This window comes from Vibrio cionasavignyae (assembly GCF_050337155.1).
Classification (GTDB): domain Bacteria; phylum Pseudomonadota; class Gammaproteobacteria; order Enterobacterales; family Vibrionaceae; genus Vibrio; species Vibrio nomapromontoriensis.
The window spans coordinates 1-115,343 of record NZ_JAKJSR010000011.1; the positions used below are offsets into that span (position 1 = coordinate 1).

The 115,343-nt window shown below is 43.2% G+C and carries 116 protein-coding genes and 5 tRNA genes (1 of these 121 running past the window's edge); 57 read left to right on the forward strand and 64 right to left on the reverse strand.

Features of this window, described 5'->3' with window-relative positions; genetic code table 11:
• The 10 genes from L4D74_RS05735 to L4D74_RS05780 form a co-directional block, all read right to left on the reverse strand.
• Positions 1–351, reverse strand: a 351-nt coding sequence (locus tag L4D74_RS05735) for a hypothetical protein (RefSeq protein WP_428751180.1), incomplete at its 3' end; no start/stop codon positions are given.
• Positions 352–438: 87 nt separating this feature from the next.
• A complete protein-coding gene (locus tag L4D74_RS05740; protein ID WP_428751181.1) occupies positions 439–1,047 on the reverse strand; it encodes a hypothetical protein in 609 nt (202 codons plus the stop codon).
• Positions 1,044–2,354: a zonular occludens toxin domain-containing protein gene (locus tag L4D74_RS05745; RefSeq protein ID WP_428751182.1), complete on the reverse strand. Its 1,311-nt coding sequence runs from the start codon at positions 2,352–2,354 to the stop codon at positions 1,044–1,046. The genes L4D74_RS05740 and L4D74_RS05745 overlap by 4 nt, the downstream gene beginning before the upstream one ends.
• Before the next feature lie 13 nt (positions 2,355–2,367).
• Positions 2,368–2,688, reverse strand: a complete 321-nt coding sequence (locus L4D74_RS05750; RefSeq protein WP_428751183.1) for a DUF2523 domain-containing protein — start codon at positions 2,686–2,688, stop codon at positions 2,368–2,370.
• Positions 2,689–3,939: a virulence factor TspB C-terminal domain-related protein gene (locus L4D74_RS05755; protein WP_428751184.1), complete on the reverse strand. Its 1,251-nt coding sequence runs from the start codon at positions 3,937–3,939 to the stop codon at positions 2,689–2,691. It lies immediately after the preceding gene.
• 135 nt (positions 3,940–4,074) lie between these two features.
• Positions 4,075–4,272 (reverse strand): major capsid protein, encoded by a 198-nt coding sequence (locus L4D74_RS05760; protein WP_428751185.1) that lies wholly within the window; start codon positions 4,270–4,272, stop codon positions 4,075–4,077.
• 247 nt (positions 4,273–4,519) lie between these two features.
• Positions 4,520–4,867, reverse strand: coding sequence for a DUF1293 family protein (locus L4D74_RS05765; protein ID WP_428751186.1), 348 nt, complete (start codon positions 4,865–4,867; stop codon positions 4,520–4,522).
• Between the two features lie 2 nt (positions 4,868–4,869).
• Entirely contained in the window at positions 4,870–6,045 is a 1,176-nt protein-coding gene (locus L4D74_RS05770; protein WP_428751187.1) for a replication initiation factor domain-containing protein, read from the reverse strand.
• Complete coding sequence (locus tag L4D74_RS05775; RefSeq protein WP_428751188.1) at positions 6,042–6,245, reverse strand: hypothetical protein; 204 nt, start codon at positions 6,243–6,245, stop codon at positions 6,042–6,044. Before L4D74_RS05775 ends, L4D74_RS05770 begins: the two co-directional genes overlap by 4 nt.
• 2 nt (positions 6,246–6,247) lie before the next feature.
• A complete protein-coding gene (locus tag L4D74_RS05780; protein WP_428751189.1) occupies positions 6,248–6,610 on the reverse strand; it encodes a hypothetical protein in 363 nt (120 codons plus the stop codon).
• Positions 6,611–6,778: 168 nt separating this feature from the next.
• Between L4D74_RS05780 and L4D74_RS05785 the strand changes: the two genes are divergently transcribed.
• Positions 6,779–7,153 carry a DUF3693 domain-containing protein gene (locus L4D74_RS05785; protein ID WP_428751190.1) on the forward strand — a complete coding sequence of 125 codons (375 nt, stop codon included), beginning with the start codon at positions 6,779–6,781 and terminating at the stop codon, positions 7,151–7,153.
• A gap of 1 nt (position 7,154) precedes the next feature.
• Here L4D74_RS05785 and L4D74_RS05790 read toward each other — a convergent pair whose 3' ends face one another.
• On the reverse strand, positions 7,155–7,418 hold the full coding sequence (locus L4D74_RS05790; RefSeq protein ID WP_428751191.1) for a helix-turn-helix domain-containing protein: 264 nt from the start codon (positions 7,416–7,418) through the stop codon (positions 7,155–7,157).
• 48 nt (positions 7,419–7,466) lie between these two features.
• Between L4D74_RS05790 and L4D74_RS05795 the strand changes: the two genes are divergently transcribed.
• The 26 genes from L4D74_RS05795 (at position 7,467) to L4D74_RS05920 (ending at position 20,476) form a co-directional block, all read left to right on the forward strand.
• On the forward strand, positions 7,467–7,772 hold the full coding sequence (locus L4D74_RS05795) for a hypothetical protein (protein WP_428751192.1): 306 nt from the start codon (positions 7,467–7,469) through the stop codon (positions 7,770–7,772).
• Positions 7,773–7,774: 2 nt separating this feature from the next.
• Positions 7,775–8,041, forward strand: coding sequence for a hypothetical protein (locus tag L4D74_RS05800; protein WP_428751193.1), 267 nt, complete (start codon positions 7,775–7,777; stop codon positions 8,039–8,041).
• A complete protein-coding gene (locus tag L4D74_RS05805; protein ID WP_428751194.1) occupies positions 8,038–8,349 on the forward strand; it encodes a hypothetical protein in 312 nt (103 codons plus the stop codon). The genes L4D74_RS05800 and L4D74_RS05805 overlap by 4 nt, the downstream gene beginning before the upstream one ends.
• A complete protein-coding gene (locus L4D74_RS05810) occupies positions 8,346–8,705 on the forward strand; it encodes a hypothetical protein (protein ID WP_428751195.1) in 360 nt (119 codons plus the stop codon). Before L4D74_RS05805 ends, L4D74_RS05810 begins: the two co-directional genes overlap by 4 nt.
• Positions 8,702–9,049, forward strand: a complete 348-nt coding sequence (locus tag L4D74_RS05815; RefSeq protein WP_428751196.1) for a hypothetical protein — start codon at positions 8,702–8,704, stop codon at positions 9,047–9,049. The genes L4D74_RS05810 and L4D74_RS05815 overlap by 4 nt, the downstream gene beginning before the upstream one ends.
• Before the next feature lie 9 nt (positions 9,050–9,058).
• On the forward strand, positions 9,059–9,253 hold the full coding sequence (locus L4D74_RS05820) for a hypothetical protein (RefSeq protein WP_428751197.1): 195 nt from the start codon (positions 9,059–9,061) through the stop codon (positions 9,251–9,253).
• Complete coding sequence (locus L4D74_RS05825; RefSeq protein WP_428751198.1) at positions 9,250–11,037, forward strand: rolling circle replication-associated protein; 1,788 nt, start codon at positions 9,250–9,252, stop codon at positions 11,035–11,037. The genes L4D74_RS05820 and L4D74_RS05825 overlap by 4 nt, the downstream gene beginning before the upstream one ends.
• A 22-nt stretch (positions 11,038–11,059) precedes the next feature.
• On the forward strand, positions 11,060–11,230 hold the full coding sequence (locus L4D74_RS05830; RefSeq protein WP_428751199.1) for a hypothetical protein: 171 nt from the start codon (positions 11,060–11,062) through the stop codon (positions 11,228–11,230).
• Positions 11,231–11,295: 65 nt separating this feature from the next.
• Positions 11,296–11,631, forward strand: coding sequence for a hypothetical protein (locus L4D74_RS05835; protein WP_428751200.1), 336 nt, complete (start codon positions 11,296–11,298; stop codon positions 11,629–11,631).
• Entirely contained in the window at positions 11,606–12,127 is a 522-nt protein-coding gene (locus tag L4D74_RS05840; protein ID WP_428751201.1) for a hypothetical protein, read from the forward strand. Before L4D74_RS05835 ends, L4D74_RS05840 begins: the two co-directional genes overlap by 26 nt.
• On the forward strand, positions 12,114–12,554 hold the full coding sequence (locus tag L4D74_RS05845) for a hypothetical protein (RefSeq protein ID WP_428751202.1): 441 nt from the start codon (positions 12,114–12,116) through the stop codon (positions 12,552–12,554). Before L4D74_RS05840 ends, L4D74_RS05845 begins: the two co-directional genes overlap by 14 nt.
• Positions 12,523–13,278 (forward strand): hypothetical protein, encoded by a 756-nt coding sequence (locus L4D74_RS05850; RefSeq protein WP_428751203.1) that lies wholly within the window; start codon positions 12,523–12,525, stop codon positions 13,276–13,278. The genes L4D74_RS05845 and L4D74_RS05850 overlap by 32 nt, the downstream gene beginning before the upstream one ends.
• A gap of 121 nt (positions 13,279–13,399) precedes the next feature.
• The gene (locus tag L4D74_RS05855; RefSeq protein WP_428751204.1) at positions 13,400–13,528 is read left to right on the forward strand and encodes a hypothetical protein; all 129 of its coding nucleotides are present in this window, start codon (positions 13,400–13,402) and stop codon (positions 13,526–13,528) included.
• A 1-nt stretch (position 13,529) separates the two neighbouring features.
• On the forward strand, positions 13,530–14,360 hold the full coding sequence (locus tag L4D74_RS05860; protein ID WP_428751205.1) for a major capsid protein P2: 831 nt from the start codon (positions 13,530–13,532) through the stop codon (positions 14,358–14,360).
• A 9-nt stretch (positions 14,361–14,369) separates the two neighbouring features.
• Positions 14,370–14,657 (forward strand): hypothetical protein, encoded by a 288-nt coding sequence (locus tag L4D74_RS05865; protein ID WP_428751206.1) that lies wholly within the window; start codon positions 14,370–14,372, stop codon positions 14,655–14,657.
• 1 nt (position 14,658) lies between these two features.
• The gene (locus L4D74_RS05870; protein ID WP_428751207.1) at positions 14,659–14,802 is read left to right on the forward strand and encodes a hypothetical protein; all 144 of its coding nucleotides are present in this window, start codon (positions 14,659–14,661) and stop codon (positions 14,800–14,802) included.
• Positions 14,802–14,993: a hypothetical protein gene (locus tag L4D74_RS05875; RefSeq protein ID WP_428751208.1), complete on the forward strand. Its 192-nt coding sequence runs from the start codon at positions 14,802–14,804 to the stop codon at positions 14,991–14,993. Before L4D74_RS05870 ends, L4D74_RS05875 begins: the two co-directional genes overlap by 1 nt.
• Positions 14,990–15,361, forward strand: coding sequence for a DNAase (locus L4D74_RS05880; protein WP_428751209.1), 372 nt, complete (start codon positions 14,990–14,992; stop codon positions 15,359–15,361). Before L4D74_RS05875 ends, L4D74_RS05880 begins: the two co-directional genes overlap by 4 nt.
• A gap of 2 nt (positions 15,362–15,363) precedes the next feature.
• Positions 15,364–15,825, forward strand: a complete 462-nt coding sequence (locus L4D74_RS05885; protein ID WP_428751210.1) for a chemotaxis protein — start codon at positions 15,364–15,366, stop codon at positions 15,823–15,825.
• A complete protein-coding gene (locus L4D74_RS05890; RefSeq protein WP_428751211.1) occupies positions 15,825–16,550 on the forward strand; it encodes a hypothetical protein in 726 nt (241 codons plus the stop codon). Before L4D74_RS05885 ends, L4D74_RS05890 begins: the two co-directional genes overlap by 1 nt.
• 2 nt (positions 16,551–16,552) lie before the next feature.
• Positions 16,553–17,632 carry a hypothetical protein gene (locus L4D74_RS05895; protein WP_428751212.1) on the forward strand — a complete coding sequence of 360 codons (1,080 nt, stop codon included), beginning with the start codon at positions 16,553–16,555 and terminating at the stop codon, positions 17,630–17,632.
• Between the two features lie 53 nt (positions 17,633–17,685).
• Positions 17,686–18,090, forward strand: a complete 405-nt coding sequence (locus L4D74_RS05900; protein WP_428751213.1) for a structural protein — start codon at positions 17,686–17,688, stop codon at positions 18,088–18,090.
• Positions 18,091–18,187: 97 nt separating this feature from the next.
• Complete coding sequence (locus L4D74_RS05905; protein ID WP_428751214.1) at positions 18,188–18,394, forward strand: hypothetical protein; 207 nt, start codon at positions 18,188–18,190, stop codon at positions 18,392–18,394.
• Complete coding sequence (locus tag L4D74_RS05910; protein ID WP_428751215.1) at positions 18,391–18,570, forward strand: hypothetical protein; 180 nt, start codon at positions 18,391–18,393, stop codon at positions 18,568–18,570. The genes L4D74_RS05905 and L4D74_RS05910 overlap by 4 nt, the downstream gene beginning before the upstream one ends.
• Positions 18,571–18,800: 230 nt before the next feature.
• Positions 18,801–19,613 carry a hypothetical protein gene (locus L4D74_RS05915; protein WP_428751216.1) on the forward strand — a complete coding sequence of 271 codons (813 nt, stop codon included), beginning with the start codon at positions 18,801–18,803 and terminating at the stop codon, positions 19,611–19,613.
• Positions 19,614–19,615: 2 nt separating this feature from the next.
• Complete coding sequence (locus L4D74_RS05920; protein WP_428751217.1) at positions 19,616–20,476, forward strand: hypothetical protein; 861 nt, start codon at positions 19,616–19,618, stop codon at positions 20,474–20,476.
• A 24-nt stretch (positions 20,477–20,500) separates the two neighbouring features.
• Here the strand turns inward: L4D74_RS05920 and L4D74_RS05925 are convergent, their stop codons facing one another.
• The 3 genes from L4D74_RS05925 to L4D74_RS05935 all read right to left on the reverse strand — a co-directional run bounded on the left by L4D74_RS05925 (position 20,501) and on the right by L4D74_RS05935 (position 22,086).
• Positions 20,501–20,923: a phage protein gene (locus L4D74_RS05925; protein ID WP_428751218.1), complete on the reverse strand. Its 423-nt coding sequence runs from the start codon at positions 20,921–20,923 to the stop codon at positions 20,501–20,503.
• Positions 20,924–21,404: 481 nt separating this feature from the next.
• Positions 21,405–21,716, reverse strand: coding sequence for a stress response translation initiation inhibitor YciH (yciH, locus tag L4D74_RS05930; protein WP_428751219.1), 312 nt, complete (start codon positions 21,714–21,716; stop codon positions 21,405–21,407).
• Position 21,717: 1 nt separating this feature from the next.
• Entirely contained in the window at positions 21,718–22,086 is a 369-nt protein-coding gene (locus tag L4D74_RS05935) for a DUF3319 domain-containing protein (RefSeq protein ID WP_428751220.1), read from the reverse strand.
• Positions 22,087–22,182: 96 nt separating this feature from the next.
• Between L4D74_RS05935 and L4D74_RS05940 the strand changes: the two genes are divergently transcribed.
• The gene (locus L4D74_RS05940) at positions 22,183–23,127 is read left to right on the forward strand and encodes a tyrosine-type recombinase/integrase (RefSeq protein ID WP_428751221.1); all 945 of its coding nucleotides are present in this window, start codon (positions 22,183–22,185) and stop codon (positions 23,125–23,127) included.
• 46 nt (positions 23,128–23,173) lie between these two features.
• On the opposite strand, the gene L4D74_RS05945 is transcribed toward L4D74_RS05940, so the two are convergent.
• Positions 23,174–24,166 carry a D-alanine--D-alanine ligase gene (locus L4D74_RS05945; RefSeq protein WP_428751222.1) on the reverse strand — a complete coding sequence of 331 codons (993 nt, stop codon included), beginning with the start codon at positions 24,164–24,166 and terminating at the stop codon, positions 23,174–23,176.
• A 207-nt stretch (positions 24,167–24,373) separates the two neighbouring features.
• On the reverse strand, positions 24,374–24,985 hold the full coding sequence (locus L4D74_RS05950) for an SPOR domain-containing protein (protein WP_428751224.1): 612 nt from the start codon (positions 24,983–24,985) through the stop codon (positions 24,374–24,376).
• 409 nt (positions 24,986–25,394) lie between these two features.
• Between L4D74_RS05950 and L4D74_RS05955 the strand changes: the two genes are divergently transcribed.
• On the forward strand, positions 25,395–28,154 hold the full coding sequence (locus L4D74_RS05955; RefSeq protein ID WP_428751225.1) for a bifunctional acetate--CoA ligase family protein/GNAT family N-acetyltransferase: 2,760 nt from the start codon (positions 25,395–25,397) through the stop codon (positions 28,152–28,154).
• A gap of 221 nt (positions 28,155–28,375) precedes the next feature.
• Here L4D74_RS05955 and L4D74_RS05960 read toward each other — a convergent pair whose 3' ends face one another.
• From L4D74_RS05960 to L4D74_RS05970, 3 genes are all read right to left on the reverse strand, one after another.
• Entirely contained in the window at positions 28,376–29,263 is an 888-nt protein-coding gene (locus L4D74_RS05960) for a LysR family transcriptional regulator (RefSeq protein ID WP_428751226.1), read from the reverse strand.
• 101 nt (positions 29,264–29,364) lie between these two features.
• Complete coding sequence (locus L4D74_RS05965; RefSeq protein WP_428751227.1) at positions 29,365–31,395, reverse strand: TonB-dependent hemoglobin/transferrin/lactoferrin family receptor; 2,031 nt, start codon at positions 31,393–31,395, stop codon at positions 29,365–29,367.
• A gap of 376 nt (positions 31,396–31,771) precedes the next feature.
• On the reverse strand, positions 31,772–32,146 hold the full coding sequence (locus tag L4D74_RS05970; protein ID WP_265674367.1) for an NADH:ubiquinone oxidoreductase: 375 nt from the start codon (positions 32,144–32,146) through the stop codon (positions 31,772–31,774).
• 503 nt (positions 32,147–32,649) lie between these two features.
• Here L4D74_RS05970 and L4D74_RS05975 point away from each other — a divergent pair.
• The 3 genes from L4D74_RS05975 (at position 32,650) to L4D74_RS05985 (ending at position 36,762) form a co-directional block, all read left to right on the forward strand.
• Positions 32,650–33,882, forward strand: coding sequence for an L-lactate MFS transporter (locus L4D74_RS05975; protein WP_428751228.1), 1,233 nt, complete (start codon positions 32,650–32,652; stop codon positions 33,880–33,882).
• A gap of 172 nt (positions 33,883–34,054) precedes the next feature.
• Complete coding sequence (locus tag L4D74_RS05980; protein WP_428751229.1) at positions 34,055–36,409, forward strand: fatty acid cis/trans isomerase; 2,355 nt, start codon at positions 34,055–34,057, stop codon at positions 36,407–36,409.
• 164 nt (positions 36,410–36,573) lie between these two features.
• Positions 36,574–36,762 (forward strand): hypothetical protein, encoded by a 189-nt coding sequence (locus tag L4D74_RS05985; protein WP_428751562.1) that lies wholly within the window; start codon positions 36,574–36,576, stop codon positions 36,760–36,762.
• A 58-nt stretch (positions 36,763–36,820) separates the two neighbouring features.
• Here the strand turns inward: L4D74_RS05985 and torS are convergent, their stop codons facing one another.
• Positions 36,821–39,739 carry a TMAO reductase system sensor histidine kinase/response regulator TorS gene (gene torS, locus L4D74_RS05990; protein WP_428751230.1) on the reverse strand — a complete coding sequence of 973 codons (2,919 nt, stop codon included), beginning with the start codon at positions 39,737–39,739 and terminating at the stop codon, positions 36,821–36,823.
• 92 nt (positions 39,740–39,831) lie between these two features.
• On the opposite strand from torS, the gene torT reads away from it, so the two are divergent.
• Both torT and L4D74_RS06000 read left to right on the forward strand, forming a co-directional pair.
• Entirely contained in the window at positions 39,832–40,824 is a 993-nt protein-coding gene (torT, locus tag L4D74_RS05995) for a TMAO reductase system periplasmic protein TorT (RefSeq protein WP_428751231.1), read from the forward strand.
• 194 nt (positions 40,825–41,018) lie between these two features.
• Positions 41,019–41,474: a methylglyoxal synthase gene (locus L4D74_RS06000; protein ID WP_265674363.1), complete on the forward strand. Its 456-nt coding sequence runs from the start codon at positions 41,019–41,021 to the stop codon at positions 41,472–41,474.
• Between the two features lie 80 nt (positions 41,475–41,554).
• Here L4D74_RS06000 and L4D74_RS06005 read toward each other — a convergent pair whose 3' ends face one another.
• The 5 genes from L4D74_RS06005 to L4D74_RS06025 form a co-directional block, all read right to left on the reverse strand.
• A complete protein-coding gene (locus L4D74_RS06005) occupies positions 41,555–42,973 on the reverse strand; it encodes a basic amino acid/polyamine antiporter (protein ID WP_428751232.1) in 1,419 nt (472 codons plus the stop codon).
• Between the two features lie 319 nt (positions 42,974–43,292).
• Positions 43,293–44,222: an alpha/beta fold hydrolase gene (locus L4D74_RS06010; RefSeq protein WP_428751233.1), complete on the reverse strand. Its 930-nt coding sequence runs from the start codon at positions 44,220–44,222 to the stop codon at positions 43,293–43,295.
• Positions 44,223–44,607: 385 nt separating this feature from the next.
• Complete coding sequence (locus L4D74_RS06015; RefSeq protein WP_428751234.1) at positions 44,608–47,778, reverse strand: response regulator; 3,171 nt, start codon at positions 47,776–47,778, stop codon at positions 44,608–44,610.
• Positions 47,779–47,965: 187 nt separating this feature from the next.
• Positions 47,966–48,850: a YdcF family protein gene (locus L4D74_RS06020; protein ID WP_428751235.1), complete on the reverse strand. Its 885-nt coding sequence runs from the start codon at positions 48,848–48,850 to the stop codon at positions 47,966–47,968.
• A 169-nt stretch (positions 48,851–49,019) separates the two neighbouring features.
• Entirely contained in the window at positions 49,020–49,418 is a 399-nt protein-coding gene (locus tag L4D74_RS06025; protein ID WP_428751236.1) for an OsmC family protein, read from the reverse strand.
• Between the two features lie 323 nt (positions 49,419–49,741).
• On the opposite strand from L4D74_RS06025, the gene msrB reads away from it, so the two are divergent.
• Positions 49,742–50,881, forward strand: coding sequence for a peptide-methionine (R)-S-oxide reductase MsrB (gene msrB, locus L4D74_RS06030; protein WP_428751237.1), 1,140 nt, complete (start codon positions 49,742–49,744; stop codon positions 50,879–50,881).
• A 285-nt stretch (positions 50,882–51,166) separates the two neighbouring features.
• The gene (locus tag L4D74_RS06035) at positions 51,167–52,297 is read left to right on the forward strand and encodes a mechanosensitive ion channel family protein (RefSeq protein WP_428751238.1); all 1,131 of its coding nucleotides are present in this window, start codon (positions 51,167–51,169) and stop codon (positions 52,295–52,297) included.
• Positions 52,298–52,487: 190 nt separating this feature from the next.
• On the opposite strand, the gene L4D74_RS06040 is transcribed toward L4D74_RS06035, so the two are convergent.
• Positions 52,488–52,910: a hypothetical protein gene (locus L4D74_RS06040; protein ID WP_428751239.1), complete on the reverse strand. Its 423-nt coding sequence runs from the start codon at positions 52,908–52,910 to the stop codon at positions 52,488–52,490.
• A 180-nt stretch (positions 52,911–53,090) separates the two neighbouring features.
• Entirely contained in the window at positions 53,091–54,143 is a 1,053-nt protein-coding gene (aroG, locus tag L4D74_RS06045) for a 3-deoxy-7-phosphoheptulonate synthase AroG (protein ID WP_428751240.1), read from the reverse strand.
• 522 nt (positions 54,144–54,665) lie between these two features.
• Between aroG and L4D74_RS06050 the strand changes: the two genes are divergently transcribed.
• Positions 54,666–56,285 (forward strand): VRR-NUC domain-containing protein, encoded by a 1,620-nt coding sequence (locus L4D74_RS06050; RefSeq protein WP_428751241.1) that lies wholly within the window; start codon positions 54,666–54,668, stop codon positions 56,283–56,285.
• Positions 56,286–56,397: 112 nt separating this feature from the next.
• Here L4D74_RS06050 and L4D74_RS06055 read toward each other — a convergent pair whose 3' ends face one another.
• On the reverse strand, positions 56,398–57,078 hold the full coding sequence (locus L4D74_RS06055; protein WP_428751242.1) for a MaoC family dehydratase: 681 nt from the start codon (positions 57,076–57,078) through the stop codon (positions 56,398–56,400).
• 329 nt (positions 57,079–57,407) lie between these two features.
• Between L4D74_RS06055 and L4D74_RS06060 the strand changes: the two genes are divergently transcribed.
• Positions 57,408–57,498: transfer RNA gene (locus L4D74_RS06060), tRNA-Ser, on the forward strand.
• A gap of 166 nt (positions 57,499–57,664) precedes the next feature.
• Here the strand turns inward: L4D74_RS06060 and L4D74_RS06065 are convergent.
• The 5 genes from L4D74_RS06065 to helD form a co-directional block, all read right to left on the reverse strand.
• Complete coding sequence (locus tag L4D74_RS06065; RefSeq protein ID WP_428751243.1) at positions 57,665–59,029, reverse strand: sensor histidine kinase; 1,365 nt, start codon at positions 59,027–59,029, stop codon at positions 57,665–57,667.
• Complete coding sequence (locus tag L4D74_RS06070; protein ID WP_428751244.1) at positions 59,026–59,724, reverse strand: response regulator transcription factor; 699 nt, start codon at positions 59,722–59,724, stop codon at positions 59,026–59,028. Before L4D74_RS06070 ends, L4D74_RS06065 begins: the two co-directional genes overlap by 4 nt.
• 899 nt (positions 59,725–60,623) lie before the next feature.
• Positions 60,624–61,415, reverse strand: a complete 792-nt coding sequence (locus tag L4D74_RS06075) for an EAL domain-containing protein (RefSeq protein WP_428751245.1) — start codon at positions 61,413–61,415, stop codon at positions 60,624–60,626.
• Between the two features lie 166 nt (positions 61,416–61,581).
• Complete coding sequence (locus tag L4D74_RS06080; protein WP_428751246.1) at positions 61,582–62,187, reverse strand: beta-phosphoglucomutase family hydrolase; 606 nt, start codon at positions 62,185–62,187, stop codon at positions 61,582–61,584.
• Between the two features lie 34 nt (positions 62,188–62,221).
• On the reverse strand, positions 62,222–64,291 hold the full coding sequence (helD, locus tag L4D74_RS06085) for a DNA helicase IV (protein WP_428751247.1): 2,070 nt from the start codon (positions 64,289–64,291) through the stop codon (positions 62,222–62,224).
• Positions 64,292–64,615: 324 nt separating this feature from the next.
• Between helD and yccS the strand changes: the two genes are divergently transcribed.
• The 3 genes from yccS to L4D74_RS06100 all read left to right on the forward strand — a co-directional run bounded on the left by yccS (position 64,616) and on the right by L4D74_RS06100 (position 68,628).
• Positions 64,616–66,799: a YccS family putative transporter gene (yccS, locus tag L4D74_RS06090; protein ID WP_428751248.1), complete on the forward strand. Its 2,184-nt coding sequence runs from the start codon at positions 64,616–64,618 to the stop codon at positions 66,797–66,799.
• 179 nt (positions 66,800–66,978) lie between these two features.
• On the forward strand, positions 66,979–67,191 hold the full coding sequence (locus L4D74_RS06095; protein WP_428751249.1) for a hypothetical protein: 213 nt from the start codon (positions 66,979–66,981) through the stop codon (positions 67,189–67,191).
• A gap of 177 nt (positions 67,192–67,368) precedes the next feature.
• Complete coding sequence (locus L4D74_RS06100) at positions 67,369–68,628, forward strand: hydroxymethylglutaryl-CoA reductase (protein ID WP_428751250.1); 1,260 nt, start codon at positions 67,369–67,371, stop codon at positions 68,626–68,628.
• 186 nt (positions 68,629–68,814) lie between these two features.
• Here the strand turns inward: L4D74_RS06100 and luxQ are convergent, their stop codons facing one another.
• The 5 genes from luxQ to L4D74_RS06125 all read right to left on the reverse strand — a co-directional run bounded on the left by luxQ (position 68,815) and on the right by L4D74_RS06125 (position 73,973).
• Positions 68,815–71,397 carry a quorum-sensing autoinducer 2 sensor kinase/phosphatase LuxQ gene (luxQ, locus tag L4D74_RS06105; RefSeq protein ID WP_428751251.1) on the reverse strand — a complete coding sequence of 861 codons (2,583 nt, stop codon included), beginning with the start codon at positions 71,395–71,397 and terminating at the stop codon, positions 68,815–68,817.
• Positions 71,398–71,399: 2 nt separating this feature from the next.
• A complete protein-coding gene (locus L4D74_RS06110) occupies positions 71,400–72,500 on the reverse strand; it encodes an autoinducer 2-binding periplasmic protein LuxP (RefSeq protein ID WP_428751252.1) in 1,101 nt (366 codons plus the stop codon).
• A 70-nt stretch (positions 72,501–72,570) separates the two neighbouring features.
• A complete protein-coding gene (locus L4D74_RS06115; RefSeq protein ID WP_428751253.1) occupies positions 72,571–72,852 on the reverse strand; it encodes a GIY-YIG nuclease family protein in 282 nt (93 codons plus the stop codon).
• A gap of 186 nt (positions 72,853–73,038) precedes the next feature.
• Positions 73,039–73,704: a YceH family protein gene (locus L4D74_RS06120; RefSeq protein ID WP_428751254.1), complete on the reverse strand. Its 666-nt coding sequence runs from the start codon at positions 73,702–73,704 to the stop codon at positions 73,039–73,041.
• A gap of 35 nt (positions 73,705–73,739) precedes the next feature.
• On the reverse strand, positions 73,740–73,973 hold the full coding sequence (locus L4D74_RS06125; protein WP_428751255.1) for a hypothetical protein: 234 nt from the start codon (positions 73,971–73,973) through the stop codon (positions 73,740–73,742).
• 190 nt (positions 73,974–74,163) lie between these two features.
• On the opposite strand from L4D74_RS06125, the gene L4D74_RS06130 reads away from it, so the two are divergent.
• Together L4D74_RS06130 and L4D74_RS06135 are read left to right on the forward strand one after the other, a co-directional pair.
• A complete protein-coding gene (locus L4D74_RS06130) occupies positions 74,164–74,481 on the forward strand; it encodes a DUF496 family protein (protein WP_428751256.1) in 318 nt (105 codons plus the stop codon).
• Between the two features lie 310 nt (positions 74,482–74,791).
• The gene (locus L4D74_RS06135; RefSeq protein WP_428751257.1) at positions 74,792–75,037 is read left to right on the forward strand and encodes a YgjV family protein; all 246 of its coding nucleotides are present in this window, start codon (positions 74,792–74,794) and stop codon (positions 75,035–75,037) included.
• Between the two features lie 110 nt (positions 75,038–75,147).
• On the opposite strand, the gene L4D74_RS06140 is transcribed toward L4D74_RS06135, so the two are convergent.
• From L4D74_RS06140 to L4D74_RS06175, 8 genes are all read right to left on the reverse strand, one after another.
• Complete coding sequence (locus L4D74_RS06140) at positions 75,148–76,419, reverse strand: erythromycin esterase family protein (RefSeq protein WP_428751258.1); 1,272 nt, start codon at positions 76,417–76,419, stop codon at positions 75,148–75,150.
• A gap of 619 nt (positions 76,420–77,038) precedes the next feature.
• Positions 77,039–77,112, reverse strand: a tRNA-Cys gene (locus L4D74_RS06145).
• An 81-nt stretch (positions 77,113–77,193) separates the two neighbouring features.
• Positions 77,194–77,280: transfer RNA gene (locus L4D74_RS06150), tRNA-Leu, on the reverse strand.
• 95 nt (positions 77,281–77,375) lie between these two features.
• A tRNA-Gly gene (locus tag L4D74_RS06155) sits at positions 77,376–77,451 on the reverse strand.
• Positions 77,452–77,486: 35 nt separating this feature from the next.
• Positions 77,487–77,560: transfer RNA gene (locus tag L4D74_RS06160), tRNA-Cys, on the reverse strand.
• A gap of 215 nt (positions 77,561–77,775) precedes the next feature.
• Positions 77,776–79,221 (reverse strand): ATPase RavA stimulator ViaA, encoded by a 1,446-nt coding sequence (viaA, locus tag L4D74_RS06165; protein ID WP_428751259.1) that lies wholly within the window; start codon positions 79,219–79,221, stop codon positions 77,776–77,778.
• A gap of 33 nt (positions 79,222–79,254) precedes the next feature.
• Positions 79,255–80,916 carry an ATPase RavA domain-containing protein gene (locus L4D74_RS06170; protein ID WP_428751260.1) on the reverse strand — a complete coding sequence of 554 codons (1,662 nt, stop codon included), beginning with the start codon at positions 80,914–80,916 and terminating at the stop codon, positions 79,255–79,257.
• A gap of 193 nt (positions 80,917–81,109) precedes the next feature.
• Positions 81,110–82,603 (reverse strand): VWA domain-containing protein, encoded by a 1,494-nt coding sequence (locus L4D74_RS06175; RefSeq protein ID WP_428751261.1) that lies wholly within the window; start codon positions 82,601–82,603, stop codon positions 81,110–81,112.
• Between the two features lie 271 nt (positions 82,604–82,874).
• Here L4D74_RS06175 and L4D74_RS06180 point away from each other — a divergent pair, with 271 nt between their 5' ends.
• From L4D74_RS06180 to L4D74_RS06190, 3 genes are all read left to right on the forward strand, one after another.
• Positions 82,875–83,393 (forward strand): NUDIX hydrolase, encoded by a 519-nt coding sequence (locus L4D74_RS06180; protein ID WP_428751262.1) that lies wholly within the window; start codon positions 82,875–82,877, stop codon positions 83,391–83,393.
• Positions 83,394–83,403: 10 nt separating this feature from the next.
• Entirely contained in the window at positions 83,404–84,408 is a 1,005-nt protein-coding gene (gene ltaE / locus L4D74_RS06185; protein ID WP_428751263.1) for a low-specificity L-threonine aldolase, read from the forward strand.
• A gap of 217 nt (positions 84,409–84,625) precedes the next feature.
• On the forward strand, positions 84,626–84,946 hold the full coding sequence (locus L4D74_RS06190; RefSeq protein WP_428751264.1) for a c-type cytochrome: 321 nt from the start codon (positions 84,626–84,628) through the stop codon (positions 84,944–84,946).
• A gap of 36 nt (positions 84,947–84,982) precedes the next feature.
• Here L4D74_RS06190 and L4D74_RS06195 read toward each other — a convergent pair whose 3' ends face one another.
• Positions 84,983–86,275, reverse strand: a complete 1,293-nt coding sequence (locus L4D74_RS06195) for a DEAD/DEAH box helicase (RefSeq protein ID WP_428751265.1) — start codon at positions 86,273–86,275, stop codon at positions 84,983–84,985.
• Between the two features lie 268 nt (positions 86,276–86,543).
• Here L4D74_RS06195 and trxC point away from each other — a divergent pair, with 268 nt between their 5' ends.
• A complete protein-coding gene (trxC, locus tag L4D74_RS06200; protein ID WP_428751266.1) occupies positions 86,544–86,972 on the forward strand; it encodes a thioredoxin TrxC in 429 nt (142 codons plus the stop codon).
• A gap of 66 nt (positions 86,973–87,038) precedes the next feature.
• Here the strand turns inward: trxC and L4D74_RS06205 are convergent, their stop codons facing one another.
• Positions 87,039–87,932 (reverse strand): helix-turn-helix transcriptional regulator, encoded by an 894-nt coding sequence (locus L4D74_RS06205; protein ID WP_428751267.1) that lies wholly within the window; start codon positions 87,930–87,932, stop codon positions 87,039–87,041.
• Positions 87,933–88,005: 73 nt separating this feature from the next.
• On the opposite strand from L4D74_RS06205, the gene L4D74_RS06210 reads away from it, so the two are divergent.
• The gene (locus L4D74_RS06210; RefSeq protein WP_428751268.1) at positions 88,006–89,388 is read left to right on the forward strand and encodes an MATE family efflux transporter; all 1,383 of its coding nucleotides are present in this window, start codon (positions 88,006–88,008) and stop codon (positions 89,386–89,388) included.
• A gap of 124 nt (positions 89,389–89,512) precedes the next feature.
• On the opposite strand, the gene L4D74_RS06215 is transcribed toward L4D74_RS06210, so the two are convergent.
• Complete coding sequence (locus L4D74_RS06215) at positions 89,513–90,400, reverse strand: LysR family transcriptional regulator (RefSeq protein ID WP_428751269.1); 888 nt, start codon at positions 90,398–90,400, stop codon at positions 89,513–89,515.
• A gap of 252 nt (positions 90,401–90,652) precedes the next feature.
• Between L4D74_RS06215 and L4D74_RS06220 the strand changes: the two genes are divergently transcribed.
• Positions 90,653–91,021 carry a MaoP family protein gene (locus tag L4D74_RS06220; RefSeq protein WP_265673955.1) on the forward strand — a complete coding sequence of 123 codons (369 nt, stop codon included), beginning with the start codon at positions 90,653–90,655 and terminating at the stop codon, positions 91,019–91,021.
• A 297-nt stretch (positions 91,022–91,318) separates the two neighbouring features.
• Here the strand turns inward: L4D74_RS06220 and L4D74_RS06225 are convergent, their stop codons facing one another.
• The 7 genes from L4D74_RS06225 to L4D74_RS06255 form a co-directional block, all read right to left on the reverse strand.
• A complete protein-coding gene (locus L4D74_RS06225; protein WP_265673956.1) occupies positions 91,319–91,756 on the reverse strand; it encodes an ATP-dependent zinc protease family protein in 438 nt (145 codons plus the stop codon).
• Between the two features lie 3 nt (positions 91,757–91,759).
• On the reverse strand, positions 91,760–92,779 hold the full coding sequence (locus L4D74_RS06230) for a succinylglutamate desuccinylase/aspartoacylase family protein (protein WP_428751270.1): 1,020 nt from the start codon (positions 92,777–92,779) through the stop codon (positions 91,760–91,762).
• Positions 92,780–93,685 (reverse strand): 30S ribosomal protein S6--L-glutamate ligase, encoded by a 906-nt coding sequence (gene rimK / locus L4D74_RS06235; RefSeq protein WP_265673958.1) that lies wholly within the window; start codon positions 93,683–93,685, stop codon positions 92,780–92,782. It abuts the gene before it with no gap.
• A gap of 492 nt (positions 93,686–94,177) precedes the next feature.
• Positions 94,178–95,194 carry a UDP-glucose 4-epimerase GalE gene (galE, locus tag L4D74_RS06240; protein ID WP_428751272.1) on the reverse strand — a complete coding sequence of 339 codons (1,017 nt, stop codon included), beginning with the start codon at positions 95,192–95,194 and terminating at the stop codon, positions 94,178–94,180.
• 146 nt (positions 95,195–95,340) lie between these two features.
• A complete protein-coding gene (locus L4D74_RS06245; protein WP_428751273.1) occupies positions 95,341–96,750 on the reverse strand; it encodes an FAD-dependent oxidoreductase in 1,410 nt (469 codons plus the stop codon).
• Between the two features lie 274 nt (positions 96,751–97,024).
• Positions 97,025–99,454 carry an ABC transporter permease gene (locus tag L4D74_RS06250; protein ID WP_428751274.1) on the reverse strand — a complete coding sequence of 810 codons (2,430 nt, stop codon included), beginning with the start codon at positions 99,452–99,454 and terminating at the stop codon, positions 97,025–97,027.
• A gap of 1 nt (position 99,455) precedes the next feature.
• On the reverse strand, positions 99,456–100,133 hold the full coding sequence (locus L4D74_RS06255) for an ABC transporter ATP-binding protein (protein ID WP_428751275.1): 678 nt from the start codon (positions 100,131–100,133) through the stop codon (positions 99,456–99,458).
• Between L4D74_RS06255 and L4D74_RS06260 the strand changes: the two genes are divergently transcribed.
• From L4D74_RS06260 to L4D74_RS06275, 4 genes are all read left to right on the forward strand, one after another.
• Complete coding sequence (locus L4D74_RS06260; protein WP_428751276.1) at positions 100,132–100,740, forward strand: arylesterase; 609 nt, start codon at positions 100,132–100,134, stop codon at positions 100,738–100,740. The genes L4D74_RS06255 and L4D74_RS06260 overlap by 2 nt on opposite strands.
• Before the next feature lie 245 nt (positions 100,741–100,985).
• Positions 100,986–102,182: an enoyl-ACP reductase FabV gene (fabV, locus tag L4D74_RS06265; RefSeq protein WP_428751277.1), complete on the forward strand. Its 1,197-nt coding sequence runs from the start codon at positions 100,986–100,988 to the stop codon at positions 102,180–102,182.
• A 184-nt stretch (positions 102,183–102,366) separates the two neighbouring features.
• Positions 102,367–104,250, forward strand: a complete 1,884-nt coding sequence (locus tag L4D74_RS06270) for a putative bifunctional diguanylate cyclase/phosphodiesterase (protein WP_428751278.1) — start codon at positions 102,367–102,369, stop codon at positions 104,248–104,250.
• 153 nt (positions 104,251–104,403) lie between these two features.
• Positions 104,404–106,059, forward strand: coding sequence for a P-loop domain-containing protein (locus L4D74_RS06275; protein ID WP_428751279.1), 1,656 nt, complete (start codon positions 104,404–104,406; stop codon positions 106,057–106,059).
• A 60-nt stretch (positions 106,060–106,119) separates the two neighbouring features.
• Here the strand turns inward: L4D74_RS06275 and L4D74_RS06280 are convergent, their stop codons facing one another.
• Together L4D74_RS06280 and L4D74_RS06285 are read right to left on the reverse strand one after the other, a co-directional pair.
• The gene (locus L4D74_RS06280) at positions 106,120–106,731 is read right to left on the reverse strand and encodes a DNA-J related domain-containing protein (RefSeq protein ID WP_428751280.1); all 612 of its coding nucleotides are present in this window, start codon (positions 106,729–106,731) and stop codon (positions 106,120–106,122) included.
• Positions 106,732–106,919: 188 nt separating this feature from the next.
• A complete protein-coding gene (locus L4D74_RS06285) occupies positions 106,920–107,759 on the reverse strand; it encodes an isopenicillin N synthase family dioxygenase (RefSeq protein WP_428751281.1) in 840 nt (279 codons plus the stop codon).
• Positions 107,760–107,992: 233 nt separating this feature from the next.
• Between L4D74_RS06285 and L4D74_RS06290 the strand changes: the two genes are divergently transcribed.
• Positions 107,993–108,592: a DUF2238 domain-containing protein gene (locus L4D74_RS06290; protein WP_428751282.1), complete on the forward strand. Its 600-nt coding sequence runs from the start codon at positions 107,993–107,995 to the stop codon at positions 108,590–108,592.
• 101 nt (positions 108,593–108,693) lie between these two features.
• Here the strand turns inward: L4D74_RS06290 and cutA are convergent, their stop codons facing one another.
• The 5 genes from cutA to L4D74_RS06315 form a co-directional block, all read right to left on the reverse strand.
• A complete protein-coding gene (cutA, locus tag L4D74_RS06295) occupies positions 108,694–109,014 on the reverse strand; it encodes a divalent-cation tolerance protein CutA (RefSeq protein WP_428751283.1) in 321 nt (106 codons plus the stop codon).
• 14 nt (positions 109,015–109,028) lie between these two features.
• Positions 109,029–109,280, reverse strand: coding sequence for a hypothetical protein (locus L4D74_RS06300; RefSeq protein WP_428751284.1), 252 nt, complete (start codon positions 109,278–109,280; stop codon positions 109,029–109,031).
• The gene (locus L4D74_RS06305) at positions 109,280–111,037 is read right to left on the reverse strand and encodes an SgrR family transcriptional regulator (protein ID WP_428751285.1); all 1,758 of its coding nucleotides are present in this window, start codon (positions 111,035–111,037) and stop codon (positions 109,280–109,282) included. The genes L4D74_RS06300 and L4D74_RS06305 overlap by 1 nt, the downstream gene beginning before the upstream one ends.
• Before the next feature lie 64 nt (positions 111,038–111,101).
• The gene (locus L4D74_RS06310) at positions 111,102–111,335 is read right to left on the reverse strand and encodes a DUF3389 domain-containing protein (protein WP_428751286.1); all 234 of its coding nucleotides are present in this window, start codon (positions 111,333–111,335) and stop codon (positions 111,102–111,104) included.
• Complete coding sequence (locus L4D74_RS06315; protein ID WP_428751287.1) at positions 111,332–111,766, reverse strand: hotdog fold thioesterase; 435 nt, start codon at positions 111,764–111,766, stop codon at positions 111,332–111,334. The genes L4D74_RS06310 and L4D74_RS06315 overlap by 4 nt, the downstream gene beginning before the upstream one ends.
• A gap of 166 nt (positions 111,767–111,932) precedes the next feature.
• Between L4D74_RS06315 and L4D74_RS06320 the strand changes: the two genes are divergently transcribed.
• A complete protein-coding gene (locus L4D74_RS06320) occupies positions 111,933–112,727 on the forward strand; it encodes a M48 family metallopeptidase (RefSeq protein ID WP_428751288.1) in 795 nt (264 codons plus the stop codon).
• Positions 112,728–112,972: 245 nt separating this feature from the next.
• Positions 112,973–113,539, forward strand: coding sequence for an alkylphosphonate utilization protein (locus tag L4D74_RS06325; protein ID WP_265673978.1), 567 nt, complete (start codon positions 112,973–112,975; stop codon positions 113,537–113,539).
• 103 nt (positions 113,540–113,642) lie between these two features.
• Here the strand turns inward: L4D74_RS06325 and L4D74_RS06330 are convergent, their stop codons facing one another.
• Complete coding sequence (locus tag L4D74_RS06330; RefSeq protein WP_428751289.1) at positions 113,643–114,569, reverse strand: endonuclease/exonuclease/phosphatase family protein; 927 nt, start codon at positions 114,567–114,569, stop codon at positions 113,643–113,645.
• Between the two features lie 601 nt (positions 114,570–115,170).
• Between L4D74_RS06330 and L4D74_RS06335 the strand changes: the two genes are divergently transcribed.
• Positions 115,171–115,343 carry the start of an aromatic amino acid transport family protein gene (locus tag L4D74_RS06335; protein ID WP_428751290.1) on the forward strand. The gene runs 1,099 nt beyond the window's last position, so only the first 173 of its 1,272 coding nucleotides appear in the window; it begins with the start codon at positions 115,171–115,173; the stop codon falls past the right edge of the window.

The following is a 115,343-nucleotide window of genomic DNA, read 5'->3' on the forward strand; positions in this document are numbered from 1 at the left end:
TTCTAGCTCTACGTTGTGGTCGATGAAGTGTTGTGGCTCTCCGTTCTTGAGTAGAATGAACAGCCGTTGCTCTAAATACGTACCGACCACAAAGTGGTCTTTGGGAATGTTGTACGTGGGCTTGTCTGCTTCGAGGTCTTCGCATAGCGCTGCTATGTTCGCGAGCTTGACCTTAGGTAATCCTATTAAGTTTCCTGCTTCAATAAAGCCGCCAAAAGGGGCGCTGTGTGTACTGCCACTTTTGAGCAAGGCGTTGATGTTACCGTCTTCTCGTTTGCTTGAATCGACCGCACCGTGTTCGTTGATGCGGTCAATCCGGTAGTTTGACCGTACCTGTATAGACATAAACATACGTCACCTCAAAATACTGTATGTTTATACAGTTTATTTCAATCCCCGTGTTTTTGTCCACTTTTGTGTCGTTGAACCTGGTTACAGTCATCCATCGTTGTCATTTACGATTGATTCATCAATATCAACGGTCGCTAAGTCTGTTCGCTGATAGTCATTTGAAACGGGTTCACAAGTGACAAACTTAGAACGCTGATTCCTTGTCAACTTAACCAAACAGCTATCAATAAACACAACGTCAACATTGAATGCTGACAAAGATCTATCTGAGACATAATAAGTATCACTACCCGATATCAACTTAAAGTCAACATGAACGGACTGTAAATCGTCACTGTGCTTCGACAGTTGGTATGAGGTGACATAGACATTGGTCACTAAATCAAAAAAAGGGAAGTAGAACGATAAGGAGTTCACCTCTGGTTTGATGTAATAAACATTATCGTACTGTTCAAACGTCAGATTGTGGGACTTCAAAACTAGCTTAAAGACTTCCGTATATGAGTTGGCGAAGTGAACTTGAAAGATTTTAACTCGACCATTTATTGATGAGTCAGCAATGATAGTCTTGTTCATGATTTCGGATGATAAAAGAAAAAACTCGTTGAGCGTCTTGTTGGCCATGTTGCTACTGAACGACTGAGCGAAACCTGAACAAGAAAGCAGCAAGCAAGTAAGACATATTAAAGGTTTCATTTAAAGACCTTATTAATATTGGATGATGGATTACTTCGCTTTCCCTTAGTGCCCATAAATGGGTCAAAGCTGCCATTTTTCGCAATGGTTTTACACGTAAAGTCGGTGACATCATACGCGGTTAACTGCTGAGTAAAGCACGCGCATTTATCATCATATTGGATACAAGATAGCTTTGGATAAACCCTTGGGTTAGCGGTTAGGTCATCAAAGAAAGGGGCAGAGCTCGGCATGATGTCGAATCTAGAAATAAACTTGTCTAGGTAAGACGTATCAACGTTAGAAGATGAAGCACTCGACTCCACTATAACGCGAGTATCAACAGGGGAAGACGTCTTAGATTCGATGTCGTCAACGCCAAACATACGCTCTCGAACTGGCTGGGCAATCGAACTATTAAAACCGAAATAGAGGAGGGCAATGAAGACCARAATATAGATTGAAAATAGCTTGATGTTTTTAATCATTGCGGGTGCAAGCTTCACTTTTTGGGTATGAGCAATCGCACTCAAATACAAGCCATAGTATCGAGCATCACGTTTGATTTTCACTGGCTCTACACGCCTCAAATCTGTTTTAGAGGAGATGTCAAAAAAGTCGTTATGCTCATAGCGGTACAAGTAATCACCACCAAAAAACTTGTAATACGTGAAATGGGAAATGCGGCGAGTAATGACAGGGTCAACATCCTTAAAGTTTTGAGAGATGTAAACAAGGTGGTTAGCCGAGTGCCTATGAACCGTGACAAACTCTAAATCAGGCGTTAAAACCTTGGATGACGACCGACTTGACCAGATGTTTTGAACTTCATCAACTAAAATCACAGAGCCTGCTGGTAGCTCATGCACTAAGGTAGGATCTTGTATCTGGTTCCAAGACAGCCCTAAGTTATGAATATCCTGAGCTGTTAAGTCACATTCTCTTTTATTTAAAACTGCTAATGCTTCAGCGAACGATGACAACTTCCGTTTAGATGCTACCTTTTTAAACCAAGAGAGCCACAGGGCAACGGGGTCATGTTGTTTGTACAAGTAAGCTAAGTACGGAAAATCTTCAACAGATGCCAAACGACTTTCTTTTTCAATTTTGAATAATCGGTTTTTTAAATCTACGTTGTCACTATTTTCGGGATAATAAACGCCATAAAGCCAACCTTGGAAACTATCACATACCTTAAAATCAAGTAACATAATCCTGATGCCGAAGTAATACACTGGCATCCCAAAGAAGTCATCATTTTCGATAATGAAYTTTATTGCATTGAGAGACTTGCCCGTACCGGGGTCGCCAGAAAAGCCATATAACATATATTAGTCTCAACTAACTAGGTGAACGCCAAGACGGTTTGTAACCCGTCGCTTTCATCATGCCACTTAATGTAAAGCTAAAAACAATGCACGTTAGGATTGCATTAACAGATTCCGGAAACCCACTCATACCAACGATAGCGGCCACATCAGGCGCTAAACCATTAAGTTCATTTTGAATATAGTCCCGAAATAAATCTAAACCCTTCGAAATGCCGGTATACGCGACCAAGCTAAAGCCCAAGCTCACTGCAACATAAGAGACCAAACCRCGAACAATTGAAGGAATAAGTGGAACGATAATAGTGGCTAAAAAAGTAATAAAGTAGGGCATTTAAAACGCTCCTTGTGAACGGCCTATAATCCCAAGACCCGCAAACCAACCCATTAATATCACTACAGGTGAAAACATTTCAACCGCCGAGCAGAGTGGTGATARAGGAAGTAAAAACGACACATTGGCATTAAATATTGAGAAGTTAATTTTCTTATCGGCAGGGCAAGAATTAGAAGCAGAAACACCAGAGCCATGAAGGTATTTTGTGTCTAGTTGGCTAAAATCAACTGTATCTTSCTGAACGATTAGAGCAACGTTATCAACGGATGTAAGGTCTGTTAACGATGATTCTAAAGATGACAATTCGTCACTAATACAAGACTCATCATATGAGATTTTCGCAATCATGCATTGAATGACATCACCAGAGCACTCAAATTTATCAGATGCGCAATTATAAGATGCTGAAATATCGCCAGAGCCTTCAGAACCTCCWGAGCCGCCGGAGCCTCCAGAGTTGTTATTGATAGCGTCAACGACATCATCTAGTTTCTGACCAAGCAAATTAGAGTTGGTGGCTAATGATTCGACCGTTACTGCGGTATTCTCAACAATTTTTGCTAAGTTACCATTTGTATCGACTAAGGTTTGCTCACCATCGTTATTGATGTCACCGTTACCACCAGTCTCATCGCCATTGCCTGTACCAGGAGAAAGCGAGCCGTCACCGCCACCCGAACTGCCATCACCGTTATCTTCCGGAACAGGGGGCGTTGACCCCTCACCACCGCCGGATGAAGGAGGATTACCTTTGCAATCATAACCCGTTGAAACTAGTTCATAACTACAAGTGGCTTCTTCYCCCCCAAAACCCAGACAAATGTCACCGACTCGCTTAGGTGTGGCCTTACATCGTTTAGCGCAATAGGACTCCTTAACTTGAGATGGCTTCCCCCTTAAACCCGACTGTATAACRTCACCTGCTTGAAACTCACACTGATTAGACTCACATTCAGTAGAAGGATAAGATGCAAACGTTCCGGATGGGCAAGTGTCACGTGTAACGGCAATCGAACCTTTGATCATCCATAACCACCCTGGAATTGACGGATGTTCTCTACAACTTGCCTCGACAATATCTACTGAGGGRTAGTAAGCATAATGATCGGAGAACTCCAGCCTAACAGCACCTTCGCAAGTATCAGCAGTAAACCAACCTTCGTCAATGGTTGTTATCACASCCCATCTAATATCAGCGGCGAAAGTGTTATAACTAAACATCAGCAATACAAAAAATATAATTTTCATTTAAACCTCAGCTGAGTGCGATAATATAACCCACGAGTAAAACTATTATTGTAAATACTTCTAGTGTTAGCCCCATAAATGACCTCCAAAAAAAGGGAAGCCAAAGCYCCCCTCATATTAGTTAGGATAAAGRTACTATCCGCCAATTTTACTCCAAACCCGTTTCAGCACAGTAATAACAATCATCGCGCCACCAATAACACCGACCGCTGTGACACCATCAGTGATAGARGCGGTTGCCCCAGTCACATCAATTGCAGCGAATGCAGATGGAGCGACAAAAGCTGATGCAAGCATAGCTACAGAGCCGAAAACTTTTTTATTGATATTCATACTATTTCCTTATTTGAATAATTAAGAAGACAACTTTTTATATACAGAACATGTAACAAGAAAYAACAATACGTGTGGYGTTATTTCTTGAAATTGAGCCAAAGTCATCAAAGAAGGCTCAACCACTTGTGGTATAGATATAAATCCCGAGTGACAGGCCATATTAATAATTGGTTCGTCACAAGCTAGTACGTACATATCTAGTCCCTTTATTTAGCTATTAACCGGAATTAATAAATGTTCGCATTTAAGCCTTAAGGGACTGTTGGAAATGCTTTTTAATTTCCTCATCCACTGGAATCAGTTCGGTCACAATGGCGCCAGCCAAAGGATCAAGTGGGTTGATTTCAAGTCGCAGTTCATACTCACGGCGAGGAACCAACGCGCCTGTTTTTTCGAGTTTGAGCGCGTATTGGTAGTCAACAGCTAACACTTGATCCCATTTTTCGTTGACGTCACCAGACTCACCAATGGTGCGACGCTTGTACTTGTCGGTGTTAATTTCACGCAGTGGACGCGAGATATTCAGTTGGGCGCTGTCACCGCGAAATGAGTTCCAAACGATGTCCATGCCTAATACAAAAACTGTAGCCATTGTTAATTCTCCAATATGTGTTCGACTAACTTCCCGTAGGTATCGGGAAAGGTGTATTTTTTGCCGTCTCGAATGAGCTGACCAATGGCAGTTTCAATGTCACCATCATGGAATTCGATAAAGCTGTTTAGGATTTTTCCGTACTGTCTGCGCATCCAAAAAGCAGAAGTGAGTAGGTCACATGCGGCTTTTTTCGATGGCACAGGTTTGGTGTTGAACGGCTCTGATACCGCAATGGACGCTGCAAACGCATTGATAGCTGCGAACGCGCCCGATGGATTGAGCAGAACGTCAATGTTCCACTTTTTCAGTTCAACCTCTGAGCGATACCAACTTAGGCCAGTGTTCGCTAAGTTCTGCTCAAGGGCTTTGTTATAGATTCGCCAGTACACTCGAGACGTTCGCGAGCCAATGGAATATTGCTCTTTGCTGTAAACGGGATTGCCGTTTTCGTCCATTTTTTCAATGTCGTGACCGATAGATAGCTTCGGGCCACGACCGCGAGCTGCGGTGCGAAATGCATCGTCATGCCATGCTTTGCGAGCGTATTCGCAATCAAACAGGCCGTCGTAATCGTCATACGCTAAGTCAACACGCGCTAAGGTTTGAACACCAAGCACGTTAGACAACCAATCGTGAATCGCCCAAGGTTGGCGACGGTCAAAGACGTGTTTACAGCCAGTGCCGTTAATCTGGAAATGCACGGTGTCATTATTTCCGCCGATACCAATGAAGCCGCAGAAGTCTTCACCGTCTTTGCACGTGAGCTTCATGGAGTCGCTGTAGTATTGAAAACCCAGACCACGAGGCGCAGACATTGAAAGCCCAAGCACTTGATTGGTGAAGATGACCAAACAGCGCTCAAGATACTCGCGATAGATAACTTGGAATGCAGCGGTATAGCTCTCAATGTCTTGTGTGGTCTTGGCTAGCGTCGGATTGAACTCAGGTGGAGCAGGGAACTTAGGTGCTCTTGCGTGACGCTGTAACAGTGATTTTTCACGTAACTTTAGCTGTGGTAATACGGTTCCGTGTTTAGGTGCGTTGGCTAAATTGCTATAGGCCGTGTGGCAATGACGCAAGTCTTTAACCGAAAACGTGAAGCACAGAAAGTCGATGTGAACTTGTTCTGGTTTAGCCGGTTCGAATTTCTCGATGATTTTCTTGGCCGTGTTCATTCGAATACTCCCATGTCGAAGCGCTCTTGATAGGTTGTATTGGTAATGGACACGAGTTCGTATTGACCAAACTCGGAGACAGCCCAAGCTTCAAGGTTTGAGAAAGATTTAAAGAGATCCCAATCTTCAAAACCTTTTACGAGCACAGACACCGTGTAGTCAGGCATTAGGTCGTAGTAAATTACTTGGGCTTCAGTCATGATTAACGAGCCTCGATTGAAGTGGCAGTTTCAGTATTAAAACGTTCGATAAGTTCGGCATCGACTTTAATCGCGAAGAACTTGCAGAACTGTAGGTATTCCTCAAGAAGCGTGAAATATAAACTAACAGGCTCTAATTCAACGACGAATGCAGGTGGCGTATCATCATAAGAGCGTAATCGGTGCGTTAATGACTTTGCGTTAACTGAAAACGAAGCAGAAATGTTGAATGAGAAATCATCCGAGTGCGAACGTATCATTGTTGAGAGTAAGTAGCCGTCGACGTCCTTGCGCTCAGAGCGAAAAATCGAAGCATCATTTTTGTATAACGCTGAGTTTTTTTCGTAGTGTTGTACCTGAAACATAATAACCACCTTGAATAGTTGAGTGACCACCAAGGGTGAAAGCTTCAAGGGCTAGCGCCCAAGGCGGTCAGATTCGATTTATCGAAACTATAAGTGCGATTAATCGAACTTACAAGATGCGAAAGATCGCACTTAAGGCGCTACAATAGAATTTAAAGGAGACTCGCTATGTACATAAATGAACTGTTAGACGCCTATAAAAAGGCGCAAAACTACGTACAAGACAAGCAAATTGCACATGACATGAACATAGAACCAAACAAAGTCAGCAAAATGCGTAAAGGAATTCGCTATGTGTCGGATTCTGAAGCAGTTTTTCTAGCGCAAGGTGCAGGAATTGACGCAGAAGTAGCTTTGTTGGGGTGTCACGCAGACCGCAATGATAATCCGCAGGTGAAAGCCTTGTGGGAGAACATCGCAAAAAAGTTTAATGGCGTGGGTTTATCAAGTGTTTCAACGGCTTGCGCTGGATTGGCGTTGGCATTAATGGCAGTAAGAGAACCAGTATCTCACTACGCATTATGTATAAACGGGTTAATTTAATTTAGGCAGGAGAGCCTTCTTGTAAGGCTTTGTTAATTCGAGGGTTTTTATACTTGTCTTTTAATAAACCGTATACCACATATTGATCATCAACTTGTAGCATATCAGCAATTTGGAACGCAATGTCCCAATCAAGAGAGCTACGTTCAGAGCGGTAGTTGCCTACTCGACTTGTTGAGACACCAAGCTTCTTGCACAACTGATAGTCTGAGGTTAGACCATATTTGGCTTTAACGCGATCTAATAATTCATTTGTGACGTTCATCTGTTTAGTGCTCATTCCCTGACGATTTGTTAATTCTAGCGCGACATTATGCAACTTGCATTAGGTCAAGGCACCTTGCCGTACAAAAAATCTTGCCTTATTGTTTCTACGACCAGTATGAAACAGCTTGCGGAGGCTAAGAATATGGCAAACCCCATTTACGATCCCATTCATTTACCTTGTCCAGATATGGCAGGGTGCGCAAACCCAGACCCAGACAAAACTCAACGTTCTCGCTTTCTTGTGCAAAAGCTTCGCGAAAAGCATGGTATCAGAAAACGCGTTCAACACCGTTGTAAACCGTTGACCTACCGTTGCACGCCAACACGCTGCATCGAATCGTGGGAGGCATAACAATGAGTGTACGTGAAATATGTGAACTATTGAAAGCAAAGGCAAAGTTGTTCCAATTCTCTAACATGCGTCAGTATCAAAATTTGCTTATTTGTGAAGTTGGGTTCGAAGGCGCAGAGCACTATGTTGAATCACTGAATTTTCTAAACCCTTGGCACCCATACGATAACCGAACGGATTATCTAAAGGGAAAGCTTCAGTCACGCCGCCTCAAAATGGCAGTCGCGCACAATGCACTTAAACGACGTATCGCAGGAGGTGCCGCATGAGCGTACTTTTCTGGAAGTCAGTTTTAGACAGTAACTTTGTTGCTAACACGGGCGAAGCGAATATTTATTTCACAGCGTTTGAGCTAGAAAGTATTGAAAACTGCTTATGGCTCTACCGTGATAACCAAATCGTATGTTGCATCCGTGGTGATGGCGGCATTGATAAATTGGTTCGATACGCATCACGCATTAACCGTCTTGGGGCTGAAAACTTTGGTGCGCCAGTTTTTCCAAGACCAACCCAATCCCGCAAGCTAGATGAAGCGCCCGAAACGGGCGCGGATTCTTCCCAAGGGGGTGAGGCATGAATACTGCAAAACAATATCGTTCATACGCATCAGCCCAAAAAACCAGTATGTCTGTTGGGTCAATAAACATAATAGTGCTTAGGCATGAGGCATTAACGAAGCAAGTCGGCAGTTCTGCTGCTAACAAAGTTGCTACTCTAGTCTCAAGCAATGTGCTTTGGAATCTTAAAGACGATTTCGTCAGTACTATATATTTACGCAGTAAACTTCAATCAACTAAATTGCGTGAGCTACTTAAAGCGCAGCGCAATCGCAATGAAACAGGTGATCGCAACGTGTCTGGTTTGAGAGCGCAAATCAGAACAGCAATGTCGAAAAGGCTAAGTGAAGAAACTGAAAACGGGGGTGAGGTATGAGCTTACCACCACGCGAACAGAGTTATGCTTGCCCTAAATGCAACCATAAATTCACGCGAAGTGTGGACGCGTTTGCTATCCCTCCACGTACGACACCGTGCCAACAGTGCCGATGTGAGTTCGCGACAATCTCTTTTGACAATGTATTTCAGAAACAAGCAGCGCAAAAAACACGTGTTCGCAGCGCGGGTGACAGTCTAATCAGTGCCAGTGATTCACTTAGCAAAGCAATACGAAAGAGTAATAAAGTTATTGGTTCTCGTATTGAAGTGGATCAATTTGAGCTTGAGCAAGCAACAGCCAAGCTCAAAGAGGCTGGCGAAAATTTGGCGAACTTACCGTAAGGAAAACACATGGCGACTGTAGCAATATATTCGAACCAAGCGTGTCTTCCTACAGGTGAAGACCTACCATTTACGCCACCGCGTAACTTTTATTCAGCCATTGCTGTGTGTGAGCACTATGCGAAAAATAGTGTCACTTTTGTTGCAACTCGAATCGCTGTCATCCCGTTGGAGGGTGATAAGCGTTTGGTGGTGATGGCATGAAGCATTTATACGAACCTCAAAGTGATACTCGACCCGAACCCACATTATGTCCACGGGAGGTGGGCTATATTTGCGGCAACGCCCAATCGCCCGAAAAGACACTCAAAAATATTGCCGCCATCGAGAGCGGTTTTTTTGACAGTCCAGATAAGTCATGGGCTGAAACCGAAAACCAAAAGCTTCTTATCGCTGATCAATTAGTGTTTGTTCGAAATCGTGAATCCAAAGAAATGGGGCAAGCTTACCAAGCGGGACAATGTTCATTGTTACGCCCGAATTACTTCGATGAACTACAGCGCGGAGCGCAGGGCGAAGCCCTGAAAGGACTAGGCTCGTCAAAGGGCGCAAAAGTCCGACACGGCAAAAAACACAAACATATCGACCGATTTTTAAGCCGCTCTAAGCGCTCTAAGCCGCAACAGAAGGCGCTAACCGTATTAGCCAGTACGGAAGCGTTCCAAAATAGCGACGCACTGTATGGATATACAGCTTGCGATGATGACGCAGATAAAGATGTAAAATCACGCGCATATCTAATGAATCGTGAATGGTCAAATCAATACAAAATGCAGATGGTGTATAAACCGCGTCCGAGTGATGCACCAAGTGCCAATGTGGGTGAGCGATACACGGAGAATTTAACCTCACGCGCCGTTCGTAAGATTTTTGAATCAGGGGCGTATGTGGCAACGTGCCATGATGGATTCTGCACGTTCTTAACCCTCACGTTTTCACCCGAGCAACGTGATCGAATCTTTAGTGGTGAGATTACGATAGGCTCTGAAGTGTCCCGTTTTCTAGATGGCACTAAAAAGCTATTCAAGCGTGGCTTTGATGCGAGCATTAGCAGTGAAACCCATACGCAGCAAGCGATTAAAGAATGTGACGATGTCACTTTGGTTGCGGGTAGTAATGCGAATTTTCATTATATTTGGGTGGCTGAATGCCCGGCAAACGAAGACGGCGAACCTAACCCGCATGTTCATATTTTGCTTAACTGGCAAGTTGATAAAGCCATTTTTCGAGCGTGGGCAAAGCGATTAGAAAAAATCTGGGGGCATGGCTTTGCTAACTTAGAACGCATCAAACAGCCCAAAGCGGCGAGCTCTTACCTTATCAAAGCGGTTGGCTATGCCGCCAAAGGTGGCAACGCTGAACAAGGGCTAATTCGTGGCAATCGCTATAATATCGCCCGTTGTTCTCGCGCTCCGGCGTGGGAAGTGATGGCAAGCTTTGACGCTGACAACATGGCAGCGATTATCAAAGAGTGCGGCTATCGTTTGGAGCGTTGGCGCAAACCGATATTACGCGCCATACACCGCAAGGAAACCAAAAAACAAGACGCGATTCGAGCATTGAACGTCGCTAATAAGCAAGGCAACAAGAGTAAGAGCTTTAAACTGAAACACTACATCAACAAATTGAGCCAAGAAATCACCGACCACAAAGCAGAAAAACAGTCACGCGGCGTGTTTGCTCGTAGTGATAACACGTTCTCGATTTGCTTTGACGGCGACGGCGCCAAAAACAAGGTCGATAAGTTCTTAACGTGGGCGGCTGGCGCACGCAATTGGTCAATGGTGGCAAGTGACATTGAGTTTAGTGACATCAAAGCCCAAGCCGATGCCTATTACGCCGATGAATATCAACAGTTTTTGAGCCAGCGCTGCAATTGGCAATCGCTTTTATCTCAAGAGCGACCACCCATACCGACCGATGAAGAAATTGCCACCTTGCAAGCGTGGAATCGGTCACTGCAAGACGAATACCACCAACTTCACTAAATGACGAAAAGGAATGAGAGCATTGAGTAAAGCACATCAAATTACTGAGCAACTGGAAAGCGAAGTTACCAGCAACGCCAACTTGCCGTTACTTGGCAAATTAATGGCACCGGTTCGATTATGTTTGGTCTGGATGAAACTAACTAACGAACGTCTTCAGCAGATTGAAAACGATTTGAACCCGAAAGTATAACCACCCATTGTTTACGTCGTGAGACAGAGACACTTAATCCCCAACGTCGTGAGACAGAGGCAAGCATGAAAACCAATACTACCGCGCAGAATCAGCGCAATATCGACACGCTAGATAAATTTGAAGCGTTAGAAAGCAAAATTGAAACACAACTCAACATCTTGAAAGAACTCGACCCGTCCAGTTTAGCGGGGCTATTGCCAAAGGTATTAATGGGCAAAGCGAATCCGTTGGAGCTGTTAGGACTTGATCCGAAATTGTTCGATAACATCGAGTTATTAACCAAGTTTAACCGCGCCGTTCGTGCCGAACATCGCGCTCAACTGGTTAGTCACATGAATGAAGCCAATTTGATTGAGGATGCGGAGGTGACGCATGGCGAAAACACCGAATCCAAGTAAAGGCTTTGTGCCGTGTCCGGTTTGCCAAACACCGTCAACCGTGCACATGGTTGGCGAAGGGCGCTTAATTGAAACAGGGGAACCGCCTAAAAATGGGCGCAACCTTGGTTTGCATTATTACCGTTGCCCAAAGTGCGGCAACAGTTCAATGAGTAAGAGCGTGAGCCAATATTGCGTCGACCATTTAGTGAGTACTGAAAGCGCTGTGCAACCTTTACCCGCCAAGCCTGAGCCGATTAAACCCGACTCGGTTGATGTGGTTGAATCAACTGTTGAGCCATTGCCAGGTGAGAACATTGAACCGTCATTGCCTAATGATTTACCCAACGAATTGCCAACCGAACCCAACGACGTTAAAACCGAACCGCGCAATTACAAACCGATGATCTTAAAAGTCACTGGATGTTTAGCGCTGCTTTTAGTGGTGGTGCTTATTGCCAAGCGCATGTTACGTCCGGCGCCAGAATTGGAGGTTACCGCTAATGGACACGATTAATGGACAGGTTGAAAGTGATGGCTTTGGTAGTTTTGACGACTTTATTTCAGAGTTAGAAAGCACAGAACAAAGCGATGTGCCAACGCAAGCGCAACCGGAAGACACCGAACCCGATGCGGGTGAAGCCTTTGAAGGGATGCTCAACATCGTGTTGACCATTGCTGAACAAGCGACCTCTATTATTTCGGACGTTGAGTTTAGCTTTGATGATAAGAGCAAAGCGGCGATTGTTGACGCGGCGAAACCCGTTATCAATAAACACGGCAAAGGGATGCTTGGCGCATTTGGGGATTACATGGAAGAAGCCACGCTTGTCATGGCATTGCTTGCGCTCATGTACACATCGAAACGCCAACTCAAGCAACTCAAACACGTTAAGCAGGAGGCGGAGAAGAATGAATCAAAACGCGTTACCCAACCCGATTAATTCCAATCCGTCCCACGATGCCGAGCACACCATATATTTAGCAGGGACAGGCGGCGGTAAAACGTCCGCCGTTAAACATATGGGGCTGGTTCCTAAAAGTGGTCAGGCATTGTTTTTTGATCCATACCGAAACTACGCTGGCAGTAAGTTTCATGGGCAAATGTGTCACGGGTTTTCGGAGCGCTCCAAGTTTGTGAAAGCCGCCGTTCGTGCTCGTAAAAACAAGCAGCCATTCAAAGTCGCCTACATTCCGAAACAAGGCGCCAATATGTCGGAGTTGGAGTTTTTCAGCGCGGTATGTTGGGCGTTAGGTGATGGACTGGCGGCAAAGCTGCATGTGGTGATTGAAGAACTAGCCAGTTGCGCGGAAACCTCGGGCAAACTGGACGGTAAAACAGGCGAGCTGCTTCGCGGTGGTCGTCAATTTGGTTTGGTGGTTCATACCGTGTTTCAGCGTGGGCAAGAAGTGCCTAAAACCGTGACCAACCAATCCAGTGTGTGGTGGTGTGGTGCGGTAAATGATGCCACCGACGCGGAATGGATAGCGAAACGTAAAGGCATTGAACCAAGCGAAGTTGCCAAGCTTATTTCTGCTAAGAAAAACAAGGAGACCATAGGTAAACCTATTGCCGAGTATTTACTGATTCGTGATGGCATAGGCAACATCGAAAAAGCCGCCTTTAATTGCATGACAGGCAAGAAATTAACCCGCCAATACCGTTGAATCCAACCTATAGGTTAACCGTTAACCTATAGGTTGAACTTACTTTTCTTTTTTCATTCTTACCGCCATTGTTATTCCCGCCGATTTACTTAACAACCAACGTCGTGAGACAGGGGAAACAATGAAAGCAAGTCATAAAACAATGGCAGTGACCATTTTGTTCGCATTGATTGTCATTGCTGCAATCAACAACGTAGGCGCACTTCAACCGTTGAAAGAACAAATCAACGGTGACAAAGGGTGGTTCTAATATGGAGATGATTCAAACGCCATTTAACCCTCGTCCCCGTGAACTTGATCCGGTTGAAGGTGTGAACTGGGGCAACCAAGCCACATTGCGTTTGGTCAGTGGTCCAACATACCAAAACTTTGAACTGGTTACGGACATTACTGAGCCAACCGACATTGAACGCATTCGTTTAACACTCAACGGTAAAGAGATTGTGAGCGTGTCCGGTCAAGACCTCGTTGACTTCCAAGAGCACCGCAAACAATTCACGCAAGCGGGTCGTTACATCATTCCATTTGCTGATCTCTCTTTGCGTACCAAAGTGGGTGTGCGAACGGGTGAGCTGGTCACGCTTAAAGGTGAAATTTGGATGGTCTACATCCAACTGAAAGCCAAAACGGGTCAACCTGCACCGTCAATCCGCGCTCGTGCTCATACCACGGCAGCGCAATCCACACGTTACTACTTGCCGCGTCTTTATAGCCTGACATGGTTTGCCGCAGCAGCAGGACGCACACCGTTCGATTTTGCCGAGCGTTCACCGTTCTTTTCACTTAAACGCATGCACTTCAAAGACGACTCCATTGATCGCGTTCGTGTGCTTCGTGATGGTCGTGAAGAAATGAACGTTTGCCAAGCCGATAACGCCTATGACCTTGCGGTAGCAGGACTTGAGCAAAATCTTGGTTGGTTCTCGCTGGACTTCATTCGTACGGGCTTTGGTGTTGAAGGGCGCTTGTCGACCAACGCACTGCAACAACTGACGTTTGAACTTGAAAAGTCGCAAGCAGGAAGCGTGACCGTTCTTATTGAAGCAATCGAGCAAGTGCAAGCATTGCAGCAACCCAAGTAAGGGGGCGCTATGGATTGGTTTAACGACATTCTTGAAACAGGTGGCGAAATTCTAGGGGGCGCGGTGGATACCGTTGGCGGGTTTTCGGATGAATGGTTGGGTATCAAGCTCGATGGCGAGTTAGAGCGCGCCGATTCCAGTAACCCCGATGAACAGCGCAAGCATCAAAACGACTACCAAGAACGTAATGGTGATGTGGTGCAACTGCAACCCATGTTCAACAACACCGTCGTCATGGGTGTGGGCGCCGTCATCGTGCTAGCCATCCTTTTCTTTGCCTTAAAGAAAGGGGGTTAATGTGCCAATCGTCGCAGTCGCCGTGATTGCGGGGACATTGGGTTTAGTGGGCGGGTTTACTCTCAGTCAGGGAGTAAGCCGCGCCGCATGGCTCGGGGTCGCGTTAATCGTCGTGTACGTACTATTTAACAAAGGGAAAGGGTAATGCTGGGAAGTTTAACAAGTCTGACAGGCGGTGGTGGTTTTACAGGTGGCGCGTCGGGTCCGGCAACCTCAGGTAATAACACCAATGCGGGACAGTCAGTAACGGGCATCAATATGGGCGGGGGCGTGAATCCTTGGCTCATTGGTGGCGTGATGATTGTCGTGGTCTTCTTAGTGATGAGAAAAAAATGATCACCTATCTGGATAAATGCCCCAAAGCACTCGAACGGCTACGCCCAGCGTTTCGCGCTTGCCAACCTGATTACGACAAACTCAAGCAGGAAGTGCAAGCGGGACGCGTGGGATTGTATGAACTCGTGGATGAGAACTATCACATCACATTAGCGGGTGAAATAGTTGAACGTTCGTACTTTCTTTGGGGCGTGTCGGGTCACGGTGTGGTTCCCGCGATGCGTGAGCTACAACGCTACGTCAAACAGGCAGGACTCGACACCATTTCAGCCGATACACATTTTCCCTTGGTTGCGCGGCTTTGTCGCCAACTTAAAACAACCGAACGTGCCAGTGGTGACGCCACTCGCATGGAAATGGGAGTGTAAACATGGGCGGTAGTTCAAGCTCAAAAAGTAGTTCTAACACCACTAACGTTAGTGGTCAAAATGCCATTAGTGGTGACAACTTAGGCACGGCAATTAGTGGCGTTAATAACTCCACGATTTCCGTTACGGCGACCGATTACGGCGCCATCGACAAATCGTATGAATTCGCAGGGCAGGCGCTCGATGAAACGATGGATTTCGCAGGGCAAGCACTCGGGGAAAGCATGGGGTTTGCCGAAAATGCGCTTGATGAGTTCTCATCCGCTAACAGTGAAAACCTGCAAATGTTAGCGGGGCTATCGGGTAGCCAAGCAGAACAAAACACAGAGAACATCAGCGCCATGATGGAGCTTGCCAAGTTCAATAAAGACGGTGGACAGAGCAAGTTAAGCCAACAACAACTCATCTTGATGGCGGTCGTTATCGTGGTGATTGGTTTGATTGCTTATAAGGCGGTGAAGTAATGCAACTTGATTTTCAAAGTGGGATGACCATTCCGGTCACGCTGGCGTCTGAGTGGGTCTTTGTCGAAACCGCGACCAACAAGATTGAAATCCAAATTGAAGCCACGGGAGAGCGCATTAAGCTCGGGCAGCAGTGCTTATTCAAATCAACGTCGGGGTTATTAGGGCGCTGTTTGATTACCGCCTCGGGCGTGGTTGAGCTTGAACATGGCATTGGTGAATTTACACCATCCATTGAAGGGCAAAGCCTTGTGGTATCAAGCATCCCGCCAATGGAGATTGCCGCCGGACAACAAGTGATCGTCTCGCAACTTCCCGCAATTAATGTGGCGCCAGGTCAGCAGATTGCAGTCAATGCGCTACCCAACATTGTGCTTGCCGATGGTCAGCAAGTTGGGGTCGTAAACATGCCCGATATGACGATTGCGGAAAAACAATATGTACGTATTGAGTCCATGCCCGTGATGAAAGTCGCCGCCAATCAGCAAATTGGCATTAAGCGCAGCGCCGTATTGTCAACGAGTGAAGTGAGCGTGTTTCCGCACGACATAGCCAGTAATAGCGACCGACAAAAACTCATCATCAAAGCCCCAGCGACCAATACCGCCACCGTGATGATTGGCGCGTATGGGTTAGATGCAGGGGAAAAACTAGAAATTGAATCCACCGCCGCCATTGCGATTACGGGCAGCGCTGGCGACACCTTACACATTATGGAGTGGTAGCAATGAGCGTTCGTGACAATCTACCCACAGGCAACAGCCGAAACAAAATTGAATACCTTGCCGACTGCATTGATAAAGCAGGCAGTGCACCGGATAACCTGTTATTGAATCCAGACTTTACGTTAACCACGCCGGACTTAAAGCGTTTGAGCAATTTAACCAACATGATTAACTTCAAAAGTCAGGCATTAACGCAGATGTACGCCAACCGCTCATTTGGGCAAGTGGCGATCCCTTATTGGAACATTGAAGTGGTCGCAGACAGCGTATCGAATTCATTTGTGGAGTTCTCCCATGATTGCGAGTCCGGCGCCAATGACAGCATCCATTACAAAGCCAAATCCACCGTTGATGTGATGTCCGGTTACGATGTGCGAGTGATGCTGTATAGCGTGTTCACCGCGCCCCATGAAGCGGAAAACGGACACTACATTAACAATGAATATTGGAGCGAAAACAAATCACATTCGGTGTTCTTGCATGGCATCAACCAAAGCATGACCAGTGGGCGCTTTGGCATTGCCAAGTTAGATGATATTACGGGGGAATTTGAGTCCGTGGTGGCGCAAGCGCCGTTTGATGAAACATGGGACAAACCGAAACGCCATTGGATTCATGGTATCAAGCTTGAACCCGCAAAACTGTATGCGTTCTTTGTTGAAACACAAAAAGGTCGCAGTGGCTATCACTGCCTAGAAACGGGCGTGTTCTTAAACCCAACCGAAACCGACATGGTGCCAAGCTTAACGCCCGTGCGTGAAAGCCGTTTACGTTCGTTCGTCAACCTTGGCACCTACACAAAAGACGCCATTGCCGCAGGGGTCGATATTCCAGTGAGCCAGTTTGATACGCCGCTTGGGGTCGAAAAACAACTGATTTTCTATGGCATTGCGTCAACCAGTAACGGGTCAAAGTACCTTGTAAAAGATCCTTTATCGGTAACAGCCAACAACTATCAGAGCGTGAAAGTGCAGGGCGCCATTGCTAGCCAATACATTACCGAGATTGAGTTGATGGTTCACCATTCAGCAACGCCGTTGTACCTGAATTACTTCAATTCACCCAATTACGTGGCGCTGTAGCGATGCGTGGTTATTTACTTTTAATACTCATCTTTGGAGGTTGGCTTTTCTTTATGAGCAAACAAGCCGTGCGTGGAATACGCAATAACAACCCACTGAACATTCGAGTGGGTAACGACTGGCAAGGGGAAGCGTTCGTGTCTCGCGATCCTTCCTTTGAAACCTTTTCACACAGCAAATTTGGATTTCGAGCTGGCGCCAAGATATTGCGCAATTATCAAAGTATCTACGGGCTTAACACGGTGCGAGAAATGATTTACCGCTTTGCACCGAAAAATGAAAACGACTCAGACAATTATGCGCGCTTCGTCGCCAAAGGCATTGATGTGGGTTTGGATGAACCAATTAACCTTGGCAATGACCAGCTGCTTGCCAAGATGCTCCACACCATGTCGATTATGGAAGTTGGTCGCTATTACTCGGAAAGTGATGCTCTAAAAGGGGTTCAACTCGTATGAGCAAGCCTGAAATGATTCAGCGCGTCGCGGTTGGAGTCCTGACCGCGTTAATCAGCGCTTATATATGGAAGCACATTAATCGTAAGGAAAACACGGTATGAACATCGATTTAAACCAACCCTCAACCAAGAAAGGCATAGTGTTATTAGGAGCCGCGGCGGCTATGTTGTCCGGTCATCCTGAATTACTGACTGCATCGGTCACGCCGGACGGCATTCAAGCAGGGGGCATATTAGGCGCCACTGTCCCAATCTTTATGGGCTTATGGGAAGTGATCCGTAATGAGTTTAAGGGGAAAGAATGACAGAAATCCCCGCCTTGGCGCTACTGGCAGACCTTGGCTTTAAGCCCACGGAAATATTAATTCTTGGTTTGCTCTGGCAGAACGTGAAGAACACACGCACCTTGCTCGACAAACTCATTGAAAAGGTGGGACGCCTCGAAAGTGAAGTTGGACAGCAAAGCAACAAAGTAGGATAGGGCGCGAGCCACTTCAAACCCTGACTGTTAACGGTTTTCACACCAAGAATGACCGTCTAAGCTAATTACATCCTTTGGCAACTTTTGCTTGCTGCCTATGGGATAAAAGCCGAACTCTTTGATAGGGTTCGGCTTTTTTGCGGTTCAATAACACAATAATGCGCAATTACTCTATTACTCAACTATATGCTGATGTATGATTCGCAAAAAATAATCAGAATGAGTTTAACATGGCTAATTTAAACGTTGAGGTATTAGGTAAACAAAACCTCGTAGCAGTGCTTCGCACTGAAACAGATGGACAAATGGCTGAAACGCACGAATGTGAAATTGAATGGACAGATGGATCCATTACACGTGCGTATGTCAAGCGGTACAGTACGACGAGACAACTTGCGTTAACAAACGAAATTACTGGTTATATTGTAGCAAATGGATGTGACCTTCCAGTTCCGAATCATATTGGCTTTATTCAACTACCTTCAACCTGTTTCCCTGCATCTCATGGTAACTATATTGATTGGTGTTTTGTTGCAAGTACGGTTGCGGGAACTACACCAAAAAGCGTTTTTTCGCCTGCCAATATTGCTCATAGTAAAACTCTACTAGACTTGGTCGCAAACTGGAATAAAATTGAAAGCGTCGTGGCATTTGATGACTGGGTAGCAAACCAAGATAGAAATATGGGTAATCTAGTAGTACAAGATAAGCAGAATATCTTTTTGATCGACCATGGAAATTTACCCGTGAAGCTAAACTGGGATATTTCTGATCTTGACCCAACCATGGAAGCTAAGAGTATATTGATGAGTATGTTATACAAGTTTGGATGTGTTCCTTTACCTGTTAAAAGTGGTATCGCAAAAGCTACACAAGAACACTCTAAAGTATATAACAGTGTGTCCAATGAGCTACAACATTGGTGGAATCAGTTACTAGTTGGTGATACTGCTAGAATTAATGCATTAGACGCATTTTTGGCCGCGAGAGCTAACCTCGGCACGACTAGAATATCAAAAAACTACAACATGTTGGTGGTATAAAGATGTTGAAACTCGATGAAATACTTAAATCGCAAACTAAACGAGAAAATATAGAAGGCTCATGGTTTAGTATTCAGTGGTCTCCTGATATTGGAGCAGGAGAGCTGCATAATATTGGAGTGGGTTTCCGTTCAACTGATGGGGCATTGAACGTACGGATGTTAGATTATTTTGACCGCATAGAATGTCTGTACTCTAAAGAAGCTATATTTCATGTACAGTTGGCGTGCGATGTAGCTCAAGAAAGTATTCTTACAACAGGTAGTACTGAGAATATTTCACCCCAAATTCAGTGTCATCATAAAGGGTTTGCTCAGGGGAAATCTGAGAGCGAAATTCTGAAAAAGCTCTACAATTCAGTCGTATCATTAGGTCATAAAAAGCGTATTCGAGCGTCTGCCTCAACATTTACAACTATTAATCGAGACAATTTTTATACTAGCCTTAAAGGGAAACTACAGGTAAATCTTGAACTGGATTATATTAAGCATGTTCCTGAAAACCCATATCATAATGTGAAAGACGGTAACTTTTCACATAAGCTATATTTACCGTTTAGAAAGGAACAAGGGAACGCAACTCTTGTATCTGCTGCGTACACTAATGACCAGCGTGTGAAATGTAATCTATATGATGGTTCTAGAGACATTGATATTGCAATTGAACAGCTCAAATCTAAAAACAATGCTATTTTCCTGATTGCTCCTGGCGACGGTTTAGATGTAAGCAAGCGTACAATTATCGAAAATGATATAGATAAATTTACATGGTTAATGAGTAGACATAATGTTCACATTGATTGTGAAACTGATGAGGATATCCTCGCTGATCGTATTACGGATTGGTGCATAAGAGCAGCATAAGAAAGCCCGTAAAAGGGCTTTCTACTATTTAAATTTAGTAGGAACCCAAGGCGCCGCACTCATGCGGCGTCCACCTCGAAACGGCAGCACATTCTCTTTAGCCGGATAGAACGTCACATTGTCGATGTGACCGTGTAACTCAATCAATTGCTGATACTCATCACGCCAATGCCCAAAAGACTCCAATTCCTTTGGACTGAATTCGCGTCCGGTGGGCGTAATCAACACAGCCCGAGATTCATCAACCCGAAAACCACGCCAACGCATGTCATTAGGCAAATAGCCAAGCGATTTCACGATAAGCAGCTTTTCAGCCATGGGATTGATCGCAACGGTGCCATCAAGCCAACGACGAACGGTGGCGACATTAACGTGAAAAAACTCAGCGCCTTGACGAACGGATGAAAACTCACGCCAGTAAAGCGTTTTGAATGACTCATAAAACATGAAGTGCCTCACAAATTTGAAGGGAGACGAAATTATTTTTTTCGCCCAATTTGCGGCTGTTAGAGGTGTAATTTGCCGAACGCTGCATAATGCGCAACAGTGATGGAAGCAAGCCATTCGGATTGTATGAGGGATTAACGCTGAGAAACGAAATGTTTGTAGAGAGTTCGGCATACATATCAATAACTTACTGTAATGAATGAGACAGTTTTGAACGTGTGTGCCTAAATGTTAAATTTGGGTGCTCTAGTGCGCATTATGTATATTATGTTAAATACAGTGTGGCATTAATAAGAACAACCTCTATTTGCGCTGTCCCTACTACTATCAGTCGTTATTATTGAGCCGTATTTAACGATAACGCTATTTACCATAAAATACCTAATAATCACTTTCTTAATTTGGATTAAGAAACCGATCATTATGTTATTCCGTTTGTGTGAAAGCCAGCACGAGCACTGGCTTCTACGCGGTCATGGTTTTAACCGCCGGATAACTTAACCGTATAGCCTTTCTTTTCAAGTGCTGCTTTGATTTTATCTCGAGCATCGCCTTGGATTTCAATGGTGCCGTCTTTAACAGAGCCACCACAACCACATACTTTTTTAAGTTCAGCCGCGAGTAGCTTTAGTGGCGCGTCATCTAAGTCCAAACCTGAAATGACGGAAACGCCTTTACCTTTACGTCCTTTGGTCTGCTTTTGAATGCGGACAATACCATCACCTTTTTCGCGCTGAGGTGAAGGTTTGTCTTCTTTGATACGGCCAGTTTCTGTTGAATATACAAGTGTCATGTTATTTCTTTAGTTGCTCTGCTTTCTTTTTTGCGACCAGGTAAGCTTCGATATGCTTTTGGATAGCTAACTTACCACCTTTGATAAGTTTACCATTAAACATACAGTACCATGCGTTATTTTCGCCAGTATCATTTTTTATCATATAGCCATTAAACAGCTCTTGTGCACCAGCACTATCGGTCCGTTGTGCTGCCGTTGCTAGCTGTGACGGGTCGATAATTGAGGCAGTATCACACCACCAGTCGATACTTTTTTTAATAGCCGATAGACTTCCCTTTAGCTCACGGTTTTTGATTGTGACTTTCCAGATTTGGTTTTCACTACCGATCGACTTAAGGGTGAACCCTCGATAACTTGCTAAAGCCATAAAGATGCATCTCTTATTTATTGTTGCTAAACTTCTGTTAACGCGTCTATGTTATCAGTTATTATTTACCAATCAATTAAGTTATAGTGCATTAAAATGAAAAAAGACATACCTGTGATCACAGAAAGACACCAAGTTGATAAATTTAAATCGCTTCTGGTCGATTCTATAACTGCAGAGCAATTTAATGAATTAACAAGCTGTTATTACTCAAAAAGTTCATTACTAGCACTATCCAAAGATTGGCGTCTATTTAATGACTTTTGTCGATTAAACGGAGTCTCAAGTATTCCAGCATCAGTTACCGCCGTTAGACGCTTTCTTGATAAAGAGCGACACACAAGGAAATACTCCACATTAAAGCGTTACGTGGTCACGGTGGCCGTAGTGCATACAGTCCTAGGATTAAAAGACCCTACGAAAGGTCGAGAAATAGGGTTATGTCTCAATGAAATCCGAATAGCAGGCGCAGATAAAGTAAAGGAGACTAACGCATTTACCGAAAATCATTTAAGTGATTTACATACCCTACTTTCAGCATCGCCTGAACCTAGAGATCGGCGCGACCTTGCCATCTATTACGTCATGTATGAGTGTGCGTTAAAGCGAAAGGATTTACGACAATTAACTCAAGAACATGTCGAAACGTTAGATGAAACTAGTTATCTAAACATAGACGGCACCCGCTATGTATTGAGCCATACTGCCGCATTAATATTGATCGCATGGCTAGACTATAATCCCTACACTCCTCTTTTTGTCTCAATCGATCGACATGGCAATATGAAGGATGGCGTCCTAGACGATTCATCCATCTACCGAATATTGAGACGCGCTAGTGAGTTGCTGAATTTACCAGACTACCGGCGTTTCTCTTCACAGTCTGGTCGTGTTGGAGCCGTGAAAAAGCTGTGGAGTGAAGGTTATAAAGTACGGGATATACAAGAGTTTGGGCGTTGGGCCAGTCCCGCGATGCCACTTCAGTACACGGGTAATCCAGGTAGTTCGGAGAAAGAGAAGAGTAAATTTAAGCCGTCATAACACCCTGCTGATATTAGAGTGTTATGACTATTATAGCTTCAACGGTTTAGGCTGTACGCTCTATACAGTCAATAACAAAGTCAGCGAACTTCACGCCTGAGTGTTCCACCATTTTAGGGAACATAGATATTGGGGTCATGCCGGGGAACGTGTTCACTTCATTCAAATAGATGTCATCGTCTTCTGTTAAGAAAAAATCGATACGAGAAAGGTGTCGTAACTTCATCTGAGTGAAGACTTTCTCTGAATACTGCTGAATTTGCGCTTGCTGGTCTTTAGTTAAGCCTTTTGCTTCAACGTCCGTGGTTGAATGACTTTCAGAGCTGTATTTCTCATCATAAGAATAAAAGGTTCCTTCCGGCGCGGTGACTTCTCCTGGTAAGGTAATACGTAGCTGCCCTTTATACTCATACGCAGCAACTTCAAGCTCACGTGGTTTTACTGCCTTCTCAATGACAACTTGATCAGAGTAACCAAAGGCCGCATCAATAGAATCAGAAAGCGCTCCCTTACTAGTGACGTTGTAACAACCCACTGACGAGCCTTGCTTCGCAGCCTTAACAAATACTTTTCCCCACTTATCGAATGCATCATGAGCCTGCATATGTGCGCATTCATTATTTTCAGTCAAAAAGAGATACGGAGTATTTGGAATACCAAGCGTGTCATACCATAGCTTAGAGGTGATTTTATTAAAGCTATTACAGCTCGCTTCAGGTCCGCAACCAAAATAAGGAATGTTTGCTATTTCCAGCAGCGATTGGATATCTCCGGTCTCACCAGGGAAACCGTGAATACACGGGACGACATAATCGATGCTGTGGTGATAATTTTCTCCAACTAGGGCTTTTTTGTTGACATCCAAAGACACTAGCTGGCCATCTTGAGATCGCCAGCCGTCTGCAGTGATTTCAACACGTATAACATCAAAACGAGGATTGGTCTGTAGCTGAGATTCAAGGTAATCAGCAGACACAAGTGAGACTTCATGCTCGCTTGAGGCGCCGCCACATAGTAGAAGAATATTCATGTTTGACATTGTACATCTGTCCTTAGGTCGTTGGAGTTAAATCATAAACGATCGTGCCCTAAGATTCAGTCCAAAAAGTGTTAAATATCCCGAAAACCTTACTGTATGGATATTTAACATACAAAAATGCACCCAGATCATGAGCCTTTAACTCAATAGCTGGGTGCATGATATTCGGCGAGTCTAACTCGAGGTCAAAAATCGTTAGCTATTGCCCTAATTAAGTTTACTTAATGTTGGGTAATCTGATTTTTTAATCTTGTCGATACTTTTTACAAATGGCTTAAGTGATTGAAATTCTTTTGGCAATGTCGCGATTGCCGCTTGTGCTTTTTTGCGAGTGGCATAGTCTCCATACAATACTGAATACCATTTAGTGCCATTGACCATCTTGTAGTTTTCCCAAACCGGTTGACCGTTTTTAGGCAACTTTTCCGAGAATAAAGTTACTTTATCTTTCGAGCCAACAGCTGCTACCTGAATCGTAAAGCCGTAACGATAGTCTTGATCGATTTGTTTTTTCGACGGTGGGACGATTTTAACGACACTCTTATCTGCTGCGCTTGCTTTAGCAGGCTGAGCTTGAGTTTTCGTTACAACGGACTGAGGCTCAGCTTTTTGTGGTGCCGGGCTTTTCGTTACGTCCCTTTTCTTTACTGCTTCTGTCGTACTTGCCGCTGCCGCAACCGCAACAGGTTTGACTGCCGTCGATTCTACGACAGGTGTGTAATCTTCACGGTAGCTTTCAGATTTAACTTCAGACACGTAGTCACCTGAAGAACAAGCCGCCAACAATGCGGTGATACTTACGATAACAATTTTTTTCATAGTTTTACTGCCCAAATATCAAATTCTCTAAATCATGCCGACAGAAATTGTTTCATTCAATCATTCCGAATGTCAGCAGTCCAATGCTGTGACATGTTACACAATATTCGAGACACAGCAATATGTTATCTCTAAATTTAGACAATGAAATTCCGACTGAACAGGGACTGCGCTACTATGTAGTTAGTAAACTGGTGTAGTAAGTAAACCAATGTAGTCACTAAAACAGTATCGTGGCTAAAGCAGTCTAGTCGATATCGAAGCTAGTAGTTAACACAACCTTTACTTAGGTGCTCTTGTTGGTAAACCGCCTTCACAATCGTGAAATCTAATAGGCATCGCGATAATGTATCTTGGTTACTGCCTGTTCATTGAACGCCTAGTTGTCATTAGTATAAAAGGATAAACCATGTCATTAGATGTACTCTTTAAACCCGAATCTATCGCCGTTATCGGGGCATCAGCAAAGGCACAACGAGCCGGTGGCGTGGTCATTAAGAACCTGTTACTCGGCGGGTTTCAAGGTACAATTCTGCCGGTTCATCCAAGGTATAAATCAGTAAACGGTATTCTATGTTATCGTTCTGTTAGCGAGCTACCCTTTGCTCCAGATCTTGCCATTCTTTGTACTAGAGGCTCTCGAAATGTCGAGCTATTTACTGAACTTTCCGTGATCGGTGTGAAAGTCGTCATCGTAATGGCGTCTGATATGACGCTCGACGTCGAGTGCCCCACTATTGAAAATGACAAACCAGACTTCCCCCTAAATACGACTTTTGTAGACGAAGCCAGCCAATTAAAACCGGCGAAGAGCATAGAGCAGCAATGTATTGATATTGCCAAGAATGCAGGAATGCGAGTCTTAGGTTCAAATAGTCTTGGTATTTTACTGCCTTGGCAAAATTTTAATGCGTCGTTTTCACCTGTTAACTGTAAGCCAGGGAAATTGGCGTTTATTTCACAGTCTTCTGCCGTTTGCACCACTATTTTGGACTGGGCTAACGATAAAAATATCGGATTTTCAGCATTCATTTCTCTAGGCAACGGTGCCGACATTGATTTTGATGATTTGCTCGATTACCTAGCACGCGACAGCAAGACAGAATCTATTTTGCTTTACGTCGATTCTATTCGTGATGCTCGGCGATTCATGTCGGCAGCTCGAGCTACATCTCGCAACCGTCGTATTTTGGTACTAAAAGCAGGTAGATCACGCACAAACAGCATGGGGTCACTTACGGACTCTACGTTATCACTCGATATTGTCTACGACTCAGCAATACAACGTGCAGGTATGCTACGTGTAAATAATACCCATGAATTGTTTGCTGCGGTTGAAACATTAACGCATTCCGTTCCATTACGTGGTGAACGTCTTGCCATTATTACTAATGGTATGGGACCCGCCTTGATGGCGCTTGATACGCTTTCCGACCGAGGCGGTAAGCTCGCAGAGTTGTCACAACCAACAATACATAACTTATCTCAAGTATTACCTGCTACTTGGTCTCAATCCAATCCAATAGATCTCGTTGGTGACGCTACAGCTGAGCGCTATATCCAAGCGATCAATTGCGTGCTAGATAGTGACGATATAGATGCGATTCTCATTATGCATAGTCCTTCTGCTGTGTCCGAGTCAGAAAGTACAGCCAAACAAGTGATTGAAACGATACGTGCTCATCCTAAGTCTAAGCGTTTCAACATATTAACGAATTGGTCCGGGGAAGCGACGGCAAAGCAAGCTCGCTTACTCTTCACTGAAAATGGCATTCCCACTTATCGAACACCAGAAAGTGCGGTAACCGCATTTATGCACTTAGTTGATTATCGCCGTAACCAGTGGCAACTTATGGAAACGCCGACTACCACGGATTCATATTCTTCAGAACAACTAAGTCGAGCACATGACTGGCTTTCTAGTCACACCTCTCAGCAGCAGTCTCCTGCGCATATTACCTTGCTAGAGTCTCATTTGTGTGAGCAATTATTTGATTTATTTAAACTCCCCGTCTTGAAAACCTGGCTTGCTCATGATCCTTCAGAAGCTATTCACCTTGCAGAGCAAATTGGTTACCCTGTAGCGTTAAAGCTTCGCTCACCCGATATCCCACATAAGTCAGATATTCACGGCGTTATGTTGAACTTGCGTGATCTAAATGAAGTATCTAGCGCGGCACAATCGATTTTAGACCGCACGACGCTGTCTTACCCTAACGCAAAAATAGAAGGACTAACCGTTCAGAAAATGGCGAAGGTCGCTGGCGGACAAGAAATAAGAATAAAAGCCGTGACAGACCCAACATTCGGACCTGCGCTGTTTATTGGTCAAGGAGGCTCGGATTGGAACATAAGTAAAGAAGCCGTAACGGCGCTTCCTCCACTTAATACGGCACTTGCGCGTTACCTGATTGTGGGTGCCATTAATAATGGAACGTTACGTTTTCATAAATCACCCAACCCTATTAATTTAGCGAAACTCGCTGAGTTCATCGTTAAAGTGTCACAGATAATTGTCGCCTGCCCTGAGATCTATGAACTGGATATCCACCCACTTCTCTTAAATGGTGACGATATTACTATTCTCGACGCTTCCATCGCTGTTAGGCCATTTAGTGGTGACCCACAAGCACGCTTAGCTATCCGACCTTATCCAACAGAAATGGAAGAAACGATTACTCTCAAAGATCAATCCCAAATACTACTGCGACCAATCAAACCTGAAGATGAGCCTTTGCACGCTGACTTCATCAATAATGTCACAAAAGAAGACTTATATAAGCGGTTCTTCTCCGACGTTGGTGAGTTCAATCACGAAGCACTCGCGAATTTGACTCAGATTGACTACGACCGAGAGATGGCTTTCGTCGCTGTTGATGCGAGTCGCGCGCAACAACGGATCATCGGTGTTTCTCGAGTACTGGTTAACCCAGACAATTCAGATGCCGAATTTGCGATATTGATTCGATCGGATTTAAAAGGCGTAGGGTTAGGACGCGTCTTAATGCAAAAAATTATCGATTATTGCGTTGCGAAACAGACACTGAAGATATCCGGGATGACCATGCCAACCAACCGAGGCATGTTAACATTGGCACAAAAATTAGGATTTGAATTGGATGTTCAATTTGAAGACGGCGTTGCCGATATGGTACTGAAACTACGCTAATACGCCTATATCTTCAAAACCGTTAACGTTCATGCTCATGAGAGCATTGGCTACACTAGCCAAAGCTCTCATAATAAATCAAATGACTGTCGTAAAGCGTTCATCTTCAGTACTTGAACCCAAATAAGTGTGACGGTGTAACCAATATATTTACACAATCATTAATGCAATATGGCGTATAGACTCATTCAAGCGCTTGATTTTACATCACTAACTAGTGGTTACTTTAAATCCCAATTCTTCGTTAAATGCTTGATGCACCACGATTTCGCTTCACCAATATTGTTTCTTTTCCAGGCTAACACAATATCAATTTCCGCTTGCGTCGTACCATTAATTTGGCAGAGCTTACCTGCTTTGATTAGAGGGTCGGCAATTTGAGTTGGTAAAGTACCAATACCGAGCCCGTTAATGAGCGCATCAACCTTAGCCTCTAAATTGGAAACGGTTAATCGTGGCTGTTTCTCCAAAATATTAACGCTTAACGCAGGTTGCTCTCTAGCTGTGTCTGCAATCGCTATAACGCGATACTTCTCTCTTGCCTGACTATCAAAGACACCGCTTCTTTTGTGAACATAATGATTGGATGCGGCTACCCATGTCATACTCATTGGTCCTAGAACCTGTGTTTTTACCCCTTGAGGTGTGACTTCCGGCTGAGGACAAATAAGGAGATCACTTCGGTCTTCGTTGAGTGACTCCCAACATCCGGCTAATACCTCTTCTTCTAATTTAAGCCGAGTTTTACTGACGGAGCCAAGCTTGTCGACAAGCTCGAAGAAATTGGCAACAGGAATAATACTGTCATAAGCAATTGTTAAGTCGAGCTCCCACCCGTTCGCGAGTAATCGAGCTTCATGCACCATCGTTTCGGTTGCCTGTAAAATGACTCTGCCACGCTCTAAAATCAAACGTCCGGCATCCGTTAGCGCCGCTTTATGGCCGGAACGATCAAAAATCATAATATCGAGATCTTGTTCGAGCTTTTGAATTTGATAACTTAATGAGGAAGTCGCCCTATCTAGCTCAACGGCCGCGGCTGCGAACGAGCCTCGTCGATCAATCGCATCTAATATATGTAGTGCTTCTAGCGTAATTGAGTTTTGCACTAAACCTTTCCCCGAAACATTGCAGATAACTCATTAATACTAAACGTGAATCAAAAAAAAAGCGACTTCCTATTAGAGGCCGCTTCATAAGTTATTTTTGATTAAAAGGTGTATTGTGCGTTTAGACGTACAGAGCGACCGGGTTGATACACTTTGGTCCAAGCTGTTCTGTAGTTTTCGTCGAAGGCGTTAATGAGAGAAAGGTCAACTTTGAGTCCTTCTAGCTCACTTGTTGGCTCCCAAGATGCGTAAAAATCAACGAGTTGATAAGATTCATGAGGACCTTCAGTATACCCCTCTGGTACACGCCCTTGGCCACTAACAAATGTTGCTCGAGTCCCTATCTTTGTATCAATATTCCAAAATCCGTACTGAGCGCTTGCGACCCATTTATCCGCCGGAATGTTGGTGATCCATTCATCAGTATCGGTATCCTTACCACGGGTTTGACCGTAGGAAAGTCCGAGTGACAATTGCTGCCAGCGATAATCGGCTGCTAGTTCGTAACCTGTCAACTCTGCGTTATTGATATTACTCGAACGACTCGTGCCCGCACAGCCGACCATTGAACCACCAATACCGCAGCTACTGCTCGGGGTCGAGTCGACATCTAGATTAATAAAATCTTTAACTTGGTTGTGAAATGCACTGGTCGTAATGGATAACTCATCGTCCGCAATAACATTATTAAAGTCAAACTGCCCTTTTAACTCTACGTTATGTGACTTCTCCGGTTTTAACTCGGGGTTTGGCACAAACACATTGCTCGGACCACCTGGACCGTAAGAATAGTGTGTACCACTCATATAAAGTTCTGACGTATCAGGCGCTCGAAACGCTTCATCGTAACGTAATGACCACGCCATCCATTGTTGAGCTTGCCAAAGTAAACCGACCGATGGCGACCAAGCCGATTGATTATTGTCGTCAAAGCCTTGTGCTTTTGACGAGAACGAATCGTATCTAACCCCTACGTCTGCTGTTAATGTTTCTAACAGGTCGTAGTTAACGTAACCAAAAGCACCAACCACAAATGTTTGCGCATCTTTAGGTAATTCTGGACGCCCTGATACAGACGCAGCCCGACTTGCGTCCAACTCATCCAAATAGCCGTCCACCCCCGTAAACAGCTTAAGTTTTCCCGTGTCTGATTGGTTGGTAACATTAAAGCCCGTTGTTTTTAATTGTGACGTATCTTCACCAGCAATGGATGGGTCTACTTCAGTAATTTTGGTATCGTTTCGATACAGGGACGCCTCCACGTTAAGCCAAACACTATTGGGATTAAAATTGTAGTTAACACCATAAGACTGGTCAGTGGTACGACGGCTAATCAGCAACTTAGGGTCATTAACTTGCCCACTTGAGTCCCCGACAATTGGAGGACGTCCATCGAGATCAGCATACCGTAAGTTGAAGCCAATTTTATGCGCTTTATTAATCTGCCAATTAAACTTCGCTAGCCCTGTTTTATTGGTCGCTTCTGTACCGTAAAGTGTTGTCCCGTCACCTTGTTTCATGTAGCCACTATCTTTGTAGCTACCTGCGATAATCCAATCTATATCGTCATTTTTATTCGCTAAGGCCGCAGTATTGGTCCAAACATCACCATTGTCTTGATAACCAACTTTAACTCGGCCTCCTAATCCGTTTTCTTCAAGAATATCGTCAGCTGTAAGCGTATTTTGAACGACCACTCCACCTATTGCACCAGATCCGTACAATGAGCTAATTGGTCCCTTTATGACTTCAATATTACCGAGCAAAGAAGGGTCCAAAAAATAGCTTGGACGGTGTCCGTATTGCATATTTTGGCGATTGCCATCAATGACCTTCAGTACTTTATTACCACTCAAGCCACGGATATTAACCGACTGATTACCCGGAATATTCGCGCCTTCTATAGATACATTAGGTTCGTACTTGATCGCCTCCGCCACAGAGTTTGGCTGGATCTCATCCAACTTCTCCATATCAACCTTTACCACAGAGCGAGTTTTATCTTGATTGGTTTTGTCAGCTCGTGAGGCGGACACGACCACTTCATTTAAAGCGGTAACGTCATCGGCTTGAGCATTAGAAGTGAGCGCAAGTACCACTGAGCTAGCTAAAATCGACAGTTTTAGTTTCATAGTTCCTTCTTATTTCTGTTCTAATAATTAACGCATGGGCATTATTGCAAACCTAAATAAGAATTACTATCATTATTACTCTCAATAATATATTACTCGTGACTCCCTGTCATAAAGAGCTGTTTTGGGCCGTAAGTTAAGAGAGATTAAAAAGCCGTTGATGATAAGGCTCCCAAACAAGCAAAACAAATTCTCATCCTCACCGAGTATCGCGTGAAACATCGGGCTGTTTTGTGGGCGAAATAGTGCAATCACACAGTGGGATGTTTGAGCATGGGAATTAGTTATATATGACTACGATCAAAAAGAAGGACCTAAGCCCTTCTTTGTTCATTCTATTTCTTGCCACAGAGGTAATGCGCTACGACATCTTCAATTAGGACGCAAGTTTTGGCTTCATAATATCTGGGATTGGCATTCTGCTGTCTTTAAAACTAAACCAAAGATAGGTTACCGCAATCAGATAGAACAAATAAGACAATGAGAAGACAAGTGGAGACGAGATTAAATCATAAGACACACTGACACCGACGCCAACTACCGTTACAGTCAATTTTGCCATTGTCCCTAATAGCAGTAAACCCATTGCAAATTGTGGATACTTAGTGCTAGCAAATGCAATAAGGTAACAAGCCCCTACCGCTAGTGCAGCGATCGAAAATCCAAGCATATAGGAATGGATATGATCAGCGGCCACATAACCTGCCCCAACGGAAAATCCAAGTAACATACCGATTTTTGCAATGAACATAAATCACCTCGAAAAGTAGTAAAAATAGGAATGAAATGTCCATTTTCATTTTTGAAAACTCATTTTGTCTATATTGTCATATGTCTTTAGAGTAAATACAAGCTCAATATTTGACCAACGGCTTTATTGAAATTGCTTTTCTCAGAGCAATTACAACTCAGTAACATTGGAAATGATCACTTTCCTTTCGTTACAGTATGTTACGTAATTTACTTAATTAATTGCCAGTTGTTTTAACAAAAGCATTACATAAAAATAAATCTGGTTACTTTAAAAATTTGTGATCTGCCCATGCATATTAATAAGTTAGATCAAATTTAAACATTATGTTTACATAATATTTACAGCGTAATTTTTATTTCAATTAATTCAAAGAAATCGATTCCAATCACATTTTTATTGGTTATAATCCGCGCTCCTTTGCGTCGTCTGTTGATAAACGCAAACTAAATTTGAAAATTTGTCTAACCCCCGAACATTGTTCGAAATACCAGAGAACAAAAATGAGCAAGATTGATAAAGCCATGCGAATCCTTATTGCGGGATTCTGTATCAACCTTTGTCTTGGCATCCTGTATGCTTGGAGTGTATTTAATAAAGCCTTAGTGAGTGAATGGGGTTGGAGTGCTGCTGACGCATCTTCTCCTTACGCAATCGCGACAATCACTTTTTCGCTTTGTCTATTAGTAGCAGGTGTACTACAAGATCGCATGGGCCCTCGTAACATCCTTATTTTAGGTGCTACGCTAACAGGTCTTGGCATGATTGCTTCAAGCTTCGCAGAGTCTGTGCTTGTTCTTAACATCACTTTCGGTGTAATTACTGGTGCTGGTATCGGATTTGGTTATGCATGTTTGTCGCCTTCTGCGATGAAATGGTTCCACCCTTCTAAGAAAGGCATGGTCAACGGTTTAATCGCTGCTGGTTTCGGTTTAGCGGCTGTGTATCTTGCACCGCTGACATCTGCGCTGATTACCCAAATGGGTATTAGCTCTAGCTTCATGATCCTAGGTATTGGTATTTTACTTATTGCCGTGCCACTCGCAGCAACGATTAATAACCCGCCGGCAGGATACCAACCTGCAGAACCTAAAGTTAAAGCTGGACAAGCCCCTGTAAAAGTAAAACAAGCTGTCGATATTTCATGGAAAGCAATGCTTAAGACGCCACAGTTTTACGCTCTTTGGGTAATGTACGCTTTGGCTTCTGCGACTGGCCTAATGATTATCGGCAACATTACTAACATTGCTAGTGTTCAAGCCAACCTACCAAATGCAGTATACCTCGCGTCTATCCTAGCGATCTTTAACTCTGGTGGTCGTATTGGTGCTGGTATTTTGTCTGATAAAATTGGCGGTATTCGCACACTGATGCTTGCGTTTATTTTGCAAGGCATCAACATGATTTTGTTCGCAACCTTTGATAGTGAATTCACATTGATCATCGGTACTGCACTTGCTGCACTCGGTTACGGTACATTACTGGCAGTATTCCCGTCTCTAACCGCTGAATTCTACGGTCTGAAAAACTACGGCACCAACTATGGCGTACTTTATACCTCTTGGGGTATTGGCGGTGCAATCGGTGTAGCTGTGGTTGGTTACTCGATGACCCACGGCGGCGGTTATAACCTGGCTTACACCATATCAGCAGCAATGATGGGTGTATGTATTCTTCTGTCTTTCTTCACCAAACCTATTACTGAAGAAAAAGCAGCAGAACTTAAAACCGCTTAACACATCAAGCGATAAACATTGCAACTAGTCTCACATAAAGCCTGACATGATGTCAGGCTTTTTTTTGTCCCAAATAACAAATCACTAGATCTTTAATCGAATATAAACAAAAATTAGTACTATATTAACAAGGAGATATACGCGTTTTGACACGCTGCATTGAGAGCATATTATGAAAATGAAACAACTTATCGTCTATTTATGTATCGTCGTTTTTGCTGGTTGTGCGACCTACGCTGGACTCAATTATGATGAATTGTTTGGTAAGCCTGAGGTAAGAGAAAGAACCGTTTCGGTTGAATCGACCCACGCTGACTTCTTTATTAATGAAGTTAAGCCCATTATTGATAACCGATGTGTGGTTTGTCATGCGTGCTACGATGCACCTTGCCAACTAAAAATGTCTTCGGTTGAAGGAATCGATAGAGGTGCTAGCAAAGCACTTGTTTATCAAGGGGAACGGCTAACAGCCACACAACCTACCCGCCTCTTTGAAGATGCACAGAACACTCAAGAATGGCGTGATTTGGGGTTCTTTCCCGTTCTCAATGAACGTGATCAAACACTATCTGCCAATTTAGATGCTGGTCTCGTCTCACGTATGATCACACAGAAAGCGCGTCATCCATTACCTGAAACAGCTCAACTCGAAGGCTTTGATTTTTCGGTTAATCGTCAACAAGTCTGTCCAACCATTGAAGAATACGATGCCTATGAGCAAGAAAACCCTTTATGGGGCATGCCTTTTGGGATGCCAAGTATCGACAATGATGAATATTCAACATTAGTGGCATGGCTCGGTAACGGCGCTATGATGAATGCCCCACTCCCATTGTCCAAAGACGAACAAACTATGGTTGATAAGTATGAAGAGCTTCTTAATACCTCATCACTTAAAAACCAACTCACTGCCCGCTATATATATGAGCACCTATTTTTAGCGAACCTTTATTTTTCTGAAATAGAAGGTAAGCCACGCTTTTTTAAAATCGTTCGCTCTAGTACTCCACCTGGCACAGCGGTAAAACGCATTGTGACGCGTAGACCTTATGATAACCCTGATCAGGTGCGAGTCTATTATCGGTTGATACCGAACCAAGGAACCATTGTTGATAAGACACACATGCCGTTCAAATTAAACGATGCCAAGCTTGATTTGTGGTATGAGTGGTTTATTGAGCCTAACTACACCGTCAAAACCTTGCCAAGTTACGATATCTCCGTCGCAGCGAACCCAATGACGGCATTTGAAGCATTGCCAGTTAAAGCTCGCTTTAATTTCATGTTGGATAATGCGCAAAACACCATAATGGCTTATATAAAAGGTCCGGTTTGTCGTGGTCAGCTCGCACTTAATGTCATCAATGACCGTTTTTGGGTCTTCTTCATCGATCCCGATACTTCGGATATTCCAGAAGTTGTCGATTTTTACAAAGAACAGGCCGACAACTTAAAACTGCCAAGTGAAAAAGAAAGCAATACCGTACCTATTACGAACTGGGTTAAATATTCCAACCAACAAGCGCGCTATCTAGAAGGCAAATCAACCTTCATGAATCAGTGGTTTACAGGCGGTAAATACTTAACCACGGACTTACTTTGGAAAGGTAACGGCAACAATCCTAATGCAGCACTCACCGTGTTCCGCCATTTTGATAGTGCATCAGTGGTGCAAGGCTTAGTTGGTCATCCACCTAAAACAGCGTGGGTTCTTGATTATGCCCTTTTGGAGCGTATTCACTACTTGTTAGTTGCAGGGTTTGATGTCTACGGGAACTTTGGACACCAACTTATCACACGTATGTTCATGGACTTTTTGCGTATGGAAGGAGAAAGTAACTTTTTAGCGCTATTACCAAATACTATGCGACACAAAGAATTCAGCAGTTGGTACCAAGATCAAAGTCCACAATTTAGTACCTTTTTACAACGTAATGTCGCCCCGTTCAGTCAACCGACCCAAGTGCTATACCTCACTCAGGATTACAAGGCAGAGTTGTTTAGCAAGATTAAAGCAGAATTGGCACCGATACTTAACGACCGATACCAAATTGTGAATACAGGTTTATCCAGTAAAAACGAAGCGTTATTGAGAACTGTCGATGATATTAAGGGTGAAGGTCTCAAGTCTGTACCGCAGATCACTATGCTTATGATTGAGACAAATAAAGGCGATAATCAATTATTCACCCTTCTTCACAACAATGCGCACGTGAATATTTCCAGCCTGTTTTCAGAAGAGAATAACCGTGATTACGCCAATGATAACTTTACCCTTGTTCGCGGGGTTATCGGTAGCTACCCAGCCGCGTATTTTTCAATCAAGGAGAACCAAATAGAACAATTTGTCGCTCAACTCAAATCAATTGAAGACGAGGATGACTACATAAAACTACTCGACAATTATGCAGTTAGACGCACCTCCCCTGACTTTTGGCGTTTTAGTGACCAAGTACATGAGTTCTATCAACGTACACAACCTGTCGAATTTGGGCTCTTGGACTATAATCGATTTGAGAACAGGTAAGCCGATTTAACCATAAGTAAATCGACTTGAATTGAAATAATAGGTTAATGACATAATTGGTTGACGGCATAGTCAATTGACACTTTGTCAGTTTACGCTTTGTCCGTTGACTACATTATTGGTTAACCGCATAGGTGCTCTATTGAACACTTCGGAGGTGTATGATGAGCATTAAAGATAGCATTGAGGCGATCGAACAACAGATTTACGTGGCGTGTTCCGATGGTGATTATGATGCAGTTAACATGCTTGAGCATCAGCTGGATCATCTTCGAGAGCTTTCTAACCAAGAGCCAGAAGACACACAATCTTTCGATCTTTCAAGCGTTAAATTTCAAGATAAATCCAAATAATGATTAAAGTAAGGGCTCTTAATGAGCCCTTACTTTTTGGTGATTACGAACCCTTGGGTTAAGGCGTTAACCTAACTAATATGTTATTTAGAACCGCTACTGACTGAGCTTTAACGCTAACAATATGGTCAACTAAGCGAATATAATCACCAATTGGGTCTTGCGATTTTTCAATGGTTAAACAGTGTTCAAACAAGGTTGTTAAACCAAGCGCTCCTGCTGATCCTTTTAATTTATGCGCTAAATCTTTAACACTTTTAGCCTCTCCTTGCTGAGCAGCACGCTCAAGCTCCTCCAATGTAACCTGACTGGATGAGGTAAATGCATCGACGATTTTGGTCATTCGCGTAACGCCTAATACTTTGACATCTTGCTCTAATACTTGCTCATCAACCATTGTTGTATTCTTCATCCCCATATTCGCCTCCATATCCACCTCAATTAATGGTATGGGTGCCGCTCTCAGTTCTCGTCCATGTATCTTAGACTGAATAAGAGACTTTAATGCTTCTCTATCAATAGGTTTAGGAAGATAGCCATCAAAACCTGCTCTGAGATACCCTTCAACTTCTTCAGTAAAGACATGCGCAGAAACGGCAATCATTGGGATTTGCTCATCACCGTTCGTACTCTGTGATTTCAATTTTTTCATCAAGGTAACACCGTCAGTGTCGGGTAGATTAATGTCCAACAACGCGATGTCGAAATCATTTTCAGTGAAAAGTACCTCAGCATCGGCGCCATTCTCGGCACAGCGAACGTGATGTCCCATATTCACCAAGAAACCTTCAGCAACCATGAGATTAACTGGATTATCTTCCACCAGTAGTACTTTTGCGCTCACAGCATCAGCCCTACCAATTGGCTCATAGACATCTTGCTTGTCAAATTCACTGGTTTCTAGCGGTACAATAAACCAAAAACGACTTCCTTCACCTAAGTAAGAGTCAACATAGATTTGGCCATGCATCGCATTCACCAGTTTTTGGCTAATCGCCAAGCCTAAACCAGTACCGCCCGATGCACTTTTACCGTGACTAGCCTGAGTAAAGGCATCAAACAGCGCAAGCTGATCGTTGGGGCTAATACCCATCCCTGTATCAGAGACCTCAAAGACTAAACAGGTCTCATCATCCGGATCACGGGATACATGGATAGACACCTCGCCTTCGTCAGTAAACTTAATGGCATTCCCAACTAGATTGTTGAGCACTTGGCTCAAGCGTGTTACGTCGCCGCAATAAACGCTTTGAACGTCAACATCGATACTAAACTTAAATTCCAACTGCTTTTCCAACGCCTTACCATGCATCAACTGATAACAATCACGCACCATGCGAGTAAGATCGAACGGGTTATTACGAATATCTAAATGTCCCGCCTCAATTTTCGAATAATCCAATACATCGTTCAAAATCGCTAACAGATTTTGTCCACTGCGGTTTATCACTCCTAGATAATGCTGCTGCTTCTCATCCAATGGCGTTTCTTCCATTAATGCAGCCGTTCCTAACACCCCGTTCATAGGGGTGCGAATTTCATGGCTCATTGTGGCAAGAAACGCAGTTTTTGCTCGGCTTGCTTGCTCTGCATCATTTCTAGCTTGGGCGTGATTTTTAACTTCTCGGTTTAGACTTGCATTAGTATTTTGCAACTCAATAGTTCTGTCGGCAATCGTCTGTTCTAAGTGAGCTTTATGCTCTTGGAGCGCTTTACGAGCACTCGCTTCAGACTCTGCGACAGTCTTTAACGATTGAGCCGTATCCCTTGCGGTAATAATAGCCTGCCCCATGTGAGCGAGTTCGTCATTACCTTTTACTGCTAAATCAACTTTAAGCTGCCCTTTTGCAATAGAAAGTAACGCGGAGGAATACTCATCAAGCCGTTTGACAACCGATAAGTAGACCACTCTCCAAACAATCACAACAACAATCATAAAACTCAAAATAGAAAGAAGTGTCAGCGTCCATTGTGCATAATTCAATGTTGAAGAGAGTTGAGCAACCGCTTTTGACGTCGCGGCATTAGACTGATCCACCAACTGAGCAACCGTTTTATTTAAGGAAGTCAGTTGATCAAGTGTCTCTTGGTTCAAAGCCAGCGAATGCCTGCCTTCAAAATTGGTTTGCTTCATTAACGCGAAAACATCTCCCCCTTGCTCAAGCTGTTCGAGGAGCTGCGTCATTTGCTTTGATCTTGCGGGATCTTCAACTCCTTGCACCCGCCTTTTCATAATGGTTATGTTATGTTGGTAGGATGATTGTAACTCTTCGATCCGCTCTAACACGGTTACTGTACGCGACTCTTCTATTTGATTGAGTGTTTTGAAGGCGAGTAAATGCAGTTCGTGTAATCGTTCCGATAAATCAAGATCAATCTCCACTAAACTGTCCAATGCGTTCAAAGCATCATTTCTCTTGTTTTTTTCGAGTAGCGCGTAAATATGAGTGACATTAGCCACGGCAATAGTACTCGTATTAAGAACCTGAGTACGAGTTAGCTCCTCTAACTCTTGTGCCAACACGCGCAAGTTCCCCACTTTCGCTACTATCGATTGATCCAACTCGATGCGACGTTCAACCGACATTCCGAGCTCGATAAGTGAATCAAGAATAGCCTGTACATCTTGTTCCAATTGACCAAGTAGTTCTGCATCAAAAGAATCAGACCCTAATGTTTTTATATGACTAAGTAGCGACTCTAGTTGGCCAAACAGTTTTTTACCCGCCTGCTGATGTTGTACCTTCGTTTTGGCATTAGACAATGTTTGTACCGACGCGATAATACTGGTGCTCAATTCAGAGACTTCACGAGCCTCCAGCATTGATGGCATTGCAGCCTCAACGACTTTTCTTTCCGTTTTTGCGACCAATGAAAACCCAGACACACCAATTGCCGTCGAGAACAACACTAAAAGTGCCATGACCGCGAATGAGAAAAATAGTTTACGTCCGATACTAGCTTTGGCGAGTAACATGCATGACTCCGTGAGAATCCACTTCTTTACACTCTGATAGTACGCTATATTTTGCATGGTTCGATCTTCAGTTGCCACCAAACGATGAGTCCATGTCAAAAAAAATGAAATATTTTCCAATTGTTAGCGTAATTGCACTCATGTTCAGCATGACAACTGCTCATGCCGATGAAAAAATATGTGCAATTTACCCCCATTTGAAAGATTCATACTGGCTATCTGTTAATTATGGCATGGTCACGGAAGCGCAGTCGTTAGATGTTGAACTAAAAGTTTTTGAATCTGGTGGTTATCCGAATATAGAGAAACAACGTCAGCAAATGGAGGCATGCAACCGTTGGGGCGCTAACGCTATTATCCTTGGTACCGTCTCGCCAACAGCGTTTCAACACGACCTGGGTGTTTATATTGGTGATACACCTGTTTTTGCCACGGTCAACCACCTCATTGTTGACGCTAATCAAAAAACTCATATTAAGGGGGTTGTCGGCGTCGATTGGTATTGGATGGGTTACAAAACGGGGAAGTTTCTTGCAGACAAACACCCCAAAGACAGCGGAATTGTTGAATTAGCACTGTTACCTGGGCCGCAGTCTAGTGGCGGAACCAAGCCGGTAATTTTAGGTTTTCTTGAGGCCATTAAACACTCTGATATAAAGGTCACTGACACGCTTTGGGCTGACAACGATAAAGAGTTACAGCGTAACCTTATTCAACAAGTGATCGATACACGCAAGAACCTGCGTTATATTGTAGGCAGTGCTGTTGCTATCGAAGCGGCGATCAGTGAAGTTAGAGCGGCCAATCTCACTCAACGCATAGATTTACTCTCTATCTATCTTAGTCACGGGGTCTATCGCGGGCTACTACGCGACAAAGTTAAGTTCTCGCCCACAGACAAAATGGTTGAACAAGGGCGATTATCTGTACAGCAAGCCGTCTCTTATTTACGAGACGAGCCTTACGGGCACGATCTCGCTCCAAGCATTGACACGCTTACACCAGATAACCTGAATGTCGACACTATCGAAGATTCGCTGTCACCCTCCGGATTTCGACCCATTTTTAATGTTCATTCCCAGTAATTGTCACACTTGTTATTAAACATAATTGATTGATAACGTAAGGGCGATTACCATCTAGTAAGATTATATAGACTTGAAATTCTGACTGAGTGCTTTGTCCACACGTAACCTAAACTTTTAAGCTTAGTGTCACGATTTAACGCGATGACGACGACTTTTCCATTGATAGAATTTCAATAACTCAGGATAAATTAATGCAAAAAAAAATACGTACCATGCCTGCACATAAGCACATCGCACTTGTGGCTCATGACCATTACAAGCCAGAGCTACTTCGTTGGGTACTTGAGAACAAAGAAAAGTTACAAGGTCACTTCCTCTATGCTACCGGCACGACGGGTAACATGTTAAGTAAAGACACTGGGCTAGCAATTAAAAGCATGATCAGTGGTCCAATGGGCGGCGACCAACAAATTGGCGCGCTTATATCGGAAGGTAAGCTCGATATGCTTATTTTCTTTTGGGATCCACTCAATGCGGTTCCGCATGACCCAGATGTGAAAGCCTTACTTAGAATTGCTAGCGTTTGGAACATCCCTGTCGCTACAAATCGCGCAACGGCAAACTTCTTGTTTGAGTCAGATCTACTTGGCAAAGAAGTCGATATCGAAATCCCTGATTACGATGCCTACCTTGCAGAGCGCACATAGGAATTAGCCACTCATTATTAATAAGGCGCCATAGGGCGCCTTATTTTCCATCTCCCTGTTATTCAGTTTACTTTGCCATATTAGGCATGGAGATAGCCGGTCGCCATAAGATAGATGGACAAGACCGCCATCACGACCAATAGTGCTTCTAATACTTTGTCTTTGCTTGTGTAAACGCACTCACCTAGTTTGATTCGCTCTGAATGAGTGTAACGAAAAAACGGTATACCAATCGCGTACAAAATGGTCGCCATTAACAAAAACTCTACGCCAGCCGCAGTAATCAACCAAATACAATAGCCTGCGGATAATGCAGCGATCAAAGCATAGCGTTTTGATTTAAGTGCCGTCGACTCACTGCTAGACATCGCGATTTTGAATAAGTATAAGCTACTCAATAAGTAACAAGGTAGCACCATCACCGACGCGATATTAATCGCCGCCAAATACACGTTTTCAAACAGTACCACCATTAGTACCAATACCTGCATAAAACTGGTCGACATGTTTAATGAACTGGATGGCGCACCATTTTCATTTGTTTTGGCAAGAAAACTTGGAAACTCGCCGACTCGTCCAGCTTCAAATGGCACTTCCGCGACTAACATTGTCCATGCGACTAACGCACCAAACACTGACACTAATACGCAAATGTTTACCAGTAAGCGTCCCCACGGCCCAACGGCGTGAGCAAGTAATGAAGCTGCCGAAGGGTTAGATAATTGTGCGAGTTCTTCTTGAGGAAGAATGCCGTAGGCCAAAACCGAAATTAACGTATACATGGTAATCGCCACTAAAAATCCGATGAGTGTGGCTTTACCAACGTCGGATTTTTTCCTAGCCTTACCAGACAGCACGACCGCGCCTTCAATCCCGACAAAACACCACAGAGTAACCATCATAGTACTTTGTACTTGAGAGAAAACCGTACCCAGATTGTTCTGCTCCCCCCAGATATCTACAACCATGCGTTGCGGTTCAAAAGTGGCGAGTAGAATACAAATAATCAAGGTGAGGCCAAGTAGTTTGCCCACCGTGGAAATAATATTAATGAATGATGATGCTTGGACGCCACGCAAAGCGATAAAATTCATTGTCCACAATAAGCCTGAGCAGAGTATGACGGTTTCTACGCCATGTTCCAGTAATACCGGGAAGAACAAACCGAGCGAGTCGTTGATCATTACTGAAAGTGCAACGTTCCCCATACAGCTCATGATCCAGTAGCCCCATGCAGAATGGAAGCCAACGTACTCACCAAAGCCTGCTTTAGCGTAAGAGAAGATGCCCGAATTCAAGTCTGGTTTATGTTCTGACAATAACTTGAACGTATGTACAAGCAATAGCATCCCTGCGCCTGTTATGCCCCATGCGACGATAACCGCGCCGAGAGATGCGCGTTCGGCCATGTTTTGAGGGATGCTAAAGATGCCACTTCCAATCATCGAACCGAACACTAATGCAATCAGACCAATCAAACCGACTGAATTTTTTTTCATTTTTTATTCTCAATAAAAAAGCAGAAGCTCCAACGAGAAGCTTCTGCCCTATGTCTTTTGGTTTATTATATGCATTGAGAACCCATACTCAATACAAAACTCGAACTGTATTGCGATTAATCAATTTTAAATATCGAAGACCAATGAAAAGTCAGAATATTACGACCAAAATGAATGAGTTAAAATGTTTGCTTTACAATGCAGTCAGTATCCATCACAAGCCGTTAACTCTACTATCACAACGCGCTATCATCACAGCACACTATTACCACACTGTACAATTACCACCAGCATTAGGATGACTTAAACATTTCTTCGCTTAGACCGCTTTAACAGAAACGCGGTTAAGATGCTCAATCATCGCCTCATTTATTTCAGTACAATTTTCATATTGAAGTACATGCCCTGCCCCTTCTAAAATCACTAAATTAGTATTCGCCCCTAATAACTGCTGTACTCGCGGAGCATCCTCAATACTAATCACTATGTCTTTAGTTCCCCACAACAGTAGTTTCTCAATACCTAACGTACCTACTTCCTTATAGTTCAGGGTCGGATCTTGGTTTATAACATAGCGACTAGAGCTAATAATCGCTCTTCGAAATCCCTTAAATTGCATTTGACGTTCAAACCGACTTACCCAATCAGGTTGTAATTCTGGTTGAACCAAATCATTGAGCTGGTTTTTAGCAAGTGATGGAATAAAGAACGTATAGCCCAGCCACTGCCCAATTATAGGTCTCGCTATAGGACCGATATCAATGGGTTTATTAAAAGGGGCTAAATATATAACACTGAGTATTTTACTTGGGAATTGGCTAATGAATGCGGAGGTTATCGCTCCCCCCATTGAAAGCCCAACGATATGAAACTTTTGATCACCCACCACTTTCGAAGTCAGTGATTGAATTTGTTCTACAAATAACGGCGTATCATATTTTATCGACGGTCTTGCTGAATATCCTCTGCCATAGAGGTCAAACCGTAGGACTCGATAACCAGACGCAACCAAGGCTGGCACATTTTTGTCCCACATATACGATGGAGCAGAAAACCCATGAACCAACACGACTAATGGTCCATCAGGGTTTCCCGTTAACTCATAATGAACGGCACCGTGAGTCAGTTCAACAAACTGCCCAGGAGCCTCTGCACGGTTCACTTTATTTAGCTTATAACGCTCTTTGTTTCTCAGTGTCGGTGGAATCCAAACACAACAAAACACTATCAGTACTATCCAAAAAAACATTCTAATTTAACCCTAAATTTGTATATACCTTTGTTAGCGCGAGTCTTCGCTCGATCACACTACTATTATGCTGCACACGATATGAACCCGTGGCTTACACGGTTTTCTTCATCGCAACGATGGTTTTTCTGTCTGCTATACGGTTTATGTCAACGGAAGCGTATGTCGCGCAATCATTGCTGGGCGATAGTTTAGAAGCCTTGTATTTACAAGTCATTAGCCTTGGGATCGCTCCTACGCTTTCTACGCATACAACAACCTTCCAACTCATAGAAAACCGCGTTTATAAGGTGTTGATTGTGCCAAACGTGCTTTTTACGAAACTGAATAAGCAAAAGCCCCATAAGAGAGGCAATTAAGTATCGGTACATTGGACAAAGACTTTCTAAATCAAGTTTTGCATCTCATGGAAAAGCTTTTCACGGCGTACAGGTTTTGGAACGTACGCATCCATACCTGCATCGAAACATTTTTGAATATCATCATCTACAACACTAGCCGTCAACGCGATAATAGGTGTTGGGATCATCCCTTGCTGCTTCTCGTAGCTTCGAATTTCCTTGGTTGCAGTAAAGCCATCTTTAATCGGCATCATGCAATCCATTAAAATTACGTCAAAATTAGGATCACTTTGGAAAGTATCTAGTGCTTGCTGACCGTCATTAGCAATGACGTAGTCATACCCGGCCTTTTTAAGGTGTAACGATGCAACCTTTTGGTTGACCATATTGTCTTCTACTAACAGCACTCGTATTGCCGACTCCTTACTTAGCAGAGGGGAATCAAACGTACTATTTGTATGGCTACTTTGCGATGCATCACTACCGTTATTATTTACCTTCGTCGACTGCTGTTGAGACGCTTGATTAGCAATGTTTTCGGCTTTGACTTCCACACCACTGGTCAGTTTTTGTTTAAGGATCTCCGCCTTGAATGGTTTTGGTACGTAATCATCCATCCCTGCATCAAAACACTTTTGAATATCGTCATCCACGACACTTGCCGTTAGTGCGATAATAGGTGTGCGCGGTGCGTTTATTGCCGATTCATAATCCCTAATGACCTTCGCTGCGGCAAAACCATCCATCACTGGCATCATACAGTCCATCAATACCACGCTATAATTTTTACCTGACTTGTAGTGCTCAACCGCTTCTAAGCCGTTATTCGCTATATCAAAGTCATAACCGAGTTTTTTAAGGTGTAGCGACGCTACTTTTTGATTAACAAGGTTATCCTCCACGAGCAATATAGAGACGTTTACCGTCGGTATAATAGTCTGCTTAAGTGTAGGCCCCCCTTGTTCGATAGCTCTGCAACACGCGTCTATCGATTTTAGTAAGCGGCTTCCGAGCAATGGATAAGTGATGAGTGCACTGATATTTCGCCCGAAATCTCGGTTGATGCCCTCAAACTGCCTAATCAAACAAATCGCCGACTGGTGTGAGTTCAACTCCGCAAAGCTTCCCTCATCCTGTATGGAAGAAACAGAGCCACCTTCTACATAGATAACAATCGTTCGTTTATCCGGTGTGAGCGGCTGAACACTTGCAATATTTGGTACAACTCTGGCGGTATCTAAATTGTAAAACGTAAGGTCTCGTCTGATTCGCTCCTCGTACTCGTTATCTTCACAAACCATCACCAACTCATCAAACTTGAGTTCATGGCTATGCTGGTAGGCACGTTCATCAATGGGCAAGTTCAGCGTGAAATAAAACCGACTGCCTTTCCCTTTTTCCGAGTCTAACTCAATGTGCCCACCCATTAGCTCAATAAGCTGAGTACTAATGGCCAAACCGAGCCCAGTCCCTCCAAATTGTCTTGTGGTCGAATCATCCTCTTGAGCAAAAGCTTCAAAAATATTCGCCTGTCGTGACTCCTCAATGCCTATCCCTGAATCTTTGACCTCAAAGACTAAGCTCGCGATGTTGTCTTGCTCACCTTGATGATGCACGCCAATGCTAACAATACCTTCACTAGTAAATTTCACCGCATTAGACATAAAGTTCATTAGGATCTGACGTATTCTATGATCGTCTGCTAATACTCTAAACGGAACGGTTGAATCAATATCAACGTTCAGTCGAATTCCTTTCTCTTTTACCTTAGGAGCAACAATAGATGCGATGTCATAAATGGTCTCGCGTATCGATGTTGAGTGTGGGTTGATCTGTAACATTCCTGATTCAATTTTGGAGAAGTCCAAAATGTCGTTAATCAGGCTAAGTAGTAAATGAGACGAAGTTTCTATCGTATCGACATAATCTTTTTGCGTCGCGGTTAAGTCGGTATCTGATAACACCTCAGATATGCCAATTACTCCGTTTAGGGGCGTACGAATTTCGTGTGACATATTGGCTAAAAAGCTACTTTTTGCTTTGCTGGCTTGAATCGCATCTTCTTTGGCCTGCTCTGCGTCTTCTTTGGCCTCAAAAAGCCTTTTCTGGCTTTCGTGCCTCTCTAGAGTAAGGCGTTCAACTTCTTGAGCAAAACGGCTCAATTCATCATTACCACGCACCCGTTCACTTAATGAGCTCTGCTGTTCTTTCTCATCTCCCTCTAAGTACTTCAATACCAAATTTAGGTTCTTAATAACTCGATGAGCAAGGTTCACCCCGGTAAAAATAACTAACGCAGTAAGGACTCCTATACCAGCAAAGAAAACGGTACGAGTTTGCTCGAATGTCTTAACAAGCGAGCCAATTTCATTGCGAAGTTGCATTTCGATGGAATCGGCAACGGATTGTAGTAAGTTTAGACGCAATGCTAGCGCACTTAGCCCAATATTCACGTCCGCTACAGGCAAGGTATTTGGTGTTTCTGCACTAAGTAGCGTACCGCGAAACTGACTACTTTGTTGGAAAGTAATATTGGAAAAGGTCTCTAGAAGAAGCGCAACCTGCTGTGTATCGGCATTAATTGCCACAAATCGTTCAACAAATAGTTGCTGGCTTTGAGTAAGGCTGCGGATTTCATCTTTAATCGTCTCAATACGATCTTGATCAGTTTGAGCACCAATCAATTGTTGTATTTGCCAGTTTTCCTCTTCTGCCCAGAACATTAACCATTCAAGCTGAGATAAAGCGGTCATGTGTCCATCAACCGCCGCTATCGCTCCACTATGCGGTGACTTCTCAAGCAATAGTAGGATTTGCTTATAAGTATCTACTTGCCACTCAACAATTTCACTTTTCTCTTCAGCATCTGCAGCGTCAGCCATAGACGTGATACTTTCCTGATAATCAGCAATAAGCCCTTGAAGGTGATGTAGATCTTCGCCAGAAAATAGTGATTCAGAAAGCGTGATTAGTCGATCATATTGTGACGTCGTCTCGACAGGGTCACTGGTTAATCGCGCTAAGTGGGCTTTAGTTTGAAGATCGGATAAGACTTGTGAAAAAACGACCAAACACTCTACTTTTTCCAAGTTGGCTAATTGAGTGTTTAGTGTCGTCACTTGCCTAGATGCGAGATAAAGGATGAGTAATACTGGCAGTATTACCAGAGTGAATATTTTTCGCTTTACCGAGAGACTATTCCAAAAGTTTACCATCACTATTCCACTTGCTAAACGAAAGTTTAATTAATAGTGAGTTTAGAACAGGATCGGTGAGCTTCTACTCAATTGGCAATTATTTTCGCATTTATATGAAGTTAGAGGTATTTCCTCTCCATTTTCGAGCCAAAAAGTAGAGTATTCAATCTAATTATTGGTTGCAAATATCTAGGTTAAAGCCGCACTATCGCTTAACGTCATTTTCTGGGTCGAGATAGCGATTTAGCATCGTCAAAGCTGTATCTAGTTGCGCTAGATTATGTCGCAATATGTGACTCGAACACTCTGGGGGCGTCGACTTAATAGCGGAGTTCAGGATTTCAATCGACATCAACACAAGCTTGTCATTATGATGTCTGCCGTACTGTTTCAAATGACTTAACGCCTTCCTTGCTATTTTGAGCGGCATTTCTCTTACATCTGTGAGTGGGCGTTCAAAAACGTGGTTCATCACTCCTTCTAGATATACTCGATAAGTTGTTAACTCATCTACCGCCAAAAAGGCAAGGCCTTGAGGTGTTTGGTAAGGATAAGGGACGGCAACATGGTGGTTGATATCATAAGAAATCAGCACCGTCAGTCCATGGACTTGGCACCGCGTCACTAATAACTTCAGTAATCCTTGCTCATCAAGGTAAGTTTGAATATCGATGAGCCGACTAAGATGGTAATCATTGGAGATCAATCTAACCGGGATACTAGAACCGGGTAGAATAAGCCCACTATTAATCACTACTTGAGATAAGTGTTGAATGTTTTCTATCGTATTGGTTGATTTATCTTCAAGTAGGACCTTGCCTAGCCTCACCATTTCATACTTCGGTAATCGCTGACAAAAATATTGGTACATAGCTTGCGATTCTGAAACCACTTGATTGCCAGTTGTACCGCCACAAAAGGCAATAATCGTCTTAGAGCAGTCGTTTTCTAAGACGTACTTTATCAAAGCGTCTACTCTCGAGATCCCCTCTAAGGTTAACTGATCATCGTACAAACGTTTACCCAGTACAATGACCAATTGCTCGTAGATAGTGCGCCCCGCATCGCTAGTAGATGAATTATTACTCATGCTGACAGGTACTTTTTCAAGTCTATTTATTCGAACACCTTTACCGCTAGGCGTAGTGGCGGTCATATTTTTAAAGTCCACAATAAGAACATCTATTCACACTTGCCGCCACTTAAAGATTTACCACCACTTACTAGAGGCACCCTATCATTAACGGTATTACTGATCGCTAAACGATTTCCCAACTATGGGTCATTTCAACACCCTCGCCTAGCATCAAGCATACTGAGCAGTACTTCTCCAACGAGTCTTTCGCGACCTTAGCAACAATAGCTGGATCAAGTTGCTCGCCACTGACTTCAAAATGAATATTGATTTGAGTAAAAATCTTTGGCGCTATGTCACGTCGAACACTAGATAGCTTTGCAACACAACCAGTCACGTTCTGACTAGCACTTTTCAAACCATCAACAACATCAACAGAGCTGCACCCACCAGCTGCCATTAAAACCATCTCCATAGGGCTAGGTGCACTTTTGCCACCACTGCCGTCCATTACCATGGCGTGACCAGATTGGGACTCTGCTAAAAACTTAAATCCTTCCACCCATTTTACTTTTGCTTGCATATCTGCCTCTAAGCGATTCATATTACTATATTATTACGTCCATCATTGGGAAGTCCTGTTAAGTCGTTACTCCCCAACATCAATCGTTCCACTTTACCATCCCTACTTCTAGGATTACTACTCGAACCCACTTTATTTCGAAAAAACACAACCACAACAAAGCGGCGTGACTTTAAAGTATTGTACTTTTTGTCTAGGTTTTACGTACGCAACACTATAAGCACTTAAGAACCGCAAACTAATTTAACAACGGCTGAAATTTTTTACTGCGTAGCTCTGTCTTCTTAACTGAACGATATGATGTTTAAGCGATTGAGGTCTTTATGAAAACACTTTCAAAATTATTAGTCGCAGCGGTATTAGCCACTCCGTTGCTGTTCCTCCTGACAAGCCAACCCGGCAATGCTGATTCTACAAAGACAATGACTGCTAAAAATACTGCTGTAGCAACTCTAGCTGGCGGTTGTTTCTGGTGTACGGAGTCTGACTTAGAACAACTGCCTGGTGTGATCAGTGTAGTATCCGGTTACGCAGGAGGAGATCTTGAAAACCCGACCTACAGACAAGTATCGAGTGGTAAGTCCGGGCATATCGAAGTTATTCAGGTGACATACGATAGCGACATCGTCAGTTACGAAAACGTCCTAGACCAATTTTTTCGACACATTGACCCGACAGACAGCAAAGGATCCTTTGTTGACAGAGGTCCTCAATATCGGCCCGCTATTTTTTACCACAACGATGAACAAAAGCAGATTGCTATAAGCTTTATGTCAGAAATCGAAGCTTTAGGTATTTTCAAAAAGCCACTCGCGACAGAGCTGATTGCTTATACTCAATTTTGGCCCGCAGAAGAGTACCATCAGGATTACTACAAAAAGAGCAGCCTAAAATATAAATACTACCGTTATAACTCAGGTAGAGATCAATATTTAGATGAAATCTTTGGCGACAATCGCCAAGAAATGCCGATGACATTAAGAATGCTCATCGATAACCAAAAAGGCGGTACAAATGCCAAGCGTTATGAGAAGCCGTCAGAAGAAACCATTAAAAACACCTTAACACCACTGCAGTTCTACGTGACACAAGAAGACGGTACTGAGCGACCATTTGATAACCCTTATTGGGATAACAAACAAGAAGGTATTTACGTTGATATCGTGACAGGAGAACCTCTGTTCTCGTCGACTGACAAATATAAATCAGGAACTGGATGGCCAAGCTTTACCAAGCCAATTAGTGATCAGTATGTCGTCACGACAACGGATTTCAAATTGATTTATCCACGTACAGAAGTAAGAAGCCGTATTGGTGACTCACACCTTGGCCATGTATTCAAAGATGGCCCTAAGCCGACAGGGTTGCGCTATTGCATGAATTCTGCCGCGATGAAATTTATTCCTAAGTCAAAACTCGCCCAACTAGGCTACGATGAGTTCTTACCTCTATTCAATCAATAAGATTACCCCTTCAAACCTGGCTGCACAGATGCAGCCAGTTCTCATTTTCTATTGACCACGACACTTAGCAACACACTCTAGCATTCTCCTCGTTCTAGTTCCCATTACCTCATCAACAAATGCTAGGGTCTATCCAGAAACGTCTTGAGTACTGCAAACTTGATAAAATACAGCGGCTGAATACAAAACCACTCAAATATCCAGTATTATCTGACTATTACAATCCTTCGACAGGCTCTACACTAACTAACGAAGGTCGAAATTCACAAAAGGTGTCTTATCAAGATGAACAGTTCCATGGATATTCTTCAGAGCTACATCCAATCGTTTGGTTATGATTGGTTAAGTAATGTCCTATTAATCACTGTGTCGAGTTTTATCGCTTGGATTGCATGGCGAGTGATCTATCGACGTATTGAAGCGTTAGCACAACACACTCATTTAGAATGGGATGATCTCCTGATCCGAGCGGTTCGCTCGCCGATTAGTGCCTTAATTTGGCTATGGCCAGCGACCATCTCTATTGGCTTAATTGTTTCTGCACACTCTAATATTGATAGCCAGTGGATTGGACAAGTCGATTTACTGCTGGTGATCGCCATCTTCATTTGGATTTCACTCCGTCTTATTCAAAACGTGGAAACGCACGTTCTTGCCCAAAAGAAACGTGACGAAACCACCGTCCAAGCAATCGCTAAAGTCGCTAGACTGTTCTTTATCACCATTGGCATCTTGACGGTGATGCAGTCTTTAGGCCTTAGCCTTTCTGGCCTACTGACATTTGGTGGTGTGGGTGGTTTGATTGTTGGTCTTGCGGCTAAAGACCTACTCTCAAACTTCTTTGGTGGCATGATGATCTATTTCGACCGTCCGTTTAAGGTCGGTGATTGGATTCGCTCTCCCGATCGTAATATTGAAGGCACGGTCGAAAGAATTGGCTGGCGGATGACCATTATCCGTACGTTTGACAAAAGACCACTCTACGTACCGAACTCTGTATTTAGCAACATTGTTGTTGAAAACCCTTCTCGTATGCTTAATCGCCGGATATTTGAGACCATCGGACTACGCTATGACGATGGCGATAAAGTGAGCCTTATTGTCGGAGAAATCAAAACGATGCTAGAAAGCCATCGAGATATTGATAGTAAGCAAACGTTAATGGTTAACTTCGACTCTTTTGGTGCCTCGTCGCTCAATTTCTTTGTTTATGCTTTTACTAAAACAGTTAACTGGGCTCGATACCATGAAGTAAAACAAGATGTACTATTACAGATTATGGCTATCATCCATAAGCACGATGCTGACATCGCCTACCCAACACAAACGTTGAAATTTGATCCAAGGTCGCTGGCCGATAATCCAGAACCTATCAGTGATAGTCCAACCTTTCCAAACTCTGCCATAAGCAAATAATTGGGCTGCACTGGCAAGTTTTGAAGCCATGTGGTCTGTCTTAGTTTGCCGTTCAAGAGAAGAAGTTACAACGTCCCTTTCTTGAACGGTCACAATCTACCGATAACAAGTGAGCTTAGATCATGCCCCGCTCGCTATCGGTAAATGTCACGTATCGGTATATGTCACTCGCTGTCATTTGGTCCCAACATTAACTATTTTTCAGTTGTACCGCTTGGTATTGTTCTGACTTTACCCCTCCTTTTCGCCTTTTCATCTTCACTTCTACGGACCGACCACCATTGTTCACGTCATATCGAATTGCTTGCTTCAGATAGGCATCATTACGTTTTAAGTCTCGAGCTTCTAATTTCAGTGTTTTTGATCCTCGGTTGACACTACAGCGGTAGTCCCAATCATTCTTGCCATTCTTTAATGACAGTAATACTTGAGAGTGCTTCCCTGATCTTGCATTAATTCCACGAGGTTGCTTGTCTAATGCCAAAGCCAACCCTGCTTTACAAAGCGCTTCTGACGAGACTATTCCATTGCTTTGCGCGGCGATGGCTGAACTTGTTGTAAATGTGCAAACAAAAGCCAATGCTGCCGCAGGAATAAGAGTGTGCTTTTTCATTATTTATCCTAATCATGTTTCAATCTCGAAAAATTAAAGCACGACGTACGGTTAAAATCAAATAAAAAAGCCTCCAATACTATCGGAGGCTTTAGCATTATGGTTCTAGTTAGCGTCTAAACTACTAATTACGTAACACACTAATGACTGATACTGATATCAGCGAAATAACAGAAACTTCTACGCGTTACGGCGCGCAACGACTGCGTCTGCTAACTGACGAAGTACGGCTTCAGTGTCGTCCCAACCAATGCACGCATCGGTAATAGATTGACCATACTTAGCCGCAACACCATCAACAAGATCTTGACGTCCTTCTTCTAGGTGAGATTCAATCATCACACCAAAAATCGCGTCTTCACCATTAGCAAGTTGCGCAGAAACATCTTCAGAAACAACTTTCTGACGAGAAAACTGTTTAGAACTATTCGCGTGACTAAAATCGATCATCACCTTCTGAGGCAAACCAGAAGCTGTTAACTCTTCTTTAATCGCTCCTACGTGTTCAGCACTGTAGTTTGGCTCTTTACCGCCACGTAAAATCAAGTGACAATCTTTGTTACCCGCAGTTTCGATGATCGCAGAGTGTCCATATTTAGTCACTGACAAGAAATGGTGAGACGCACTGGCAGAGCGAATTGCGTCTGAAGCAATCTTAATGTTGCCATCGGTACCATTTTTGAAACCTACTGGACAAGAAATACCAGAAGCCAATTCACGGTGAACTTGCGACTCTGTGGTACGAGCACCAATTGCTCCCCAGCTGATCAAATCACCCACATATTGAGGTGTGATCATATCAAGGAATTCACTCGCCGTTGGCATGCCCATATCCGTCAAGTCGAGCAAAAGTTTACGAGCCATTCGCAGGCCATCGTTAATTTTAAAGGTATCGTTAAGATATGGGTCGTTAATCAAACCCTTCCAACCAACCGTCGTACGTGGTTTTTCAAAATAGACACGCATAACGATTTCTAGTTTATCGCCAAGCTCATCACGTAGCGTTTTAAGTCGCTTGCCGTACTCCACTGCCGCTTCTGTATCGTGGATAGAACAAGGGCCAACGATAACAAGGAGTCGATCATCATCACCGGACAAAATATTATGAATCGCTTGGCGTGCATTAAAGGTTGTCGAAGAAGCAACTTCTGTCGCTGGAAATTTCTCTAATACCGCGACTGGCGGTAGGAGTTCTTTTACTTTATTAATTCTTACATCATCAGTTTGGAACATTGCTTACTTCTTCCTATTCTTTGTATCTACGACTATCAAGCACGATGTACACTCCATTATGTGACTTATGTCGTGCTCTTTGTTGGTAACTTATCTGCTTGCAGCAAATAGTGCAATCATTAATTTTAAAAAAAGGCAAATTTACCACCTGTTTTTAATTAATGACGCCATGTAAAGTTTTAAGTACACACCAACTGACCAATAATCAACCAGTTACGGACTAACAATGGATGAACGTGTTGTTACAACGTCACCATAAGCTTATATTAACCATTGATTTAATCGCCCTTGCGTCACACTAACCGCAATGAAAGAGTCGTTAAAAACGCATCTAAGCCATACCTAACGACCCAAAGGTTAAGCCGTTGATAACATGAATTAGACAGCCCTAAATACCATGCCCAACTTGAGAGTCACAACGTTTAGCGCTACGATGGCTTTAAACTTGGCATTCTATCTTTCAATCACGTAGATAATGGTGTGCAAGTCAACTCACATCTAGCTATATCAGTTAAGGCACCCGTGGCGGCATCATCTCAAATTACTCTCGCTCCTAAATACTATTTGGCTAATTTTCACAAACTTTTGTGCCATGTAGAACATTTGTATGCTGATTTTCTTAATCATGAGGAATCTCTTTGGCTGGCGCGTTTTCGTAAATTAACTAACGATGCTCAATGTTTGCTCATACGGCTAATGACCCGGAAAGGAGAATGGTTTCGTAGTGACAAGCTTCACTACCCTGAACTGGATTCGATTGACAGTTGTATCGCTGAGTTAGTAAATCAGCGTTTTATTAACGATACCGTTGCCGTTGACATAACAACGTTAGCAACCGCATTGCTGACTAAAGCGGAGATTTTACATTTATTCCCTGAGCTACCAAAAAATTTACGTAAACCTGAACTCCTGCAAACGCTTGCAGCAACTAACGCCAGCCTGCCCCTCAATCTTCCTTTTACAGCAGTACAACTACTGGATAACGATAAGCTAGCGTTGTTCTGTCTGCTATTTTTTGGCAACCAGCATCAAGAGTTCGCGCAATTTGTACTTAATGATCTCGGAATTCATCGTTTTGAGCACTATGAAATTTCAGCGAGTACTCGCCTGTTTAATAGCAGAGAAGATGTTGATACGGCAATGGCGCTTCACATTTTGTCAGAGCAGTATAAGCATATCGATAAAACATGCGAGACATCTCTGACACAGCTTTCCTTACACATCCCCACTACAAAAGGCAGCTACTCTAGTCGGCTCGCGGGAAAACTAATTAACGCTATCGGGCGAGATTTTGAGCGTCTCAACAACTTTGAGCAAGCCATCCATTTATTAAAACAAACCGACTTACCGCCAGCACGAGAACGCTGCGTCAGAATGTACATGAAACAAGAACATTTTCATCAGGCTCAATCTGTTACCATGGCGATGATAGAAAAGCCGAAAAATGTCCCTGAGCAAGAAGTCGCGTTTCGTCTGGCCTCCACCGTCGCAAAAAAACTTAGAACCTCACCACCAAAGCCGGTGCTATTCAGCATTCCAGAGAGAAAGCTAACGTTAGATCTTACTACTCAACGTGTCGAACTAGCGGTTCGCGATTCATTGGTTAACGAGGGTTGGCAGGCCTTTTATCTCGAAAACCACTTTCTTAATACCCTATTTGGACTGGCCTTTTGGGATATTATCTTTGCTCCGGTCGACGGCGCCTTTATCAATCCCTATCAACGTCAACCCCTCGATCTTTATCGAGATAGCTTTAAAACAAAGCGCCAAGGCATGATCGACACGCGATTAGCAGAGATTCGACAATCTGGAATCTGGAAGTTCATCTCACTAATTGAGGACAAATACGGATTACAAAATCCTTTCATCGCTTGGGATCTCGTTGATCGCGAGTGGATAGAGCTGGCGGTCACCACCATACCTAACCATACCCTTGCAGCTCTATTCGACACTATGCTAATAGATTTAAAAGCTTATCGGACTGGTATGCCAGACCTTATTGCTTTCAAAGCGAATAAATGGTTCTGGTGTGAAGTGAAAGGGCCTGGAGACAGACTTCAAGATAATCAAAAACGTTGGATGAGGGTTTTTCGCGAGCTAAAGCTTAACTATGAAGTGTGTTACGTAGAATCAGCGCTTTAATTAACTCTTTTCACCTTTGACGTCAACCTTAATCCCAATTAACGGCGATAGATGCAACAAAGCCCAGCGATATCACTGGGCTTTGTTGTAGATAACTATTCGTTTTAGAACATTAGAAGTGCAAGTGAATCACTGATGTTGCAATACATGCTGGTCGGCGGATACCTTCTATCTCGACTCGGATCTCTCGCTCTATCTCCAACCCTTTTTTAATTGGCGTAACCTTTACTAAGGTGCTCTTCGCGCGAAGGTTACTTCCAGCCTTAACTGGGTAAGGGAATCGGACTTGGTTCAAACCAATATTCACCATCATCTTCGCTGTTGGAAACATTGGCTTATTAGGATCGACACTGTCGGTCAATGCAGGAAGTAAAGACAGAGTCAGGAAACCATGCGCGATAGTCGTTTTAAATGGCGATTCCGTTGTAGCGCGCTCAGGGTCAGTATGAATCCACTGATTATCTTCAGTAACAGCACCAAACTGGTTAATACGGTCTTGACCAACCGCCAACCAATCCCCTTCATGAATGACTGTGCCCACTTTATCTTGCAGTTCTAGATACAAGCGTTGTGCTTCTGGCTTTAACACAATCTCAGGCGTCAAATCCGTAACATGGGGTTCATTTACTGCTGGCTTGTGATAGTCTCTAACCCAAGCGAGAAAATTACGGTTGTGGGTTTTATCTACAAACTCAGACCAATACTCGCGAATTGCCGGCGACATCCATTGCATAAGCTCAGACTGATGCTTAATAGAATCAGCGCTTTGTTTAAACAATTTTACCACTTTCATATTGACCTCAGCTTACAGTCGTTTCAACTAACCGTAATATTTTGAATCAGTTCACAACTTCGTGCAAATGTTTTTGAGCTAACACACGTATTCTGAACGGTGTTTTATTTAAAATAATCATATGGTTACGCATAAAAAACAATATTTTATTAATTTGTAAACGTTATCAAATCACTTTGATAACGATAGCGATTTTCATCAACACTCTTTAAAACCTTACTTTTGGTTACTCTAAAACCAAAATGGGCAGGATTTAAGCAAACAGTTCACTCAACGAAAATTTATTCTTTACAGGGTTAGCAGTTACGAATAATATTAGCGCCAACAACGGAGAGATGGCTGAGTGGTCGAAAGCACCGGTCTTGAAAACCGGCAAGGGTTAATAGCCCTTCTAGGGTTCAAATCCCTATCTCTCCGCCACATTCTAAAAGAGCCGCTAATAATTAGCGGCTCTTTTGCGTTTTAATTTCATATAAAACAGACACGGTAATTCTGACGTAGAATTATCAACACCACATAAAAACCATTCCTACTAAGTGCTCCATCTACCGACCATCATCACTAGCTGCGTCACATCGGCGACACTTTACATCTTCGCACTGTCCAAGCGGCGTTTCGGAATAACGACCGTAAATCTAGCGCCACCTAAGTGGCTTTCATCAACGGATATTGACCAACCTAAGTTTTTCGCCGCCTGATTAGCAATAGCCAAGCCTAACCCAAAGCCGCCTTGGTTTTGGTTTCTGTGTTTTTCGAGACGAGAAAACGCTAAGAAAATTTCATCTCGCTTTTCTACGGGAATTCCAGGCCCATTGTCTTCTATATCGATGGTCCAGCAGGGGTCAAAACTACGAACAGAGACCACAACTTCGCCACAGCTGTAACGATCTGCATTTTTCAATAAATTATCGATGACCAACTTAGCGAAACACTGAACCCCAACATACTCTTCGCTAAACTCAGACTTGTCTTCAACTAGCCGAACGCCCCCGTCTCCCACAACCATCTTAATTCTGTCCCTACAGAACTCACTCAAGCAAAAACGTTCAGGGCGTGCGTTAACGGTACTGCAGCGTCCATTTCCTAAACGTGATAGTTGTAAAATGTCGGTGGTTAACGAAGAGATATCTTGTATATAGTCATCAATATCATTGAACAGCCTTTCTCTGTCTTTTGTATCTTCTCGCCTTAGTAAGTCGCTTGCCATTTGTATTCGGCTTAATGGTGTCCTAATTTCATGTGGGATAGCCTGAGCGAATATCATCGACTCTTTGACTCGTGACTCAATGTCCGACGCCATTTCATTAAAACTTTCCGCAAACTCTTTAACAGGCGAAATATGAAAGGCTTCAGAGCGTGTTGACAAATTTCCTTGCCCAAACGCTGCTTGGGCTCTCAACAGCTTGTTGATCCGTTTGTTCACTCTTCTAATGGGTAAATAGAGTAATGCAGCAAGCGCTAACGCCATGGTAATAAACAACAAAACAAAAAAGTGATTATCTCGATCGTGGTACCAAGGTGTCGTTGACGAAAATGGGTCTTCTAATTCTCTAAACAACAAATAGCGTTCTGAGTTTGGGATAGGAAACGCCGCGTAAAACAAATCATCACTATCGATAAAAACGCTTATACCATGGGTTATGGTGAAGAATTGACAACCTTCACAACGGTCTTGATTGACATTGTACGCGCTCACCACTCGCAATTTGTAATCATAAAACGTCAACGCTTTGGCATTATTTAAACGACCATATAATCCATCTCGCTCAAATTGACTATCTAGGTAATTTTTTACGTGTCTTACCCCGCTATCAACAAACGTTTCCGCATCTGAGCCTCTTACGTAGTCCTCGGTTAAATGCAGAAAAACTAAAAAGGTGATCACAAGGCCAACCAAACTTTCTAGGTACAAGCAAGAGAACATGGACTTTGGGCGAGTATACACCGTCATGTATGACTCCCTACTAGTCGATAGCCTTGATTCCTTATCGTCTTTATCGTGACTGAATACACCTCGGCTTGAATCAACTTTTTACGCAGTCCCGACACCCTCATATCTATAGAGCGATTCGATGAGCAGTATTCAATTCCACGAGCAAGACGGCAACAATGATCTCTCGATACAGTGGTACCTGAGTGTTCAACCAACACTTGAAGTATTTCAAATTCAGAGTTAGTCAGATTAAGCGGTTTTTGTTGGTAATATGCAGTTTGGCGATCACTGTTGATGACGATACCAAATGCGTCATGAAGCGAAGTGTGTTTATCTACCTTGACTTCTGGTTGGCAGCGACGCTTCAGTGCCTCAATTCTGGCGACTAGAATGTGCCCTCTCACTGGTTTCATTAGATAATCATCGGCACCAAGCTTAAGCAATGAAACTTCACTCATTTCATCCTCTGCTGCTGTCAAAATTATGATCATGCCCGAATAAAACTCACGCGCTTCACGGCAAATATCAATACCAGATTTTTCCGGTAGCATTAAATCCAGAATAACTAAATCAGGTTGCATTTTTTGGATTGTGGGTAAAGCGTCTGAACCGTTGTCGATCGCGGTGACGTGATAACCCTCAGCCTCTAGATACATTTTTGTCAGCTGTGCTATCTCAGTATCATCCTCTACCAGTAAAATCTTGCAGCTCATTTCCTTCCCTCATAGTACGCGTCGCGAAGGAGTATATTGATTTATCTTTCACACTCAACAATAGCGGAGAAGTTATTAGCAATAGGGAGTAAGAAGTTTATTACACCTCATTGCTTACTTACGCTTACAAATAGAAATTAAACAAAACAGCACACTGTATAAAGCAGTTCGTTAGTGAGAAAATCGCTCTAAATCATTCTAAACTGATAAAATACGACTAAATATTACAAAAAAATATAGTTTGTTAACAATTATCACTTGTGAATATGCTTACATGCCACCAAAAAGAGCACTGTATTAATTACTGTACATCTAGACATCTCGCTTTAATTTTTTATTATGTAGCCAGTGACAGTTCTTTTGCGCTGTATATGATACTAGGCTATGCAAAAGTACACCTATATGATTATTGTTTTTAACTACTTACCGCCAAGAGGTCGTATGCTGAGTAAATTTTGTATATTCACTTCTTTTCTAATACTAGCTATGTCAGGTTGTAGCAATATCTCTAATATCATAATGGAGGTCTCTAGTCTTGATCATTCTAAATTGACCTCAGCCATTAAGAAAACTTCCGTGATCAAGGTGTCTAACTCATTAATAAGTAGTGAAAGTGATGCATTTTCTCAACTTAATAACCAAAGCTTGATACAAAATAGCAGCCAGACAAGTCTAAAACGCCCTGTCCAAGAAGAAAAAACGAAAGGTTCTTTGAGTGCAAAAACAAGCCTACAACAAACAATCGAGAGTATGACAAAGTCACTTTTGTTAAAATTTCGAATTCAAAAAGGCCGTTCTAGAACCATCGCACACGTGATAGATAGCAATGTTAACCAATTACCGCTAGTTTAATTTCCATTATTAACAGGCAAAAGTAACGCGTAACCAAGTCGCAAGTGTCAACGCAGCTGGTTTTCTAATTCTAATATTGATAGCGGCCTGCAGAAATAATACCCCTGAAAAAGATCAACCCCGGAATTCATACACATCTTAGCTATTGAGAAGTCCTCAATGCCTTCAGCAATAGTAATAGCGTTGATTTTTTTTGCCAACTTTACCGCAGCAATCACCTGACTTTTATCATTAACAATACTCTTATCAAGCTTTAGATATGGCGCTTTAATCTTCATTGCTCGTTTAGGCGTTGAATGAGATGTCCCAAAATCATCCAATGCTGTTTGAATTCCATATTGCGTCAGGCACTCTTTCCCTTTCACTATGGCATTCAAATCTGATTCTACAAACTCTGTAATTTCAAACACAACCTGCGATGGCTTACTGCCAAGCTCATAATTTCTTTGTACAAAGTATTCTACTGCTTCTGGTGTGTTTGCTAACGATTTAAAGACTGAAGGTGATGCATTGATAAATAGCTTCAAATGGCTGAAGTTAGATTGCAAAAAATTTGCCAGATGAATTTTTCCGCATAGCAGTGTGTGCACGATATTGTTTGTTACATCACTTTCGACTTTAGAAAAAAACAAAGAAGGGTCAATAATGTTTGCGTGTTCGTCATGAATTCTGACTAAGCCTTCAAAGGCGTAAACCCGCTGACTACGGTCATAGATGGGTTGAAAAACACTATTAAAATGCAGCCCATTATAAACGGCAGATACGACACCGCTATCAGATTCAGTTACTAAATCTTGTATTATATCATTTTTATTAGAATATATACCTGCGGTATTCATACTGTTCCTTCCTTGGCGTAATGAAATTGCTAAATTATATATAGCTATGCAGGTATATTATCAATACTCATCTATTTACTTAAGTAACGTTGTGTAAGTAAATCCTATTATTTCTATATCATGTATTAAAACAACCATTAGAGTGATATTAGTCAATGGTTAAATTCTAATTATCCCCCTTAAAAGGGTAAAATTCAAAGCCGTCTGGTGTGACTAAATAACAATCCATTCCACCAGCATGAGCAGCCTGTAAGCCCAGCATTGTATCTTCAAATACAATACAATGCCTCGCTTCGGCTTGCATTAATTGAGCAGCGCGTAAAAACGTATCGGGATTGGGTTTGTGGCGTTCAACATCATCGGATGAGACAACACACTCAAAGTGTTCAAATAACTCAGCGTGCTTGAGTAGTCGATGCGCCGACTCTCGCATGCTTCCCGTTCCTATTGCCATCGGCTTATCACCTAAATAGGTGTTCATTACGTTCAGGGTATGTGCAATCGGCTCTGCGCTTATTGGCATCTCTGTGAACGTTTTTAATTTGAAGCTAGCCACTTCTTTTGGTTCGATAGTGCTCTCTGCCTCTTTAAGCAATACCGCCGCTATTTTCACACTAGGCATCCCACCCATCGAATGAACCCATTGCTCATCAAACGGTAATCCAAAGTGTTCCACGGTTTGTTTCCATGCTTCCAAATGGGTAGGCATGGTATCAAGTAACGTGCCATCCATATCAAAGATGATCGCTTGGTAATGTTCGAGATTTAACACTTGGTATCCTCTAATTGTTATTTCTTCACTATATCTATTTCTTCATTATAACTTGGTCGTATTCAGCAATTTCTTTTACGAACGAAGACGGTGATGACTGATAGGTCACCCATACTTTCTTCTTTGCGCGTGTCAAAGCCACATAAAATAGCCTTCGCTCTTCGGCATGGGGAAAGGTATCTGTTGTTGCTGTCAAAGCATTATTTAGATGAATGTACTTACGCTTAGCAGGGAACTGCCCTTCATCCACATTAACCAGTATAACGTAATCCGCTTCTTTACCTTTACTGCTATGGCACGTCATAAACTCGAGAGACAGCTTTGCAAATTGTTTTTGCCAATCCGCGAACAACTCTGGGCAGTGGTAGTGATTTCGTCCTAGCAACAGAACTGATGCATTAGATTTAACTTTGCTATTCAAGTCATCCAATATTTTTTCTATACGGCTCGCACTTTCTATAACGACCGATTTTTGTTTGACCACCCTATGGCTATTCAACGACTTTTCTAATTGATTAGGGTTCTCTTGTATAAATCGATTTGCAACACTACCGAGCATATTGTTAAAACGATACGTGGTATCGAGTTGATGAACCGAAGCATTAGGAAACCGTCGAGAGAATCCTGTTGTCAGATCAACATCAGCACCGGTAAATTGATAGATAGATTGCCAGTCATCGCCCACCGCAAATAACGTTGCTTGGTCATCTTCACCCAATGACTGTTCACACAAGCCTTGAATTAATGCTAAACGATCTGGCGAGATATCCTGATATTCGTCCACCATGATATATTTCCAAGCCGATGAGAACTGTTTGCTCTCTACCAGTTTCGTTGCCTGCGTAATCATTGATGTAAAATCTATCTGACCATTCTCCTTCAGCATCTTTTGCCATGCTTGATAACATGGCCAACAAAGCATCAGCTCACTATTAAGGCGTGAGTATTCTTCGTTGTCGACAATTTGTTCCTGAATCGCTTTTTTAGTTAACCCCGATGACACCAGCTGATCAAGCTGCTGCTCCAACCAAGCAATAAGTTTAGGGTTTTCTGATTGACTGCCTAGCTCTTCATCACCTTTTAGATAAGCGATGGGCCACCGTGAAAGGTGTTTTTGCCACCGCTTGTAATTAGTCGGTGTCATCCAATGTTTCTTCAACCAATCAACGCACCACGCATTCTTCTGCGCTTTTTCGGTCGCCAATGGCGTGAGTGAAGCCGATACTTTTTCGGATTGCTTAAGGAGCTTGAGTCCTAGCTGATGAAACGTTAGAACCGAGATACTATCTGCCGTTTGTCCTAATTTAGCGACGAGTCGCTGCTTCATTTCATTCGCCGCATCACGACCAAAAGCCACCAGTAATATCTGTTCTGGTTGCGCAAGGTGACTTTGCAGTAAGTAGCTGACGCGAGCCATAATTACGCTCGTTTTACCAGACCCGGCTCCAGCTAGGACTAAATTGTGGTCATTATTGTGCAGAACCGCTAGCTGCTGTGAATGATTAAGAGGCGAGGATTCTGACTGCGCGAACAACACTTGCCAATTTTCGCACTCATTCTCTAGCCAAGTCTGGTTTCTATGCTGTAATGTCTCACTGGTATTATCAAGCCACGGTAACAGTGCGTTAACTCTTTTCGGCATTCTCCGAATAGCTTCACTCAATGACATATTCATATCAAGAAACTGAATATTCACGGCTTGTTTCCATTGTTCTACACTTGAATAAGGTAAAAACCTTGGTAACGCATTAAGCCGTCTTAACTCATCTTCCCACTTTGGTAGCTGCTCATTCAGTAATTGACACTGATTTTCATGCCAGTGTTGATAACAGGAAACGGCATATTTAGCAAAGTCTTGAGCTTTGAGCCAAGGTAGCCCCTGGACGACCCAGCATAATTGGCGAGCGTCACTTTCATGAGCAAAAACGGTTATTGATGACCAGAATACGCCGCGCTTGACGCTTAGCTTCCCTGACCATTCACTAAATGGAATCCTCACCTCGGCTCGTGCCGAATGCAGTGTAAGGCTATGCTCATCAAGTTCAATAGAGCGAAATTCATGTTGAGTAAAAATTTCAGCCGTTGGCGACGCGGTTAAATGCATGTGACTCATAATTCGTTAACAAATAAATCTGCCATTAGTCTACTCCATCAATCGTTGAATGCCATCTAAGTTTCTGTCATAAATGTGAAAAGCAATTCAACTAACCATCGTCGAGATCGACAGTTTGGAAATCGGCATTGCGAAACCTTAACCACATTACGTTCCACCTACTTCGCCTCAGTGCCCCGTCAGCAAAAAGATGGAACAACTTAACGCTCGCCCCAAGGAGAGTAAGTTCAATCACTCGTCACTTCATTGACTTAGGGTATAACAGAGAAGTGACTTTCTGATAGAATGGCGTTTTGATTTAATGTAGCCGTTCTCGTGAGTATATTCCGTCAACTTCGTCTTCAATGGGCTAATAAAACCTTTAACTACAGCATTTTAATGCTAATCACTCTCTTAGGCGTGGTTATACCAGCCTGGTACTTAGACAAGAATTCTTGGGTTACCCCTTTAATTCTTGGCGTCATTGCTGCCGCTCTTGCAGAAAGTGATGATAGTTTTGTCGGTCGCCTTAAAGCCATCACCTTAACCTTTATTTGCTTCGCCATTGCTGCGTTTTCAATTGAGTTTTTGTTCAAAACGCCATGGGCATTCGCCATTGGCCTCTTTTGTTCGACGTTTTTATTCATCATGCTAGGCGCATTAGGGGCTAGATATGCAAGTATTGCCTTTGGGTCACTTCTCATCGCTATCTACGCAATGCTTGGCGCTCACGAAAGTACCAACTTATGGTTTCAGCCACTTCTCTTGTTAACTGGCGCAGCGTGGTACTACCTAATATCAATGATTTGGAATATCTTTTGGCCGCTTCAACCTGTTCAACAAAGTCTCGCAAATGTTTTCAAAGATCTTTCGCTATACCTCGATGCCAAGCGTGGCTTGTTCCATCCAACCTTCGATTTAATACCTCAGCCGTATCGCCTCGATGAAGCGAAGTTCAACGCAAAAACGGTAAACGCTCTCAATGCTTGCAAGGCCACACTACTTAATCGCTCTCGTAAAGGACATGTAGACGGACCTAGCGACCGCTTTCTAAGAGTCTATCTCATTGCCCAAGATATCCATGAGCGCGTGAGCTCGAGCCACTCAAGATACCAAGAACTATCTGCACAATTTGGGCGCACCGATGTCTTATTTCGTTTCAAACATGTGCTCGAGACTCAAGCTCAAGCCTGTCGCGACATTGCCTTAGCCATTAAATTGGGTAAGCAATATGATCACGATGACCGCTCGGTAAAAGCACTGGTTGAGTTACAAGATTCTATCGATTATTTAAACGAGCATCAGGAAAAAGCACAATACTCCTCACTGCCTCAGTTAAACTACCTGCTTAATAATTTGGCCACGGTTGAAAAGCTGCTGAGTAATGTTAGTAACCCAGACAGTGGGGTGGCGGATGAAACGGTCTTAGATGATACTAACCCTCATACACTGTCCGCAATGTGGGCAAAAATTAAAACAAATATAAGCACCGAGTCTATTCTGTTTCGACATGCAGTTCGGCTTTCCATTGCACTGACGTTAGGTTACGGCATCATTCAATTTTTCGATATTGAACGCGGTTATTGGATCTTACTAACCACTCTATTTGTTTGTCAGCCTAACTACAGCGCGACACGGAAAAAACTTTCTGCACGTGTCGCAGGCACACTCGTAGGTCTGTTTATAGGGGTTCCGCTATTAACTCTTTTCCCCTCTCAGGAAAGCCAGCTGCTACTGATTGTACTGTCTGGGGTTATGTTTTTTGCTTTCCGGATCAACAACTACGGCTATGCAACGGGCTTTATTACGGTACTGGTTCTGCTCTGTTTCCATCAGTTGGGTGAAGGCTACGCCGTAGTTCTACCAAGGCTAATGGATACACTAGTTGGCTGCGGGTTAGCCGTTGCCGCCGTCTATTTCATTTTGCCTGATTGGGAGTCACGCAAGCTGCATAAAGTAATGTCCGACGCTATCCATTGTAACCGTCAATATTTGATGCAAATCATTGGTCAGTATCGTGTTGGTAAAAAAAATGACCTAAGCTATCGAATTGCTCGTCGGCAAGCACACAATGCTGATGCTCACTTAACTAACGCCATATCCAATATGCTCGCAGAACCTGGACGCTATCAACTTGCAACAGATGAAAGCTTCAGGTTCCTTACATTAAATCACGCGTTACTTAGTTATGTTTCAGCGCTAGGCGCACACCGCCAACGTTTGGAAGATGAGTCTATTCACCAGTTGGTATTAGAGGCTCACCGAACGATTAACAATCACCTGGAACAATTGGAGCACCAATTAGCTACCTACTCAGAGGACTGTGTCTTTTCTACCGTTGATCAGTTCGATATCCATCGACGCCTCACCGAGTGGCGAGATGAGGATGATCGTTCGGCTAGAATGGTGCTACAACAACTGCATTTGATCTATCGCATGCTGCCAGAACTCCACGTTTTGGCTAACACTTTTTCTACGCTAGAAGATTCTAAAAAAGTGACAGCCCTACCCGGTCAATAACAGCCTAATTTGCTGATATCACTATAATATTACGTTAACAATCACCAACGAACCCTTTCTCCATAAGGGTTCGTTGGTTGCAATTCTCACCTCGTGCTAAAAATACGCTTACAATTCTCGGACAAATATTGACCGCATAATCTATAAATTACTGTTTAAATAATTAATAAGAATTGCCGATGAACGGATCTCATCCAGATTTGCTCAATACATTTGTCACAGGTGACCCAATGACTCATCAACAATTTGAACGACTTAAAGAACAGCTAAAGCTACTGTCTCCTCAACAGCTAAAATCGCTTAAAAGCGAAATATCCAGTCAATTGGAACCAGCGACGCATTCACTACTTAACGAAGATGAAATGAATGCTCTTGCACAGCTGTTCCGCTAAATTCAGTCTAATTCTGCGCCTATTTTGACAAAATTGTTTACAAGTATTACCAATCTTTTGAGAAAAGAACCGGAAATCAAGCACAAGACAATACTATCTTAGCTTGGTGGCCGGAATTGACTTGTATCTGACGCTGACCTAAGTAGAATTCTCCCAAACTGTTCTACCACGACTGAAATGCCCAAAATTAACCTACATAAACGAGACTATCTTGATAATATTACTCAAGATGACGCTCTGACTGAATTACAAAGCAAGCTCGCACCCAAGATGCACGCTTCAAATCGACGTATCAACCGCAGCCCAAACTTGACTCAGCGTCAGGTTGATTACCGTTGGAAGCAGCTAAATAACGAGTCAGCGAAAGCGCAGATTCTCGATTCTCATACTCAAATTCAAATGGATGAGTACGGTAAAAATATCGAATTTTTTATTGGCACTCTAAAAATGCCAATAGGTACTGCAGGTCCAATGCGGGTTAATGGTTTGTTTGCCCAAGGGGACTATCAGGTCCCACTCGCTACGACAGAAGCGGCATTGGTGGCATCATACAACCGTGGCGCCAACCTAATCACGGCAAGCGGTGGGGCCAGTGCGATGTTGCTTAACGAAGGTGTGACTCGCACGCCGGGTTTTGCATTTCGTTCGCTTATTGAAGCAGGTCAGTTTGTCGCTTGGGTCGTCACGCAATTCGACGACTTCAAACTTCTGGCAGAATCAACAACCTCACACGGAAAGCTCATCGATATTAATGTTAATATCGAAGGCAACCACGTGTATCTGGTGTTTGAATATCTAACTGGAGATGCCTCTGGCCAAAATATGGTCACCATTGCCACAAACTGTGTATTTGAATTTATTCTTAAGCACTCTCCTATCGAACCTGAATTCGCCTTTCTTGACGCAAACCTTTCTGGTGACAAAAAAGCAAACTCTCAATCCTTAAGAAGTGTTCGTGGTAAAAAAGTGACTGCCGAAGTAACCATACCGGCAGAGCTTATTAAAAAATTCCTTCATACTACACCGAAGAAAATGACTGAATTTGCGCAAATGACCACCGTAGGCGGTGCATTAAGCGGCACGATAGGAATCAACGCTCACTATGCTAACGCCTTAGCAGCACTATATATCGCTTGTGGGCAAGATGCGGCATGCGTCGCCGAATCTGCCATTGGGATGACTAGGATGGAGTTAACCAAAGATGGTGACCTCTACGCCAGCGTGACCTTGCCCAACATCATGGTCGGCACAGTCGGTGGCGGAACAAATCTACCAAGTCAAAAAGCCTGTCTAGACCTACTTGGTTTACACGGTACTGGAAAATCTCAAGCGCTCGCAGAAGTCACTGCCGTACTTTGTCTTGCCGGGGAGCTGTCGATTGTTGGCGCCTTTTGTGCCGGTCATTTTTCTCAAGCGCACCACAAGTTGGCTCGCTAACCTATTCGTTTACGTCAGCCTATCAATGCCTTGTCTAACAGTACCTTACCTATCAACGGTCTAGCCATGATAGGCAAGGTATTAGAAACATAACTAATTTATAGGTTACAGGTATCTCTACATTTAGAACGCCTATAAACAAAAGCTTCCGAATATTCGATAGTTACGCTATATCATCGACAGCATTTACGCTCTATCATCAACATAGTGGTGATGCTTAAAATACTTTAACGCTTGATTGAGTGATTTCTCTTTTATCGGTTTGACTATGACGTAGTCAGCACCTGCAGCCATAAATGCGTCCCTTGTAGCTTCCAAATTATCCGCAGTACAAGCGTAAATTGGTGTGTTGATCTCATCGTTAAGTTTTACTTCTTGAGTGATTTGTATGCCGGAGATCGAGGGTAATTGGTTATCCATTAAAATCAAATCAAACGGCATACTATTCAAAAGCTCAAATGCCTCATGCCCGTCCCTTGCCCAATAAACATGCATGCCATATTTTTCACAAAATGCTTTAGCAATAAAGGCGTTAGTGTGGTTATCTTCAACTAAAAGAACCGCGAGCGCTCTATTGAATAAGTTAAAATCCAACTCAGGTTCTATGGCTCGCTGCTCAGCTGTCTTTTCCACGATAAATTCAACAGGCAGCTCAATAGTAAAACGCGTCCCTTTGCCAAGGCGGCTTTCTAGTAAAACATCACCATCAAATAAATGTACTAAATGTTTCACAATCGCTAACCCTAAGCCACTGCCTCCATACTCGCGAATGGATGTCGCTTCAGATTGAACGAAAGGATCAAAGATTTGAGACATCTGATCTTCAGATATGCCTATCCCCGTATCTTCAACGATAATACGTAATACATCACTTGAGCGCTGTAACGTAGGGTCTAAAAAGAAAGAAACCTTAACAAGGCCCTTGTGGGTAAACTTGATGGCATTACTAACTAAATTAAAGAGAATCTGGTTTAATCTTACTTGGTCCGTGTTAAGTATTACGTCTTTAGGGAGTTGATTATTGATAACAAAATCCACGCCTTTTTCAGTACACAAAGGACTGTAAATACCATTCAACGCTGTAGTAATCTCACTGAACTTAAAGGTATGTTTTTCTACATGAAAACTTCCATTTTCTATTTTTGCAAAATCAAGAACGTCATTGAGAACGGCCAGTAAATGTTCACCACTTTGACATAGCACGCCAATTTGTTCTTGATAATTACTTTCAACGCTCCCCTGCTTAAGCAACTGTGAAATACCCAATATTCCATTGAGTGGCGTTCGTATTTCATGACTCATTTTAGCCAAGAAATCGGTGCGAGCCTTTGCTGCAGATTCTGCTTCTTTACGGGCTTTTTTACTTTGTCGTTCAGCTTCAATTAAAACCGTAATGTCCTGTCCTTGGGCAAGTACCAACGTTTTAATACCATTCGGCTGTATCGCGGATAAATTCCAACGATACACTTTGTCACCAATCGGTACGTTTATTCCCGTAAGAGTGGCGCCTAGGTTTGCTTTTTGCACATGCGTTTGCATCAATTGAACAAATGCTAAATAGGTTTCACTACCACTACTATCCGAATCCATCGACAAACCAAGTGCTTTTTTACCCGCCGGATTAATGCGCATGATAGTAGAAGTATCAGACCATACAATTATCGGTGACAATGAGAAATTGAATAGATCCTGAAAGAGTTTTTTCTGCTCGGACAATCGATCAAACGTGTCGCTTAATGTAAGCCCTATGTGGTTAAACTCGTAGATGGAAGAACCCGTGAACTTCTTAAAATCACCCTCATTTCCCGCCACTTTGGTATATGACATGAGCTTAGCTAGCTCTATGCTCACTTTTTTATTCAACCACTTACGCGTGACAAATGACACCGAAACAATCACTGCCAATGAAAGAGCAATCCAAACCAAGTAGCTGTTACGTAGCACCAGCACACTAGGGTTACGCTGAATTGAATACACCTTAAGCACGTGCTTATTAAGACCTACTGAAAGGTTTGTCTCAGATATTAATAACTTTCCAAAATCCTTCTTACCATTCTGGATCATTTCTAGAATAGATAGGTGAGTATAGTTATCTTCTTCAGAAATGGTTGACGCAACAAAGCGATCATCAAACTTTAAAAGCACGTCATCACTGTTACTGCCACTCATTATGCTAGATAGTAGACCAGCGTTGTCATTTAAAACAATGCCGACAAATACATAACCAAGCACTTCTCCAGACTCGCTATTAATAACGGGTGTACGACGAACAAGAATAAATAGCTCACCTAGTTGAGAGTCCACTCGAACCGTATTCCAATTACTGTGGGCACCCACTTGAAGAAGTATGTCTTGTAGGCTGTGATCCTCCAAACCATAAAAGAGAGCATTACCGTCGTCCCAGATAATATCAGTTAGGTGCGTAATAAAACGAAAATCCGGCGAATGCACAGGCTCTAAGTTGTCTTCTCTTAGAAAAAAGTAATCAAGTGAACGACTGTCATATTTGTCAAAAAACTGCTCAACCGTATCACTTTTGGCGTTGCTATCCTGAAGTACTTTTAATGAAGCTAAACGATAATCGAAGTAATTTCTAACCAAACTGCTTGTCTGACGTGACGTGCGTTGTACTTCTTCCCTAACTAAGTCACGACTCAGGTGCCAACTTTGCAATAGCATACCTATAGTAAACAGACCAATCACCCAAACTACAATACGAGTAATCAGGGTGGCGAGTGTCTTACGACTATTAAAATCCGTTAGTGGCATCGTTAGTTATCGGAATAGCGGAAGGCTTGCGCTTTGAGTCGCTCAATTTTTGTCGCTGAGTCGTCACTAGTAACTAGCTCAAAGTCGCCTGAAAAGACCGTTGGAACAGGTTTACTTTCCAAATCCCATTTAATCGCCTCTGCCATCGCAACACCTGTATCGTCGTTCATCCGCATTACAGTGACGTCTAGGTCTCCTTTATTTATGGCTTCTAGTTCGGCAGAGCCTCCACCCCACCCATTAATGACAACATCATCTCGCTTAAGCTCTTTAATAGCTTCAGCTGCCCCTAGCGCAACATCGGTTGCACAGGCATAAATAAACTTAATCTCAGGATGCTCAGTTAAAGTATCAATCGCGGCTTGATAACCGCTTTCTTTATTAGCTTTGGTGTAATATGAAGAGGCTAACCGATAGCTATCTTCAGCCGACATATCCTGAATAAACGTTCCTCCCCTTGCATCACTCACATAACCTTCCGAGAAATACAAAACGGAATACGCACTCTTTTCAGATACCGTCTGCTTAAAGTAGCTGGCTAATACATGGCTTCCTTTTACGTGGTCAAACCCCACATACATAAATGGCTGAGTACTCGACCACTCCTTCACTGGCGTTGTGATATTTTGCAAAATTAGCTTCGTATCGGTCGAATGCAATACGTGTTCAATAAATTTACGGTGACGTGTCGTATCTAGAGTAAAAATCAAATAGCCAGATTTATTTTTTACCGCTTCCATCAAAGATACGCTTTGTTGGCGTATATCAATGTTAGGACGAGTAAAAACTTGGTTGATTTCATAATCAATGCCTAGCTCATCCATTCGAGACTCAAAAGCTTTAATATTACGGACCCAATAGTCCGATACCTGTTGTCCAGGATATACAACCGATATGGTCACAGGCTCTTTTTGAGTAATGGAAAGCGGGACAGCTGGCGCTCTAACAGCTTGAGATAGTGATTCAGTTAGTAGATTTTGTTGAGGAAATTCGTTGAGGAATTCATGATACTCCCAATAACCAGGGAGAGATTCACTCGACCACGCGGGTGCAGAGCAAGCAATGAGCAATGTTTGACTTAACAGAGAAAACGTCTTTTTCATTAGTAATTATCATGTTGGCGTTTTATTACAATTGTATACAAAACTCCGACCTACAGCTAGTAAACGTGACTTACTCGCCTAAGATAAATCGCTTCGAATTTGCCACCAACTGCTCTTTTTGCGCTTTGGATAACTTTTTGATCGCGAATTCAGTTTTAAGGGCATCACTTTTGTCCGCTGCTGACTGAGTCCAAACCAACGATAACGGTCCACGCCCTCTTAATGATTTTGCACCTTTACCCGACTCGTGCTGCTTTAATCGCCGTGTCATATTATTGGTAATGCCACAATAAAGCTTTTGCTCGTTAGTTCGTAATAAGTAGACCGTCCAAGATTCAACTAGTTTCGTCATTAAACATTCCCATTTTAGTAAACACGAGCAGTCGCGATAACGAAAAGATAAAGTCATCTAAATCTAATGGAAGACGAATACTGATCAACTAATGAGCCTTTAGCATTACAAAGTTCGCTAAGATTACAGTAGTAAAATGGCGGCTAACATTAACCGCCTTTGTTACACTACTCAGTCTAAGTTACACTACTCAGTCAAAGATACGACCAATGCCTTTAGTTCTGCTAACTCTGACTCCAGTGACTCAACTTTAAGCTCCAGAGCTTCAAGGCGACCGTCACTATTACTCGTATTTACAATTACGGCAGCCGCTGAAGCCTCAGCCAATGCTGCCACATCGACTTCGCCACTAAGCAAGTGTGCATATCGTGACTCTCGCTTACCCGCTTCACGCGGAAGTTTAATCACAAGTGCACCATGCTCACGAGATGCCATAGCATCTAGCGTCGCTTCTACTTCTTTAACATCACTAAAATTGCATAAGCGATTGGTACGGGTTCTTAGCTCGCCAGGGGTCTGCGCGCCTCTTAGTAGCATGCAGCAAACTATCCCCTTTTCCTGAGGCGTTAGCTGTAAGTCACCAAACTCCGTGTTACAAAAACGATGTTGGTATTTAGATACGCGACTATTAAATGCACTCTCATCACTGACTAACCTGCGATTAATCAACCCTTCGAGTGTATCTTGAACTTCAGCCTCGCTCAGTGCCAATACTGGCTCACGATTACTTTTTTGATTACATGCCGAAGTTAGGCTGTTTAGGGTCAGCGGGTAATGATCAGGTGTGGTTACTTCTTTTTCGATAAGACAACCGATGACTCTTGCTTCTAACGGGGAAAGTTCAATGCTCATATGAATCCTTTTATCTTTCTGGCTGATATTCTTGCTCAATGCTCTACCAAAAATGGCACTTTAATAACATGTCCATGCTGATCCATTATCACAACACGTGAACGATTTAATTCGACTTCGGTAAGCTCTAACTTTACTCGCTCGTCGATATAGGCTTGCTTGAGTTTAGGTGCTACACCACTTTTGCAAGTAGTTAGGGATGAGCAATGCTCTTCACTAACATCGATCTCACAACTCTCTTTAGGGTATCGCTTAGGACTCGGCAACATGACTTATCACACTGTAATCGCTCAATTACCGAAATCATAGCGCTAACTGCCCCTTTAACTCAATTGGTTATTAGCTAAGTGTTTAGATTATAATCAACAATCGTCCAGCATTGATCTAAGGACTGTTCTACAGTCGATTGTTGTGTTTTAATCAAACTAGATTTTGACGAATAATTTAGGAAAGGATTTTATGAGTAGTGTATTCGAAATCGTGTCTCAAGCACGTCGTAAGAACAAACTAAAACGTGAACTGCTAGATAACGAGAAAAAAGTTCGTGATAACCGTAAGCGCGTCGACCTTCTTGAAAACCTACTGGACTACATTAAGCCAGACATGTCACATGATGAAATTTTAACAATCATCAAAAACATGAAAGCAGATTACGAAGATCGTGTTGATGATCACATCATCAAAAGCGCAGAGATCTCAAAAGCACGTCGCGACATCAGCCGTCGTATCCGTGAATTGACAGAAGAAGACAAGCAGCTTGTTCAAGGCAAGAAATAATTAACGTATTTCTGACCTAACAACAATAACCGCCCGCTATCATAGCGGGCGGTTTCATATTCAGCCTCCATTCCCTCTGTCATCTGCAATTCAACATATTGAGTTATCTCAGCAATAACACCTCGACTAAACGTTTGCGTAATCGCTAACCCTCTCCAATAGCGAAACTATGGGTTTAATCACAGTTCTAGGCTTGTTAGTATTTATCCCATACACAACATACACCATTCGAGGCAAGGAGCTTCCTCGGTAATCTCAAGATGAGAAGAATTGGTACCAGTTAATCTGGCAAGATTTAGAGGAGCAAAATATGGACGCAAATATGGTGGAAATTCTTGGCTACGCGGCATCAATTATGGTGGCGATCTCATTAACGATGAAAGACATTGTTAAGCTAAGAGTACTCAATTTCATTGGCTGCGCATTGTTTACCGCATACGGCTTAGCGATCGACTCAATGCCAGTTGTCATCACCAATGGCTTTATCGCCTGCGTAAATGTCTATTTTTTAGCGAAAATGATGCAAGAGAAAAAGGCTGTTAAGTCTGTGGCTTAATATTTTTATTCGTTAATACACTTCAATGTTAGATAAAGCCGTTTTATTCAACATTGAAGTGTTTTTCATCAATAGCTTATTCTATTGACTACTCCAATATTATTCATACATCATCTAGGTGAATCGATAGAGCTTGGTGTTTCATGCCGCGTGAAAAATATACCATCCGCCATGTCTTCGATATTCTCTACACTATAGCCATTAATGCTGAATGAAGTATCTAATGATGATATTTCAGATGGTAAAATAAAAGCATCCTCTACCCCTAATCCAGCTAAAACCCTCTCGACACTATTAGGTCGGCTATCAACAAAGTAAGTTATTTTCCTTTTTTCGGGATCTGCATCAAAACTTGTAAGAGTCGCGGTATTGAATACATGAAGTAAACTGTATGTTTTGTTGGGCTGCATCACCTCTAAATGACTAAATGCAGCCTTAGTGCCCAACTGGCCCCAAGTATTTTCCAATCGTCCAACATGTATATTATGACCCCATGCCATAATATTTTCTTTTGGTAGCCACTCATTCGCTAACCAATATAAATTGTCAGCCTGCATTATTTCATCTGGATTGTGATCACCATACCAACGCTCTTCATATTGCGCTTGCATACTTTTAATAACTTGCAACCAAAATGTTGCGTACGTTCTAAAGTCATCTCGGTCTTCAATTGAGGGTAACGGTTGGGTTGCTTTCATTTGTGATGTGACCACATTTAGTTGCTGCAACGTTGAAGCATAAAAGTTCTTTTCTTCTTGTGTTAACTCTGGGTATGACCAAGGGCACATTGTCCCTTGCCCTGCATATAAAAACCTCGCCCAATTCACTGTAGTCAATTGATTGTTTTCAATAAATACCTGTAACTCTCCAATCATCAATTCACACGCAGGGTCACTAGAATGACGCCCGTCAAAACCTACGAGGACTAACGGACTATCATTGAATGCATTATCTTCAATATATCTGTACAAAGGGTATATTTCAGGGGTTTCGACGTACATAAACATAAAAGAATAGAGTAAAGCATCCCGTATATTTGTTACTTCCTTATCTTTAACTCTTTGCCAAAGTCTAAGACCATCGTATAGGCCACTCTCCATCGCTAACACATTGCTCGCTCCCTCCTGGTGTAGATACTTTACCAAGCGAGAACGGAATTTATACGCTTTGGATCCACCGTGATCAGCCTCAGCTAATCCTATATACTTTTTACCAAGAATCGAATTTAGAATTGGCTCCAAATCGGTATTGTCATTAGCCGAAAATTCTAAATTATTTATATTAGAAGCAACCTTAATATCTGCAATCTCATTATCTGATTTGCAACCTATAATTGACAATAAAATAAGAACACACAAAGGTATAAAATTATTACTATTCACAAATATTTATTTCCGTCTGGATAAATAAATACAATAGTAACTAGATGATATTTAATTAATAGATTTAGACTATCTAATATAATTTGTAATGTGAAGTTCTTCGAGTGAAATCACAGCTCTAATGATAATTGTAGAACATACTATGGTGAAATATGCGATATGCGATAATCGCTTTGATTTACTTTTCCTTTGACCGTCTTGATCGTTAAATTCATAAGTAGCACTAGTCAATGAGATTTATGAAAACGTAGCCATAAAAAATAAGAATCTACATTTACTATTCGCGAATACTGTAAAATATTCGCGACTACATAAATCTACCCCAACAATCGACTATACCAATTCACTTCCCCGTAAGAAATCAAGTCAAAGATAGACAAGAAAACCGCTGTAATCAGTGCGAGTTTAATCAATTTATAGACAATAAACATGGTTGCTCCAAAGGTGTTTTAGGTAGTCTAACGGGGACTATTTTACGACGCAAGTGTTTTAACTAACGAAACGAATACCCGGTACATAGCACTTATATCAAGTTAGTAAGGAGCTCACTCGCCAGCCAAGACTAACTTCGCTAAACGTTCGTAATATTTCATTAGGAGATGTAAAAATAGAGATAAAATGGAGGCGCCTCCCGGAGTCGAACCGAGGTCCACGGATTTGCAATCCGCTGCATAGCCACTCTGCCAAGGCGCCATATTGTATTGCTGAACTAAGTACTGCCTATGGTAGCATTACTTAGTAAATAGCACTTGGAGAAATACTACCTATAATAGATGGTGCCCCGGGCCGGACTTGAACCGGCACAACGCGAACGTCGAGGGATTTTAAATCCCTTGTGTCTACCAATTCCACCACCAGGGCACGCAATATTTTGCGATGCGCCAACCAATGTACTCTTTAATAAGAGTGGTTAAACACCATCTGTATCTCATCGCTTGCGCCATAAGATTTTAATTTGGAGCGATACATCGGGTTCGAACCGATGACCTCAACCTTGGCAAGGTTGCGCTCTACCAACTGAGCTAGTATCGCAATTTTTCTTACATGGCCATTTCTCATTAAGAGAATGGAGGCGCCTCCCGGAGTCGAACCGAGGTCCACGGATTTGCAATCCGCTGCATAGCCACTCTGCCAAGGCGCCTTTAATATCAACACGTTATCGAGACACTGTCTCCGTGTGAGATGCATACTTTACGGATTGGGCGAGATTAGTCAAACAAAAATAGTAGAAAGATGGTTTGTATGCTTGGTAAACGTGCAATACGCTTAGCTATGCGCCAATGTGGGCAATATTCAATCGAGAGTTCCAGCCAAGTTCCCCTCTATAAACTACTCAATTTAGATAAACACCTATCCTCACCACTTTTTCATTATCCGCCCCACAAGGTTAGGGTGATAAGACCAACAATGATCAAACATATTCATCAGAGACGGATTGCCGTACTTGGATAAGTTAATCGCATGGAAACGGTTTTTGTTGTTTTTAAGCTCGTTAATCTTACCCACCAGCTCTTGTGACTGCTCTGGCGCGATAAAATCAGAAATAACAACCAAGTCAGCATTTTTGTAGGTATCTGATAACATCAATTCTATTGATTGCGTTAACACTGGCTCTAAGTCCGTTCCGCCATGAAAGGAATAACTTAAGAAATCTGCGGCTTCACGCAGCCCATCTTGTTTAGTTAGCTCGTACGTGATGTGTTGGGTTGAAAATAAAATAACGTAACACTCTCTGGACTCGGCTAAAGCAATTTGCATCAATGCATAAGCCATTGCCTTTGCACACTGCTCTGGGAAGCCGCTCATTGAGCCTGATGCGTCTACACAAACAATAAACGGGCCTTTATCTACCTCAATTTGGCTGTTGTCTGGTTGCGTAGTGCGAACCTTTTTTAACGTCCTTGTTTTACCCTGAGTCTTATAGTTCATCAGCCGCTTATCAGCCAAATGCTTATAAAACACCACTTCAAGTTCTGGGTAGGCAAGAAACATGGTTTCATTGGGCAGTAATTTATTCAGGTCATCGGACTCATGAATGCCCACAATGTCGTCCGTCGCTTCATCACTTAGCTCTTCAACCATTTCTGGCGCTTCAGTAGGCGACTTATTTAGATCAGGGTCATCTTGGTCATTTGCCATCCGACCAAGCTGTTCAGCAATGTCTTGCAAACCCTTATTCTTTTTCAAGAACTCAGCATGGTTGTACATGACCTTGAGGTCAGTTTTGGTTAGCTTGGCAGCGGCCATATCCCACAAGCGACCAACAGCGGTCTCGTCCCCCTGCTCCGCAACGGTATCCATATTCTTCATGGTTTCCATACGCTGATAGAGATCAGTCAGAAACTTCTCTTTACTTGCTTCTAGCTCAGACAATTCAGCTTGTTTAATGGCATCTGCGAGGCTCTTGTACCAAAGGTCACAAAAATAGCGCGGAAACATCGGATTATGGTGTTGATTATTTTTATCAAGTAAACGTCGCGCTTGAAGATAAAACGCTGAGTGCCACTCGAGTTTTTTTACCACATCATTGATTTGAGTGAAAAACGTAGCCTCATCCCAGTGAATCACTTCTTGGTACAGGGCGAGTTCATGTTGAAAGCGTTCGGTTTCACAAACTCGGGTCATTCGCTTTTTTACTGAGCCTCGCCATTTCAACAAGTGCCCTTTTACAGAACGTCTTACACCGCGATTTTCTGTCAACGCGGCGACTTGGGAGCGAGCCATTAAATCGTTAACGGCGCTATCAACGATGCCAGAGTCTGCAATCATTAACGCTAAATTTAATCCATCTGCTCCTAACATGCCCTCTCCCTGCTCTAGTATGTGATGACCGATTTATTCAAAGAATGATCGCAACCCTTTCACTCGCTGTATGACTTTCTCACTTTCTGAACTGGTACTTTCTAGCGTTTTTGTCACCGTTTGAAGGCTCACTTCCATTTCCGTTGGGATCATAGGATCAATAAAATTATGCGGCAATGCACCATGGAATTTAGAGCGGACTGAGCGCAAGTGATGTTCTGCGTGGTGGAGCTGAGCCAAGACTTGTTGAGCTTGTGTTTCCCACTCGAGGTGTAAGTCCTCATCAATACCCGACTTAGTCACCAACGTTGTTAACACAGAGCGATTGGCAATATCCTTTATCACCAAATTATTAGCCGCATCCAAATCAATTTTTAAGCGACATAAATGAGTATTTTGGTTCACATAACCATACACATCCCCGCCACCTTCCTTAATCGTCCGGTTCAGTTCATCACGAGGGATGTAAACCCAGCGACTATCGCCTTTTTCACTTTCAGATACCGATAAGTTACTGCGAAGCAATACCAGTTTGATCAAATCGGTTGCCGGCCCCACTTTATAGGATTTGGCAATGCTGGTGTCATATTGGTAAACGTCCTTTCTTAGTAGCCCAGTTGTGCTTTCCATTGAAATTGGCATCGCATATTCAGCTTCAATCTCTTCTTGCAGTTCAGCTAGCTTCTCTTTACCGTCTTCAATTTGTTGAAATACTTCTTGCTGATCAAACGCGTAATTTAAAGCAAAGTCATGCACCACGTTGTTTACGATTTCTCGTGACTCAGGGCTATTCCACAAACAGTCTTGTAGTAGCAATAGATCTAACGGGTTAACACTGTCTCTACCATTAAAAAATGCGCTCGCCTTTAATAGTTTAACGGCCTTCTTCCATCGTCTATCCGAAACATACAGATCCGACTCAGATAAGCGCGATTTATTTTCATCTGATGCCGTTTCTAGTAACTGCTTTAGCTGATATAACTTTTCAAAAACATCATCGCTGAGTTCTACCGTTTCAAGATCTTGCTGCCACTGGTGGTATTCTTCATCCGTAATGGCCAGACCATCCGGAATCTTAGCCTCTTGCGGCGTTCCCACGGTTAACATTGATTTGAAGTTTTGCTTATTTTGAATGCGGTTGACAAAGATACGTACCAACATGCGGTCATATAAGGCATCCAAACCGCTGTCTTCATCAGGTAACTCATTAGACGCCGAAACCAAGAGGCGCATAGGTACACGCTCAATATCACTGCCATTTTTAAACGTTTTCTCATTGACTACTGTGAGCAAGGTATTAAGAATTGCAGGCCCGGCTTTCCAGATTTCATCCAAAAACACCACTTGAGCGGTAGGTAGATAGCCTTTTGTTAGGCGTAAATAGCGTCCGTTATCCTTAAGTTCTTGAATACTTAATGGACCGAACACTTCTTCTGGTGTCGAAAAGCGCGTCATCAAATACTCAAAATAACTACTGTTATCGAAGGCTTGAATAAGGCGCTTGGCAATCAAACTTTTTGCAATACCTGGAGGCCCAAGTAAGAAAACACTCTCTCCAGCTAAGGCCGCAAGCAGACACAATTTAATGGTTTCTTCTCGCTCGTAAACGCCGTCAGATAGCGCAGCCGCTAGCTTGGTAATTCTCTCTGACCTTAACGCTCTGTCAGCATGGGAAACGATTGTGGGTTTGATCATGCCTATACCTCTGAGCACAAATTAGAATGCATAAGTAAATTTATACATTTGTTGACATTATGTTACAAGATTTTTCATTCATGTTTAATGTCGCACATAACATTAAACATGACTATATCCAATTGATTTAACGTTACTTTAATAGAAACCGTACCGCTATAGCAGTTTATCTCTTAGCCTAAAGTATGAGAGGTTACCCCATAGTACTTGCGAACTTTGGTTTTTCTCGATGAAGCTTCATCGACGTATTCTTAATGAATTGCCCCACTACGCTTGGGTGATAACGCCACTGATTATCAAACAAATCTAGCACCTCGGGATTTCCATATTTCGATAGGCATAAAGAGTGGAAACGATTGTATTTATCTTTAAGAGACAATACCTTCATTATTGTTTCGCTATCTTGTTTTGGGGTAATAAAATCCGAAATAACAAGAAGATCTGCATTTTTGTATTGCTCGCCCTGCATCACGTCAACAGCATAGCTCAGTACTTTGCTTAAATCAGTGCCGCCTTTAAAACCATAAGACAAAAAATCAGACGCTTCTTTCAAACCATTTTTTGCGGTTAAGTCATAGGTAATAAAGGTTGATGAAAATAGAATCACTTGGCATTCGCGCTTTTGTTCTGAGGCCATTTTCATTAATGAATATGCCATCGCTTTGGCTGACTTTTCTGGAGCGCCATGCATGGAACCGGAAGCGTCAACCGCGATAACCATAGGTCCTTTTTCTTTATCTGCACTGCCATTAATCTGCGTAGGTGTTTGCCATTGTCTTACGGTTCGTTGCTTACCTTGCGCTTTATATGTCAGAAGACGTTTTTCGACAAGATGTTGATAGAATACTGTTTCCAATGCAGGGTCCGCCAAATACATGGCTTCATTAGGTAGCATTTTGTTAATGTCATTACTTTCATGAATGCCGACAATGTCATCGGTTGCGAAGTCACATTTCTCCTCAACCACCACGTTATCAACGCATTCCGCCTTGTTAAGCTCCGGAGCATCAACATCTTGCGCCATCCTCCCAAGCTGATCAGCAATTTTTTTCAACTCAGCGTTTTTTTCAAGGTACGCGGCGACTCGCTCAATGTGTTTCCAATCTTGTTTGGTTAGCTCTGACCCGGCTAAATCCCATAAACGACCCAGTGTGTGGCCACTGCCTTCTTTATGGAGGTTATCCATATCCTTTATTGTCTCAATTTTCTGATACAACTGTTTAAGATACTTCGATTTTTGCTCATCAAGCGTTTCACGCTGTTTATCTTCAACGGCAGATACGAGGCTTTCGTACCAGTATTTACAAAACTGACGAGCGAATAGCGACTCAGGTAATGAATGAGGATTTGATGATAGTCGCTGCGCGTTTTGGTAAAATGGCGATTGCTGAGGAATTTGAGCGACCACGCTGGTTAGTTCTTCTTGAAACTCTCGCTCGGACAAATACACAACATGTTGATAGAGCGTCAGCTCAGCTTGTAATTCATCCGTTCCATTATCTTTAATAAGTTTACGCTTGACGCTCTTTGTCCACTTGGCCATTGAAGCAGTAAAGCTCTGTTTAACCCCTTCATCACTCCCCATTGCGAGCAGGTCGGTTTGTTGAACAATATCCCGCACCGCAGAATCAATGATTCCGGATTCAGCGACCATCATCGCTAAATTGAGACTATCTGCTCCAAGCATGCAACACCTATTAAAACATCATAAAATCACAGACTTCCTGATATACAGAGTTTTTTAACAACGAGACAGACAGGCAACCCTAGTTTCCATTTTCGATCCGATAATGACACAACGTTAACCTTCTCACCCATCGACTTTTTTGCCATGTTGTGCTCATATTACATTTACGCTTACTACTGCTCTACATACAACATGACAAGTCTGTTCACTGGCACTAACAAAGCAGACAACGGATTACGTTGTAAAACACAGAGCTTCAATGGATGACCTTATGGCAAACCGCATTATTCACCAATGGAAGTCTATTTCCTTGGTCGAAGAAGACATCACACTGCCTAACTCGAATACCGTGACTCACACCACGATAAAACATCCGGGTGCGGCGGTTATTCTCCCTCTCACCGAAAACGGTGACATCGTGTTGATCAATCAATATCGACCTTCTTTAAAAAAATGGTTACTCGAGATCCCCGCAGGGACGATTGAAGAAGGCGAAGATGCAATGAGCTGCGCGCACCGAGAGCTTATTGAAGAAACGGGCTTTCACGCTGGTGTGATGACATCCCTTGGGCAAGTCACGCCACTCGCGGGATTTTGCGATGAAATACAACACCTGTTCATAGCCAAACAGCTTACCCCAAACCGTTCCCATACTTGCGATGATGATGAGGTTATCGAAGTCGTGACAATGTCACTTAAACAACTGCAACAGAAGATAATTGATGGTTGCATCACTGACGCCAAAACGATAGCGTGTCTAAGTAAAGCAACGCTGTGTGAATATATTTAGGAGAGTTTCAATGGATTTTCGTTCAGATACCGTTACACAACCCACGCAAGCAATGCGTGAAGCGATGGCAAATGCCCCTGTCGGTGATGACGTCTACGGAGATGACCCGACAGTCAATGCCCTAGAATCATGGGCCGCAGAGCGTCATGGGTTCGAAGCGGCTTTGTTTACCACCTCAGGCACACAAGCAAACTTACTTGGATTAATGGCACATTGCCAACGTGGTGATGAGTACTTGTGTGGTCAGCAAGCTCATAACTACAAATACGAAGCTGGCGGTGCAGCTGTGCTTGGATCAATTCAGCCACAGCCGATTGAAAACAACCCTGATGGGACGTTGGACTTCCAAAAACTAAAAGCTGCGATAAAACCGGACGATAGTCACTTTGCACGAACCACCCTATTAAGCTTAGAAAACACCATTAACGGTAAAGTTCTACCCATGTCTTACTTGGCGCAAGCTCGACAATTCGTTGATGAACACGGCTTAAAACTACACCTTGACGGCGCTCGTGTTTACAACGCGGCAGCGGCGCTTGATATCGATGTTAAAGAGATTGCCAAACACTTTGATTCAATGACCATTTGTCTTTCAAAAGGACTAGCCGCCCCAATTGGTTCACTGTTACTCGGCGACCGTGCTTTCATTGAAAGAGCCAGACGACTGCGCAAAATGGTAGGTGGTGGCATGCGCCAAGCCGGTATACTTGCAGCGGCAGGAAAGCTTGCGCTTACAGAACAAGTTGGCCAATTAAAAATTGATCACGCTAACGCAAAAAAATTGGCGAGTGAACTGAATGCGCTTGATGGTTTTAGTGTCAACGCAGACTTCGTAGAAACGAATATTGTCTTTGCCAAGCTTGATGAGTCGGTTGATATTGACGCCATCGCTCAGCAACTATCAAAAGATGGCATAACCATTACCCCCAGCAACCCTATTCGCTTTGTCACACATAAAGATGTTTCGTCCGAAGACATTGATGTGTTTATCCAAGCATTGAAGACGTTGTTGTAATCCACCCAGGAATATTTCTCTTTACGACAAATCATTTGTTGCTTAGTAATAAAACGGTATCTCTATCAAAGCTACCGTTTTATATCCAACCTAGCGCACGTTTCAAAGTCACTCAACGTTTATTGATTCAGTCCAATCAAGCTTCAAAAACCCCTTGAGCCTACCCTAAGGGAAAGGTTTACACTATACGTCTTGTTCATACTTCTATCGGATACTTATGCTTCGTCTTTTGGCTGTTGTTTTTTCGACGTATTTAGTGAGTTTTACTGTTTCGGCTAGTGGGTTTGGTGATGCCAATTTAGGTGAGCAAAAATCACCGAGCTGTGTGTTTTGCCATAATCCAAATGGCGCGCCGACACAAGCTAACTACCCCAACCTAAATGGGCAAGATCCATTGTATTTATTTAATGCGATGAAGGCGTATAAATTGGGTGAGAGAAGCGGAGCAATGTCTGAAATGATGAAGGTGCAATTACAAAACCTAAACGAAGACGACCTAAGAGATGTGGCCGCCTTCTATGCTACTCGTGCAAACTAGAATAAACGATAACGTACAATTAACGATAAAGTATAACTAACGCTTTTTACCGCGATTGGCGTGGATTTTCATTTTCGCCTTCATGCGACGTTTGTCTGAAGAGCGGCTGCGTCCTTTAATTGGTTTGTCGCTTTCAATTTCACTCAGTGGCTTTGGTTCAAATCCAGCTAACCATTCTTGTGGTAGGCGAGTATCTAGTAGCCTTTCGATAGCTTCTAGCAAGTACTGCTCATCATGACTCATCAGCGACACAGCCAAGCCCGTTTGCCCAGCACGGCCCGTACGACCAATACGGTGTATATAGTCTTCCGCTTTGTATGGTAAATCAAAGTTAACCACTTGCGCTAACTGTTGAATATCAAGACCACGCGCTGCGACATCGGTTGCAATAAGCGCTCTTACTTGCCCAGACTTAAAGTCATCTAACGCTTTCTGGCGTGCGCCCTGGCTCTTATCACCATTAATTGACGCAGCTTTGATTCCATCCAATTTTAGCTCTTTTGCTAACGCATCACTGCCTTGCTTAGTTTTGGTAAACACCAATACTTGCTGCCAGTTTTTTGAACCTATTAAATACGCCAACAGTTCATGTTTTCGGCTTTTATCTACCGGGTACACCATTTGCGTTACTGTATCAGCGGTCGTGTTTTCTGGCGTGACTTGTACTTCAACCGGAGTAGACATAATTCGATGCGCCAACGCTTTGATTCGTTGTTCGAAGGTGGCTGAAAACATCAAGGTTTGACGCGCCTTTGGTAAGCGTCTAAGAATGCGATTTAGATCAGGCATAAAACCCATATCAAGCATTCGATCTGCTTCGTCTAGGACCAGGTATTCGCACTCAGCTAACGTGATATTGCGAACATGTTGGTGATCAAGCAAACGACCCGGTGTCGCAACGAGTATATCGGCACCACCTTTTAAGTTCTTTGTTTGCACCCCCATGCTAGTACCGCCATACGCGACAACAATTTTGATACCGGTTTCATGCGCTAATGGGATCAGGTTATCAAAGACTTGCTGCGCTAGCTCACGAGTTGGGGTCAGAATAAGCGAGCGTATCGCGTTGTGCGCGCGTCTTGGCGTCGCTGACCTATCCATTAATTGTTGAATCAATGGGACACCAAACGCAGCCGTTTTTCCGGTTCCGGTTTGCGCCCCTGCTAACACATCTTTGCCAGCTAATACATGTGGAATGGCTTGTGCTTGAATTGGCGTTGGCGAACGGTATCCTAAGCTGTCTAAGTTATTGTTAATTATTTCACTAAGTGAAAACTGAGCAAAGCTCGACTCTACGTTTTGGGTCGAAGATTGGGTAGTGTCTGACATAAATTCGCCAACAAGAAAAATAAAGGGACGCGAGTGTAACAGAAAGTCTATCAGAACCCTACTTAGCATCACTCTTGTCTTGATAGTTTTCCATGCTGACTTTAATTCTGAAAGCTTGGTGTGAAGACTAGTTGTGAAGTCTTTTTGTCTTCGATATTCTTATTATCAAAAGGACACGGTGGTTATTTCGCACTAAATCGTATTGTTCTATTGTTATTCGTTAGTGTTAAACCGCCATGGCACATAAAAAACACCATTAGGAAAGCTCATGTCTACCGTTAATACACGTTGTCCTTCTTGTAAGGGCGTTAACCGCATCCCCTCAGAACGTATTGTAGAGTCCCCTAACTGTGGCCGATGCAAAAGTCCACTGCTCGATGGCGCCCCAATTGAAGGGACTGCCGATAACTTTGACACCCTGCTAAACAGCAACCAACCGATCATCGTTGATTTCTGGGCCCCTTGGTGTAACCCATGCGTCGGTTTTGCTCCGGTATTTGAGCAAACCGCGTCGGAACACAACGGCAGTGTCAGATTCGTTAAAATAGATACGGAAGCGCAACAGCAACTCGCTGCTCGCTATCAAATTCGCAGCATTCCAACCATTATGGTCTTTAAGAACGGCCAGAAAGTGGAACAGTTGAACGGCGCGTTACCCAAATCTCAGTTTGAACAGTGGCTAAAACAATTTATCTAAGCCATTAAACTAAAATCGTCGTTAACTGCTCATCCAATTTCCGTATCTACCGTCATCGATTCCTATTTAAAGCGTATCGATGACTCTTTTTCTAAACTCCGAGGGTGAACGACCCACATGCTTAGAAAAACGATGGGTGAAGTTAAAAGGGTCTTTGTACCCTAGTCGCTCTGCAATCATGCCAATGGTCCAATCATTATTGCGGAGCAAATCGCACGCTTTATCCATTCTTAAGTTAATCAGCCGACTTCTCGGCGACATACCATAGAGTTGTTTACAGATACGTCCGAGTTGGACTTCACTTAAAAACGTACGCTCTGCCATCGCTTGTACTGTCCATGGCAAGTGTAACTGACTTTCGATCAAATTAAACAACGCTTGAACGCGAACGGTAGAGTCTGATGTGGGCGTTTCAAAGCCCGTGATCAAGCGACACACTTCGCTAACCAAAAGCTTACGATAACTCGATCGTTTTCCAATATCGTGGTAGAGCAACGTCATCAATGCCCACATACGCTCACAATCATGAAAAGGCAGCACTTTTTGCCCGAGTTCAGCAACAGGCTGCCAACGCGTCGTTTCCTTGGGTAAAAACCAAATCATACGCCAATGCTTGTATTGCGGGTTGAGTTCAAAACGATACGGCTGATGCGCAGGCAATACGACAATAGAGTAAGGTTCAATCGCTTCCACTGAGGTTTCCGTCGTTAACACCCCGCCACCCTCTATGGTAAATAACAAAGTGTGTACATCGACGCCTTTACGCTCCACATGATAGCCATCCACCAAGTTAGCCATGCCAGCCATAAAGATATCTTCGGATTTGAACTCGGGTATATCACTTTCCGCTAAAAATCGCTCTTCGCACTCGTCGGATAGATACACTTCATCTCCCCATGTCGATTTGATGGAGAATTGTCCAATGATTGATTTGCACAGGTTTTGTTTATTTTTGAACATGGTTATACCCGAGGGATTTCCTTATATTACACGCAAAATTCTTGACGCTAATCACACTGTTTAAGGAGCAGCTATGACAACCCACACTCACTCTCTGTCATCTAAGAATGCTACTCAAAACCAAATGCTTGCCACTGTCGTGAAGCTTGGTTTTCCTGTTGCTATTCAAAGCGCACTGGTTGCGATTTTAGCAATGGCTGACGTGCTTATGGTCAGCGATTTTGGTCATGAAGCGACAGCTGCCGTTGGTATTGCCTCTAAATGGCACTTCGTTGCGATCATGATTATGGCTGGAATGGCCTCTGCGAACGGTGTCCTTGTTGCTCAATATTGGGGACGTAACGACAAACGTTCTGCAAAGACAATAACACAGCTTTCAATGATTGTGGGTGCCAAACTTCTCATCCCTGTCACGCTCGTGATTACCGTCTTTTCAAGCTTTATCATGATGCTGCAAACCAGTGATATGTCAGTTATCGAATTAGGTTCGACCTACTTATGGTATGCCTTTCCGGTATTAATTCTTACTCACTTGGTGATTGTTGCCGAATCTGCCATGCGCTCATCCGGTGACGCTGTCACGCCTTTATTATTGGGCGGCGTGACGATTATCGTCAACATTGCTTTGAATTTCTGGCTTATTAAAGGCGGCTTTGGTGTGCCTGCTATGGGTGTCGCTGGCGCAGCACTCGCGACGTCAATTTCGCGCTTATTACAAGTGGCATTAATCTGGGGTTGCCTTCACTATCGCCAACATTGGTTACTACAGGTGAAACAACTCGACTCCCATACCCGATTATGGGACTCGTATAAGAAACTGGCGGTTCCGACGACAATTAATGCCGTGCTATGGGCAATGGGCACACTTATGTATCAAGTCATTTTCGGCCATATGGGTACAACGGAACTTGCCGTATTTAGTATGATTGGGCCGTTCGAGTCTCTTTGCTATTCGCTGTTTTTTGGTATTTCTGTGGCTTGCTCAATTTTGCTTGGCCAATCTTTAGGCAGAGACGAGTTTGAACATGCATTTAGTATGTCAAAGTTCTTCATTAAAGCTGTGTTTGTTTTCGGCATTGTGGTGGGAGGCTTATTACTTACTAGCCGAGATACCATTCTCGGATGGTTAAACCTAACAAGTGAGGCACTCTATCCACTCGCTTCCCCTGTGATGGTCATTATGTGCTGCGCTATCTGGCTACGCATGCTGAATTTGATCATCATTAATGGGATTTTAAGAGCCGGCGGGGATAACAAGTTCTGCTTACGTATGGATTTTATCTCTATGTGGACGGTCGGATTGCCGCTAACTGCTATTGGTGCTTTTGTCTTTGGCTTTGAATTTCCAGTCGTTTACGCGTGTATGCTTATGGAAGAAGTGGTGAAATTAGGCTTATGCTTCCATCGCTACCTTAAGCGTCACTGGATGAACAACCTCACCCTGGCAGCGGCATAACCTGCGTCTACTAATTGCCACAACCATTTTCATAGAAAGACGTCGTTTAAGACTAACAAAAAAATACCCGCTTAAACTAGCGGGTATTTTTATTCACCAATGATAATAAATTAATATGACCAATCTACTCTGGTGAGTCACTTGCTTGTTGCATTAAAAACGACGGCGACTGCTCAATGGTGTTGATTAGGCTTTCCACTTGTAAAATTGCCTCAATCGCTGTGCTGTTTTTACGATAACTGACAAATAGAGGGCGCGACCATGCTTCCGAATCCGACACAACATACAACTGTTCAGACTCAATAAACGGCTCTACTAGCATTAACGGCAGATAAGCACAGCCACCTTTCTCTAAAATAAAGTCCAATGCAATACGTCCAGTCGAAGTCCTTAAATAAGGCGCTGGAATGTTAGGATGGCGCTCTGCGTGCTCAAAACTAAATTGCGTTCCCCAATCCACATAGACGTACTTATCATTAAAGACTTCCTCTAGAAGATGCGGCTGTGTTGAAACCAGCACTAAGGGAAGCTCCGAAATCTGATGACTCTTAAACTCTTCAAGTTTAAATGGGTCAAACGAGAACGCGAGATCTAAGGTACGCTCTAACAGCTTACGGTTTAATTGCTCTCGCCCCAAAGACTCAGCAACAAAGCCATAACCGCTCAGAGAATCGGTCACGACACTCAAGCAATTTTGTAAATAGGCATCCCATATATTGGGTGTACCGCCAATCGTTAATTGCAGCGCTTTATTGCTCTCTAACGATAGGTCAAACGTCGCCTGTTTAAGGGTCGACACCATAACTTCAGCGTAACCCACTAAACGCTCTCCGGCAGAGGTCAACTGGATATTATTTCTGTGCCGCGTAAACAAACGGGTATCAAAATGCTCTTCCAATTGCTTGATCCTCGCACTCACCGCAGCTTGTGTAATATACAAGTTCTCAGACGCGCGTCCAAAGTGCTTTTCCTTTGCGACTTCAAGGAAAGTTTGAAATACTTTTACATCCATAACCCACTCTCAAACAGTTTCTAACTCACTGAGCTTCTTTAATAATTCACTCATCATTCTACCGATTAACATCGCGCAAATCATAAATAGTTTTTATGATTTCGACAAAAACAATTCACTTCCTTTCTTCTCGGTTTCGCTCTATTTTCAGCGTTGAAATAACACCGGAATTTGTTGCTACTCAACCTCTAGGTTCAACAACAAATCCAATTAACCACATTGCTATACACTCTATTTTTCATTGAGAACGCTATGACTGATACTCAATTTCGCCACGGTAAAAAACGTTTTTATGACGCCGCAAAATTCCCTCGTGGGTTTGCTAAGTCCGGTGATTTTACGCTTCTAGAAGAAGACATCTTGGTAACTTTTGGTGAAACCATGTTAGCGCTTGAGCTAGGTGCCATTTCGCCAGAAAACGTTGATGAAAAGCACTTCCTAAAAGTCATCGACAACCCAAGTAAAGCAAAAAGTAAACTTGAACACACTTGGCTTAAGTATGTAAGACTTGCTCGTGGTCGAAAAGCGTTCCATACACTTAACAGTAAATCAAAATATCGTGAAGCATCAAAAGATTACGACTACGATATGGAAAGTGATAACGAATTAGAGCCAGCGTAACGCGTTTCTTCCCCTTCCTCCTAGTCAAAGTAGAGCCCACAAATGCTCTACTTTTTTTATGTCGCGAGTTATAACCCAGCGGAAAAGTGAATCATTTAGGCTTTGACAACGCTCAATAACGAAAAAACCGCCTACAGGCGGTCTCGATAATCCCCTTTTAGCCTAGTTCAACATACTAATAGGTCAACATACTAATAGGTCAAGAGACTAGTAGTTGAACATGCTAAAAGGAGAAACAAGCGAATGACTTACTCTTTCAAGCTAAAATCAACAATGTTTTCACATCCATAGCAAGCGCTAATCAATTAGAAATGCTTTACCCGGATCAACATAAACTTTGTCTATCATCGCTTCACGCCCTAACAACATCATATAAGACATATCTTGACGATTGGTTAACGTCACTTCAATCGGCCACTCTCTGTCGCCTAAGCGAAACAAGGTTTGTATAACGCAACGCTGCTCTGTATCACCATTAGACGACTTAATGCGTCGTGAATCGATAACCAAAGATTCGCAATGTACAATTTGCTCTAGATGATAAATATCTGGGTGCAAATCATATTGAACGTACAGACGCCCCTCGCGCTTAACACGAGTAAGATTATCAACGTGCAGAGACGACGTTTTAGCGCCAGTATCTATGCGAACTTCTAGGTCAGTGATCCCAAACTCAGGAAGGCTACACAGCTCTAAGTTACCAATGATCATTCGATCGTTATATGTGTTTGGCATAATTTAAATGCTCGGTTCTACAGGAACAATCGAATCTTGCATGATTTCGATGTGTTCAAATACCTCTTCAGCGCAATCTCCAAAATACGCGATGTGATACATAGCTTCACCTTCTTGCACAAGCGGAATGTTTTGCTTGCCAATAATGATGCCAGCTCTGTTTGACGTAACTTGGCTAATATTATTACCTAGCGGTCCATTGATATCAGCCAGTATGTCTCCTTTCTCTACCTTAGAGCCTAAGGCGACATACTCTTTAACAAACCCACTCGCATCGGCACGCGTCCAATCGCTTCGGTTTGCAATAAACGGTTCAGTATTCGCCGCTTTAATTCGTTTACGGATCATACCTAACGCTTTAAGGACGCGAATTACGCCTTTCACGCCTGTTTGAATCGACAGTTCATCAAAACGCAATGCTTCCCCTGCTTCATAAAGCAGTACGCGAGCGCCGTTATTGACTGCAGCTTCTCGCAGTGAACCATCGCGTATGTTTGCATTCAATAGAACAGGTACTGCGAATGCCTCCGCAAGTAGCTTTGTTTCTGGGTCGTCTAAGTTAGCTCGGATCTGCGGTAAATTAGAGCGATGAATTGCCCCTGTATGCAAATCAATACCGTAGTCACAGTGAGCAACGATACTATTTAGAAACGTATACGCTAACCTTCCTGCCAACGAGCCTTTCTTTGAACCCGGAAAACAACGATTGAGATCGCGCCTATCCGGCATGTAACGGCTTTGGTTCAGTACGCCATAAACATTCACCATTGGAACGAAAATAAGCGTACCGTTTTGTAATTTTAAATTTTCAGCGATAAGTCGGCTAATAATTTCAATGCCGTTTAACTCATCACCATGTACAGCCGCACTGACAAAAACTGTCGGCCCTTCCTTCTTAGAGCGTATAACCTGAATCGGTATGGAAACCTCAGCATCGGTATACAATTTTGCTACGGGAATATTGATTTCTTTTCTTTCACCAGGGCGTATTTCTACGCCCGCAATAACAAGCTCTTTTGCCATTTAGCCACGTCCTATGGTTTTATTTTTGTTTGGCTTTGCGTTTTTTTCAATGAAATCGAAGATTAAGTCACCCACATCTTTGCCGGTTGCTTTTTCAATACCCTCTAAGCCAGGAGAAGAATTCACTTCCATGACTACCGGTCCATTTTTAGACTGAAGAATATCAACACCACAAAGGTTAAGGCCCATCGCTTTAGCTGCATTTACTGCTGTCGCACGCTCTTCTTTTGAAAGTTTAACAAGTTGAGCGCTGCCACCACGGTGAAGGTTTGAGCGGAACTCACCTTCTGCGGCTTGGCGTTTCATTGCAGCGATCACTTTACCGCCGACAACAAAACAACGAATATCTGCACCATTTGCTTCTTCAATAAACTCTTGAACCAGTATGTTGGCTTTAAGCCCCATAAACGCCTCGATGACGCTTTCTGCAGCCTTAGTTGTTTCCGCCAATACCACACCGATACCTTGAGTGCCTTCCAACAGCTTGATCACTAGTGGCGCACCGCCAACATTCTTAATAAGATCTTGAATATTGTCTGGCTTGCTAGCAAACCCAGTTCTTGGCAAGCCAATACCTTTACGAGAAAGCAATTGAAGCGAGCGTAACTTATCGCGTGAGCGACTAATTGCTACCGATTCATTAACACAAAATGTTCCCATCATTTCGAATTGACGAACCACTGCCGTTCCGTAAAAGGTAATAGAAGAACCAATACGCGGGATAACAGCGTCGTACTGTGGCAATTCCTCACCCATATAACGAACTTTCGAGCTACTACTCGTAATATCCATATAGCAATGCAGGGTATCAATGATATCCACTTGATGTCCCCTCGCTTCACCTGCTTCTTTAAGGCGACGAGTTGAGTACAAGTTTTCGTTGCGAGATAGAATCGCAATGCGCATGGCAGTATCCTCTTAGATATAGTTTGTTGTTTGGATTGTGAAACGCCGGTATACGAATGACCGGAAAGAGCGTGCACCTTAAGAGTTTAGCAGTTAAAAATAAAACGATAATTTTTATCCGTTACGACAAATATTTTTTGTTGGAAATGTCGAATTTGAGACACAAAAAAACCGGCCTAAGCCGGTTTTCGTTCAATAATTCATTCACTTAAAAATATGTAACTAAAAGGTATGAATGATGTTATTTTTTAGCCATTTCTTTTTTAACCATTACCGCTGAGGTAACGACAAAAGCAATGATGAGCGCTAACTCCATGGAGTTCCCCTACAATTCAAAAGAAATTTCGCACTTATTATTAAGTTGCGAGACCATTTTATCAAAAAAATAACAACATGACACTTTTTAATCACTAAACAACACGATGTGGATCAAAAAAAGGCGCATTACACGCCTTTCTAAGTCACATTTCACTAAATTGTTGGCTATTCACGTTATTCGCTAGGGTAACCATTTGGGTTCATTGATTGCCACTTCCATCCGTCTTCAGACATATCTTTAAGTGTTCGTACGGCTTTCCAGCCTAGATCACGGTTTGCTTTGCTCGGGTCTGCCCAGCATTCAGCAATATCACCAGGTCGGCGATCAACCACTTTATATGGAACATCTTTGCCCGACGCTTGGCTAAAGGCTTCTACCATATCAAGTACACTGTAACCATTTCCAGTACCTAAATTGTAGATATGCAGCCCTTTGTTCTGCTTTAACGTTTGTAATGCCGCAATATGCCCGTCCGCCAGATCCATCACATGAATATAGTCACGAACGCCAGTACCATCCTTTGTTGGATAATCGTTACCGAATACCGATAGGAACTCACGGCGGCCAACAGCAACTTGTGACACAAATGGCATTAAGTTATTAGGGATACCCTGAGGATCTTCCCCCATTTCGCCGCTTGGATGCGAACCAACAGGATTAAAATAGCGCAGTAACGTAATGGTCCAATCTGGATTTGCCTTTTGGAAATCAGTTAAACACTCCTCCACCATTAACTTGCTACGCCCATAAGGGTTGGTTGCGCTTAAAGGGAACGTTTCTGTGATAGGTACAGACGCAGGATCACCATACACAGTAGCCGATGAGCTAAAAACAATATGTTTGACGCCAGCGTCTCGCATCGCATCAACCAAAACCAACGTACCATTCACGTTGTTGTCGTAATACTCTAACGGTTTCTCAACTGACTCACCGACCGCTTTTAAACCGGCAAAATGAATCACAGCATCAATACTATATTGCTTGAGTGCACTAACCAATGCAGCCTTATCTCTCACATCCGCTTCAACAAATATCGGGCGTGTACCCGAAACATTTTCGATGCGATCGAGAACGGCCAACTTACTGTTATAGAGATTATCAAAAATGACAGGCGTCATACCTGCATTGATAAGTTGAACACACGTGTGGCTACCAATATAGCCTGCTCCGCCTGTTACTAGGATATTCATTAGCCAACTCCTTGTTTTTTATGTCGGAAAGTATAGCGTAACCAGCTTATACATCGCAATTTTTCCGCCCGTAGAAAGCAATTGATCTTAATACGTCCCTATCGCCTATATTCACATATAGTGATATTCACGTATGGCGATACGCTCTAATAAGCTTTTGCCAACGATTCAGGGTAACCACGTGAAAGAGCTAAGGCTTTGCCTCTTTGCTCCACCACATCTAAAGTAAAGTCGTTACTCAGCGAAGACGCTATATTTCTGACATCAAACCACCTTTCGGTAATTTTCTTCGCCGCTTCTAACGCTGAAGAGGCTTTCACTATCTCTAGTCTAGCGTAGTTTTCGCCTTCAAAACTGACATCGGCGGTTCTTAAGCTTGGATTGGTGCCCGGTATTTGCTGTGCACCATATAATGGTTTCCCCGCAGGAAGTGCTGTTGCGAAACTGGGAACATATTGACTCAGGTGGGCAATAGCACTCAGCGAACGCTGGTTTTGCACATCAAATGACCATCCTTTCTCTACTTTACTTATAAGATAGTGAGGCAAACAAGGCTGTGCACTAGTTAAGCTCGAGTGTGCCAGCCCATCTTTAAACAAGGTGATGTCTCCCGTCATACCGTGAAGTTGAAAGTAACCATCTGGATAAGGCGTCAGTTGTGCCATGCCACGGGGCGTACCTCGCTCACCATGAAAAATAACCTCTGGCCACTTTTCGTTGTTTGGGGTTTCCCAATGAGTGACGTAAGCGGCTTTAAACTCCACCATGCGCTGTCGACGGTAATGCATTTGGTCATCAATAATGCCAGTACGAAACCCACAGGCATTGATAACATAAGCATAATGTTCAAGTGAAAGATCATCACTCGTTATCGTCATCCCATTATCACATGGTGCGACATGATCAACCTTAACACCTGTGCGTATCGTTAAATTTGGCAGTTGCTCGGCCGCTAATTCAATTGTGGCAGCCACCCTAAACAGGCTAAGACCATACTCCTGCACGACATAAATAGGATATTTGAGACTATCGAGATCGGTATGATTAGCAAATGGGGTTAACCAATCATAGATTGTTTCTGGCGAAGACCCACCTTGCTTACCAATCAGCGCTTCCAGCTCTTCGCGTTCAACACGCTGATAATACTGCTCTGGATGACCGAGTACTTTGTTATGCGGATCCATTTCGACTAGCTGTTGGTAAGTGTTTTTAAGCAACTCCAGTCGTGGAAGTAAGGCGTCAGGATCCCCTTTATCGCTCTGCGGTATCGCAATCACAGTCGGACGACGGTTAACGGTATGAGGGAAGAAGCGAACAAAGGCGATAGATTGTTTTAGTAAAGCAATACAATCTTGGACGGACAGCTCTCGATACAAATTCCCACCAGCATGAAGATGGCAGATCGGTGGACCGCTAACTAAACCAACGTTCTTCTCAAATAATGTCACCTCAACACCTTGCTTTGCTAAGTAGAGTGCGACAGTAGCGCCCGCAACTCCACCTCCAATAATGGCAACACTTTTACCGCTGGTTACCTGAGCATTAACTGAGTTCATTGATTCGTTTTTATCGTTAATTCGTTTAGTTTTTATCGTTATATAGAAGCATTATTTTATCGTGATAGGCTATTAAAAAAAATCACATTTTTCATAATGTTTTTCTTGACATAATTTCACTGAATAACTGTTGAAAACACATTTCACACCTAAAGTTTCGCGCCATCACCGATACATCAATGGTTATGCTTTTATGTCAGGATTCTTACTTGTGAGTTATCCCAAATGTTATCCACCGTTTTTGTGGATAACTCAAAAACAGCGTGATTAAACCTTATGATATCCCATTATTATTGATACTAAGCATTTGTCGAATCAAAGAAAACAATACGGCGGCTAATGTGACAAAAGCAAGAATCGGTACTATGAACCAAGTGGACAAGTGCCAGACCCACGGCAGTTCAAAGCCCAACTTCATAATTAAACCAACGACAATTTCAGCCCCTAATGTGGCAACAAGACCTGCGATTAACGCCATGACGCCATATTCAGACCAAATGGTTCGAATAATACGCTGACGACTGGCTCCGAGTGTTCTATATAAACGTAGCTCATCTTGACGCTGCGCAAGACTTAAGCGCAACAAAGTAAAGATGAGCAATATCCCAGCCAGCACACCAAGCGCAGCGAGTACCGTAATTGACCACACTACTTGTGACAATAATGACTGTATTTTTTCACCCATGATACGAATATCCATAAGGCTAACGGTCGAATACTGCCGAGACAATGATGAGATCAACGCGTTGTCTTGCTGCTCAATTCTAAAGCTCACTAACCAAGCGCTTGGGATTGACTCCATTACATCGGGAGTGAAAATGAAATAGAAGTTAGGCTTCATGTCTCGCCATTCAACAAAGCGAATCGAATTCACCTTCGCCGATACGTCCTGACCATTAACCGTAAAGCCGAGTTCATCACCAATTTTGATATTTAGGCTCTCTGCAACTTGCTGTTCCACCGAAACGCCATTTGTCGTGCTCCAAGCCCCCTCAACGACGTCGTTATAATCTGGAATGGCTGTCGAATAAGTGAAATTTAACTCTCGGCTAAGGGCATCGGTGCCTTCCTCCCCTTGCTGCTGAGCAAGTTGCGCGTCCTTGCCATTAATTAGAACTAGACGACCACGTGAAATAGGGAATGCTTGAGAACGCTGAACCGAATTATCGTCAAGAATTTGAAGGTAGGGCTCTATTTCATGTTCGGCAATATTAAGAGCGAATGCATTAGGAGCATCTGCTGGCAACGTTCTTTGCCAATCGCTTAACAAATCAGTTCGAACCAACCAGATGGTTGTGAGTAACATCAGTGACAGCCCCAACGCCCCATACTGAAGCGCGGTGTGTCGTTTACTGCGATTGATGCGACTCACTGCTAATTTCAGGGAAACTGGCAGTGAGATTCGGCCCAACAGCCAAGTACACATAACACTTACCGCACCCAACACTCCAAATAAGCCCGCGATCCCGGCCAGAAGAATCCAAATGAGCGTGTTGTTTTGATAAACAACCACTAACGGAATAAGGGGCACAGCAAGCAGTAAATAAATCCATCCGAAGCGTTTTTCATCCGCACTTTGCAGAACTTCTACCGATGAAACGGATACCAGTTTATACAGCGGAATACCCAGGGCAGGAATACCAATCAATAAGCTTGACGCAACAGCAATCACAGCTGGCAGCACGCCATAGCTTGGTAAAGGATTAGGCAACAACTCTGTCAATGGAATACGTAACAAGTATTCTAAACCAACCCCAAGCAGCAAGCCGACCACAATAGCCATAGTTACCAATAACCCAGCCTGTATTGCTAACCAACGCACTACCCAGCGTTTGCTCGCTCCAAGGCTTTTCAACATCGCAACGGTTTTTCGACGGCTTTGGACATAGTTCTGACAGGTCAGCACCAGCGTTGTCGCCGCCATAATAATGATAATGGCTACGGTCAGAGACAAATACTGTGTGGTTCGCTCAAAAATATCATTACTGCGGCTTGCTGAATCTTTATCCCGCCAGCGATCACTCGGAGACAAAGTAATGTTTTGTTTCAGGTCAGCAAGGACGTCGTCACTTCCGGTTAGGTATGCTCTAAACTGTACGCGACTCCCTAATTGAATCGCCCCTGTTTCTTCGACGGAGTTTTGATGAATATAAGCGGTTGGCATTTGTTGAAACGGGTTAAAGCTAATACCTGGTTCTTCAACGATCAAACCGCTCACCGCTAACTCAGCGTCTCCTACCGCAACTATATCCCCCTGTTTAACATTAAGTTGATCGGCAATTCTTTCATCTAACCACAGCTCATCTTGACCAACATGATGTTGTTGATGCTCATCTGATGCTAAAGTAAGCGTACCGCGTAACGGAAAGGCGTCATCAACCGCCTTAACCGTAATCAATTGCATGCCTGAGTCACTAAAAGACATCGTAGCAAAACGAGTATAGAAAGAGGCCTCTACGTCGCTGTTGGCAAATAATTCAAGATTAGCGTCTAAAATAGGATTGTCGGAAATATATATAGTGTCCGCAGACAACGCGTCTTTACCCTGTTTTACGATCACCTGCTCCATGCGTTCTGCGAGCGCCGCCAAACCAAAAATACAGGCAATAATCATCGTCAATGAAAGCGCAATCGGCCAAAGTTGACCTTGCTTTATTTCATCAACGCTCCACAGCAATAAACGCTTATTCACAGAGGAAGACATATTAGTGATCCTCAGTTAATTGACCCGCGTTCATAAGGAACACTCGATCGCATCGTTTGGCTAAAGAGAGGTCATGCGTCACTAAAACAAGTGTCGTACCGTGTTCTTGGTTCAAATTAAACAACAGCTCCACTATTTTATGGGCGGTATTTTGGTCAAGATTACCTGTTGGTTCATCAGCAAATAGAATTTTAGGGTTGGTCATAAACGCCCTCGCAATAGCGACTCGTTGCTGCTCACCTCCGGATAGTTGAGAAGGAAGATGATCGAGCCTGTGACCTAAGCCAACCGACTCCAACAAAGCCGTTGCTTTTTCAACGTCCTCGGCTTCCCCTCTTAATAGACACGGTAAAGTCACATTCCCTAGTGCACTTAAACTTGGAATCAATAAGAAGCTTTGGAAAACAAACCCTAAATGTTGGCTCCTTAACTCTGCTCGCGCCTCATCATCGAGTGTTGATATTTTTTTCCCTAATAACTCAATATCGCCGGTACTTGGCACATCCAGGCCAGCAAGTAGCGTCATTAACGTCGATTTTCCGGCTCCAGATGAGCCAACAATAGCAATCGACTCGCCACGATCTATGACAAGATTTACGTTTGCTAGGATTGTTAATTGCTCGGTTTTCGTAGACACTACTTTTGATACCGATTCGGCTTTTATGATGGAAGAACTCATGATTTGGCAACGTTCCTTTATAGTTTTATTTATTTTATCCCTAGCATCATTCCATGCTAAAGCCACCTCAATACTGATTCTCGGTGACAGCCTTAGTGCCGGTTACAATATGAAAGCCGAAGAGAGTTGGCCCACATTGCTACCAAACTTACTGTCAACGGCTGATCGCCCCGTCTCCGTAGTGAACGGCAGTGTATCTGGAGACACAACGGGAAATGGCTTAGCCAAATTACCCTCTTTACTAGACAGCCATCAACCAGATTATGTCCTTATCGAGCTTGGCGCTAACGATGGGCTTAGAGGATTTCAGCCCAACATCGTAAAAAACAACCTGCTGCAACTCATACGAATGAGCGAAGATGCAGGGGCAAAGGTTATGCTAATGCAGATTCGCATTCCACCAAATTATGGTAAAAGGTATGCAAAAATGTTTGAAGCTATCTACCCTGAAATTGCTGAACAAAGTGCCACCCCTTTGATTCCGTTCTTCTTAGAGCAAGTCATCACCAAGCCCGAATGGATGATGGACGATGGCCTACACCCAAAACCCGAAGCTCAGCCATTTATAGCCGAGACCGTTGCTAATGAAGTTCGACCCTATCTATAAATTATATACTCATCAAACGACGGACGCTTAGCGAACCATTAAACTTGATATTGAGGCATGTATAGATTTTAACGAAAACACATGGTTAATAATTAGCCTCACCGACCATATAGCCTCCCTCTAAAGGGCTAATTTGCTCAGATTAGTCCCTTAAAAACACCGTTTTTAATGGTCTAGCTCAATGTAGACTAATTATTATTACGTTACCCTAATTCTTTATCATCGTCTTAGATAGGTTGTAATTAATGATAATTGAACCAGTTATTCGCGGTGTTATTGCTCGCTCTGCCCATCCAGAAGGATGCAAAAAAGCGGTCGATAATCAAATTGAATACGTAAAATCCGCAGATCCGATCAAAGATGGTCCGAAACGCGTATTGATTTTGGGTGCTTCGTCCGGATTTGGCTTAGCGGCACGCATCGCATTAACATTTGGTGGCGCAGAAGCCGATACCATTGGTGTATCGTTTGAGCACGGCCCTTCTGAAAAGGGCGTTGGTTCTGCAGGTTGGTACAACAATATCCACTTTAAACGTCGTGCCCAACAAGCCGGTCGCCAAGCAATTAACATTATTGGTGACGCCTATTCAACTGAAACGCGTGAACAAGTAATTGAGGCGATAGAAACCTACTTTGAAGGTGAAGTAGACCTCATTATCTATAGTCTAGCGTCTGGACGCCGCACAAAAGAAGACGGCAACTATTGGCACTCGGCGATTAAACCAATTGGAGAGAGTGTTTCTGGTGCGATTATTAACCTCGAAACACAGCAATGGGAAAATACCACCTTAGAACCTGCAAGTGACGATGAAATTGAGGGCACACTTAAAGTTATGGGCGGGCAAGACTGGGAAAACTGGATTGATACCCTCATCAATACCGATTCTATTGCTAATGGATGTAAAACCATTGCCTTTTCTTATATCGGTCCAGAAGTCACCCACCCTATCTACCTTGATGGTACGCTAGGCAGAGCCAAGGTTGATTTACATCAAACCAGCCATGCACTCAACCTCGAGCTCGCGCATTTTAACGGCAACGCTTACGCTGCGGTTTGTAAGGCGCTCGTCACTAAAGCGAGTGTTTTTATCCCCGGTTTAACGCCATACCTATTAGCGCTGTACAAAACCATGAAAGAGCAAGGTACGCATGAGGGTTGTATTGAACAAATGCAGCGCCTGTTTAGCACTAAGCTTTATGGTCAAGACATCGTGCCTGTCGATGGTGAGAGGTTACTACGGGTTGACGATTTTGAATTAGACCCACAAACTCAACAACTGGTTGCGGAACGTTTAAGTCAAATGAATGAAAGCAATTTTAAAGACATTGGTGACTTTGACGGCTTCCAACAAGAGTTCTTAAACCTTAATGGTTTTGGACTAGATGGCATTGATTACACTAAACGGACTGACGTAAATAAGCTTAAAACACTAACACCTTAGTTTAGTCGTTTAACATCTCCCACTCTCAAATTTGAGACGAATTAATAGTATCCTCGGCTTTTCCTCTTGTTAGGGAAAGCCGCTTTTCTTCCTTTCAATTCATTACATATACTTACCACAGCGTATAACGTCATCATTTGTCGGATTGACGTTGATAACTACCCACAGGATGTGGTGACCCGTAATGGAAGGAACAGGAAACACTATCGTAATCGATCCTCTAAACTTGTCTGATTATAGAAAACTATCAGACATCGTCTATAGCCACCTGACTATTCATTCAGTTAAGTGCTTTGGGTGGTGCGTTATCAAGGACAAGCAGCTCATTATTCAATGGGCTCACCACCCTGAGGACGATAGTCACCAGCCTGTATGTGACCCTTTCACTCTAAAAAAAGCCAAGCCAAAAATCGCAGAGGTGAAAGCTGCTCTACAGGCAGCATTAGCGCCACTTTGTTCTATTGATGACTGTGCGCATATACACTATCAGTATTTACCCGCTTCACATCATGGTTATCAACTCGGTGTATTTGCCGTATGCCCCACAGCAGAAAAGACCAATCAACTTCTCAGATTAGCGGTAACTCAAATAGATACATTCTTATCACAGCGCCGTTTAACTCAAGAACTTTTTCACGCAAAAAAAGAGTTTCAACAGCAGCTACAAAGCAGAGATAAGAAAATAGCCCAGTTAGATGCCATGGTCGAAGCGTTAAAATGTCAGCACAGCGAACTCGGCACACAAATGCAGTTTCAAGTCACCCATGACCCCGCGACAAGAATGCTAAATAGGGCTGGGTTCGAATTAGCTCTTCAACGTATCTTACGTAGTACCACGGTAAAATCTGGCAAAGTTTACCTATCGGTCATTTTTCTTCATTTCACTAACGGTGAGCGTGTACAAGCGCGCATTGGCTATCAATCCTTTGACCAGTTATTGAATGAATTTGAAAATATGATCCACTTAAACACCCCCCATATTAGCCATATTGCACGTATCTCCACCACAGAGATCGCCCTTGCAGCTATCGTTCCCTCGTTAGATGACATGTTTTTACCCAACTTATGCCAAAGCCTCTCTAGCGTCGCTCGTGAAGGCTTCAACATTGAACAGCAAGAAATTCATCTACACACTTATATGGGCGTAGCTAACTCTTACCATACTAATAACGCTACTGACCTTATTAATAATGCCTATCAAGCATCCGTAGCCTGTAAGGAGTCAGGCACTCTCGTCAACGTCTTTTCCTATGCTGATCAAGTTGAACAAAAAGAGTTCAACCAGCTCGAGAACTACCTATTGCAAGCGGTTCGAAATGACGACCTTATTTTGCACTTCCAACCAAAAGTGAGCCTCGACACGGGACAGTGGACTGGCGCTGAAGTCTTACTGCGATGGAGGCACCCTGTTTTGGGCGATGTATCAAATGAAGCATTGATTCACATGGCAGAAAAAAATGGTCTCATTATCGAGGTCGGTTATTTCGTGTTACGGAACGCCATAGATCGAGCCTCGGAATGGATTCAAATTGCCCCTGAATTTCATTTATCTGTCAACGTGTCAGCCAAACAGATTTGCGCCTTAGACTTTGCAGACAAAGTCACCGATCTGCTCACTCAGCATGAACTCCCTCCAGGTAATCTAGAATTAGAATTAACGGAGAGCTGTCTAGTCGATAACTTCGAGGTAGCAAGAAGTAATATTGAAAAGCTCAAAGCACAAGGTGTCATGTTTGCACTTGATGACTTTGGCACTGGCTATGCCTCCTTTAATTACCTAAAACAACTGCCCTTTGACGCACTTAAGATCGACAAAGAATTTCTAAGTAACGTTTTGTATAGCAAACAGGACAAGGCCATTTTACGATCAATTATTACCATTGCGAAAAAACTGAACAAGCAAGTCGTGGTTGAAGGCGTTGAGAGTGAAGCACAACACGAGTTTATTCAACGAGAGCGCTGCGATATAGGCCAAGGATATTTCTACGCGAAACCTATGCCCCGCGACGTGTTTGAACGACAACTCATTAAACAATATCCAATGCCCCGCAATTTCATCATTCGTTAAACTATGCTTAAAGGCACGCTTGGAACTCATCGAATATGCGTAAAAACAAGGAATAACAGCTTCTTCGTAGGTAGAATGACGTTTATGTCTTTACCATCACTAGCGCGGCTCCTATAATCGCGCCCCAAACTCTAGAAATGCGGAATTTGCGTCATGGATCAATTGATAGCCAAACTAAAGAAAATTGAAAAACAGAACTACCGAGCCTACCAACAAATCAAGGGCCAATACGACTTTACTGATTTCGATTTTTATATTGATCACGTCCAATCCGACCCTTACGCCACCGCCTCTCGAGTTCGTGCTTTCAGAAAGTGGTCATTAACTGGCCTAGAATGGCTTAAAGCTTGTTCGCCAAGCTACCAAGTGGCAGCTCGAGACTTTATTGCGCGTACCTTTGCCGACTTTGCCAAGCAAGAAAACAGTGTCTCAGTCACATTAACGGGCCAAACCGTTATGGATTCTACCTCGGTGGTTTTTAGTGATGAAGGTATTGAGTTACGTTTTCGAGTTAACCTACCAGCAGAAGGTCGAAATATCTTAGGCAAAAAAGCCTCGAACATCCTGACATTCCACCTACCAAAGTATATTCGTAAATGTACGCTAGAACGTGAAATCGATGTTGAAGCGCTTAAGCGCCACTGTGAAGTAATCGAAGACCAAGACGCACTGCGCCGTCAACTAGACGAACACGACCTAATTGCGTTTGTTGCCAATGGCAGTGTGCTACCACGTATTGCCGGTAACTGTGATTTCCCGATGAAAGACGCCATAGCATTTGTTTCACCACCCTCACTAGAGGTGACACTGCAACGTCCTAATCACGGCGAAGTGAAGGGAATGGGTGTACCAAAAGGCGTGACCTTAATTGTAGGTGGTGGCTTCCATGGTAAGTCTACGTTACTTAACGCTATCGAGCGCTCAATCTACAACCACATTCCTGGCGATGGTCGCGAGTGCATTGTTACCTCAACTGACGCTACTAAAATCAAAGCAGAAGATGGTCGCTCAATTCACAACTTGAACCTAAGCAATTACATCAACCACCTGCCCTTTGGTAAAGAGACCAGTGACTTCAGCACTCAAGATGCCTCAGGTTCAACGTCTCAGGCTGCGTGGCTACAAGAGTCTATTGAAGCTGGTGCAACGGGCATCTTAATTGATGAAGATACCTCAGCGACCAACTTTATGATTCGTGATGAGCGTATGCAAGCGCTTGTCGCTAAAGGGGCCGAACCTATTACGCCATTTGTTGATCGAGTTGGTCAATTGCGCGATGAACTTGATATCTCCACCATAATTGTCATGGGCGGCTCAGGAGACTACCTTGATGTTGCCAACACTGTCATTCAGATGCATGACTATCAGGCGATTGATGTAACAGAAAAAGCACAAGAAGTCGTTAAGTTGCACCCTAGTGAACGACAAAATGAGAGCGAAAAGCCACTGGAGATGATTCCGCCACGTCATGTTGATTCAGAGCACTTAATGTCGATTTTAGCGGAAGGCAAATTCCGTGTATCAGGAAAAGGCGGCAACTCGTTACGCTTTGGTAAAGAAACTATCGACCTAAAAGCGCTAGAACAATTGGAATCCAATGCTGAATTGAATGCGATTGGTTGGTTAATCTTCCAACTCGCGCAACAACCTGGTTGGTCCGAACATCCACCCAAAGCGATACTCACTTTGCTAGAGGGAGATTGGAGCTCAAGAATGCCTAATTCAGGTGACTTGGCCAAGCCCCGTGTTATTGATGCCCTTTCTGCATTAAATAGGCTACGCAGCGCTAAAATGCGTCAACCGCGTTAAACGAGTTAGTAGCGAAAATCGTTGATTACATCCAAGATAAACGGCTTTGGTTTCTCGTCACTATTTAAGCAACGACCACGCCTCACAAGCCAACTTAAATTGTTCTGCATCCCCACCATCACGGTCGGGATGCCATTTCAATGCGCTGCGGCGCCAGGCTTGACGAATCTCTTTTGCTGTCGCGGTTTCGTCCAGACAAAAAAAATCGAACGCTTTCTTTTGTGACATTGTCACGCCCTTTGCACCGACATGTGACTTATATCTATCCCAAAAGTCATTCAATAACCGCTTTACTTCCAAAGTATCCGCCTCGTAATGTGACCAATCTAAGTAGTATTCACGTAATGGATCGGAGGGTGAAATACCGTGGTTCAACATGTCATACGGCAGTAGCTCAATACTCATTGCCTCCACGTTCAGCCACTTTTCTGGCACCAACATCGCCTGTAGCTGATATAGAGCATTCATCAATAAGAAGTTACGCTTGAACAGATCTTTTTCTGGTCGCTCATCAAGTACAGGGATTAAATTATCATTCATTAGCTCCGAGGCTAAGACATGAATCTTCCAACTGCTCGTGCTGGCTTCTAAACGATTTAGCACCGACCAAATTAATGGATTATCCTCAGCTCTAAAGGCATGAACTTCGCTATCTCTTTGCTCTGTCAACACTTTACTCCCTAATGCACTCTTTTTATGTTAGCACTTCTCCAAATTGAATGCGTAGCTTAAAAGACACGTTACCTAACGAAGTATCGATTCAACCTCGTCAAACAACTAACTCTAGATGGGTTCAAGCACAAAAAAGCCAGTGATAGTTATTCACTGGCTTAGACTCATACGACCCAACAAGTTACGAGTTAGATTACACCTAACTCTCTTAAGCGCTCCATCAGGTAACTGTTAGCGGTATAGCGCTCTGATAACACCACTTCTGGTTTAGGATGTAAAAACAGAGGTAATGAAATTCTTGAGTGTGTCTGCTTCTCACCGGTAGGATTAATCACACGATGCGTGGTCGACGGGAAATATCCGCCACTGGCTTCTTGTAGCATATCGCCAATATTGATGATCAAGTTACCGAAATCACAAGGCACATCTAGCCAATCGCCTTCTTGGGTTTTGACCTGCAATCCGGGCTCATTCGCAGCGGGTAAAACCGTTAATAAGTTAATATCTTCATGCGCTGCCGCGCGGATAGCGCCTGGCTCTTCATCGCCAGTCATTGGTGGGTAATGCAATACTCGTAGTAGTGTCTTATCACTATTGTTAATCATTTCCGACAGTGCAATAGAGAACTTTTCTTGTACATCTTTTGGTGCATGCGACTCAACCCAGCCTAATAGCTCTTCAGCAAAGGCATTAGCGCGAGAGTAATAATCCAGAATTTCATCCTTTAACTCCGCAGGGATTTGCCCCCATGGGTAGACATGAAAGTACTCTTTAATATCTTTGACCGCATGACCTTTCGCAACCTCAGACACGCTAGGCGGGAAATACCCATCTTGGGTGTCTACATTAAATTGATAGCCTTCCTTCTGAGAAGAACTAAAAAATGCTTGCCAGTTTTTATAAATGGACTCAACCAGAGATTTTGGGATCGGGTGGTTTTTTAGTACACCAAATCCCGTCTCGCGTAATGATTTTACAAATAACTCCGGAGCGTTTGGCGCTAAATAATCGACAGTTTCTAATTTCATGACTTCACTTTCTTATCTTTATTGTTGTAGCGCGATGTTAAGAAAAAGTTAGCGGAGTTTCAAAGTATTGCTGGGTCTATTTCAGTAACAGCCAACAGAAATGCGACACCCATCACAAAGTTCTTTTACTAATCAACAGGTACAACGTTCAGTGCCAACTGCTCGTAAGAAACCGCACATCCATATAATAAAGTGTACTATAGTGATTCCATCGTGACAGATAAGGATAATGTATGACCCCTTCACACGTTCAGCGCCCCATTCTGTCGGTTTTAACTGCGCTTTATACATTCATCTTAGTCTTTTCATCAATCGAGCCTCACTCTCGCGCCGTCTGGATCGCAGAAGTCGTGCCTGCGATTGGGATTTTGCTACTAATCTGGTTTGTTTCCCGTCGATTCACTTTCTCTACCGTCGCTTATATGCTGATGTTTATCTGGTTAGTACTGCATACGATTGGCGCAAAATATACTTTTGCAGAAGTCCCATTTGATTGGTTTAACGAATTGATTGGTTCTGAACGAAATAATTTTGACCGCGTCGCCCACTTCTCTATTGGCTTGTACGCATTTGCGATAGCAGAATATGTTTACCAAAACAAAATCATGAATCGGATACCTGCCGCCCTGTTCGCTTTATTCGCCATCATGAGTTTAGCTGCCGCTTACGAAATTATAGAATGGTGGTATGCCGTTTTGGCTGGGGGCGATGAAGGCATCGCGTTCTTAGGTTCACAAGGGGATGTATGGGATGCACAAAAAGACATGCTCTGTGATACGGCCGGTGCTGTTGCGTCGCTATTCTTGTTTTTCTTTCTAACGCGCCACCGTTAACTCACTCAATCATAGCCATGGGCTAAAGAGCAGTTCAAAGCATAGGCAGCCCCTACACAATAGTAATGTCGCTCAGAAATGAGCGACATTACTATGCCATACTACGGCTTTACATGACTTTTTAACCAGTTTAAATACGGTCTATAGCCCGCCTCGATGGGCAGCGCCACAATTTGCGGCACATCATAATCGTGAAGTTCGATAATCAAGCGCTCAAGCTTGGAATACGCCTCATTAGTGGATTTAATGATCAGTAAAATCTCTTGTTCATTGCAAACTTTACCCTCCCACATATAGTGACTTCCAATCACTTGCGTTTGAATACAAGCCGCGAGTTGCTTTTCTAACAATGCCGAAATAATAAGGTTTGCCTGCTGCTCGTTAGGCACCGTGGTAAGTACGGTTATCGCGTTAGATTTCACTACACTTCTCCAATTTATTTCATGCGGACCTTACCACCTACCATCTTAATGGCAGGTGTACCGCGAACTAAAGTATCTCGCCCAAACACACTGTCACAGCCTGGGCAAACGCCTAAATTATTCGTGTGATCTTCGGTAATTCTTTCTTTGAAACACTTTACCAACGCACCCTTACCGCCTTTTTTATACCGATAAAGCTTGGCGCCACATTTACTACAAAACACATCCACTGATTTTGATGGCGCTTTACTATTAGGTTTCGCCATTACTCATTTCTCTTATTGTTGTCACTGGTGATCTGGTGGTTTTGGTAAATGAGTTCGTCAGGTTTAACCCAAACCTGACTAAAGTCAAACCACCCGAGGGCATTACACTTGGCGTTTTGCAGGCTACCACAATGATCTTTACTGATACCTAACCAACAGTGAAACATGGGTATGACTTGGTAATTTTGTACTAACAGCTTGGCTATTTCTTGCGCCGGAAACTTGTAACCCTCTTGGCTTCGCCATTCTTCAACCAACGTTGACCAGGCCAAAAAGTCCTCTGGCTTTGACATCGACTCGATACCACTGTAATCCAATAGCCAACTTGCAATCGCTTCTTCCCTTTTGGTCGCAATACCCATTGGTCTTATCCAAACATCGACATTTTCAACGTCCGGAGCATCATGCCCATAGCGAATAAACTGAGTGCGAATACCGTCTTGCTTTAGCAGCTCTTCTATTGCCCGTGAAATATCTGGGAATGTTGGGTGCTCAGAATAATAGGCAATTTTAATATCCCTTGTGAGCTCAAGCTCTTGAATATTCACACGTTCAACAGGGTCGTCGTGTATTGGCTGATGATACCACCCAGGCTTTAACCCATGGGCAGGGATGATCCCCAAGTCCGTTACGGTACTTTCCGGTAATTTTTTAAATACCGCTAGTGAGGTTAATTTTTTAGTCAGATAACGCGCCCAAACATCATCTTTAGCAAGACCACTCACCCTATTTAGCAGTAAATAGGTGCAGCCAGGATCGAGCTCAATATCATCATGTTTTTCAGAACGAGCCCCAGCAATAGGATCGGCTAGAGTAGGAAATACCAGAGTCGAATGAGGCTCATCAATAATCCACACTTCCACGGTATCAAGAAGTGGTCGATAGCCAAAATAGCCGTCAAATGCAGAAAGAATGAGTCGTTTCTCATTATTCGTGGTGACGCTATAAGGTCCCGTTCCGACAGGGAATCGATCAAAATCGTCATTTCTCATGCTCAATGGCGGCAGTACTTTGGCGCTGATTTCTGCGAACAAAAAAGCCGCCTGAAAGTCAGGTTGTGAAAAGTGTACATCCAATACCCAAGGTGATGGGCTCACCACGTGATCAATATGGGAGAACAGCCTTGAGCTTTTCAATGACTCAATACTCGAGATAATATGCTCTAACGTGAGCAATTCACCATTATGGAAACGCACACCTGGTCGGATGTAAAAGCGCCAGTGACAATCGCTTAGTTGCTGCCAATGGTGGGCAAGGTCTGGTTTGATCTCATCATGCTCATCCAGCTTAGTTAGACCACTGAATACTTGCCTTGCGATATGTAATTCCGAACGTCGCAATGGTTTAGCCGGATTAAGCATAGAAAGTGCACGATAATACGGTAGTCGTATGACTTGTTTACCATCGGTCTGTGTTACCCCTAAGTAGCTTTGGATCACTTTGCTAAGTCGATTGGCATCTTTATCTAATACATTGAGTGCATGTCCAATTCGCCCTTCCTCTAAATAGCGGCGAGCCAGCGTCTCACTAACATCGTTGCGGTTTTGCTTAAAGTTTAACGTGGAGAGTTTTCCACGGCCTGCTGCCGGGTGCCATTCAATCCAACCCGCTTCTTCAAGCTTATTCAGTACAATACGGGCATTACGGCGGGTGCAAAATAATATTTCGGTGACATCGTCGAGCTGAGTTTCAGCATTTTGACCAGAGAAGTGTTCGAATAAAATTTCGAACTGTTTACGAAGACGAGGACTACTCATAAAGAGGAAACACTTAGGAAATGGCTTTAGTATTAGTTTCCCCTTTAAGAGGGTAATTAGCAAGTTACAAAGACAGAACCTCGATTCCCGTCTCATTCGCAATCTGTTGGAGCTGTTGTTGATTATCTAGGCGAATGGACCATTTGCACTCCGCCCCATTGGCCGAAATGACGCAAGCTGGCAAAATTAATTGAACCGCATCCACTTGGGCTTGCAACGTAACATGATTACCCGTTAAGCGAACCACAATTTCATGAGGGGTCATCAACACTTTACCGCCACTAAATTCAACCATCATGATGCGACTCTTTTGTGTTTTTTAACCGCGATGGTCAAACGACTCGTGCAGACTAATCGTTGCTGAGAGTCAGTAATGTTAATTTGCCATACCTGAGTAGACACCCCAAGATGTATAGGCGTTGCACAGCCTATAACATGCCCGGAACGCATCGCTCGTACATGATTGGCATTAATATCTAATCCCACACAGTAATGATTTTCATCGACACAATAGTTCGCAGCAAGCGAACCCAACGTTTCAGCTAACACCACCGACGCACCACCATGTAACATCCCCAATGGCTGGTGAGTAAAACTGCATACTGGCATAGTGGCAGACAATGAATTGTCGCTAAAATCCGTGTATTCAATTTGCAAATGTTCAATCAGTGTATTCTCGGAAGTGCGATTTAGCGCAGCTAATGAGAGTTTCTTCTTCCAAATACTCACTGTTAAATCCTATACTTAGAACCATTAATGAAAAGTATGATGCCTTGAGTTCTTTCGTTTGGCAAATATCAACATAGTCACCGCTCATTGCAGCCCTGTTCAATTAATTGTTTTTGACCATGAGCAACAGAGCGCGTTAGCATGGATGTACAGGAGTAATAACATCATGAATACTTGGGCAAAGGTCTGCGCCGCCGCAATCATCACCTCTTCCATCGCTGCCTGCTCATCATCACCGACTGGTCGCAATCAATTAATTCTATTTTCAGACAGTCAAATGAGCCAGTTAGGCGCACAATCGTTTGAGCAAATGAAGAAAGAGCAAAAAATCAGCACTAACAAAGCAATCAACGCCTACGTGCAGTGTGTCGCGAAAACCATTACCGACCACGTTCCACCACAAGCTGAGTTTTCTGAGTGGGAAGTCGTTGTCTTCGACAGCGATCAAGTCAATGCCTTCGCATTGCCGGGCGGTAAAATTGGTGTCTATACCGGTTTGCTCAATGTCGCTGTGACCCCCGACCAGCTCGCAACCGTGATCGGGCACGAAGTCGCTCACGTTCTCGCCGACCACAGTAATGAAAGGTTGTCACAGTCACAACTTGCCAATACCGGCATGCAAATTACTAACGTCGCCCTTGGCGGGTCACAGTATCAAAATGTGACCATGGCAGCACTTGGTGTCGGCGTTCAGTATGGGGTAATCCTCCCCTACGGACGCACTCAAGAATCTGAAGCCGATATTGTCGGTCTAGAACTCATGGCAAAAAGTGGCTTTGACCCACGACAAAGCGTTGATTTATGGAAAAACATGGCGAAAGCATCCGGGGGGAATCAACCTCCTGAATTACTTTCAACTCACCCTTCGCACGATACCCGCATCAACGATCTCAAAGCGAAAGCAGCAACATTACCCGATTACGCGACGAAAGCCCCCACCTGTCAGGCACCAAACTCTTAACGTTATTAGCCTAATAGACGTAAAGATATTCGATGTAACGTTCATCTCGAAAACAACATATGTAAGAAGATATACCTTTCACCTTTAAGCACGGCTCGTTACCGTGCTTTTCTGCTTCTATGTCACACTTTTAACTAAAACCATGTATAATGCGCGGCTATCAATCCGGTGATACTAAAATTAAGTACCACAGAATAACCATCGGACGAGGCTTTCGCCCGATCTCACCAAAATAAGGGTTAAGTATGTCTACTGAAGCAACGATGCTAGAGCGCTGTGGAAACAAATGTGAACTTTGTGCGGCTGAAACGTCACTATCTCCGTTTGTTGTCGCACCTCATTCGCACGTGACCGTTGATCACGCAATCATGCTTTGTGAAACATGTTCAAGCCAAATTGAAAATCCAGAGTCAATGGACGTTAACCACTGGCGCTGCCTAAATGACAGCATGTGGAGCCAAGTTGCTCCTGTTCAAGTTGTGGCATTTCGTCAACTGCACCGCCTTTCAGCTGAAGGCTGGGCGCAAGATCTTCTCGACATGATGTACATGGAAGAAGAGACAAAAACATGGGCTGAAACGGGCCTAGAAAATGATGGCCTAAAACACGTTGACTGCCACGGTGCACCATTACAAAAAGGTGACACGGTCACAATCATCAAGGACCTTCCAGTTAAGGGGTCTTCAATGGTGGTTAAAATTGGCACCATGGTACGAAACATCGGTCTTGCACAAGACGATCCAGAACTATTCTCAGGAAAAGTTGAAGGCCAGTCTATGTGGCTACGTTGCGAATATTGCCGTAAAAAGTAATAGCTATAAATATTTCGTAAATGACAATAGTTAAAAGCGCCTTAAGGCGCTTTTTTCATGTCCAATCGCCGCTTTCGAACTAGATTTCATACTATATTGCGCGCTATAGGTTTAAATAAGTGCGAATCGCAAGATGATCAGACCCTCCGATTTGAGAAAGAGCCTCTCGCTGACAGATTAACAACCCTTCATTTTCTGTCCTGGCCCAGAGGTGATCAATGGCAACAATAGGCTGAAATGGTACAAGCCAACGCTCGAGAAAAGAGGGCCAGCTGATAACGGGTTCGGTCTGAAAGTCTGGCATCAGCGCCGTAAATCGGTAAGTCGTGCTCGCTAAATTGAAATCACCGACAACAAGCGTGGTATCCAAAGGAGAGCGTTTCGCTTCACGCATCACATCTTGTAGCACCTCATTTCGCTCTACCCATAATTGTTCAGTTCTTGGGGATGGCGGATGCGCTGCGATTAAGTACACATCTTTATCTTCAGTTGCGCGCCAAATTACTTTCAGGATTTTATGTCCGGAGCGTGAAGCTATTGAATTCATTCCATATAACGGTTGTTGACTCAATATCATTTGACCACTCGGATACCCAACACGGCGTTGTCCCCCAAATTGATAAGGGTAAAGTTCAGTAAGCGCTTTTAACTGCTCACCGTGTCTGGGAGACACTTCTTGAAGAATAAGGATTTCAGGCTTATTTTTTCGAACATACTGAATAAAAGAGTCCAGTTGAGGATTGCCATAGTACACATTGTATTGCAGCACCGACACCTCATTTCCTTCACAGCTTTCCGCTCCACTAAAGGCAATAGGACTAAGAGGAAGCAACCAACTCACGGCTAATACTAGGCTCGTGCTGGCGAGGATGCGTCTCTTTTTTACCAACAACACCAATGTAGTACAGAGATAAAACACTGGCAGTATTACGATAAAAGATGCAGAGTTTTCTAACATCCAACTATTCGGCAAATAGTAGGCACAAATACCAATTAAGGTCGGTATCGCTACATAAGCAATCCACATCATCCCCAATCCTCCATGATCGTATCAGATATTTTTAGTCTAGGTGTGGAAAAGCAAGAATGTTAACGAGGTTCGGCTAGGTAGGACTATAAAAGCGGGGGATCGCGGGTTTGTTTAAACAATGAGACGCTTAAGGCACCATAACAGTGCCTCTATTTCAAGATAGGCTTTCTTCTGGATGATCACTTTCTTGGTAGTCCGATAGGATGATCCCTACTTCCATTGCATCCATCCACTCTAATGCATCTTCGTGCGTTGCTGTTTCCATAATATCTTCCTTCTTTGCCCAACATTAACGGCGATGACCGTATAGGCACTCTTCATTGAGTTATAACTAACTTATATGACGTTCCAATTAAACCCAAGCTCTAATAGACAATATTTGACCCGCCTCATTGTTAATCGATTGCTTTGCTCACTTATCAACCAGCAACTGCAAATCGTAAATCATAGTTTACACATGGTAATAAAAAATCTTACATTTTGCTTGTTTTGACATTTAATTGTCTACATAATCACTATCAATCCAGATTAAAGCGCTCTAAACCTAGCAGACAACTAGTCGGTAACACTTTAGAAAGCCATTACGTAAAGAATTATTTACATGAAATCAAAAGTTATTGGAAGCACACTCATTATTGCGGGAACGACTATCGGTGCAGGTATGCTAGCCTTGCCTATCGCGTCTGCTGGTATTGGATTCGGCACCTCATTAATCATTATGATGAGCCTTTGGGCACTTATGGCATATACCGCGCTGCTAATGGTTGAGCTTCA

What these genes read in the sequence shown, in the direction of transcription:
- L4D74_RS05900 (WP_428751213.1), top strand. Translation starts at nt 17,686, where the DNA reads ATGAGCAAACAAGCCGTGCGTGGAATACGCAATAACAACCCACTGAAC.
- L4D74_RS05850 (WP_428751203.1), top strand. Translation starts at nt 12,523, where the DNA reads ATGAATCAAAACGCGTTACCCAACCCGATTAATTCCAATCCGTCCCAC.
- L4D74_RS06300 (WP_428751284.1), bottom strand. Translation starts at nt 109,280, where the DNA reads ATGGCGAAACCTAATAGTAAAGCGCCATCAAAATCAGTGGATGTGTTT.
- L4D74_RS05810 (WP_428751195.1), top strand. Translation starts at nt 8,346, where the DNA reads ATGAATACTGCAAAACAATATCGTTCATACGCATCAGCCCAAAAAACC.
- L4D74_RS06330 (WP_428751289.1), bottom strand. Translation starts at nt 114,569, where the DNA reads ATGATGTGGATTGCTTATGTAGCGATACCGACCTTAATTGGTATTTGT.
- L4D74_RS06015 (WP_428751234.1), bottom strand. Translation starts at nt 47,778, where the DNA reads ATGGTAAACTTTTGGAATAGTCTCTCGGTAAAGCGAAAAATATTCACT.
- L4D74_RS05940 (WP_428751221.1), top strand. Translation starts at nt 22,183, where the DNA reads ATGAAAAAAGACATACCTGTGATCACAGAAAGACACCAAGTTGATAAA.
- L4D74_RS06055 (WP_428751242.1), bottom strand. Translation starts at nt 57,078, where the DNA reads ATGAAAGTGGTAAAATTGTTTAAACAAAGCGCTGATTCTATTAAGCAT.
- L4D74_RS05840 (WP_428751201.1), top strand. Translation starts at nt 11,606, where the DNA reads ATGGCGAAAACACCGAATCCAAGTAAAGGCTTTGTGCCGTGTCCGGTT.
- L4D74_RS06210 (WP_428751268.1), top strand. Translation starts at nt 88,006, where the DNA reads ATGACAACCCACACTCACTCTCTGTCATCTAAGAATGCTACTCAAAAC.
- L4D74_RS05915 (WP_428751216.1), top strand. Translation starts at nt 18,801, where the DNA reads ATGGCTAATTTAAACGTTGAGGTATTAGGTAAACAAAACCTCGTAGCA.
- L4D74_RS06325 (WP_265673978.1), top strand. Translation starts at nt 112,973, where the DNA reads ATGTCTACTGAAGCAACGATGCTAGAGCGCTGTGGAAACAAATGTGAA.
- aroG (WP_428751240.1), bottom strand. Translation starts at nt 54,143, where the DNA reads ATGTTCCAAACTGATGATGTAAGAATTAATAAAGTAAAAGAACTCCTA.
- L4D74_RS05920 (WP_428751217.1), top strand. Translation starts at nt 19,616, where the DNA reads ATGTTGAAACTCGATGAAATACTTAAATCGCAAACTAAACGAGAAAAT.
- L4D74_RS06195 (WP_428751265.1), bottom strand. Translation starts at nt 86,275, where the DNA reads ATGTCAGACACTACCCAATCTTCGACCCAAAACGTAGAGTCGAGCTTT.
- torS (WP_428751230.1), bottom strand. Translation starts at nt 39,739, where the DNA reads ATGTTACTCGCCAAAGCTAGTATCGGACGTAAACTATTTTTCTCATTC.
- galE (WP_428751272.1), bottom strand. Translation starts at nt 95,194, where the DNA reads ATGAATATCCTAGTAACAGGCGGAGCAGGCTATATTGGTAGCCACACG.
- L4D74_RS06285 (WP_428751281.1), bottom strand. Translation starts at nt 107,759, where the DNA reads ATGAAATTAGAAACTGTCGATTATTTAGCGCCAAACGCTCCGGAGTTA.
- L4D74_RS06175 (WP_428751261.1), bottom strand. Translation starts at nt 82,603, where the DNA reads ATGCTTGGAGCAGATAGTCTCAATTTAGCGATGATGGTCGCTGAATCC.
- L4D74_RS06125 (WP_428751255.1), bottom strand. Translation starts at nt 73,973, where the DNA reads ATGTTGCCGAGTCCTAAGCGATACCCTAAAGAGAGTTGTGAGATCGAT.
- L4D74_RS05955 (WP_428751225.1), top strand. Translation starts at nt 25,395, where the DNA reads ATGTCATTAGATGTACTCTTTAAACCCGAATCTATCGCCGTTATCGGG.
- L4D74_RS06065 (WP_428751243.1), bottom strand. Translation starts at nt 59,029, where the DNA reads ATGACGGTGTATACTCGCCCAAAGTCCATGTTCTCTTGCTTGTACCTA.
- L4D74_RS06170 (WP_428751260.1), bottom strand. Translation starts at nt 80,916, where the DNA reads ATGATCAAACCCACAATCGTTTCCCATGCTGACAGAGCGTTAAGGTCA.
- torT (WP_428751231.1), top strand. Translation starts at nt 39,832, where the DNA reads ATGTCAAAAAAAATGAAATATTTTCCAATTGTTAGCGTAATTGCACTC.
- L4D74_RS05815 (WP_428751196.1), top strand. Translation starts at nt 8,702, where the DNA reads ATGAGCTTACCACCACGCGAACAGAGTTATGCTTGCCCTAAATGCAAC.
- L4D74_RS06310 (WP_428751286.1), bottom strand. Translation starts at nt 111,335, where the DNA reads ATGATGGTTGAATTTAGTGGCGGTAAAGTGTTGATGACCCCTCATGAA.
- L4D74_RS05770 (WP_428751187.1), bottom strand. Translation starts at nt 6,045, where the DNA reads ATGAACACGGCCAAGAAAATCATCGAGAAATTCGAACCGGCTAAACCA.
- L4D74_RS06020 (WP_428751235.1), bottom strand. Translation starts at nt 48,850, where the DNA reads ATGAGTAATAATTCATCTACTAGCGATGCGGGGCGCACTATCTACGAG.
- L4D74_RS05825 (WP_428751198.1), top strand. Translation starts at nt 9,250, where the DNA reads ATGAAGCATTTATACGAACCTCAAAGTGATACTCGACCCGAACCCACA.
- L4D74_RS05925 (WP_428751218.1), bottom strand. Translation starts at nt 20,923, where the DNA reads ATGTTTTATGAGTCATTCAAAACGCTTTACTGGCGTGAGTTTTCATCC.
- L4D74_RS05880 (WP_428751209.1), top strand. Translation starts at nt 14,990, where the DNA reads ATGATCACCTATCTGGATAAATGCCCCAAAGCACTCGAACGGCTACGC.
- L4D74_RS06180 (WP_428751262.1), top strand. Translation starts at nt 82,875, where the DNA reads ATGGCAAACCGCATTATTCACCAATGGAAGTCTATTTCCTTGGTCGAA.
- L4D74_RS05780 (WP_428751189.1), bottom strand. Translation starts at nt 6,610, where the DNA reads ATGTTTCAGGTACAACACTACGAAAAAAACTCAGCGTTATACAAAAAT.
- L4D74_RS06075 (WP_428751245.1), bottom strand. Translation starts at nt 61,415, where the DNA reads ATGAATACCGCAGGTATATATTCTAATAAAAATGATATAATACAAGAT.
- L4D74_RS06000 (WP_265674363.1), top strand. Translation starts at nt 41,019, where the DNA reads ATGCAAAAAAAAATACGTACCATGCCTGCACATAAGCACATCGCACTT.
- L4D74_RS06095 (WP_428751249.1), top strand. Translation starts at nt 66,979, where the DNA reads ATGAACGGATCTCATCCAGATTTGCTCAATACATTTGTCACAGGTGAC.
- L4D74_RS05890 (WP_428751211.1), top strand. Translation starts at nt 15,825, where the DNA reads ATGCAACTTGATTTTCAAAGTGGGATGACCATTCCGGTCACGCTGGCG.
- L4D74_RS05740 (WP_428751181.1), bottom strand. Translation starts at nt 1,047, where the DNA reads ATGAAACCTTTAATATGTCTTACTTGCTTGCTGCTTTCTTGTTCAGGT.
- L4D74_RS06025 (WP_428751236.1), bottom strand. Translation starts at nt 49,418, where the DNA reads ATGCAAGCAAAAGTAAAATGGGTGGAAGGATTTAAGTTTTTAGCAGAG.
- L4D74_RS06010 (WP_428751233.1), bottom strand. Translation starts at nt 44,222, where the DNA reads ATGTTTTTTTGGATAGTACTGATAGTGTTTTGTTGTGTTTGGATTCCA.
- L4D74_RS05835 (WP_428751200.1), top strand. Translation starts at nt 11,296, where the DNA reads ATGAAAACCAATACTACCGCGCAGAATCAGCGCAATATCGACACGCTA.
- msrB (WP_428751237.1), top strand. Translation starts at nt 49,742, where the DNA reads ATGAAAACACTTTCAAAATTATTAGTCGCAGCGGTATTAGCCACTCCG.
- L4D74_RS06250 (WP_428751274.1), bottom strand. Translation starts at nt 99,454, where the DNA reads ATGTCTTCCTCTGTGAATAAGCGTTTATTGCTGTGGAGCGTTGATGAA.
- L4D74_RS06070 (WP_428751244.1), bottom strand. Translation starts at nt 59,724, where the DNA reads ATGAGCTGCAAGATTTTACTGGTAGAGGATGATACTGAGATAGCACAG.
- L4D74_RS05935 (WP_428751220.1), bottom strand. Translation starts at nt 22,086, where the DNA reads ATGGCTTTAGCAAGTTATCGAGGGTTCACCCTTAAGTCGATCGGTAGT.
- L4D74_RS06260 (WP_428751276.1), top strand. Translation starts at nt 100,132, where the DNA reads ATGATTTGGCAACGTTCCTTTATAGTTTTATTTATTTTATCCCTAGCA.
- L4D74_RS05860 (WP_428751205.1), top strand. Translation starts at nt 13,530, where the DNA reads ATGGAGATGATTCAAACGCCATTTAACCCTCGTCCCCGTGAACTTGAT.
- L4D74_RS05970 (WP_265674367.1), bottom strand. Translation starts at nt 32,146, where the DNA reads ATGTTCATTGCAAAAATCGGTATGTTACTTGGATTTTCCGTTGGGGCA.
- L4D74_RS06215 (WP_428751269.1), bottom strand. Translation starts at nt 90,400, where the DNA reads ATGGATGTAAAAGTATTTCAAACTTTCCTTGAAGTCGCAAAGGAAAAG.
- L4D74_RS05975 (WP_428751228.1), top strand. Translation starts at nt 32,650, where the DNA reads ATGAGCAAGATTGATAAAGCCATGCGAATCCTTATTGCGGGATTCTGT.
- L4D74_RS06220 (WP_265673955.1), top strand. Translation starts at nt 90,653, where the DNA reads ATGACTGATACTCAATTTCGCCACGGTAAAAAACGTTTTTATGACGCC.
- L4D74_RS06230 (WP_428751270.1), bottom strand. Translation starts at nt 92,779, where the DNA reads ATGGCAAAAGAGCTTGTTATTGCGGGCGTAGAAATACGCCCTGGTGAA.
- L4D74_RS06130 (WP_428751256.1), top strand. Translation starts at nt 74,164, where the DNA reads ATGAGTAGTGTATTCGAAATCGTGTCTCAAGCACGTCGTAAGAACAAA.
- L4D74_RS05910 (WP_428751215.1), top strand. Translation starts at nt 18,391, where the DNA reads ATGACAGAAATCCCCGCCTTGGCGCTACTGGCAGACCTTGGCTTTAAG.
- L4D74_RS06290 (WP_428751282.1), top strand. Translation starts at nt 107,993, where the DNA reads ATGACCCCTTCACACGTTCAGCGCCCCATTCTGTCGGTTTTAACTGCG.
- L4D74_RS06040 (WP_428751239.1), bottom strand. Translation starts at nt 52,910, where the DNA reads ATGAAAAAGCACACTCTTATTCCTGCGGCAGCATTGGCTTTTGTTTGC.
- L4D74_RS06270 (WP_428751278.1), top strand. Translation starts at nt 102,367, where the DNA reads ATGGAAGGAACAGGAAACACTATCGTAATCGATCCTCTAAACTTGTCT.
- L4D74_RS06275 (WP_428751279.1), top strand. Translation starts at nt 104,404, where the DNA reads ATGGATCAATTGATAGCCAAACTAAAGAAAATTGAAAAACAGAACTAC.
- L4D74_RS06205 (WP_428751267.1), bottom strand. Translation starts at nt 87,932, where the DNA reads ATGTTCAAAAATAAACAAAACCTGTGCAAATCAATCATTGGACAATTC.
- L4D74_RS06225 (WP_265673956.1), bottom strand. Translation starts at nt 91,756, where the DNA reads ATGCCAAACACATATAACGATCGAATGATCATTGGTAACTTAGAGCTG.
- L4D74_RS05895 (WP_428751212.1), top strand. Translation starts at nt 16,553, where the DNA reads ATGAGCGTTCGTGACAATCTACCCACAGGCAACAGCCGAAACAAAATT.
- L4D74_RS06255 (WP_428751275.1), bottom strand. Translation starts at nt 100,133, where the DNA reads ATGAGTTCTTCCATCATAAAAGCCGAATCGGTATCAAAAGTAGTGTCT.
- L4D74_RS05885 (WP_428751210.1), top strand. Translation starts at nt 15,364, where the DNA reads ATGGGCGGTAGTTCAAGCTCAAAAAGTAGTTCTAACACCACTAACGTT.
- L4D74_RS05985 (WP_428751562.1), top strand. Translation starts at nt 36,574, where the DNA reads ATGAGCATTAAAGATAGCATTGAGGCGATCGAACAACAGATTTACGTG.
- L4D74_RS05795 (WP_428751192.1), top strand. Translation starts at nt 7,467, where the DNA reads ATGCAACTTGCATTAGGTCAAGGCACCTTGCCGTACAAAAAATCTTGC.
- L4D74_RS05800 (WP_428751193.1), top strand. Translation starts at nt 7,775, where the DNA reads ATGAGTGTACGTGAAATATGTGAACTATTGAAAGCAAAGGCAAAGTTG.
- L4D74_RS05945 (WP_428751222.1), bottom strand. Translation starts at nt 24,166, where the DNA reads ATGTCAAACATGAATATTCTTCTACTATGTGGCGGCGCCTCAAGCGAG.
- L4D74_RS05865 (WP_428751206.1), top strand. Translation starts at nt 14,370, where the DNA reads ATGGATTGGTTTAACGACATTCTTGAAACAGGTGGCGAAATTCTAGGG.
- L4D74_RS05805 (WP_428751194.1), top strand. Translation starts at nt 8,038, where the DNA reads ATGAGCGTACTTTTCTGGAAGTCAGTTTTAGACAGTAACTTTGTTGCT.
- L4D74_RS05965 (WP_428751227.1), bottom strand. Translation starts at nt 31,395, where the DNA reads ATGAAACTAAAACTGTCGATTTTAGCTAGCTCAGTGGTACTTGCGCTC.
- luxQ (WP_428751251.1), bottom strand. Translation starts at nt 71,397, where the DNA reads ATGCCACTAACGGATTTTAATAGTCGTAAGACACTCGCCACCCTGATT.
- fabV (WP_428751277.1), top strand. Translation starts at nt 100,986, where the DNA reads ATGATAATTGAACCAGTTATTCGCGGTGTTATTGCTCGCTCTGCCCAT.
- L4D74_RS05785 (WP_428751190.1), top strand. Translation starts at nt 6,779, where the DNA reads ATGTACATAAATGAACTGTTAGACGCCTATAAAAAGGCGCAAAACTAC.
- L4D74_RS06135 (WP_428751257.1), top strand. Translation starts at nt 74,792, where the DNA reads ATGGACGCAAATATGGTGGAAATTCTTGGCTACGCGGCATCAATTATG.
- rimK (WP_265673958.1), bottom strand. Translation starts at nt 93,685, where the DNA reads ATGCGCATTGCGATTCTATCTCGCAACGAAAACTTGTACTCAACTCGT.
- L4D74_RS06305 (WP_428751285.1), bottom strand. Translation starts at nt 111,037, where the DNA reads ATGAGTAGTCCTCGTCTTCGTAAACAGTTCGAAATTTTATTCGAACAC.
- L4D74_RS05905 (WP_428751214.1), top strand. Translation starts at nt 18,188, where the DNA reads ATGAACATCGATTTAAACCAACCCTCAACCAAGAAAGGCATAGTGTTA.
- yciH (WP_428751219.1), bottom strand. Translation starts at nt 21,716, where the DNA reads ATGACACTTGTATATTCAACAGAAACTGGCCGTATCAAAGAAGACAAA.
- L4D74_RS05845 (WP_428751202.1), top strand. Translation starts at nt 12,114, where the DNA reads ATGGACACGATTAATGGACAGGTTGAAAGTGATGGCTTTGGTAGTTTT.
- L4D74_RS06245 (WP_428751273.1), bottom strand. Translation starts at nt 96,750, where the DNA reads ATGAACTCAGTTAATGCTCAGGTAACCAGCGGTAAAAGTGTTGCCATT.
- L4D74_RS06005 (WP_428751232.1), bottom strand. Translation starts at nt 42,973, where the DNA reads ATGAAAAAAAATTCAGTCGGTTTGATTGGTCTGATTGCATTAGTGTTC.
- L4D74_RS05775 (WP_428751188.1), bottom strand. Translation starts at nt 6,245, where the DNA reads ATGACTGAAGCCCAAGTAATTTACTACGACCTAATGCCTGACTACACG.
- ltaE (WP_428751263.1), top strand. Translation starts at nt 83,404, where the DNA reads ATGGATTTTCGTTCAGATACCGTTACACAACCCACGCAAGCAATGCGT.
- L4D74_RS05875 (WP_428751208.1), top strand. Translation starts at nt 14,802, where the DNA reads ATGCTGGGAAGTTTAACAAGTCTGACAGGCGGTGGTGGTTTTACAGGT.
- helD (WP_428751247.1), bottom strand. Translation starts at nt 64,291, where the DNA reads ATGCATTTAACCGCGTCGCCAACGGCTGAAATTTTTACTCAACATGAA.
- viaA (WP_428751259.1), bottom strand. Translation starts at nt 79,221, where the DNA reads ATGTTAGGAGCAGATGGATTAAATTTAGCGTTAATGATTGCAGACTCT.
- L4D74_RS05855 (WP_428751204.1), top strand. Translation starts at nt 13,400, where the DNA reads ATGAAAGCAAGTCATAAAACAATGGCAGTGACCATTTTGTTCGCATTG.
- L4D74_RS06190 (WP_428751264.1), top strand. Translation starts at nt 84,626, where the DNA reads ATGCTTCGTCTTTTGGCTGTTGTTTTTTCGACGTATTTAGTGAGTTTT.
- L4D74_RS06115 (WP_428751253.1), bottom strand. Translation starts at nt 72,852, where the DNA reads ATGACGAAACTAGTTGAATCTTGGACGGTCTACTTATTACGAACTAAC.
- L4D74_RS06320 (WP_428751288.1), top strand. Translation starts at nt 111,933, where the DNA reads ATGAATACTTGGGCAAAGGTCTGCGCCGCCGCAATCATCACCTCTTCC.
- L4D74_RS05980 (WP_428751229.1), top strand. Translation starts at nt 34,055, where the DNA reads ATGAAAATGAAACAACTTATCGTCTATTTATGTATCGTCGTTTTTGCT.
- L4D74_RS06120 (WP_428751254.1), bottom strand. Translation starts at nt 73,704, where the DNA reads ATGAGCATTGAACTTTCCCCGTTAGAAGCAAGAGTCATCGGTTGTCTT.
- L4D74_RS05790 (WP_428751191.1), bottom strand. Translation starts at nt 7,418, where the DNA reads ATGAACGTCACAAATGAATTATTAGATCGCGTTAAAGCCAAATATGGT.
- L4D74_RS06110 (WP_428751252.1), bottom strand. Translation starts at nt 72,500, where the DNA reads ATGAAAAAGACGTTTTCTCTGTTAAGTCAAACATTGCTCATTGCTTGC.
- L4D74_RS06035 (WP_428751238.1), top strand. Translation starts at nt 51,167, where the DNA reads ATGAACAGTTCCATGGATATTCTTCAGAGCTACATCCAATCGTTTGGT.
- L4D74_RS05820 (WP_428751197.1), top strand. Translation starts at nt 9,059, where the DNA reads ATGGCGACTGTAGCAATATATTCGAACCAAGCGTGTCTTCCTACAGGT.
- L4D74_RS05765 (WP_428751186.1), bottom strand. Translation starts at nt 4,867, where the DNA reads ATGGCTACAGTTTTTGTATTAGGCATGGACATCGTTTGGAACTCATTT.
- trxC (WP_428751266.1), top strand. Translation starts at nt 86,544, where the DNA reads ATGTCTACCGTTAATACACGTTGTCCTTCTTGTAAGGGCGTTAACCGC.
- L4D74_RS06100 (WP_428751250.1), top strand. Translation starts at nt 67,369, where the DNA reads ATGCCCAAAATTAACCTACATAAACGAGACTATCTTGATAATATTACT.
- L4D74_RS05950 (WP_428751224.1), bottom strand. Translation starts at nt 24,985, where the DNA reads ATGAAAAAAATTGTTATCGTAAGTATCACCGCATTGTTGGCGGCTTGT.